Genomic DNA, 115,032 nt, shown 5'->3' with positions numbered 1-115,032 from the left:
GCACCGCGAAACGAATTTGCAGGTGGAGAACGAGGAGACAATCGAGGCACAAAGTGCCCGGACCCTAAAGCGCTGTTGGACGGAATCCAACAGCGCTTTTTCATTTGCGTGCACGGATTCCATCGATGGTGCATCGGCCGGCGTGACGGCCGCTTCCCGCGTTTGCGTTCGCACCGCGTCTTTTCCGCGCTTCGCGCCTCTCGTTTTTCCTTTCCCGCGATTCGTTCGCCGACGATGCGCAATCCTGCACAGGCGCTTCGGGCTTACCCGGTTGGCGTGCGCGAAAGGCGTCCGTTACACTCGGCTTTCGCCGACCGTGCGGTCGGGAAAATCGGTCGGCAGTTCTCCTACAAGCACAATGCAGAACAGGGAGTACGGTTGGATGAGCAGCGCAGCACGGTGGATCGGGGCAGCAGAGGCGGCGGGCGCCGTTCGTGCATCACGGGGTGCGCGACGGGGCATCGCGGCATTTCCGAGCCGTTCCGCGGCCTGTATGCGCGTCCCGGCGCCCGTGTGGGTCGTTGCACTCGCATCCGTCTCTGCATCCGTATTCGCATTCGCATGAGCGGCCGGCTGCCCGATGTTGCATCGCTCGCCGCGCGTGCCGACCATCGATGCGCGCGCAACCAGCTTCCGCACGCTTTCTCGTTTCTTCGCCGTCTTCATCCTGACGACACCGCTGCTGCGCATCGTGACGGTCGAACGGCCGTTTCGATCGGCATGCGGCGCATGGGTGCGGCGTTTCGCGGGAAAACGAGCATGGGCGCGGATGGACGAGATAATTAAGATATTAACTTGTTTGGGGACCGGGAGCCGCCCGAGCAACCGTGGTTTTTCGAGCAGCGTTTGGAGACAACGTAAATGAAGATGAATCGATGGATGGAGGCCCTGCTTGCCGCGGGCCTCGTGTGTGCGGCGGCCACGGCGTCGGCGCAGGTCAAGATCGGCGTGACGCTGTCGGCCACCGGCCCGGCCGCCTCGCTCGGGATTCCGGAAAAGAACACGATCGCGCTGCTGCCCAAGGAAATCGCGGGCAAGAGCGTGCAGTACATCGTGCTCGACGACGCGTCCGACACGAGCCGCGCGGTGCAGAACGTGCGCAAGCTGATCGACGAGGATCACGTCGACGCGATCATCGGTTCGTCCGTCACGCCGAACTCGCTCGCGATGCTCGACCCCGTGTCGCAGGGCAAGACGCCGACGATCTCGCTCGCGGCGAGCGCGCAGATCATCGCGCCGATGGACGCGAAGCGCGCGTGGATGTTCAAGGTGCCGCAGAACGACCAGCTGATGGCCGACGCGATCGCCGGCTACATGGCGAAGCACGGCGTGAAGACGGTCGGCTTCATCGGTTTCGCCGATGCGTACGGCGACAGCTGGTACAAGACGTTCGACGCGGCAGCCGCGAAGAACGGGCTGAAGCTCGTGTCGAACGAGCGCTACAACCGGACCGACGCGTCGGTGATGGGGCAGGTGCTGAAGCTGCTGGGCGCGAACCCGGATGCGGTGCTGATCGCCGGCTCCGGCACGCCGGCGGCGCTGCCGGCCAAGACGCTGAAGGAGCGCGGCTACAAGGGCAAGGTGTACCAGACGCACGGCGTCGCGAACAACGATTTCCTGCGCGTGTGCGGCAAGGATTGCGAAGGCGAGATCCTGCCGGCCGGCCCCGTGCTCGTGACCGACCAGCTGCCCGATTCGAATCCGGTGAAGAAGCCGGCGCTCGGCTACAAGGCCGCGTACGAGAAGGCGTACGGCGCGGGTTCGCTGTCGACGTTCGGCGGCCATGCATGGGACGCGGGCCTGCTGCTGCAGCGGGCGATTCCGGAAGCGCTGAAGAAGGGCCAGCCGGGCACCGAGGCGTTCCGCGAAGCGCTGCGCGCATCGATCGAAAGCGTGAAGGATCTGCCCGTCTCGCACGGCGTGATCAACATGACGGCGACCGACCACAACGGCTTCGACACGCGTGCGCGCGTGATGGTGCAGATCGTCGACGGCAAGTGGAAGCTGCAGGCCGAGTAAGCATCACGTGAAACCGGCATGCATGGCGCGAACGGCGCCGCGCATGCCGTCGGCAGGGTGACGCGCCTGACGGCTCGCACCCGTGCCGCTTGGCACCCCGGGGCCCGCCGCGTGGCGCGCGACGTGCCGATCGTGTCGCGCGCGCCCCGGCCGTTTCCGCCTTTCGTTTCTCCGCAGCATTCTCTCGATACACGAAACGTATGGATCTCTCGATTGCGGCGATCCTCGCGCAAGACGGCATCACGACCGGCGCCATTTATGCATTGTTGTCGCTGGCGCTCGTGCTGGTATTTTCCGTCACGCGGGTGATCTTCATTCCCCAGGGCGAATTCGTCGCCTACGGTGCGCTGACGCTGGCCGCGTTGCAGGCGCAGAAATTCCCCGCGACCTGCTGGCTGCTGTTCGTGATGGGCATCGCATGCTTCCTGCTCGAGGCCGGCGGCCTGATCCGGCATCGCGAACGCCGCCATCAGCTCGGCCGCACGCTCGCGACGCTCGGCAGCCGCTACGTGCTCCTGCCGCTGGCGGTGTTCGCGATCACGCGCAGCTTTGCCGCGCAGCCGATGCCGATGCTCGCGCAGATCGCGCTGACGCTCGCGATCGTCGTGCCGATGGGGCCGTTCGTCTACCGGCTCGTGTACCAGCCGATCGCCGAAGGCACGACGCTGCTGCTGCTGATCGTGTCGGTGGCCGTCCATTTCGCGATGGTCGGCCTCGGCCTCGTGATGTTCGGCGCGGAAGGCTCGCGCACCAACGGGTTCTCGGACGCGTCGCTCGCGATCGGCAGCCTGACGGTGTCGGTGCAGAGCATTCTGGTCGTCGTCACGGCGCTCGTGCTGATCGGCGCGCTCTACGTGTACTTCGGCCGCACGATCGCCGGCAAGGCGCTGCGTGCGACGTCGGTGAACCGGCTCGGTGCGCGGCTCGTCGGCATCGGCACCACCGAAGCCGGGCGGCTCGCATTCACGTTCGCGGCGGGGCTCGGCGTGCTGTCCGGGATCCTCGTCGGCCCACTGACGACGATCTACTACGACTCGGGCTTCCTGATCGGCCTGAAGGGCTTCGTCGGCGCGATCATCGGCGGGCTCGTCAGCTATCCGCTCGCGGCCGCCGGCTCGCTGCTCGTCGGCGTGCTCGAATCGTATTCGTCGTTCTGGGCGAGCGCGTACAAGGAGGTGATCGTGTTCACGCTGATCATTCCGGTGCTGCTGTGGCGCAGCTTCGTGACGCCGCATGCGGAAGAGGAAGAGGAGTGACGCGATGAAGACGATGGTACGCAACAAGGCCTTCTGGCTGTTTCTCGTGGTGCTGTTCGCGCTGCCGGTGCTGCCCGGCGCGCTGCAGGTGCCCGAGTACTGGATCACGCTGCTGAACTACATCGGCCTGTATGCGATCGTCGCGATCGGGCTCGTGCTGCTGACGGGCGTCGGCGGGATGACGAGCTTCGGGCAGGCCGCGTTCGTCGGCATCGGCGCGTATGCGACCGCGTTCCTGACGACGCGTTACGGCGTGTCGCCGTGGCTCGCGCTGATCGTCGGCGTGGTGCTGACGGCGCTCGTGGCGCTCGTGCTCGGTGCCGTGACGATGCGGCTGTCCGGGCACTTCCTGCCGCTCGGCACGATCGCGTGGGGGCTCGCGCTGTTCTACCTGTTCGGCAACCTCGAACTGCTCGGCAAATACGACGGGATCAACGGGATTCCAGCGCTGAACCTGTTCGGCATCGTGGTCGAAAGCGGGCGCAGCCTGTATTTCCTGATCTGGGCCGTGGTGCTGGCCGCGATCGTGTCGGTGCAGAACCTGCTCAACAGCCGGCCCGGCCGCGCGATCCGCGCGCTGCGCGGCGGCGGCGTGATGGCCGAGGCGATGGGCGTGAATACCGCGTGGATGCGCGTCGTGATTTTCGTCTACGCGGCCGTGCTCGCGGCCGTGTCCGGCTTCCTGTATGCGCACCTGCAGCGCGCGGTGAACCCGACGCCGTTCGGCCTGAACCACGGGATCGAATTCCTGTTCATGGCCGTGGTCGGCGGTGTGTCGCACGTGTGGGGCGCGGTGCTCGGCGCGGCGATCCTGACCGTGCTGCAGGATTATCTGCAGACGCTGCTGCCGAAGCTGCTCGGCTCGGAAGGCAACTTCGAGATCATCGTGTTCGGCGTGCTGATGGTGCTGCTGCTGCAGTACGCGCGCCAGGGCGTATGGCCGTTCGTCGCGAGACTGTTCCCACGCGGGCCGCGCGCGCACGTGCCGGCGCAGGCCGACCCGCTGCCGCAGCGCGCCAAGCCGGTGGCCGGCGAGCCGCTGCTCGTGGTCGACAACGCACGCAAGCAGTTCGGCGGGCTCGTGGCCGTCAACGACGTCAGTTTCGACGTGAAAGCGGGGCAGATCATCGGGCTGATCGGCCCGAACGGCGCGGGCAAGTCGACCACGTTCAACCTCGTGACCGGCGTGCTGAAGCCGACCGGCGGCGCGATCACGTTCCGCGGCGAGCGTATCGACGGGCTGACGTCGCGTCAGATCGTTCGCCGCGGCATCGGTCGCACGTTCCAGCATGTGAAGCTGCTGCCGGCGATGACGGTGCTCGAGAACGTCGCGATCGGTGCCCATCTGCGGGGTCATACGGGCGTGTGGCGCAGCATTGCTCGGCTCAATGCGCATGAGGAAGCGCAGTTGCTGGCCGAAGCCGCGCGCCAGATCCGCCGCGTCGGGCTCGAGAAGCACATGTACGACGAAGCGGGCAGCCTCGCGCTCGGCCAGCAGCGGATTCTCGAAATCGCGCGGGCGCTGTGCTGCGATCCGACGCTGCTGCTGCTCGACGAGCCGGCCGCGGGCCTGCGTTACCAGGAGAAGCAGCAACTCGCCGACCTGCTGCGGCGGCTGAAGGCAGAAGGCATGAGCGTGTTGCTCGTGGAACATGACATGGATTTCGTGATGAACCTCACCGACCGGCTGGTGGTGATGGAGTTCGGCACGCGGATCGCGGAAGGGCTGCCGCAGGATGTGCAGCAGGACCCGGCCGTGCTAGAAGCGTATCTGGGCGGGGTGGAGTGATGACGGACACGACGATGCCGATTCTCGAGGTGCGCGGGCTGGCGGTGCGGTACGGGAAGGTGGAAGCGCTGCACGGTGCGGCGATCAAGGTCGGGGCGGGGCAGATCGTCAGCGTGATCGGCCCGAACGGTGCCGGTAAATCGACGCTGCTGAACGCGATCATGGGGGCACTGCCGGTAACGGGGCACGCGTCGGGAGCGGTCGTATATCGCGGCAACGATGTTGGCGCCTTGCCGGTCGAGCAGCGCGTCGCGCGCGGGATGTGCCTCGTACCGGAAAAGCGCGAGCTGTTCAGCACGATGACGGTCGAGGACAACCTCGTGCTCGGCGCGTACCGGCGCAAACAGGCTGGGGAAGCGAACTTCCTCGATCAGCTCGACCACGTGTTCGCGCTATTCCCGCGGCTGAAGGAGCGCCGCAGGCAGGCGGCCGGCACGCTGTCCGGCGGCGAGCGGCAGATGCTGGCGGTCGGCCGTGCGCTGATGGGCAAGCCCGACCTGCTGATGCTCGACGAACCGAGCCTCGGGCTGGCGCCGCTGATCGTGAAGGAGATCTTTCATATCATCAGCGCGTTGCGCGGCACCGGCGTGGCCACGCTACTGATCGAGCAGAACGCACGGGCGGCGTTGCAGATCTCCGACTACGGCTATGTGCTGGAGACGGGCGAGTTCGCGTTGGAAGGGGCGGCTGCCGAGCTTGCGCAGAATCCGCGGGTGATCGAGACGTATCTCGGGTTGACGAAGAAGACGGCTTGATCGCTGATGCGGTGGGGGAAACGGGCGGCGTGTTTCACGTGAAACACGCCGTTTTTGTTTGTGACGTTGGCGGGGGCGCTCGATGCATCGGTCGCTCGGGATTGGGGGATAAGTCCCGAGGTAATCGAGAGAAATACTGTGTCCTTGCCACGGACGCGGATCAGACGAACCAGCGGGGTTGTGCACATGCACGACAATGTGCGTCGAACCACGCGTCACACCGCCCAAGCAGGCCCGCCACGACAAATTCGCCCGCCCCCAGCGAAAAAATCGCCGAAATGCACAGACCCTACCATTCGGACGGCCTTCGGGGGAAAAGCGAACCCGCTATAATTCGGCCCATACATTTCTCTGATAGGTTCGTACGCAGCTCTGCGTACGGAATCCACCATGCTTTTTCCCACAGAATTTGACGTCATCGTCGTCGGTGGCGGTCATGCCGGCACGGAAGCCGCGCTGGCGTCCGCCCGCATGGGCGCGAAGACCCTGCTGCTGACCCACAACATCGAAACGCTCGGGCAGATGAGCTGCAATCCGTCGATCGGCGGCATTGGCAAGGGCCATCTGGTCAAGGAAGTCGACGCGCTGGGCGGCGCGATGGCCGCCGCGACGGACGAAAGCGGTATTCAATTCCGGATCCTCAATTCATCGAAGGGCCCGGCCGTGCGCGCGACGCGTGCGCAGGCCGACCGCATCCTGTACAAGGCCGCGATCCGCCACCGGCTCGAAAATCAACCGAACCTGTGGCTGTTCCAGCAGGCCGTCGACGACCTGATGGTCGAAGGCGACCGCGTGGTCGGCGCCGTCACGCAGATCGGCATCCGTTTCCGCGCGCGCGCGGTCGTGCTGACGGCTGGCACGTTCCTCGACGGCAAGATCCACGTCGGGCTGAACAACTACACGGGCGGTCGCGCGGGCGATCCGGCGGCCGTGTCGCTGTCGTCGCGCCTGAAGGAACTGAAGCTGCCGCAGGGGCGCTTGAAGACCGGTACGCCGCCGCGTATCGACGGCCGCACGATCGACTTCTCGAAGCTCGATGAGCAGCCGGGCGACCTCGATCCGATCCCCGTGTTCTCATTCCTGGGCCGCGCGGAGCAGCATCCGCGGCAGTTGCCGTGCTGGGTCACGCATACGAACGAGCGCACGCACGACATCATTCGCGGCGGTCTCGACCGGTCGCCCATGTATACAGGCGTGATCGAAGGCGTGGGCCCGCGCTATTGCCCGTCGATCGAAGACAAGATCCACCGGTTCGCGTCGAAGGAATCTCACCAGATCTTCCTGGAGCCGGAAGGGCTGACGACCAACGAGTTCTATCCGAACGGAATCTCGACGAGCCTGCCGTTCGACGTGCAGCTCGAGCTCGTGCATTCGATGCGCGGCCTGGAAAACGCGCATATCCTGCGCCCCGGTTACGCGATCGAATACGACTACTTCGACCCGCGTGCGCTGAAGGCGTCGCTCGAGACGAAGGCGATCAACGGGCTGTTCTTTGCGGGCCAGATCAACGGTACGACCGGCTACGAAGAAGCGGCTGCGCAGGGCTTGCTGGCCGGTCTCAATGCGGGGCGCTACGTGCAGGAGAAGGATGCGTGGTGCCCGCGTCGCGACCAGGCCTATCTGGGCGTGCTGGTCGACGATCTCGTCACGCGCGGCGTGGCCGAGCCGTACCGGATGTTCACGAGCCGGGCCGAATACCGCCTGAGCCTGCGTGAAGACAATGCCGACATGCGCCTGACCGAGATTGGCCGCGAGCTGGGGCTGGTCGACGACGTCCGCTGGGACGCTTTCAGCCGGAAACGCGACGCTGTTTCACGTGAAACCGAACGCCTGAAGTCGACGTGGGTCACGCCGAAGACGCTGCCGGCGGAAGAAGCGACGGCGTTGCTCGGCAAGGCAATCGACCACGAATACAGCCTCGCGGAGCTGCTGCGTCGCCCGGGTGTCAGCTACGACGGGGTGTGCGGGCTGAAGGGCGGAGAATGTGGCCCCGCGGAGCCGCTGACGGACGACCCGGTGCTGCTCGAGCAGATCAAGGAACAGGTCGAGATCGGCATCAAGTATCAGGGCTATATCGAGCGCCAGGCATCCGAGATCGAACGCAACGACGCGAACGAGAACACACGCCTGCCGGACGGTATCGATTATCGCGAGGTCCGTGGTTTGTCGTTCGAGGTCAGCCAGAAGCTCAACGAGTTCCGGCCGGAAACGATCGGGCAGGCGTCGCGTATCTCGGGCGTCACGCCGGCAGCAATCTCGCTGCTGATGGTGCACCTGAAGCGTCGCGGCCTGGGCCGCCGTAACGGCATGGCCGCAGAGGCCGCGGAGCAGGGGGACGGCACCGTCCCGACACAACGATGACGGCGCGTCGCGCGCCGGCGGTTAACCGGGACGTACTGGAACAGATGCTCGTCGAAGGCACGACGGCACTGGACCTCGCGCTGACGGATACGCAGCGCAACCAGCTACTCGACTATGTCGCGCTGCTCGGCAAGTGGAATGCGGTCTACAACCTGACCGCGATCCGCGACCCGAAGCAGATGCTTATCCAGCATATCCTCGACTCGCTTTCCATCGTCCCGCATCTGCGTGGCCGTGCGTCGGCGCGTGTGCTCGACGTCGGCTCGGGTGGCGGGCTGCCCGGTATCGTGCTGGCGATCGTCGAGCCGGGCTGGCAGGTCACGCTGAACGATATCGTGCAGAAGAAGTCGGCCTTCCAGACGCAGATGCGCGCGGAGCTGAAGCTCGCGAACCTGTCGGTCGTGACCGGCCGCGTCGAATCGCTGCGGCCGGGGGTCGAAGTGCCGGAAAAATTCGACATGATCGTATCCCGCGCTTTCGCGGATCTGTCCGACTTCGTTAAACTTGCTCGTCATCTGGTCGCGCCGGGCGGATCGATCTGGGCGATGAAGGGCGTTCACCCGGACGACGAGATTGCGCGGTTGCCGGAAGGCAGCCGCGTCAAGCAGACGATCCGGCTGGCGGTACCGATGCTCGATGCGGAGCGGCATTTGTTCGAAGTGGCCGTCGACGACGCGAATTGAAGGCGCGCGGTAGCGCGCCGTTTGTTTGAAGGTAAAGGGAACACACCAACGATGGCAAAGATCTTCTGCGTTGCGAACCAGAAGGGGGGCGTCGGCAAGACGACGACATCGGTCAATCTCGCCGCAAGCCTTGCAGCGCAGGAGCAACGCGTCCTGCTGATCGATCTCGACCCGCAGGGCAACGCGACGATGGGCAGCGGGATCGACAAGGCCGCCTGCGAAGCGACCGTGTACGAAGTGCTGGTCGACGGCGTGTCGGTGACCGACGCGCGCGTGCGTCCGGAAGGCGTCACCTATGACGTGCTCCCCGCAAACCGCGAGCTGTCCGGCGCCGAGATCGAACTGATCAGCATCGACAACCGCGAGCGCCGCCTGAAGGCCGCGCTCGAGCGCGTCGCCGACGACTACGATTTCGTCCTGATCGATTGCCCGCCGACGCTGTCGCTGTTGACGCTGAACGGCCTGTGCGCGGCGCATGGCGTCGTGATCCCGATGCAGTGCGAGTACTTCGCACTGGAAGGGTTGTCGGACCTCGTCAACACGATCAAGCAGGTTCACGCGAACATGAACCGCGACCTGAAGATCATCGGCTTGCTGCGCGTGATGTTCGATCCGCGCATCACGCTGCAGCAGCAAGTCTCCGATCAACTGAAAGCGCACTTCGGCGACAAGGTGTTCGACGTGGTGATTCCGCGCAACGTGCGCCTGGCGGAAGCGCCGAGTTACGGGTTGCCGGGCGTCGTATTCGACCGCAGCTCGCGCGGTGCGCAGGCGTATCTCCAATTCGGTGCCGAGATGATCGAGCGCGTGCGCGCGTTCGAGGTGTCGTGATCCGGACATGAGCGAAGCGAGGAAGAAAGACATGAACGCGGTACCAAAGAAGAAGGGCTTGGGACGTGGCCTCGAAGCGCTGCTCGGCGGCAGTCCCGATATCACCGAAGCGGTGAAGATCGAAGGGGCACCGAACACGCTCGCGCTCGGCAAGCTGCAAGCCGGCAAGTACCAGCCGCGCACGCGGATGGACGAGGGCAGCCTGCAGGAGCTGGCGGCAAGCATTCGCGCCCAGGGCGTCATGCAGCCGATCCTGGTACGGCCCATTTCATCAGACAAATACGAGATCATCGCGGGCGAGCGGCGTTTCCGCGCGGCGCGCCTGGCCGGCCTCGACGAAGTGCCGGTGCTCGTGAAGGACGTATCCGATCAGGCTGCCGCGGCGATGGCGCTGATCGAGAACATCCAGCGCGAGGACCTGAATCCGCTCGAAGAAGCGCACGGCATCCAGCGTCTGCTCGACGAGTTCGGTTTCACGCACGAACAGGCGGCCGAATCGGTCGGCCGTTCGCGCAGCGCGGTATCGAACCTGCTGCGCCTGCTGAACCTCGCGTCGCCGGTGCAGACGATGCTGCTGGCCGGCGATCTCGACATGGGGCACGCACGCGCGCTGCTGGCCGTCGACGCGGCCACGCAGATCACGCTCGCGCATCAGGTGGTCAACAAGCGCATGTCGGTGCGCGAGACCGAGAAGCTCGTCGCGCACACGACGAAGGAAGCCCCGGCCGTGAAGGCGCGTGCGAAGGACGATGGCGGCCGCGATACGCGTCGCCTCGAAGAGGAGTTGTCCGACCTGCTCGCGTCGACGGTGAAGATCAAGCTCGGCCGCCGCGGGCGAGGGCAGGTGCTGATCGACTTCGGCAACCTCGACGCGCTCGAGGGCATTCTCGCGCGTCTGCGCGGCAACGTCGCGACCGAAGAGTAACGGGCAACCCATGACGCAAAAGGGTGCACCGGCGCCGCGCCGGTGGCTCGGCTGGCTTGCGCAGGAACCGGTACTGTCGGTGCTTGCGCTTGGCCTGATCGTGCTGCAATGGGTGCGTCCGCAACCATTTTCGGTGCTCGCGGATCGTGTCGACTGGCAGACGGTCGCGACACTCGCGGGCCTGCTGATGCTGACCAAGGCGCTCGAGCTGTCCGGCTGCCTGATGTGGCTCGCGCATCGCATCGTGCATCACGTGCATTCCGAACGCGGGCTCGCGATGCTGCTCGTCGGCTTCGCTGCGGTGCTGTCGATGTGGCTCACCAACGACGTCGCGCTGTTCGTCGTCGTGCCGTTGATGGTATCGCTGCGCGCGCTGACGCCGCTGCCGTTCCGGCGGCTCGTGATCGTCGTCGCGCTGGCCGTCAACGCGGGGTCCGTCGCGACACCGCTCGGCAATCCGCAGAATCTTTTCCTGTGGCAATTGAGCGGCGTGTCGTTCGGCCGTTTCGTGGTCACGCTCGGCCCGCTCGCCCTCGCGCTGATGGCGCTGCTGCTCGCGCTGACCGCATTGATGTTCCGCGCGAAGCCGCTCGACCTGTCCGGCGACGCCGTTGCGCTTCCCGTCCAGCGCATGCAAGCGCTGATCGCGGCCGTGCTGTTCGCCGCGTTCGTGCTGCTCGCTGATGCGCATCATCCGCTGCCGGGCCTCGTCGGCGTCGCCGTCGTGCTGCTTGCCGTCAAACGCGACGCAGTCCTGAAGATCGACTGGCTTCTGCTGCTGATCTTCGTGCTGATGTTCGTCGTGTTGCGCAGCGCGGCCGCGCTGCCCGTCGTGCACGACGCGATCGCGCACGCGCAACTCGATTCGCCGCTGCGCGTCTATGCGGCCGGCGCCGTGCTGTCACAGGTGATCAGCAACGTACCGGCCGCGATCCTGCTGTCGGAGTTCACGCACGACTGGCGCGCGCTTGCATTCGGCGTATCGGTCGGCGGCTTCGGGTTCGCGATCGGTTCGCTCGCGAACCTGATCGCGGTGCGTCTCGCGAAGGAGCCGCGCATGTGGCTGCCGTTCCACCTCGTGTCGATTCCGTTCGCGCTGGTGAGCGCGGCGCTCGGCGCGTGGCTGCTCGTGCACGGTTGAACGCGGCGGCGCGGGGAAGCCGTTCGAGCGACGGGTTGGGCGCACGGCATTCACGCTGATCGATGGTTGTTGATAAGTGCCGCCATCCACAGTCGAACATCTGTGGCGGCGCGACAACTGACCGGATGAATCGCTGCGTGAACATCCGGTCGAATTTCGCGCGCGGCGCGAGGGTTGGGCCGTGGCGTTTCGCTTGTTCCCGGGCATCGGGGCGAATCGTTTCCGCCGGCTGCGTTGCAGCGAATTCCCGACGGCAATCGCGCCGCTTCGTCCTGGCCCGTATCGGGTATCGTTTCCCGCCGTTTGCCCCGGCACCTGACTTTTTCGCGCAAGAAATACCGGTGCGGAAAACCGACCTTACAACTGTCATCGTACGTCGCCGAATCGCATGGTTTTTCACATCATGAGGCGTCGTTTTATGCAGGTTTTTGTCGCGTCTAAAGCCTTGAATCACTTGCAACTATCGCTTACAATCGCCCGGATTTGTTAGCTAGGCACCCCTGAAAGCTTTCAGAAAGCTTGGGGTCGGGTTCAGGGATTTCAGCGGAAGATTGCGATGGCGGGTCAGGCGCCGGACGACAGGCACGATGATCAGCGCACGCAACGCACCGCTTCGGCGGCCGGCGAGCGGCGTGAACCCGGCGATGACTGGGATGTCGAGCAGCAAGATAACAACATCGTTCCGCTGACGCGGGCAGAGGCCGAAAGGCTGTTCGGCCCGAACGTGAGCAAGCCCTCGCGCGTGACCCCCTACAAGGTGGTATTCGCGCAAGTGGTCCTGTCCCTGGTTGCAACGCTGGCGTGGTGGCTGTTTTCGAAGTCGCCGGGCGCCGCTGCGCAATCCGCGTTTCTGGGCGGAGCGATCGGCTGGGTACCCAGTGCGGTATTCGTGGCACGACTGAAGGCAGGTGGCTCGGCCACCGTGATGAGCTGGGTGATGGGCGAAGCCCTGAAACTCGCTCTGACGATCGGGATGTTCACCGCGGTGGCGTTCGGCTGGGCCGGCGTGCACTGGGTGCCGTTCCTCGTCACGTACCTCGTCGTGCTGAAGACGTACTGGATCGCGCTGGCCTGGCGGTAAGGAACAAGCAGCGTGCGGTTTCGACAACGAACCGCACCGGCCCGTTCCCGCAATAGCGTGTTGCGGAACGGGGCAAAACGATTTTCGACAATTTGGGTGGCATTAACGATATGGCAGCTAGCGAAGGCACGCGCGGTCCGGATCCGTCCGAGTACATTGCGCACCACTTGCAGAATTTCTCCACCTCGCATCAGACGTCGATTTTCGATATCCACGTCTGGAATCTCGACACGCTGTTCTGGTCGATCGTATGCGGCATCGTGACGATCGTCCTGCTGCGTCTGGCCGCCCGCAAGGCGACCTCGGGCGTGCCGGGCCGCTTCCAGTGCGCGATCGAGATGCTCGTCGAAATGGTCGAGGATCAATCGAAGGCCATCGTCCACGGCAATCGCACCTTCATCGCGCCGCTCGCCCTCACGGTGTTCGTGTGGGTCGCGCTGATGAACTCCCTCGACTTCCTCCCGGTCGACCTGCCGGGCCGCGTGATCGGCCTGCTCGGTCTGTCGGACGTGATTTCCCACCATCGCATCGTCCCGACGGCCGACCTGAACGGCACGCTCGGCATCGCGCTCGGCGTGTTCGTCCTGATGATCTACTACAGCATCAAGATCAAGGGCGCGGGCGGCTTTGTGCATGAGCTGCTGTCGGCCCCGTTCGGCGCCCACCCGCTGCTGTGGATCCCTAACCTCGCGCTCAACATCGTCGAATATCTCGCAAAGACCGTCTCCCTCGGTATGCGGCTGTTCGGCAACATGTACGCGGGTGAGCTGTTGTTCCTGTTGATCGCCCTGCTCGGCAGCATGTGGAGCTTCGGTGGCGACGCAACGTTCCTCGGCTTCGTTGGTCACGTGATCGCGGGTAGCGTCTGGGCAATCTTCCACATCCTGATTGTTCTGTTGCAGGCATTCATTTTCATGATGCTGACGCTGGTGTATCTCGGCCAGGCGCACGACAAGCACTAAGCGCGGCGTGCAACAAAGAGTCTTCGTTTTAGTTTTTTAAATCTCAGTTCCAAGTCTTTTCACAAAGGAGTGATCATGCAAGCTTACATCGCCAACATCCAGGGTCTGACCGCCATCGGTATCGGCATCATCATCGGCCTGGGTGCAATCGGCGCCTGTATCGGTATCGCGCTGATGGGTGGCAAGTACATCGAAGCCTGCGCACGTCAGCCGGAACTCATCAACCCGCTGCAAACGAAGATGTTCCTGCTGGCTGGTCTGATCGACGCTGCATTCCTGATCGGCGTGGGTGTCGCAATGCTGTTCGCGTTCGCGAACCCGCTCCTGTCGAAGCTCGCAGGCTAAGGTTCCTCGGAAATATGCGTCCGGCGTGAGCCGGCGCAGGGCGGAACGGAGACTTGGGGCGCTGATCGAATGCAACTCGATGAGCGCCTTACCGTTTCATTTTTCCGGAATAGCAGATAAGGAAACACCGTGAATCTCAACGCAACTCTGTTTGCGCAAATGGTCGTGTTCCTGGTCCTCGCGTGGTTCACGATGAAATTCGTGTGGCCGCCGTTGATCAACGCCCTCGACGAACGTTCGAAGAAGATCGCCGACGGCCTCGCCGCCGCGGAGAAGGGCAAGGCGGAACTCGACGCAGCGCACAAGCGCGTGGACCAGGAACTCGCGCAGGCCCGCAACGACGGCCAGCAGCGCATCGCCGACGCTGAGAAGCGTGCGCAGGCGGTCGCCGAGGAAATCAAGGCCAACGCCCAGGCTGAAGCCGCCCGCATCGTCGCCCAGGCGAAGGCGGAAGCAGAACAGCAAATCGTGAAGGCGCGCGAAGCGCTGCGTGGCGAAGTCGCCGCGCTGGCCGTGAAGGGCGCCGAGCAGATCCTGAAGCGCGAAGTCGATCAAACGGCCCACGCCCAACTGCTGAATCAACTGAAAGCCGAGCTCTGATCATGGCCGAACTTGCAACCATCGCCCGCCCTTACGCAGAAGCGCTGTTCCGCGTGGCCGAGGGCGGTGACATCGCCGCCTGGTCCACGCTCGTGCAAGAGCTGGCCCAGGTTGCGCGTCTGCCGGAAGTGCTGTCGGTCGCGTCGAGCCCGAAGGTGACGCGCACGCAAGTAGCCGAGCTGCTGCTTGCTGCGGTGAAGTCGCCGCTCGCGGCCGGCGCCGAAGCGAAGAACTTCGTGCAGATGCTGGTCGACAATCATCGCATCGCGCTGCTGCCGGAAATCGCCGAGCAGTTCGAGGCGCTCAAGAACGAACGTGAAGGCGCAGCCGACGCCGAGATCGTGAGCGCGTTCCCGCTGAACGGCGCGGATCTCGACAGTCTCGTCTCGGGCCTCGAACGCAAGTTCAAGCGCAAGCTGAAACCGACGGTCGAAGTCGATTCGTCGCTGATCGGCGGCGTGCGCGTGACGGTCGGCGACGAAGTGCTCGACACCTCGGTTCGCGCGCGCCTCGCATCGATGCAGGCTGCCTTGACCGCCTGAGCGCCACGCCGGCACGCAACAGAATTGACTATCAGGAGCGAATAATGCAACTCAATCCCTCTGAGATCAGCGAGCTGATCAAGAGCCGGATCCAGGGCCTTGAAGCGAGCGCAGACGTTCGCAACCAGGGCACCGTGATCTCCGTGACCGACGGTATCGTGCGTATCCACGGCCTGTCGGACGTGATGCAGGGCGAAATGCTCGAGTTTCCGGGCAACACGTTCGGTCTCGCGCTGAACCTCGAGCGCGACTCGGTCGGCGCGGTGATTCTCGGCGAATACGAACACATCTCGGAAGGCGACATCGTCAAGACGACGGGCCGCATTCTCGAAGTCCCGGTCGGCCCGGAACTCGTCGGCCGCGTGGTCGACGCGCTCGGCAACCCGATCGACGGCAAGGGCCCGGTCAACGCGAAGCTGACCGACGCGATCGAAAAGATCGCCCCGGGCGTGATCTGGCGCAAGTCGGTGTCGCAGCCGGTGCAGACGGGCATCAAGTCGATCGACGCGATGGTGCCGATCGGCCGTGGCCAGCGTGAGCTGATCATCGGCGACCGTCAGTGCGGCAAGACCGCGGTGGCGCTCGACGCGATCATCAACCAGAAGGGCAAGGACCTGATCTGTATCTACGTCGCGATCGGCCAGAAGGCTTCGTCGATCATGAACGTGGTGCGCAAGCTCGAGGAAACGGGCGCGCTGGAATACACGATCGTCGTCGCCGCTTCGGCGTCGGATTCGGCCGCGATGCAGTACCTGGCACCGTACGCCGGCTGCACGATGGGCGAATACTTCCGCGACCGCGGCCAGGATGCGCTGATCATCTATGACGACTTGACCAAGCAGGCCTGGGCATACCGTCAGATCTCGCTGCTGCTGCGCCGCCCGCCGGGCCGTGAAGCGTACCCGGGCGACGTGTTCTATCTGCACTCGCGTCTGCTCGAGCGTGCGGCTCGCGTGTCGGAAGAGTACGTCGAGAAGTTCACGAACGGCGAAGTGAAGGGCAAGAGCGGCTCGCTGACGGCACTGCCGGTCATCGAAACGCAGGCAGGCGACGTGACCGCGTTCGTTCCGACGAACGTGATCTCGATTACCGACGGCCAGATCTTCCTGGAAACCGACCTGTTCAACGCAGGCATCCGCCCGGCAATCAACGCCGGCGTGTCGGTGTCGCGCGTCGGCGGCGCCGCTCAGACGAAGGTCGTGAAGAAGCTGTCGGGCGGTATCCGTACCGACCTCGCGCAGTACCGTGAACTGGCTGCATTCGCGCAGTTCGCATCGGACCTCGACGAAGCGACCCGCAAGCAGCTCGAGCGCGGCCGCCGCGTGACGGAACTGCTGAAGCAGCCGCAGTACCAGCCGCTGCAGGTCTGGGAACTGGCCGTGTCGCTGTACGCCGCGAACAACGGCTACCTCGACGATCTCGACGTCAAGCAAGTGCTGTCGTTCGAGAAGGGCCTGCGCGACAACCTGAAGACCAGCCACGCTGACCTCATCAAGCGTATCGAAGACACCAAGGATCTCTCGAAGGACGACGAAGGCGCGCTGCGCGCGGCGATCGAATCCTTCAAGAAGTCCGGTGCCTATTGATCCGCGAGTGACACACGGAGGCCGCGCGGGTGCTGATGCGCCCGCGCCGCTTCGGTGAGCGATGCATGAGCCCCGAGTAAAGCGCTAAAGCGCTAATTCGGGGCGCAAAGGAGCAAGCTATGGCTGGAATGAAGGAAATTCGCGGCAAGATCAAGAGCGTGCAGAACACGCGCAAGATCACGAAGGCGATGGAGATGGTGGCTGCATCGAAGATGCGTCGCGCGCAGGAACGCATGCGCGCCGCTCGTCCGTATGCGGACAAGGTCCGTGCCATCGCCGCGCACATGAGCCGTGCGAACCCGGAGTACCGCCACCCGTTCATGGTGGCGAACGACGGCGCGCAGACGGCCGGCATCATCCTCGTCACGACGGACAAGGGTCTGTGCGGTGGTCTGAACACCAACGTGCTGCGTGCGACGGTGCAGAAGTTCAAGGAGCTGGAAGAGAAGGGCCAGAAGGTCGAAGCCACCGCGATCGGCGGCAAGGGCCTCGGGTTCCTGAACCGCTTCGGCGCGAAGGTGATGTCGCAGGTCGTGCACCTCGGCGACACCCCGCACCTGGACAAGCTGATCGGCGCCGTGAAGACGCAGCTCGATCTGTACTCGGAAGGCAAGCTGTCGGCGGTTTATATCGCTTACACGCGCTTCGTCAACACGATGAAGCAGGAAGCCGTGATCGAGCAGCTGCTGCCGCTGTCGTCGGAACACTTCGAAGCCGATGACGGTACGCCGGCGACGTCGTGGGACTACATCTACGAGCCGGACGCGCAGGCAGTCGTCGACGAACTGCTCGTGCGTTACGTCGAGGCGCTGGTGTACCAGGCCGTCGCGGAAAACATGGCGTCCGAGCAATCGGCGCGCATGGTCGCGATGAAGGCCGCGTCCGACAACGCGAAGACGGTGATCAGCGAACTGCAGCTCGTATACAACAAGAGCCGTCAGGCCGCGATCACGAAAGAACTGTCGGAGATCGTCGGCGGCGCAGCCGCTGTTTAAGCGCGCGCCCGGGACGACAACTGCGCCTTTGCGCGAGTAAAGAATCAGGTATTTAAAGGAAAAGCGATGAGTACTGCTGCTTTGGTAGAAGGCAAGATCGTACAGTGCATCGGCGCCGTTATCGACGTGGAATTCCCGCGCGACAGCATGCCGAAGATCTACGACGCGCTCATTCTCGATGGCTCGGAACTGACGCTCGAAGTCCAGCAGCAGCTGGGTGACGGCGTGGTCCGTACCATTTGTCTGGGTGCATCCGACGGCCTGCGCCGCGGCCTGACCGTGAAGAACACGGCGAAGCCGATCTCGGTACCGGTCGGCAAGCCGACCCTCGGCCGTATCATGGACGTGCTCGGCCGTCCGATCGACGAAGCCGGCCCGATTGAAAGCGAAACGACGCGTTCGATCCACCAGAAGGCACCGGCGTTCGACGAACTGTCGCCGTCGACCGAACTGCTCGAAACGGGTATCAAGGTCATCGACCTGATCTGCCCGTTCGCGAAGGGCGGCAAGGTTGGCCTGTTCGGCGGTGCTGGCGTGGGCAAGACCGTCAACATGATGGAGCTCATCAACAACATCGCGAAGGAACACGGCGGTTACTCCGTGTTCGCGGGCGTGGGCGAGCGTACCCGTGAAGGGAACGACTTCTACCACGAAATGAAGGACTCGAACGTTCTCGACAAGGTCGCGCTGGTGTACGGCCAGATGAACGAGCCGCCGGGCAACCGTCTGCGCGTCGCGCTGACCGGCCTGACGATGGCCGAGCACTTCCGTGACGAAGGCCTCGACGTGCTGTTCTTCGTCGACAACATCTACCGTTTCACGCTGGCCGGTACCGAAGTGTCGGCACTGCTCGGCCGTATGCCGTCGGCAGTGGGCTATCAGCCGACGCTGGCTGAAGAAATGGGCAAGCTGCAAGAGCGCATCACGTCGACCAAGAAGGGCTCGATTACGTCGGTTCAGGCCGTGTACGTCCCTGCGGACGACTTGACCGACCCGTCGCCGGCCACGACCTTCGGCCACCTGGACGCAACCGTCGTTCTGTCGCGTGACATCGCTTCGCTGGGTATCTACCCGGCGGTCGACCCGCTCGACTCGACGTCGCGCCAGATCGACCCGAACGTGATCGGTGAAGAGCACTACTCGATCACCCGTCGCGTTCAGCAGACGCTGCAGCGCTACAAGGAACTGCGCGACATCATCGCGATTCTGGGCATGGACGAACTGTCGCCGGAAGACAAGCTGTCGGTCGCACGTGCGCGTAAGATCCAGCGTTTCCTGTCGCAGCCGTTCCACGTCGCTGAAGTGTTCACGGGCTCGCCGGGCAAGTACGTGCCGCTGAAGGAAACGATCCGCGGCTTCAAGATGATCGTCGACGGCGAGTGCGACCACCTGCCGGAACAGGCGTTCTACATGGTCGGCACGATCGACGAAGCCTTCGAAAAGGCCAAGAAGATCTCGTAAGGGTTCGAGTGAGTCGCACGGCGCGTGCTAGTCGGGATTAACAGTCGGACTGATAATCCCGGCCGGTCGCGCCGACCGCAATACGCTCAATCCGCCGTGCATGGGATCGGCGCAGGCGCGCAAGTGCCCGCTCCGATCGACAGGAGTCGATATGGCAACCATCAAAGTAGACGTCGTCAGCGCGGAAGAGCAGATCTTCTCGGGCGAGGCGAAATTCGTCGCGCTGCCGGGCGAAACGGGTGAGCTGGGTATTCTGCCGGGCCACACGCCGCTGATCACCCGGATTCGTCCGGGTGCGGTGCGCATCGAAGTCGAGGGCGGCAACGACGAATTCGTGTTCGTCGCGGGCGGCATTCTCGAAGTGCAGCCGGGCGCCGTGACGGTGCTCGCCGATACCGCAATCCGCGGCAAGGACCTCGACGCGGCGAAAGCCGAGGAAGCGCGCAAGCGTGCCGAGGAAACGCTGCAGAACGCGAAGTCGGATCTCGACCTCGCGAAAGCGCAATCCGAGCTCGCGACCGCGATGGCGCAGCTCGAGGCGATCCAGCGTCTGGCGAAGATCCGCAGCCGGCACTGAGCCGCGCCGCATATCCCGCGAAAGAAGGCAGCCTTCGGGCTGCTTTTTTTTCGCCCGCGGTTCCGTCCGCGCCTCGTCCGCATTTCGTCGGAGTTTTGCGGGTCGGATCATTCCGTCCGGTCGTGCTATTTCACCCGCCCGTCGCGATTCGATGTCAGAGTATCGTCAGCGGAGCGCGGCATCATCCGCAGTGAGGCCCGCCGTCGCGATCGTTGCGGCGAAGGCGCGCGCAGCAGGCGCGCGCGGGCCGATCAGACAAGAACGGACGGAGACATCGATGGCAGCAGACCTTGGCAAGGGGGCGCTGATCGCGCCCGAGAACGGCTTGTCGTACGTGCGCGGCGCGACCGACGTGCCGCTATCCGACGCGACGATCGGCCGGTTTCTGCTCGACACGGCTGGCCGCTTTCCCGACCGTCCGGCCGTCGTGTTCCGCGAGCAGCAGGTGCGCTGGACCTGGCGCGCGTTCGCGAACGAGGTCGACGTGCTGGCAGCGGGCCTCGCCGCGCTCGGGATCGTGAAGGGTGACTGCGTCGGCATCTGGTCGCCGAACCGCAGCGAATGGCTGCTCACGCAGTTCGCGACCGCGCGGATCGGCGCGGTGCTCGTCAACATCAACCCGGCCTACCGGCTGTCGGAACTCGAATACGCGCTGAACAAGGTCGGCTGCAAGGCCGTGATCGCGGCCGAGCGCTTCAAGCGCTCCGCGTACGTCGAGATGCTGCAGACCCTCGCGCCGGAGCTCGCGACCGCGACGCCGGGCGACCTGCACGCGGCGCGCGTGCCGAACCTGCGCACGATCGTGTCGATGGGCGACGTGGCGCCGGCCGGCATGTTCCGCTTCGCGGACGTGATGGCGCGCGGCCGCCAGGCCGTCGATCCCGCGCTGCTCGACGCGCTCGGCGCAACGCTCTCGGCCAGCGATCCGATCAACATCCAGTTCACGAGCGGCACGACCGGCAGCCCGAAGGGCGCGACGCTCACGCACCGCAACGTCGTCAACAATGCGCGCTCGATCGCGATGGCGATGCGCTTCACCGAACAGGATTCGCTCTGCATCCCCGTGCCGCTCTATCACTGCTTCGGGATGGTGCTGGCCGTGCTCGCCTGCGTGTCGACGGGCGCCGCGATGGTATTCCCCGGCGAGGCGTTCGACCCGGTCGCGACGCTCGCGGCGGTGGCCGAGGAACGCTGCACCGCGCTGCACGGCGTGCCAACGATGTTCATCGCGGAGCTCGACCATCCGGAGTTCGCCAAATTCGACCTGTCGACACTGCGCACCGGGATCATGGCCGGCTCGCCGTGCCCGATCGAGACGATGAAGCGCGTCGTGTCGCAGATGCATCTGTCGGAGATCACGATCGCGTACGGAATGACGGAGACGAGCCCGGTGTCGTTCCAGAGCTCGACCGACGATCCGCTCGAGAAGCGCACGACGACGGTCGGCCGCATCCAGCCGCACCTCGAAGTGAAGATCGTCGATGCGGCCGGCGACATCGTGCCGGTCGGCGCGACGGGCGAGCTGTGCACGAAGGGCTATTCGGTGATGCTCGGCTATTGGGACGACGACGCGAAGACGCGCGAGGTGCTGGTCGACGGCTGGATGCACACGGGCGACCTCGCGACGCTCGACGAGGACGGCTATTGCAACATCGTCGGCCGCCTGAAGGACATGGTGATTCGCGGTGGCGAGAACGTCTATCCACGCGAGATCGAGGAATTCCTGTTTCGACATCCGAAGATTCAGAGCGCGCAGGTATTCGGCGTGCCCGACGCGAAGTACGGCGAGGAGCTGTGCGCGTGGATCGTGCTGCGCGCCGACGAGCAGATGACCGAGGACGACTTGCGTGCGTTCTGCCAAGGCCAGATCGCGCACTACAAGATTCCGCGCTATATCCGCTTCGTCGACGAACTGCCGATGACGGTGACGGGCAAGGTGCAGAAATTCGTGATGCGCGAGCGGATGATCGAGGAGCTGAAGCTCGACGTGCAGAAGACTGCTTGAGGGGGGACGGTGCGCGAAAAACGTGGCGGCCTGCAGGTCGCTACGTTTTCGATGGACGAAAAAAAGCGGGCTTATTAGCCCGCTAAAAACCACACGCTACGGGGTTAGCGCGAGGAGACCAAAGATGAAACCGGATCCGGCGGGGGCCGGAAACGACTCCAACAGGGATGCCCCTCGGAAGGGCTTCGGTACGTGACCGACTGGCTCGCAGCGCTTCGCGTCCGCTCACACTTGGCACACGAGACCGCATCCGTGTTGAAACCGTTGAGGCCCATTGTGGGCGAATTAACGACCCCTCGCGGTAACAAAGTGTTTCAGGTTGTAACGCCCGCCAGATAAGGCTTTCCGGGAGTTTTTGCTGTTTTCGGGCTCCTGAAAAAGGTCATTTTTACCCATATTTTCCGCCGCGTTTTCGAGGTATGCGCGCGATGCGTTTTTCACGCGTATCGGGCGCGATGAATTGCCGATTTTCACGCGAGAAAGTGCACGGCACGATCGATACCGCGCATGACGATTCATTCGTCAGAAAGATTTTGAAACGTGATCGAGACGCGTGGAAGTCGGCCATTCGGCCAATTTGGCGGGTCGCGCGCCGTTCATGGGCGCCGCGGCGCGACGCGAAGGTGTAACGGCAACGCATGCCGGCGGCCGACGCAGGCGGGATTTTCGCACTTGGCGGCCGCAGCGGGCGGTGCCCGTCATCGGCCGCCGCTTGCACGCGCGCTTACTTCAGCCACTTGTCCGACAGCGCCTGATATTCACCGGTGGACAGCGCGAGATGCAGCCACTGGTCGACGTATTGCTGGAACACGACGTCGCCGCGCGGCACCATGTACGCCTTCTCGCCGAACTGGAACGGCTTGTCCGGATGCACCGAGCAGAGGCCCGGATTCAGCTTTTGCTGCAGCAGCGTCTCCGACGCATCCGTCACCATCACGTCGGCCTTGCCCGCGAGGATCTGCTTGAAGATCGTCACGTTGTCGGGATAGACGGTCAGGTTCGCGTGCGTGAAGAACTGCTTCGCGAAGCGCTCGTTGGTGCCGCCCGGATTCACGATTACGCGCGTCTCGGGTCGGTCGATCTGCGCGACGCTCTGGTACTTGTCGGCATCCGCGCAGCGCACGATCGGCGTCTTGCCGTCGACCACGTACGGCTGCGTGAAGAACACGCGCTTCTGGCGCTCGAGCGTGGTCGACACGCCGCCCACCGCGATGTCGCACTTCGCGACGAAGTCTTGGGTGAGATTCGGCCAGCTCGTCTTCACGTAATCCGCCTTCACGCCGAGCGATTTCGCGAGCGATTCGGCCATGTCGATGTCGATGCCCTCGAAGCGGCCGTCCGCGCGGTAGTACGAATACGGCTTGTAGTCGCCCGTCGTGCACACGCGCAGCGTGCCGCGCGCCAGCACCTCGTCGAGCCGCGAGCCGGCGCCCGGCGCGCTCGTGGCGGCGCCGGCGGCAGTTTGCGCGTGTGCGGCGGTGCAGCACAGCAACGCGGCCGCGGCCAGCGTGGCGAATGTCTTCATCGGTCTCCTCCTTCGTTCGGTTCGATATGAGCGTCCGATCATAACGGAGCCATCGCGCGCGTCATATGGCCGCCATTGCATCGGCCTGCGCGGTCCGACCGCGGCTGTCCGGTAAAATGCCGCTTTGCCTTCGCATCGTCGCTCCTACCGTGGCCCATAACCTGCTCAACGACACCTTCCTGCGTGCGCTTCTGCGCGAGCCGACCGACTACACGCCGATCTGGCTGATGCGCCAGGCCGGCCGCTACCTGCCTGAATACAACGCGACGCGCGCGCGTGCCGGCAGCTTTCTCGGGCTGGCCAAAAACCCCGACTACGCGACCGAGGTGACGCTGCAGCCGCTCGAGCGCTTCCCGCTCGACGCCGCGATCCTGTTCTCGGACATCCTGACGATTCCCGACGCGATGGGCCTCGGCCTCGACTTCCAGGCCGGCGAAGGACCGAAGTTCGCGCATCCGGTGCGCACCGAGGCCGACGTCGCGAAGCTCGCGGTGCCGGACATCGACGAGACGCTCGGCTACGTGACGGGCGCCGTGCGCGAGATCCGCCGCGCGCTCACCGACGGCCAGGGCCTCCAGCGCGTGCCGCTGATCGGCTTCTCGGGCAGCCCGTGGACGCTCGCGTGCTACATGGTCGAAGGCGGCGGCTCGGACGATTTCCGCACGGTGAAGTCGATGGCGTATTCGCGCCCCGACCTGATGCACCGAATCCTCGACGTGAACGCGCAGGCGGTGGCCGCGTACCTGAACGCGCAGATCGAAGCGGGCGCGCAGGCCGTGATGATCTTCGATACGTGGGGCGGCGCGCTGGCCGACGGCGCGTACCAGCGCTTCTCGCTCGACTATATCCGCCGCGTGGTGTCGCAGCTCAAGCGCGAGCACGATGGCGAGCGCGTGCCGGTGATCACGTTCACGAAGGGCGGCGGGTTGTGGCTCGAGGAGATCGCGGCGACCGGCGTCGACGCGGTCGGGCTCGACTGGACGGTCAACCTCGGTGCCGCGCGCGAGCGCGTCGCGGGACGCGTGGCGCTGCAGGGCAACCTCGACCCGACGATCCTGTTTGCGCCGCCGGCCGCGGTGCGCGAACAGGCGCGCGCGGTGCTCGACAGCTACGGCAACCATCCGGGCCACGTGTTCAACCTGGGGCACGGCATCTCGCAATTCACGTCGCCCGATCACGTCGCCGAACTCGTCGACGAAGTGCATACCCACAGCCGCGCGATCCGTAGCCGAGCGGCGGGCTGAACGCAAGCGCCGCCATGCTGCGTTGCGGGATGGCGGTGTTTCGTTTTTGAAACTAAACAGGACGCAACCCCGCTCCCGTTGCCGATTCGATGCTTGTCAAGACTTGACTTATACACATTTTCCACGTTGCAGCGCGGTAGAGCCCCGTATCGGTCAATTTGTCTCGCTATGGTTGGGTAATTTGAATAGCAGCCTTATGGAATAAGGCTTCGCGGGACACGGCCGGAAGCGGCGGAAAACAGCGAAAAGCACGGCCCTGCGCGCGTTGCGGCTGTTGAGCGGCGAGTTCTCAACAAAGTTATCCACAGGCTGGGCAGGGTATACGGCGATTCCTAATGCGAATCCAAAACTTAGCGCCGAATCTGAAGTTTTACTTTAAGTTCGCCGTCGCGATGCGGGCGCGGGTGCACGTCGTCCGTCCCCTGCGTGTCGCCGCTGCGGGAGCGTGTCGATGAGCGGCACCTACCTGCGTGTGGCGCTCGACCATCCGCTCGCCACCCTGTTCGACTACCGCTGCGACGTGCAGCCCGCGCCCGTGCCCGGCACGCTGGTGCAGGTGCCGTTCGGCAAGCGGCAGGCCGTCGGGCTCGTCTGCGAAGTCACCACTCACACCGATGTGCCGCCATCGCGGCTGCGCGCGGTCGATGCGATCTGTGCCGACCTGCCGCCGCTGTCGGCGGACTGGCTCGCGCTCGTGTCGTTCGCCGCCGACTACTATCAGCGCGGGCGTGGCGAGGTCGCGTTGCCGGCGCTGCCGCAGGCGCTGCGCGACGCCGGGCGCTGGGGGCGGCTGCTCGCGCCGGAAGTGCGCTACCGGCCGACCGAAGCCGGCCGCGCGGCGCTGCCCGACGCGTTGCCCGCGCGCGGCGCCGCGCTGCGCCGGCTCGCGCAGGCGCTCGTCGACGCCGGCTCGCTGACGCTGCCCGACGCGCGCGCGCTGCATCCGAAGGCGGCCGCGACGCTCGACGACTGGGCGGCGCGCGGCTGGGTCGACGTCGAGGAGATCGGCTGGGCCGATGCGCCTGTGGTCAACCCTGTGGATAACCTGTCGACAAGCAGTGGACGGGCTGTGCCGCCGGCGTTGACGGACCAGCAGGCCGAGGCGCTCGCCGCGATCCGCGCGGCGCAGGGCTTCGCGCCGTTCCTGCTGCACGGCGTGACGGGCAGCGGCAAGACCGAGGTGTACCTGCACGCGCTCGCGTCGCTGCTCGACGCGCGGCCGGATGCGCAGGCGCTCGTGCTCGTGCCTGAAATCAACCTGACGCCGCAATTCGAGGCCGCGTTTCGCGCGCGCTTCGCGGGCGCGCTCGCCGACGACGCGATCGTCACGCTGCACAGCGGGCTCGCCGAAGGCGAGCGGGCGCGCAACTGGCTCGCCGCGCACACGGGCCGCGCGCGGATCGTGCTCGGCACGCGCCTCGCGGTGCTCGCGTCGATGCCGGCGCTCGCGCTGATCGTCGTCGACGAGGAACACGAGCCCGCGTACAAGCAGCAGGAAGGGCTGCGCTATTCGGCGCGCGACCTGGCCGTGTGGCGCGCGAAGCACCTCGGCATCACCGTCGTGCTCGGCTCGGCCACGCCATCGCTCGAAAGCTGGTGGCAGGCCGAGCAGGGGCGCTACACGCGGCTCACGCTGTCGCGCCGCGCGGTGGCCGACGCGACGCTGCCGACCGTGCGGCTGATCGATCTCGAAGAGGAGCGGCGGCGCGGGCGCGCGTCGATGGGCGGGCTGTCGGGGCCGCTCGTCGCGGCGCTGAAGGCGCGGCTCGAACGCGGCGAACAGAGCCTCGTGTTCCTGAACCGGCGCGGTTACGCGCCGCAGCTCGCGTGCGATGCATGCGGCTGGGTGGCCGGCTGCCCGCGCTGCAGCGCGTACGTCGTGCTGCACAAGCCCGAGCACGCGCTGCGCTGCCATCACTGCGGCTGGGAAGCGCGCATTCCGCGGTCGTGCCCCGAGTGCGGGAACGTCGACATCGCGCCGCTCGGGCGCGGCACGCAGCGCATCGAGGAGACGCTCGCCGAAGCCGTGCCGGGCGCGCGGATCCTGCGGATCGACGCGGACAGCACGCGCCGCAAGGGCAGCGCGCAGGCGCTTTTTTCCGACGTGCACGCGGGCGAGGTCGACATCCTGGTCGGCACGCAGATGATCGCGAAGGGGCACGACTTCCAGCGCGTGTCGCTCGTCGGCGTGCTCAACGCCGATACCGCGCTGTTCTCGCACGACTTCCGCGCGAGCGAGCGGCTGTTCGCGCAACTGATGCAGGTGAGCGGCCGCGCGGGGCGCGCCGGGCTGCCGGGCGAGGTGATGGTGCAGACGCGCTACCCGCGTCACGCGCTGTACCACGCGCTCGGGCGGCAGGACTACGTGGGCTTCGCGAATTCGACGCTCGGCGAGCGCCGCGACGCGCACCTGCCGCCGTTCGTCTACCAGGCGCTGCTGCGCGCCGAAGGGCGCACGCTCGATGCGGCGCTCGCGTTCCTGCTGCAGGCCGCGGCTGCGTTGCCGGGGCTGCCGGGCGCGGATCGCGTGACCGTGTACGACGCGGTGCCGATGACGATCGTGAAGGTCGCGAACGTCCATCGCGCGCAACTGCTGCTCGAAAGCGCGTCGCGGGCGGCGCTGCAGCATGCGCTGCGCGCCTGGCAGCCGGAGCTGCGCGCGCTGAAGGGTGTGCTGCGGTGGAGCGTCGAGGTCGATCCGCTGGATATCTGAGCGACGCGCCGCGCGACCGTCGCGCGACGCGGTGTCCGATATCCCAAGCGTGGGCCGCGCGGCGCCGCCCCGAACGTCTCCAGCGCGTGCCCAACGCGGGCCCAACGCCGGCCCAACGCGGGCGCCGCGGCACGTCACCTCATCCAGTGCAACCTGCTTTCGGCCGCTTTCGCGCATGCCGAAGGTTGCACACGCGTGCCGGACCGGCCCGATCAGGGAAAACACCGATCCCCGGACCACGGGCAACCCCTAGGTTGCAACCGCATAAGTGGCTGATTATATTGACTAACTTATGGGTGCAACCCATCTCTTTATTTGGTTGCACCTTTTTATTGCGTGCCGTAGGATTTCGCGCATCCTCTTACACCACACTGCCGGGCTCGCACCGGCGCACGAACCCACCATGGCAAGCACGACTCTCGGCGTCAAGGTCGACGACCTTCTTCGCTCGCGCCTCAAGGACGCCGCCGCGCGTCTCGAGCGCACTCCCCACTGGCTGATCAAGCAGGCGATCTTCGCGTATCTGGAGCGGATCGAGCACGGCCAGTTGCCGCCCGAGCTGTCGGGCCACAGCGGCGTGACGGAGCTCGCCGACGGTCAGTCCGCGGACGGCGACGACGACAACTCGCCGCATCCGTTCCTCGAGTTCGCGCAGAACGTGCAGCCGCAATCGGTGCTGCGCGCGGCGATCACGGCCGCGTACCGCCGCCCGGAACCGGAGTGCGTGCCGTTCCTGCTCGGCCAGGCGCGCTTGCCCGCGAACCTGCAGGCGGACGTGCAGACGCTCGCGACGAAGCTGGTCGAGGCGCTGCGCGAGAAAAGCTCGGGCGGCGGCGTCGAAGGGCTGATCCACGAGTTCTCGCTGTCGAGCCAGGAAGGCGTCGCGCTGATGTGCCTCGCCGAAGCGCTGCTGCGCATTCCCGATCGCGCGACGCGCGACGCGCTGATCCGCGACAAGATCAGCAAGGGCGACTGGCGCTCGCACGTCGGCCACGCGCCGTCGCTGTTCGTGAACGCGGCCACCTGGGGGCTGATGATCACCGGCAAGCTCGTGACGACCAACAGCGAAGCGGGGCTGTCGTCGGCGCTCACGCGCCTGATCGGCCGCGGCGGCGAGCCGCTGATCCGCAAGGGCGTCGACATGGCGATGCGCCTGATGGGCGAGCAGTTCGTCACCGGCGAGACGATTTCCGAAGCGCTCGCGAACAGCCGCAAGTACGAAGCGCGCGGCTTCCGCTACTCGTACGACATGCTCGGCGAAGCGGCGACGACCGAAGAGGACGCGCAGCGCTACTACGCGTCGTACGAACAGGCGATCCACGCGATCGGCAAGGCGGCCGGCGGCCGCGGCATCTACGAAGGCCCGGGCATCTCGATCAAGCTGTCGGCGCTGCACGCGCGCTACTCGCGCTCGCAGCAGGACCGCACGATGAGCGAGCTGCTGCCGCGCGTGCGCGCGCTCGCGCTGCTCGCGCGCCGCTACGACATCGGCCTGAACATCGACGCGGAAGAAGCCGACCGGCTCGAACTGTCGCTCGACCTGCTCGAGGCGCTGTGCTTCGATCCGGAGCTCGCGGGCTGGAACGGCATCGGCTTCGTCGTGCAGGGCTACCAGAAGCGCTGCCCGTTCGTGATCGACTACCTGATCGATCTCGCGCGCCGCAGCCGCCACCGCCTGATGATCCGCCTCGTGAAGGGCGCGTACTGGGATACCGAAATCAAGCGCGCGCAGGTCGACGGCCTCGAAGGCTATCCGGTCTATACGCGCAAGATTTACACCGACGTGTCGTACCTCGCGTGCGCGAAGAAGCTGCTCGCGGCGCCCGACGCGGTCTACCCGCAGTTCGCGACGCACAACGCGTACACGCTGGCCGCGATCTATCACCTGGCCGGCCAGAACTACTACCCGGGCCAGTACGAATTCCAGTGCCTGCACGGGATGGGCGAGCCGCTGTACGAGGAAGTCACGGGCCGCGACAAGCTGAACCGCCCGTGCCGCGTGTACGCGCCGGTCGGCACACACGAGACGCTGCTCGCGTACCTGGTGCGCCGCCTGCTGGAAAACGGCGCGAACACGTCGTTCGTGAACCGCATCGCCGATAAAACGGTGTCGGTGAAGGAACTGGTCGCCGACCCGGTCGATGAAGCGTCGAAGGTCGTGCCGCTCGGCGCGCCGCACGCGAAGATCCCGCTGCCGCGCAACCTGTACGGCGACGAACGTCCCAATTCGATGGGCCTCGACCTGTCGAACGAACACCGTCTCGCGTCGCTGTCGTCCGCGCTGCTCGCGAGCGCGCATCACCCGTGGCGCGCGGCGCCGATGCTCGCCGACGACGCGCTCGCCGACGCACCGGCGCGCGACGTGCGCAACCCGGCCGACCAGCGCGACGTGGTCGGTACGGTCAGCGAAGCGACGGCCGAGCACGTGAGCGCGGCGCTCGCGCACGCGGTGGCCGCCGCGCCGATCTGGCAGGCGACGCCGGTCGATGCGCGCGCCGATTGCTTGGTGCGCGCGGCCGACCTGCTCGAAGCGCAGATGCACACGCTGATGGGCCTGATCGTGCGCGAAGCCGGCAAGTCGTTGCCGAACGCGATCGCCGAGATCCGCGAAGCGGTCGACTTCCTGCGCTACTACGCGGCGCAGATCCGCGGCGAATTCTCGAACGACACGCACCGTCCGCTCGGCCCCGTGGTCTGTATCAGCCCGTGGAACTTCCCGCTCGCGATCTTCATGGGCCAGGTGGCCGCGGCGCTCGCCGCCGGCAACACGGTGCTCGCGAAGCCGGCCGAACAGACGCCGCTGATCGCCGCGCAGGCCGTGCGGCTGCTGCGCGAGGCCGGCGTGCCGGCCGGCGCGGTGCAACTGCTGCCGGGCACCGGCGAGACCGTCGGCGCGGCGCTGGTCGCCGATCCGCGCACGCGGGCGGTGATGTTCACGGGCTCGACCGAAGTCGCGCGCCTGATCAACAAGACGCTCGCCGCGCGCCTCGACCCGGACGGCAAGCCGATTCCGCTGATCGCGGAGACGGGCGGCCAGAACGCGATGATCGTCGACTCGTCGGCGCTCGCGGAGCAGGTCGTCGCGGACGTGATGCAGTCGTCGTTCGACTCGGCCGGTCAACGGTGTTCGGCGCTGCGCGTTCTGTGTCTGCAGGACGACGTCGCGGACCGCACGCTGACGATGCTCAAGGGCGCGATGCACGAGCTGTCGCTCGGCAACCCCGACCGCCTGTCGACCGACGTCGGCCCGGTGATCGACGCCGAAGCGAAGCAGACGATCGACGCGCACGTCGCGGCGATGAAGGACAAGGGCCATGCGGTCACGCAACTGCCGATGCCCGACGCGTGCGCGCACGGCACCTTCGTGCCGCCGACGCTGATCGAGATCGGCAGCATCGACGAGCTCAAGCGTGAAGTGTTCGGCCCCGTGCTGCACGTGGTGCGCTACCGCCGCAGCCAGCTCGACAAGTTGCTCGAGCAGATCCGCGCGACGGGCTACGGGCTGACGCTCGGCATCCACACGCGGATCGACGAGACGATCGCGCACGTGATCTCGAATGCGCACGTGGGCAACATCTACGTGAACCGCAACGTGATCGGCGCGGTGGTCGGCGTGCAGCCGTTCGGCGGCGAAGGGCTGTCGGGCACGGGCCCGAAGGCCGGCGGCGCGCTGTACCTGCAGCGCCTGCTCGCGACGCGTCCGTCGGGCCTGCCGCGCTCGCTCGCGCAGTCGCTGGTGGCGGACGGCGCGACCGAAAGCGATGCGCGCGGCAACCCGGCGGCGGCGCTCGCGACGCTGCGCGACTGGCTGATCGAGCAGCGCGAGCCGGCGCTGGCCGCACGCTGCGACGGCTATCTCGCGCAGGTGCCGGCCGGCGCGACCGCCGTGCTGAGCGGGCCGACGGGTGAGCGAAACACGTATACACTCGGCCCGCGCGGCACGGTGCTGTGTGTCGCGGCGACGCCGGGCGGCGCGCGTGCGCAGTTCGCGGCGGTGCTGGCGACGGGCAACCGCGCGCTGTTCGCCGGCGCGGCGGGCGAGGCGCTGGCGGCCGCGCTGCCGGCGTCGCTGAAGGCGCACGCGGCCGTGCGCAAGCAGGCCGACGCGCCGTTCGACGCGGTGCTGTTCGAGGGCGACAGCGACGAGCTGCAGACGCTCGTGAAGGACGTCGCGCAGCGGCCGGGCCCGATCGTGTCGGTGCAGGGCGTGTCGGCGGGCGCGTTCGAGAACGGCGATGCGGAAGACTACGCGCTCGAACGGCTCCTGACGGAGCGCTCGGTGAGCGTGAATACGGCCGCGGCGGGCGGCAATGCGAATTTGATGACGATCGGCTGATCATCCTTGCCGTTCGGATCAAACAAAGGAAGCGGCAAGGCGATCCCGAAGCTGCTTCATTTACCCTGGTACCAAGGAGATGCTATGCAACACACGATGAAAAAGGTGGCAGGCGCGACGTTCGTCGCGGTCATGTCGCTGGCGGGGACGGCCCATGCGGATGACGTGAAGATCGGTTACGCAGGGCCGATGACGGGCGCGCAGGCGCACTACGGCAAGGATATGCAGAACGGGATCGTGCTCGCGCTGGAAGACTTCAACGCGACGAACCCGAAGATCGGCGGCAAGCCGGTGAAGTTCGTGCTGAGCACGCAGGACGACCAGGCTGACCCGCGCACGGGCACGACGGTCGCGCAGAAGCTCGTCGACGACGGCATCAAGGGCATGCTCGGCCACTTCAACTCGGGCACGACGATTCCCGCCTCGCGCATCTACGCGAACGCGGGCATTCCGGAAATCGCGATGGCGACGGCGCCGGAATACACGCAGCAAGGCTACAAGACGACCTTCCGCATGATGACGTCCGACACGCAGCAGGGCTCGGTGGCCGGCGCGTTCGCATCGAAGGATCTCGGCATGAAGAAGATCGCGATCGTCGACGACCGCACGGCCTACGGCCAGGGGCTCGCCGACCAGTTCGAGAAGGCCGCGAAGGCCGGCGGCGCGACGATCGTCGACCGTGAATTCACGAACGACAAGGCTGTCGACTTCAAGGCGATTCTGACGAAGCTGAAGGCGGCGAAGCCGGACCTCGTCTACTACGGCGGCGCGGATTCGCAGGCAGCGCCGATGGTCAAGCAGATGAAGGCGCTCGGCATCACCGCCCCGCTGATGAGCGGCGAAATGGTGAAGACGCCGACGTTCCTGAAGATCGCGGGCAACGCGGCCGAAGGCACGATCGCCTCGCTGGCCGGGCTGCCGCTGGAAGAAATGCCGGGCGGCAAGGCTTACGCCGACAAGTACAAGAAGCGTTTCGGGGAAGACGTGCAGACGTACTCGCCGTACGCGTACGACGGCGCGATGGCGATGCTGAACGCGATGAAGAAGGCCGATTCGACCGATCCGGCGAAGTACCTGCCGGTGCTCGCGAAGACCGACATGGCCGGCGTCACGTCGACGCACGTCGCGTACGACGCGAAGGGCGACCTGAAGAACGGCGGCATCACGATGTACAAGGTCGAGAAGGGCGACTGGAAGCCGCTGAAGAGCATCGGCGGGAAGTAAGCAGCTCGATGTGATGTGATGTGACGCGCGGGCGGCGGCGCGATGCGTCGTTCCGCGATTCATGCGAAAAAGCCACCGGGCCGTTGGGTCCGGTGGCTTTTTCTTTGGTGGCCCACGGCCGGCAGGGCATAGGGATCTTGCAGGCCGCGGTGCAGCAGGATCGCCGCATGCGTACGTCCATACCGCGTCGCCGTGATCGGCGGCATTGTGACGCTACTTGCCGTCGCAGCACTTGTTAGGGCAATCGGGCAGGAAGGAAATTTCCACACGCCGCCCATTGTCCACGTCGCGCTGCGAATAGACGCTGGTACTCTTGTTGATGGTCCCGCGTAAAAAACCGAGTTGCTCCAACAGCGCATACGCGGTTTGCAATCTCGATTGCGCAAGGGCCAGTGCTTCCGGTTCACTTTCCTCGGCATGGCCGCTGATCAGTGTCGTTTCCTTGGTTAGGTGATTTGCATAATTGAGTTTTTGATCGACTACCCATTTTGCAATGCGAACGATCTCCGAATTCGATATGTACGAGCTGTCTCTCGAAAAATAGATGTCGAAGTTCTCGCTGGCGATGCATGCGAATGCCGGATTGGAGGTGAGAAGGCTTAGACAGACAATAAACTTAAGCATTGTAAATGACGTACCCTGCAATACTGTCGGCATTGTTGATTGCTCGATTCGGATTTTCGGCTCCAAACGTCAAACACTCCTCCATGAAATATCTGTGATCCTTGGTTCCCATTGTGTCGTCGAAATGACTAACCTCATGAATCAGAGTGGAAACTACGGAATCTTTTTCCCATGAGAAATCTCGCATTGTACAAAAGTCGGGATGTATTGCAATCGTATGAGTTGCGGTATCCGGCGAACACACTGAGGCCGCGACTCCTGATTTGTTCGGATTTGGAACGCACCCGATATGTTTGAATCGCTCGCTATCCCATCGCGTGAAATTGTATCCTGTGAGTGTCTTTAGTACGCGGACGATTGCGTTCAGGCCTATTAATAGTGTTGCGCGGGTACCTTCGTCAGTTCTACCGAACCACTGTAATGCGCGTGCCTTGTCAGCGTTGGACCAACGTTGCAAATCCTTGATTCTTTTTTCGACGAGAGAAACGGCTCGATCGCGTTTACTCAATACCATTTCCCGAAATTCCTTGTTTGTCATGTTGTGACATATTTTTTCGGTATTTATCGTTACTTCCACCATCGACCCAGGATTGGTATTGGTGACTGCACCTGAGTGCACGAGGAACCATTCTCCGCCGTCATTCATATCAAAATTCTTCATTGCCTCAATGTTCCGTCGTATAGATTTTCAGAGTTGCCGAGGCATCGGTGGCGATTCGATGCGTTTGCCCGGCCGCGTCCGTGGTGCCCGTGAAAATCTGCCCGGTGTCGGTAACGATTCGGTAGCGGATGCTCGCGAGCGGGCGGCGGTAGCCATCGAGCAAGGTGAATTGCTCGTCGTGTACGACAGCCGACCGAGCAAATGACCGCTTGGCTGCATCCGGTTGGCGCCCAGTCAGCGTCGCTGCCTCTCCCGCAGTAAAAGTCATCCGCATGCCGCGCTCAGCGTAGAAGACCGGCGGTGGGTTGCATCCGCAGACATTGATATCGCCGCTCAATGCCCACTGTTTGCCGTTTGGGCCGGTACCGGGCCGACGCGGCCCTTGCGGTGCGATGTACCCTTCACGCTTGCAGGCCGAACAGTAGGTCTTCATATCGAGCGTGGCGATATGAACCCTCGGCGGCGGATTGGAACAAGTCACGGTGTCGAGGCCTTCGACAATCACCGCCTCCCCGGCGCGGTCGCCTTTAGCAAGAAAGTAGCGGATCATCGGCGCTACCTCAGCGGGGCATAGATGAGCAGGTGACGACGCTGAATACAACGGACGACGCTACGCCTTGTCGCTCGGGACTATCGGTGATCGTGTCGCCGTTATCGAGTTCGCTGCCAACGAATGCGAGCGGCGCGAAGCCGGGCCCGTCGGCCAGACCCAGACCGGTCGTGACGCGCGCGGTTGAACCGTCCGGATAGTGGATCAGGTCGCCCACCGTGGCAGCTTTGCCCAAGTGCGGCGCTACTTCCCATGTGCTGGACGGCTCGCGCAATGCACCGCCGCGCGCTGTTGTCGCGCCACGTACCGCCAGTCTGTAGGTGGGCGGCGCGGGTGGAGGCACATAGGTCGGATCGAACAGGCCCGCAACGCTTTGCCCATCCCGCACGTGAATGCCCCATGAGGTGCGCAGCGTTTCGGTAATGCGGTCGCCGTTGCTCAACCGGCTGCCGACCAGCGCGAACGGCTTGCCTCCGCTATGGTTGTTTCCCGCGCCGTCGATAATCGAGGCTTCGCTGCCGTCGTCATAGGCCACTACGTCGCCGACGCAGGCGACTTCCAATCCAGCCAGGGTCAGGCCACTGGTTGCGGTGGTGATGCGTCCACCGCGTTCCGTGAGTGCGCCAACGGTGGCGAAAAGATGGGTCGGTGCTTTGGATTCGTTTTTCATCCGGCTTCCCTGTCTCAGTAAATGGAATGGCTGCCTATAGACGCTATTCCAGATAAGAAACGTCGATCAATCGGACGAATATGATTCAGAGCTGTTAACTTCTATTACTTGTTCCGTTCGGCCTGTTGCATTGACCGCGCGCGCGAATGCGCTAGCTCAATCGCGGATGCTCAGTCCCTGCGCCCGCGCAGCAAGAACTTCTGCAACTTGCCCGTCGGCGTGCGCGGCAGCGCCTGCACGAACGTGAATTCGCGCGGGATCTTGTACGCCGCGAGCCGTTCGCCGCAGAACGTGCGCAGCGCATCCGCATCGGGCGCCGCGTTCGCCCGCATCACGACATGCGCGACGACCGTCTCGCCCCAGTCCGGATGCGGAACGCCGACGACGGCCGCTTCAACGATGTCCGGGTGCGCGCCGAGCACGTCCTCCACTTCCTTCGAATAGACGTTCTCGCCGCCGGTGACGATCATGTCCTTCAGCCGGTCGACGATGAACAGATAGCCATCCTGATCGATCCGCGCGATGTCGCCGGTGCGATACCAGCCGCCCGGCGCGAATGCGGCGTGCGTGGCGGCCGCGTCGTCGAGATAGCCGAGCATCATGCTGTCGGCCTTCAACCAGATCTCGCCGGTCTCGCCCGGCCGCGCATCGACGCCGTCCATCCGCACCACCCTCAGGTCGACGCCCGGGCCGCCGTGGCGGCCTATCGAGCCGGCCTTCGCGATCTGCTCGTCCGGATACAGCGTCGTGCCGGCGGGCCCCGCTTCCGTCATTCCGTACACCTGAAAGAACGCGTGACTGCGATACGCACGGGCAAGCCGTTCGGCCTGCGCGGCGCCGATCGGACCGCCGCCGTACAGCCACGCGCGCACGCTCGACAGGTCGAACGCCGCGAAGCCGTCGATCGTGTCGAGCGGCAGCGTGTACGACACCGGCGCGCCGAAATACAGCGTCACGCGCTCGCGCTCGACGGTCTGCAGGAAGCGCAGCGGATGGTATTCGCGCAGCAGCACGACGGTGCCGCCCGCATACAGCGTGCCGCCGAACCAGTTGTTCAGCGGCGACGAATGCCAGATCGGCATCGCCATCAACGTGCGTTCGTCACGGCCGATGCCGGTCGCGAGCGCCGCCTGCATCGCCGCGAGCGTCACCGTGCGATGACTGTGCACGCAACCCTTCGGGCGGCCAGTCGTGCCGGACGTGTAGAGGATCTGCGCGATGTCGCCGTCGGCCGGCTCGATGCCCGCGAGGCCGTCCATCGTCGCGCACATCGTGTCGAAGTTCGGCACGCCGTCGAGCTCGCCCTCGGTCACGAGCCGCCGCGCCGGATGCACGACGCGCTCGACCACCGGCGCGAGCGCCACGTCGAACAGCAGCGCGGTGCTGCGGCTGTGTTCGAGCACGTAGTCGACTTCCGGCGCCTGCAGCTTGTGGTTGATCGGCACGAACGCCGCGCCGAGCCGCCATGCGCCGAACATCAGGTCGACGAAGGCCGGCGTGTTGAAGCACATCGCGGCGACGCGGTCGCCGGCCGCGACGCCGAGCGCGCTCAGCACGGCCGCCGCGCGGTGCGAACGCTCGCGCGCGGCCGCATACGTGATCGTCGCGGATTCGCTGACGAGGAACGGTTTGTCGGGCGTCGCACGGGCGGCGCGGTCGAGGGCGGCGACGAGATTCATCGAGGCTCCGGGCGGGCGAACGGCCGCGAATTCGGGTGAAGGGGCCGGCGTCAGGCCGGGTACGCGCGCTGCAGCAGCGCGGCGACGTCGATCGCATGCGGATCGAAGCCGCCCGCGATGCGTCCCCAGTCGGGCGCCGCGAGCCGCGTCGCGACGAACGCGTCGGCGACCGCCGCCGGCGCATCGCGACGCAGCAGGCACGCCTGCGCGACGAGCGCGAGCCGTTGCGCGAACACGCGGCCCGACGCTTCGAGCGTGTCGGCCGGGGCGGCGAGCATCGCGCGCAGCGCGTCGAGCGCCGCGCGAATGCGCGGTTCGCCCGCACCGAGGTCGGCCAGTTCGTCGAACAGCGCGGCGGCCGCGTCGGGCTCGCGCGACACCGCGCGCAGCACGTCGAGGCACATCACGTTGCCCGAGCCTTCCCAGATCGAGTTGACGGGCGCCTCGCGGAAGAGGCGCGCGATCGGGCCGTCGTCGACGTAGCCGTTGCCGCCGAATACTTCCATCACCTCGCCGGTCAGCTCGACCGCGCGCTTGCAGACCCAGAATTTCGCGGCGGGCGTGACGATCCGTTTCCATGCGCGTTCGCGCGGCGAGTCGTCGCGTTCGAACGCATCGGCGAGCCGCATCGCGAGCGACAACGCCGCTTCGCTCTCGAGCGCGAGATCGGCGAGCACGGTGCGCATCAGCGGCTGCTCGGCGAGCGCGCGGCCGAACGCATGGCGCTGGCGCGTGTACGCGATCGCCTGCACGACGCCCTGGCGCAGCATCGCCGCGCTGCCGAGCACGCAGTTCAGCCGCGTGTACGTCGCCATCTCGATGATGGTCGGAATGCCGCGGCCTTCGTCGCCGAGCATGATTCCCCACGCGTCGTTCAGCTCGATCTCGCTGCTCGAGTTGCTGCGGTTGCCGACCTTGTTCTTCAGCCGCTGGATCTCGACCGCGTTCTTCGTGCCGTCCGGCCGCCAGCGCGGCACGTAGAAGCACGACGGGCCGCCGGCTTCGGTGCGCGCGACGACGAGGTGCGCGTCGCACATCGGCGCGGAGAAGAACCACTTGTGGCCGCGCAGCCGGTATTCGCCGCCGCGCCCGCCCGCGCCGACCGGCGTGGCGAGCGTCGTGTTCGCGCGCACGTCGGAGCCGCCCTGCTTCTCGGTCATGCCCATGCCGAACCAGATCGCGCGCTTGGCGGCGATCGGCACGTCGCGCGGATCGTAGTCGTCGCTGTAGAGCTTGTCGCGCAGCAGGTCCCACAGCGCGGGTTCCTTTTGCAGCACGGGGATCGCGGCCTGCGTCATCGTCGCCGGGCACAGCGTGCCGGCCTCGATCTGGCCGTGCAGGTAGAAGCCGGCGGCCGTCGCGGCCCAGCGGCCGCGGCGCGACTCGCGGAACGCGAGCGACACGAAGCCTTCGTGGCGGTACTGGCCGAGCAGCGCGTGCCAGGCGGGGTGGAAGTCGACGCGATCGATGCGCCGGCCGCGCCGGTCGAACGCGTTCAACTCCGGTGTGTGCCGGTTCGCTTCGTCGGCGAGTTGCGCGGTGTCGGCGCTGCCGAGCCGCGCGCCGTACGCGTCGAGCTGCGGCACGGCCCAGTCGGCGCCGGCCCGGACGAGCGCGTCGCGCAGCGCGAGATCCGTCGCGAAGAGGTTATAGTCGACGAGTTCGTCGAACTGGTTCGTGACGGCGTGAGTCGGGTCGGTCATCGCGGTTGTCTCCGGTCTCGTGCTTCGCGGTCAGCCGGCGTCGCGCCGCGCGCAAGGCGCTTCGGCGCGGGTTCGGGCTGCCGGTAAAACGTGTTCCCTGCTGAATTCAGAGTAGCAAATATGCCGCCGCGACATGTTCAGGTTCCGGCGCCGCCCGGCTCGCCGGCGGCGCAACCCGCGCCCGCGTTGCGCCGCAGGCCGCGCCAGTCGCGCGCGCAGGCGAGCTCCGACGCGCTGCAACAGGCGTTCGTTCAGCTTTTGCTCGAACGCGGCTACGCGAAGGCGACAATCCGCGAGATCGCGGCCGTCGCGGGCGTCAGCATCGGCACCTTCTACGAGTATTTCGGCGACAAGCAGAGCCTCGCGGCGCTCTGTATCCACCGCCGCGTGCTGGCGCTGGCCGACCGGCTGCGCGACACGGCGCAGCGGCTGCGCGGTGCGCCGCGGGCGGCGCTCGCCGCCGCGCTGGTCGACCTCCAGGTCGATGCGATCGCCGCCGACGCGGCGCTCTGGGGTGCGCTGTTCGCGCTGGAGCGGCAGGTGTCGCCGCTGGCCGCGTATCGCCGGCATTACGACGCCTATGTCGCGCTGTGGCGCGATGCGCTCGCGCACGCGGCCGATCCGCCGCCGGCCGAACGGCTCGACGGGATCGCGCGGATGGCCCAGACGATCTGCTACGGCGGGCTGTCGCAGGCGCTGCTGACGCTCGGGCCCGCGCTCGATTTCGCCGCGCAACGCCGCGAACTGCGGGCCGTGCTGCTCGCGTATTTCGCGACGGCCGACGCCTAGCCTTTCGTAGGGGAAATGCCGGATTTGCATGTCGGCCCGTCGAGCCGGCCGTGCCGTTGCGTGCTTCTCCCGCCGAGCCATGAGAAAAATGCATGGCCGCCATGACGAACTTTCGATTGTCCGCCGATATTGGCTCGGGCTAAATCATGCGGCAGATGCGGTGCCGCGCATGGCGCCGCCCGCCCGAAGGACATCAGGAGGAGGAGTCATGCGAAGCGCCACCGCGCCCCGTTCGAAACTGCCCGACGTCGGGACGACGATCTTCACGGTGATCGGCCAACTGGCTGCTCAACACGACGCGTTGAACCTGTCGCAGGGCGCGCCGAATTTCGCGCCCGATCCGGCGCTCGTCGAAGGCGTCGCGCGCGCGATGCGCGACGGTCACAACCAGTACGCGCCGATGGCGGGCGTGATCGCGCTGCGCGAGCGGCTCGCCGAGAAGACCGAGGCGCTGTACGGCGCGCGCTACGACCCGGCGACCGAGATCACGGTGATCGCGAGCGCGAGCGAAGGGCTCTATGCGGCGATCAGCGCGCTCGTGCACCCGGGCGACGAGGTGATCTATTTCGAGCCGTCGTTCGACAGCTATGCGCCGATCGTGCGGCTGCAGGGCGCGACGCCGGTCGCGATCAAGCTGTCGCCCGAGCATTTCCGCGTGAACTGGGACGAGGTGGCCGCGGCCATCACGCCGCGCACGCGGATGATCATCGTCAACACGCCGCACAACCCGACCGCGACCGTGTTCTCCGCCGACGATCTGGAGCGGCTCGCGCAGCTCACGCGCGACACGGGCATCGTGGTGCTGTCCGACGAAGTCTACGAACACGTCGTGTTCGACGGCGCGCGGCACCAGAGCGTCGCGCGCCACCGCGAGCTGGCCGAGCGCAGCGTGATCGTGTCGTCGTTCGGCAAGTCGTTCCACGTGACCGGCTGGCGGGTCGGCCATTGCCTCGCGCCGGCCGAGCTGATGGACGAGATCCGCAAGGTGCACCAGTTCATGGTGTTCTCGGCCGACACGCCGATGCAGATCGCGTTCGCGGAAATCCTCGCGCGGCCGGACAGCTATCTGGGCCTGTCGGCGTTCTACCAGGCCAAGCGCGACCTGCTCGCGCGCGAGCTGGCCGAGTCGCGTTTCGAGCTGCTGCCGAGCGAAGGCTCGTTCTTCATGCTCGCGCGCTTTCGCCACTTCTCGGACGAAAGCGACAGCGACTTCGTGCTGCGCCTGATCCGCGACGCGCGGGTCGCGACGATTCCGCTGTCGGCGTTCTATACCGACGGCACCGACGCCGGCGTGATCCGGCTCAGTTTTTCGAAGGACGACGCGACGCTGGTCGAAGGCGCGCGGCGGCTGCGTTCGCTGTAGGACAACCGGCGGCGGAGACGTCGCATCGACCCGACCCAGGAGATCACAATGAAACACACGGCTATCCTCAAACTCGCGTTCGCACTCGCATGCGCAAGCGGCGCCGGCGCGGCGCTCGCCGATGCGCCGACGCTGCGCTTCGGCCTCGAAGCGCAATACCCGCCGTTCGAATCCAAAGCGCCGAACGGCGACCTGCAGGGCTTCGACATCGACGTCGGCAATGCCGTCTGCCAGACGGCGAAGCTGTCGTGCAAATGGGTCGAGACTTCGTTCGACGGGCTGATTCCGGCGCTCAAGGGCCGCAAGTTCGACGCGATCAACTCGGCGATGAACGCGACCGAGCAGCGGCGCCAGGCGATCGACTTCACGACGATCATCTATCGCGTGCCGACCCAGTTGATCGCGCGCACCGGCAGCGGCCTGCTGCCGACGCCGGAATCGCTGAAGGGCAAGCGCGTGGGCGTGCTGCAGGCGTCGATCCAGGAAACCTTCGCGAAGGCGCACTGGGAGCCGGCCGGCGTCGCGGTCGTCGCGTACCAGGACCAGAACCAGGCGTATGCGGACCTAGTCGCGGGCCGCCTCGACGCGACGCTCGTGCTCGCGCCGTCCGGCCAGCGCGGTTTTCTGTCGCGCCCGGACGGCAAGGGCTTCTCGTTCGTCGGCCAGCCGGTGCACGACGACAAGATTCTCGGCAGCGGCATCGCGTTCGGCCTGCGCAAGGGCGACGACGCGCTGAAGGCGAAGCTCGACGCGGCGATCGACAAACTGAAGGCGGACGGCACGGTGAAGTCGCTCGGCCTGAAGTATTTCGGCGATATCGACATCTCGACGAAGTGAGCGGGCCGCGCACGATGCCGACCCCGAACCCGGGCGCCACGGGCAGCGAACCGGGCGGCAGGCCGCCGCTGGACGAGGCCGTCGATGCCGTGCTCGCCGCCGAACTGGGCGACGCGCTCGTCACGCGCGCGGCCGATATCGATCCGCGCTACTTCACCGCGTACAACGAGCCGGCCGGCGTGCGGCCGCGTGCGCTGGTGCGCCCGCGCAGCGTCGACGACGTGTCGCGCACGCTCGCGCTGTGCACGCGGCTCGGCCAGCCGGTCGTGCCGCAAGGCGGACTGACGGGGCTCGCGCGCGGCGCGGTCGCGCTGGGCGGCGAGGTCGTGCTGTCGATGGAGCGCTTCGCGGGCGTCGACGCGCTCGACGCGGCGGCCGGCACGATCACCGTGCGCGCGGGCACGCCGCTGCAGACGGTGCAGGAAGCCGCGCAAGCGGCGGGCTTCACGTTCGGCGTCGATCTCGGCGCGCGCGGCTCGTGCCAGATCGGCGGCATGCTCGCGACCAATGCGGGCGGCACGCGCGCGATCCGCTACGGGATGATGCGCGAGCAGGTGCTCGGGCTCGAGGCCGTGCTCGCGGACGGCACGGTCGTGTCGTCGATGAACCGGATGCTGAAGAACAACGCGGGCTACGACCTGAAGCAGCTCTTCATAGGCAGCGAAGGGACGCTCGGCGTCGTCACGCGCGCGGTGCTGCGGCTGCATCCGTTGCTGGCGGCGCCGGCCACGGCGCTCTGCCGCGTGCGCGACTACGAGACGGTGGTCGCGCTGTGGAATCGTGTCCGCACGCTGCCGGAAGTCGTCAGCTTCGAGGCGATGTGGCCGGCGTTCTACGACTACGTCGCGCGCCATACACCCGGGGTGTCGGCGCCGTTCGTCGGCGCTGGCGGTTTCGTGGTGTTGATCGAATGCGCGACGAGCGCGCCGGGCGGCGATGCGCACCAGGCGCTCGAAACGGAGCTGGGTGCGGGGTTCGATGCGGGGCTCGTCGACGATGCGGTGCTCGCGACTTCCGAGCGGCAAGCGCGGGACTTGTGGACGCTGCGCGAAGGCCTCGCGATCGATGCGCTGCCCAATCTCGTCAACTTCGACGTGAGCTTGCCGACGGGCGAACTCGGCGCGTTCGCCGAACGCTGCGAGGCGGCGTTGCGGGCGCGCTGGCCGGCGCTCACGTGCCTGTTCTTCGGCCATGTCGGCGACGGCAACGTGCATATCGGCGTGTCGCTGACCGACATGACCGACGCGGACGCCGACGCGCTCGATCACTGCGTGTATGCGGTGGTGCGCGACATGGGCGGCTCCGTGTCGGCCGAGCACGGGATCGGCGCGCTCAAGCGTCCTTATCTCGCGCACACGCGCAGCGACGCGGAAATCGGGCTGATGCGGCGCCTGAAGGCCGCGCTCGACCCGCGCGGCATCCTGAATCCCGGCAAGGTGCTGTGACGCGGCCGGCGCCCGTCGCCCGCCGCCGGCAGAAAACGGCCGGCGCGACGCGTCAACCGTCCACCCAGCGCAGCGCGCCGATCTTCAGGTGTTCGACGACGCTGCGTGCCCAGTCGAGCTCCGCATTGAGGAGCACGAGCGCATGTTCGTTCTGCAGCAGGAACAGGCGCGGCACCTGGTCGGCCTGCGCGGTGGCGCGCAGCGCTTCCAGCCGCTCGCGCTCGGCGTCGAGACGCGCGATACGCAATTCGAGCTGGTGGCGCGCATCCTCGGCATCGAGCAGCGGCAGGAATGCGAGACCGGCGCCGAATGCCGGAAATTCACGGGCGGGCTCCGCGAGCAGCGCATGCAGCCACGCCTGCCCCGCCGTGTGCCCGGCTTCGGTCAGCGCATACACGGTGCGCTCCGGAAACGCGCCGTCGCGCTCGGTGTCGTGCACGGCGATCAGCCCGTCGCGCAGCAGGCGGTCGATCGTCTGGTAGAGGCTCGTGCGCTGCCGCACGTTGACGACTTCGTCGTAGCCGCGGGCCTTCAGTTGCTGCAGCATCCCGTACGGATGCATCGGCGCTTCGGTGAGCGTCGCAAGGACGGCCAGCGCGAGTGGGGACGGGCGGCTCGTGGACATGAATAGTTAAAGTATGTCTAGTAATAATATAACTATTCTCGAATACACTATCAGGTTTGACAAGGGTTTCAGCCGAGGTGCGAGCGCTTTGCGGCTGGCGCGACGGTTTCCATCGTCGCGAGACCGTGCACGATGCCGCAATCCTCGACCGAATGCTCGCCCACGCACTGGCGGCGCAATTCGGTGAGCTGGTTGCGCAGATGCGTGAGTTCGGCGAGGCGCGCATCGACGTGTCCGATGTGATCGTCGAGCAGCGAATTGATCGAATCGCAGCGGTCGGCCGGCGTATCGGTGAGCCGCAGCAGCGCGCGGATTTCGTCGTGCGCCATGTCGAGCGCGCGGCAGTTGCGGATGAAGCGCAGCCGCTCGACGTGCACGTCGGTGTAGTTGCGGTAGTTCGAATCGGTGCGCTCCGCGTCCGGCATCAGACCCTCTTTCTCGTAGAAACGGATCGTCTCGGGCGTGCAGCGGGCCGCTTTGGCCAGTTCGCCAATCTTCATGCCTTTCTCCCGTGCAAGGGTTGACCTTGTAGTGGCTTCAGGGTGTTAACTCTACACCGTCAAGCCACAAAGGAGGTTGTCATGACCGACGCCAAGCGCACCCCCGACCCACGACACCGTCATGCCGGCGGCGCCGATGCGTGCTGCGCCGATGCGCGCGACACGCAGACGGCGGCCGTGGCCGATGCGGTGCCGGCGGCCGGCGCGCGCGCGCACGGCCATGACCGCGATCACGATCATGGCCACGACCACGGGCACGATCACGCCGCACACGGCGACGCGGGTCATGACCACGATCACGACGAGGCGCGTGACGATACGCACGAGCATGGCGCCACGTGTTCGCACGACCACGCCGCGCATGACCATGTCGGCCACGGCCACGGCCACGGCCACGGCCACGGCCACGGCCACGGCCACGGCCACGGCCACGGCCACGACCGCGGCCGCGGCCACGACCACGCTGCCGGCGACTGCTGCGCGCCGGCCGCGCTGACGCTCGCGCCGCTGCCGGTCGCGCAGGCGACCGCGTCGGGCCACGTGCGCTCTGCGTTCCGGATCATGCAGATGGACTGCCCGACCGAGGAAACGCTGATCCGCAAGAAGCTCGGCGGGATGAGTGAAGTGTCGGCGCTCGAATTCAACCTGATGCAGCGGATGCTGACCGTCGAGCACGTGCCCGGCGCGCAGCCGGCGATCGAAGGCGCGATCCGCACGCTCGGGATGACGCCGGAGGCCGCGACGGCCGATGCGCCGTCGGCGCCCACCGCGCCGCCGCCGGCGAAGCCGTGGTGGCCGCTGGCGCTCGCCGGCGTCGCCGCGATCGCGTCCGAAGGCGCGACCTGGGCCGGGCTGCCGGTGCGGCTGTCGGCGGCGCTCGCGCTCGCCGCGGTGCTCGCGTGCGGGCTCACCACGTACAAGAAGGGCTGGATCGCGATCCGCAACGGCAACCTGAACATCAACGCGCTGATGAGCATCGCGGTGACGGGCGCGATGGCGATCGGCCAGTGGCCGGAAGCCGCGATGGTGATGGTGCTGTTCACGATCGCCGAGCTGATCGAGGCGAAGTCGCTCGACCGCGCGCGCAATGCGATCCAGGGGTTGATGCAGCTCGCGCCGGACACCGCGACCGTGCAGCAGGCCGACGGCTCGTGGCGCACGATCGAGGCCGCGCAGGTCGCGCTTGGCGCCGTCGTGCGCGTGAAGCCGGGCGAGCGGATCGGGCTGGACGGCGAAGTCGTCGCGGGCCGCTCGACGGTCAACCAGGCGCCGATCACCGGCGAGAGCCTGCCCGTCGAAAAGGCGAGCGGCGATGCCGTGTACGCGGGCACGATCAACGAATCCGGTTCGTTCGAATACCGCGTGACGGCCGTCGCGGCCCACTCGACGCTCGCGCGGATCATCCACGCGGTCGAGGAAGCGCAGGGCGCGAAGGCGCCGACGCAGCGCTTCGTCGACCAGTTCGCGCGCGTCTACACGCCGATCGTGTTCGCGGTCGCGCTGCTGGTCGCGGTGGCGCCGCCGCTCGTGATGGGCGGCGCGTGGCACGACTGGATCTACCGCGCGCTGGTGCTGCTCGTGATCGCGTGCCCGTGCGCGCTGGTGATCTCGACGCCGGTGACGATCGTGTCGGGGCTCGCGGCCGCGGCGCGGCGCGGAATTCTCGTGAAGGGCGGCGTCTATCTGGAGGAAGGGCGCAAGCTCGCGTGGCTCGCGCTCGACAAGACCGGCACGATCACGCACGGCAAGCCGGTGCAGACCGACTTCGACGTGCATGCGGACGATGCCGATGCGGCGCGCGTGCGGCACCTCGGCGCGAGCCTCGCCGCGCGCTCCGATCACCCGGTGTCGCAGGCGATTGCCGCCGCGGCGCGCGACGCCGGCACGACGGCATTCGCCGACGTGCAGGACTTCGAAGCGATTGTCGGGCGCGGCGTGCGCGGCACGATCGACGGCGCGCGCTATTGGCTCGGCAATCACCGGCTCGTCGAGGAGCTCGAGCGCTGCTCGGCGGCACTCGAGACGAAGCTCGACGCGCTGGAGCGGCAGGGCAAGAGTGTCGTCGTGCTGGTCGACGAAACGCGCGTGCTCGGTATCTTCGCGGTGGCCGACACGATCAAGGACACGAGCCGCGCCGCGATCGCCGATCTGCATGCGCTCGGCATCCGTACCGCGATGCTGACGGGCGACAACCCGCATACCGCGCAGGCGATCGCGCAGCAGGCCGGCATCGACGACGCGCGCGGCAACCAGTTGCCGGAAGACAAGCTCGCGGCGGTCGAGGAACTGTCCGCGGGCGGCGCGGGCGCGGTCGGGATGGTCGGCGACGGGATCAACGATGCGCCGGCGCTCGCGCGCGCCGACATCGGCTTCGCGATGGGCGCGATGGGCACCGACACGGCGATCGAGACGGCCGACGTCGCGCTGATGGACGACGACCTGCGCAAGATTCCCGCCTTCGTGCGGCTGTCGCGCGCGACGCACCGCGTGCTGGTGCAGAACATCGGCTTCGCGCTCGGCGTGAAGGTCGTGTTTCTCGGGCTCACCGTCGCGGGGCTCGGCACGATGTGGATGGCGGTCTTCGCGGACGCGGGCGCAAGCCTGATCGTCGTGGCCAACGGCTTGCGGCTGCTGTCGTCCTCCGGGGCGTTCGGCGGCGCACCGGCCAAGCGTTGAGGAGCGGGCGATGAGTTTTCTGAAACGGATCTTCGGCGGCCATGGCAGCGGGCACGGCAATAGCGGCCACGGCGGTCACGGCGGCGGGCATCATGGCGGGCCGCGCCAGGGCGGAAACGGCGGCCACGATGCGCGCGGCCGCGATCGCCACGGCTGGGGCTGGCAGGCGCCGGCCGATGTGGGCAACGGTGGCCAGGGCGGCAATCTGGCGCTGAGCCAGCTCGCGTGCGCGGGCTGCGGCGCACTCAACGCGGCCGATGCACGCTTTTGCGCGCAGTGCGGCGCGGCGCAACGCGGCAAGGCCTGCAGCCGCTGTCACGCGGCGCTGGCGGCCGACGCGCGGTTCTGTCCCGGCTGCGGAACGCAGGCGGCTTGAAGATATCCGCGTGTTCGTGCCGGCTGTGCATGAGCACAGGCCGGCACGCTTCGTTCGACGGCCGGCGCACCGGCATGCCCGATGTCGTCCCGGGCATGCTCGCGCCGGCAATATCGTCGCGGTCCGTCAGGATACGGCTCGACGACGCACCGTTTAGTCAGCGCAACGGCAGACGAATCTCGGTGCGCAGGTCGGCCGGCGCCGTGTCCATCGGCGTATTGAGGTACAGCTCGAACGGCGGCGCGTCGGCGGCTTCGCGGCCCGAGTGACGCAGCCAGTCGCCGTAGAGCCACTGGTAGGCCGTCTTCAGGTCCGCATACGGCCCGGTATGCAGCAGCACCGCGTATTCGCCGCCTGCGATCGTCGCACGCTCGACCGGCGGCACGGGCGCGACGTCCGGCACGCCGTCGGCCGGCATGATGCACGCTTTCGCGCGCAACTGTGCTTCGGGCGTCGTGTCCGGATCGTCGTAGAAAATCCCGATCATCTTCGCGCCCGGGCCGATCAGCCCGTGCTGCCCGGCCCACGCGCCGATCCGGCCGAACGCGTCGCCCACCTTCAGGTACGCGCCGGTGTGCGCCACCGCGTAGCCGCGCAGTTCCGGCAGACGCCGGATCTCGACTTCATGCTTGAACATGTCTTCCTCTCCTCGCTGTAGTGGATAAATCGGCCGGTGTGTGCCCGTGCGGCGATGCTCCGCCGGCAACACGCCGTACGCGTCGCGAAACGCCCGCGCGAACGCGTGCGTCGACCCGTAGCCCGCGCGCCGCGCGATCTCGTCGAGCGGCCGCGCGGTGCAGACCAGATCCTCGGACGCCCGCACGATCCGCATCCGCCGCACCGTCAGCACGATCGATTCGCCGTACAGCGCGCGGTAGACGCGCTGCCAGTGATACGGCGACAGGCACGCGACTTCGGCGAGCCGGTTCAGGTCGAGCGGGCCGTCGAGATGCGCGCCGATGTATGCGTGAACACGCGCCACGCTGGCCGCGTAGCGAGCCCACGCGGGCGGATCGGTTTTCGTGTCGGCTGGGGGCATCGGCGTGTCCGGGCTGGAACCGACGCCACGGTAGCACGGGCCGAATGGACAAATCTTGCGGAAATGCGTAGTCGTCCGAATTCCGTCCCCTTTTTATTTCAACGAAATGGGGTCTTGTCCCTCCGCGATCTATGACTAAAGTTAAAGACGGTGAAATCGGATGAACGCGTCATTTTTCTCGGGTAAGTTGCTCGGACGGGGCAGCACGCATTTCGAAGTACGCAGGTAGTTCGTCGATGTTCAATCGCAACGCCACGTTTTTCGGGAGAAGAAGAAATGGATGCTTCCAGCTTCATCACGTCGCTGCAGACCACGCTAGGCGGATACCTGCCGAAGATCGCCGGCGCGATCGGCATCCTGGTGATCGGCTGGCTGATCGCCGTCGCGGTGCGGGCCGGCGCGCTCCGGCTGCTCAACGCGCTGAAGGTCGATCAGCGGATCACCGACAGCACCGGCCAGGGCGCGTGCGTCGAACGCATCATCGCCGGCGGCCTGTTCTGGCTCGTGCTGCTCGTCACCGCGGTGGGCATCTTCAACGTGCTCAACCTGTACGCGGTATCCAATCCGTTCTCGCTGCTCGTCACGCACATCGTCAACTACCTGCCGAACCTGATCGGCGGCGCGGCGCTGACGCTGATCGCGTGGCTGATCGCGTCGCTGCTGCGCAGCCTCGCGAACCGCGCGCTGAAGGCGAGCAAGGTCGACGCCACGCTGTCCGAAAGCGCCGGCATGCAGCCGATGAGCGGCTATCTCGGCGACGTGCTGTTCTGGCTCGTGATCCTGATGTTCCTGCCGGCGATCCTCGCGTCGTTCGCGCTGTCGGGCCTGCTGTCGCCGGTGCAGGGCATGGTCGACAAGCTGCTCGCGATCGTGCCGAACCTTTTCGCGGCCGCGGTGATCGGCTTCGTCGGCTGGGTCGTCGCGCGCGTGCTGCGCGGCCTCGTGACGAACCTGCTGGTCGCCGCCGGCGGCGACCGCCTCACGCAAGGAATCGACAGCCCGACGCCCGTGCGCGTGTCGAGCCTGGTCGGCACGATCGTCTACGTGTTCGTGTTCGTGCCGACGCTGATCTCCGCGCTCGACGCGCTGAAGATCGACGCGATCTCGATCCCCGCCACCAACATGCTGAACCAGTTCCTCGGCGCGGTGCCGGACATCGTCGCGGCGATCGTGATCGTGCTGGTCACGTTCTACTTCGCGCGCTTCGTCGCGTCGCTCGCGCAGAAGCTGCTGGAAGCCGCCGGCGTCGACGGGCTGCCGGCCGTGCTCGGCGTCGAGCGCGTGTTCTCGGGCATCCTGCAGCCGTCGGTGCTGGTCGCGCGGCTGATCGTGTTCTTCGCGATGCTGTTCGCGTCGGTCGAAGCCGCGAACCGGCTCGGCTTCACGCAGGTGCGCGACGTCGTCACGCTGTTCATCGAATTCGGCGGCCACGTGCTGATGGGCGGCGTGATCCTCGTGATCGGCGTATGGCTCGCCGGCCTCGCGCGCCGCGTGATCGAGCAGGCCGACCGCGAGCACAGCGTGCTGTTCGCGCGCATCGCGCAGTTCGCGATCCTCGGCCTCGTGTTCGCGATGGGGCTGCGCGCGATGGGCATCGCGAACGAAATCGTCCAGCTCGCGTTCGGCCTCGTGCTCGGCGCGATCGCGGTGGCCGTTGCGCTGTCGTTCGGCCTCGGCGGCCGGGAAGCGGCCGGCAAGCTGCTCGATCGGTGGTTCAACCAGCGCGGCGGCGGCCAGTAAGCACGCGCGATCCGGCCCGCATCGGACGGGCCGGACCGGCGTTCCAGCCCGCGCGGCCGGCGTTTCCGCAAGCCTTCGGCAACCCGTGCGGCTGGCGTTTCACCGAGCATTTCCGCAAGCGAAATGTCAGCCGCGATCTTTGCCGAATTTCGATAACACGTCGTTTAATGACTCTCTAGCATCGATTCTCAGTCGCGCGGGCCCGCAGGCCCGGCGCCCTTGAGGAGAGAGTCCGATGAAAGCAGAGTCGAATGGCCGGCCCGCCGCCGGCGCCAAGTCCGCCGGCCAGCCCGCGCTGCAGCAGACGCTCGGGACCTGGCAACTGTGGGGCATCGCGGTCGGCCTCGTGATTTCCGGCGAATACTTCGGCTGGAGCTACGGCTGGGCGAGCGCGGGCACGCTGGGTTTCGTGATCACCGCGCTGTTCGTCGCGGCGATGTACACCACCTTCATCTTCAGTTTCACCGAGCTGACGACGTCGATCCCGCACGCGGGCGGCCCGTTCGCGTATGCGCGCCGCGCGTTCGGCCCGACCGGCGGCTATCTGGCCGGCGCGGCGACGCTCGTCGAGTTCGTGTTCGCGCCGCCCGCGATCGCGCTCGCGATCGGCGCGTACCTGCACGTGCAGTTTCCGGGGCTCGAACCGAAACACGCGGCGATGGGCGCGTATCTCGTATTCATGGCGCTGAACATCGTCGGCGTGCAGATCGCGGCGACCTTCGAGCTCGTCGTCACGCTGCTCGCGATCTTCGAGCTGCTGGTGTTCATGGGCGTCGTGTCGCCGGGCTTCGCGTGGAGCAATTTCACGAAGGGCGGCTGGTCGGGCGCAGACCATTTCAGCCTGGGCGCGTTCCACGGGATGTTCGCGGCGATTCCGTTCGCGATCTGGTTCTTCCTCGCGATCGAGGGCGTCGCGATGGCCGCCGAGGAAGCGAAGAACCCGAAGCGCTCGATTCCGATCGCGTACGTGGCCGGGATTCTGACCCTCGTGGCGCTCGCGATCGGCGTGATGGTGTTCGCCGGCGGCGCGGGCGACTGGACCAAGCTCGCGAACATCAACGACCCGCTGCCGCAGGCGATGAAGTACATCGTCGGCGCGAACAGCGGCTGGATGCACATGCTGGTGTGGCTCGGGCTGTTCGGGCTCGTCGCGTCGTTCCACGGGATCATCCTCGGCTATTCGCGCCAGATCTTCGCGCTGGCCCGCGAAGGCTATCTGCCCGAATGGCTCGGGAAGGTGCATCCGCGCTTCAAGACGCCGCATCGCGCGATCCTCGCCGGCGGCGTGGTCGGGATCGCCGCGATCTACAGCGACGAGCTGATCCAGTTCGGCGGGCAGACGCTCACCGCGAACATCGTGACGATGTCGGTGTTCGGCGCGATCGTGATGTATATCGTCAGCATGGCGGCGCTGTTCAAGCTGCGCCGCTCGCAGCCGAACATGGCGCGGCCGTTCCGCGCGCCGCTGTACCCGATCTTCCCGGCGTTCGCGATCCTGGCGGCGCTCATCTGCCTCGGTACGATGGTGTATTTCAACGGGCTGGTCGCGCTGGTGTTCGTCGGCTTCCTCGCGGTCGGCTACGCGTACTTCCTCGCGACCCGTTCGCAGCGCGCGAGCGCCCCCGGCGACGCGTTGCTGGAGGAGTGAGCAGGATGACGACGGTGAACGTGAAAGGCCGTTCCTGACGGCATCCGGCGCGCCCCGTCGAACGGGCGCGCCGTCGGCTTTTGGCAAGGAGATTCGAACGATGTCCTATACGGAGACGATCGGTCCGCGCACGTACCGCTTCGCGGACCTGAAGACGCTGCTCGCGAAGGCGAGCCCGCTGCGTTCCGGCGATCAGCTCGCCGGCGTCGCGGCGGTGAGCGAGGAGGAGCGCGTCGCCGCGAAGATCGCGCTCGCGGGCGTGCCGCTGAAGGCGTTCCTGAACGAAGCGGTGATCCCGTATGAAGACGACGAGGTCACGCGCCTGATCGTCGACGATCACGACGCGCAGGCGTTCGCGGAGATCTCGCACCTCACCGTCGGCGATTTCCGCAACTGGCTGCTGTCGCCCGCGGCCGACGGCGCGGCGCTCGAGCGGATCGCGCCGGGCCTCACGCCGGAGATGGTCGCGGCCGTGTCGAAGCTGATGCGCAACCAGGACCTGATCGCGGCCGCGAGGAAGCGCCGCGTGGTCACGCGCTTTCGCAACACGGTCGGGCTCGCCGGCCGGATGTCGGTGCGGCTGCAGCCGAACCACCCGACCGACGACGTGAAGGGCATCGCCGCGTCGATGCTCGACGGGCTGATGTACGGCTGCGGCGATGCGATGATCGGCATCAACCCGGCCACCGACAGCCTCGCGGCGATCGTGAAGCTGCTCGCGATGATCGACGGTTTTCGCGAACGCTACGGCGTGCCGACGCAGTCGTGCGTGCTCACGCACGTGACCAACACGATCGCGGCGATCGAGAAGGGCGCGCCGGTCGATCTCGTGTTCCAGTCGATCGCGGGCACCGAGAAGGCGAACGCGAGCTTCGGGATCTCGCTCGCGCTGCTCGGCGAGGCGCGTGAGGCCGCGCTGGCGCTGAAGCGCGGCACGGTCGGCAACAATCTGATGTACTTCGAGACGGGACAGGGCAGCGCGCTGTCGGCGAACGCGCATTTCGGCGTCGACCAGCAGACCTGCGAAGTGCGCGCGTATGCGGTCGCGCGCAAGTTCGAGCCGTTCCTCGTGAACACGGTGGTCGGCTTCATCGGGCCCGAATACCTGTACGACGGCAAGCAGATCATTCGCGCGGGACTCGAGGATCACTTCTGCGGCAAGCTGCTCGGCGTGCCGATGGGCTGCGACATCTGCTATACGAACCACGCGGAAGCCGACCAGGACGACATGGACACGCTGCTGACGCTGCTGGGCGCGGCCGGCATCAACTTCATCATGGGGATTCCGGGCGCGGACGACGTGATGCTGAACTACCAGAGCACGTCGTTCCACGACCAGCTCTACGTGCGCGAGGTGCTCGGCCTGCGCCGCGCGCCCGAATTCGAGGAATGGCTGGAGACGATGGAGATCGCCGACGCGCACGGCGCGCTGCGCGCGGCGTCGGCACGCGTGCCGCTGCTCGCGGGCGCGAACGACTGGATGGGGATTTCCGCATGAGCGACGCCGTCGAGAAGAATCCGTGGGCGCAACTGAAGTCGTTCACGAACGCGCGGATCGCGCTCGGCCGTGCGGGCAACAGCCTGCCGACCGCGCCGCTGCTGGCCTTCAACCTGTCGCATGCGCAGGCGCGCGACGCGGTGCACCAGCCGCTCGACGCGGATGCGCTGCGGCGCGAGATCGAGGCGGCCGGCCTGCTGCCGACGCTGCGCGTGCAGAGCGCCGCGCCCGATCGCGACCACTACCTGCGCCGGCCCGATCTCGGCCGCAAGCTGTCGGACGACAGCCGCGGGCTGCTGGCCGGCTACGGCGCGGCGCTCGACGAGGCGCCCGACGTCGTGTTCGTGGTCGGCGACGGGCTGTCGGCGTTCGCGGCCGCGAAGCAGGCGCTGCCGCTGTTGCAGGCCGTGCGGCCGCGGCTCGACGCGGACGGCTGGCGGATCGGCCCGGTGGTGGTCGCGACGCAGGCGCGCGTCGCGCTCGGCGACGAGATCGGCGAGCTGCTGCGCGCGAAGGTGGTCGCGGTGCTGATCGGCGAACGGCCGGGGCTCAGCTCGCCGGACAGCCTCGGCGTGTATCTGACGTGGGCGCCGAAGGTCGGCTGTCACGACGCGCTGCGCAACTGCATCTCGAACGTGCGGCCCGAAGGGCTGCCGCACGCGGCCGCCGCGCACAAGCTGCATTACCTGATGACGCATGCGCGCAGGCTCGGGCTGACGGGCGTCGGGCTGAAGGACGACAGCGACGCGCTGCTGCCGTCAGCGCAGGCGGAGCGGATCGGGGCGACTACCTGAACAGCCGCTCGCACAGGAAATCGACGAACACGCGCAGCTTCGGCGACAACTGCCGGCTCGACGGCCACACGATCGAGAACTGCCCCGGCGCGATCCGGTAGTCGTCGAGCACGGTGACGAGCGCGCCCTGTTCGAGCGCGTCGCGCGCGAGGAAGTCGGGCATGTAGCCGATGCCAAGCCCCGCGAGCACGGCGCCGCGCAGCGCCTCCATGTTGTTGCAGGTCATCGCGGTGCGCAGTGCGAGCGGCGTGCCGTCGTCGGCCGCGAGCGCCCAGTCCTGCAGCTTGCCGGTGGTCGGGAAACAGTAGCGCACGCAGTCGTGCGCTTCGAGCTCGCGCGGCGTGCGCGGCGTGCCGGCCTGTGCGAGATACGCGGGCGTCGCGCACAGCACGAACGCGAACGGGCCGAGCCGCCGCGACATCAGGCTCGAATCGGACAGCGGGCCGCTGCGGATCACCGCGTCGAAGCCGCCTTCGACCACGTCGACCATTCGGTCGTTGAAATCGAGATCGAGCTCGACGTCCGGATAACGCCGCCGGAATTCGGGCAGCACCGGCAGCAGGAAGCGGTAGCCGATCACCGGCAGGCTCACGCGCAGCTTGCCGCGCGGGCGCTGCGCGGACGCCGTCACGGTCGCCTCCGCGTCGCGGAAATCCTCGAGGATCCGCTGGCAGCGCTCGTAGAAATGCCGTCCCTCGTCGGTGAGCGTCACGCGTCGCGTCGTGCGGTTGAACAGGCGCACGCCGAGCGACTGCTCGAGCTTCGCGATCGTCTTGCCGACCGCGGATGCCGAGATGCCGAGCGTGCGGCCGGCCGCGACGAAGCTCAGCGCTTCGGCGGTGCGGACGAACGCGACGATGCCGGTGAGGTTTTCCATCGAATCGAAGGGCGTGCGGCGACGCACGCCAGCGGGTCAATTGCGGAATTTTAGTCCGTTATATACGGAGCTTCGCGTGGTTTTTCGCGGATTGAATCCGATTTATCTTCTGTCGCTCTGATGGCGCATCCGCGCCGGCTTTTCGAGGAGCGATGATGGATCACCCTGTTTCCACTGCTGCAGCCCTGGCCGCGCGCCGGCGCGCATGGGTGCTGGCCGCCGTCTGCATGGCCGCCGTCGCGCTGCCGCTGTCGTTTTCCGGCGGCGCGGTCGCGACGCCGGCGATCGGCCGCGACCTGCACGGCAGCCCGGTCGCGATGAACTGGATCACCAACGCGTTCATGCTCGCGTTCGGCAGCTTCCTGATGGCGTCGGGCGCGCTGGCCGACCAGTTCGGCCGCAAGCGCCTGTTCGCGATCGGCGTCGGCGGCTTCACGCTGATGTCGGTCGCGCTCGCGTTCGCGCCGTCGATGCTCGCCGTTGATTTGCTGCGCGCTGCGCAAGGGCTCGCGGCGGCGGCGGCGCTGGCCGGCGGCACGGCCGCGCTCGCGCAGGAATTCGACGGCGCGGCGCGCACGCGTGCGTTCAGCCTGCTCGGCACGACCTTCGGGATCGGGCTCGCGTTCGGGCCCGTGCTCGCCGGCGGGCTGATCGGGCATTACGGCTGGCGCGCGATCTTCGTGACGAGCGCGGTGGCCGGCGTGCTGTCGCTCGCGTTCGGGCTGCCGCGCATGCACGAGTCGCGCGACCCGCACGCGACGGGGCTCGACTGGCCCGGCACGGCCGCATTCACGGCCGCGCTGACGCTGTTCACGTTCGGCGTGATCGAAGCGCCCGCGCGCGGCTGGTCGAGCCCGCTCGTGATCGCGTTGCTGGCCGGCGCGGCGCTCGGCGCGTGCGCGTTCGTGACGATCGAGACGCGCGTCGCGCGGCCGATGCTCGACCTGTCGCTGTTTCGCATCGCGCGCTTCGTCGGCGTGCAGGTTCTGCCGGTGTCGACCTGCTGCTGCTACATCGTGCTGCTCGTCGTGCTGCCGCTGCGCTTCATCGGCATCGACGGCTTCAGCGAGATCGACGCCGGCTGGCTGATGCTCGCGATCTCCGCGCCGATGCTGTTCGTGCCGCTCGTCGCGGCGACGCTCACGCGCTGGCTGTCGGCCGGCGTGATTTCGGGGCTCGGGCTGCTGGTCGCGGCGGGCGGGCTCGTGTGGCTCGGCATCGCGCTGCGCGGCGGCGCGGGGCCGGCGGCGATCGCGCCGATGCTCGCGATCGGCGTCGGCGCCGGCATGCCGTGGGGGCTGATGGACGGGCTGTCGGTGAGCGTCGTGCCGAAGGAGCGCGCGGGGATGGCGACGGGCATTTTCAGCACGACGCGCGTGGCCGGCGAGGGAATCGCGCTGGCGATCGTCGGCGCGGTGCTGGCCGCGCTCGCCGAAACGGGCCTCGCGCAGGCGGCAGGAGCTGTCGGCGCGCCGGACGCGACGCTGCGCGCCGCCGCGCGGCTTGCGACCGGCGATCTCGCGGGCGCGGCTGCCGCGTTGCCGGGTGTCGGCCGTGCGGCGTTGATCGCGAGCTACGCGCACGCGTTCGACCGGCTGCTGACCGGGCTGGCCGTCGTCACGGTGCTGTGCGCGGTGGTGGTGTTCGGGTTCCTCGGCGGGCGGCCGGTTGCCGACGAAGCGGGCGACGATGCGGACGCCCGCGCGCATGCCGAGGCGTCGGCGCGCGGCCGCGTCGCGCCGGCCGGTGCGGAGACGCATGGGCGTTGAGCGTTGCAGCGCGGTGATTCGGCGGGTCGGCCCATCGGCCCATCGGCGCATCAGCACATCAGCACACCGGTCGACGCAGCCGCCGTACCCGCATGGTCCTCCGTCGGCGGGCGTGTCACCCGCCGCGCATCACGCCAGCACGAGCGGCGGCAAGTCCGCATCCGTTCGTGCCTGCGCGCATTCCACTTCGATCACCAGACAGCGCAGCGCATCCGGCCACAGGTCCGCGTGGCGTCGCGGATCCTCGTCGAGCGTCGCGCGGCCCTGCACGAGCCAAGTCGTCTGGCGCACGAAATCGACGAACAGCAACGCGATGGCCGGATTCACCAGCAGGTTGCCGATCGTGTTGAGCAGGTTGTTGCCCGCGAAGTCGGGCAGCACCAGCGTGCGGCGGTCCGGGATATCGACGAGCGGCGTGAACGAACCGTCGGCGCGCGGCTGGCGGCCGCGATACGAACAGTCGCCGTTGCCGGCCGCGTCGGCGGTCGCGACGATCAGGAAAGCCTGCTCGCGGATGAACGCGATGGCGTCGTCGGTCAGGGGGCCGCGATCGTTCATGGTGTCGGTCGGCGCGAGCGCCGTGGCGTGTGGATCCGTCACGCGCACGCAAGCGACATGCCACGCGACGCGGCGTTCTCCGCGTGCAGCGCCCGGCCGCGCACTGTGGAAATTCCGAACACCGGCCGCAGCGCTGCGCAACCGCGGTGTTCAGAATCGGTACACCCGTCGTGTTGCTTGCGTGAACACCGCACGGTGCGCACGCGCGCCGGCCGCGATCGACATGCTCCCGTTCCGTTTGGCACGCATGTTGCGTAAACGGGATCAGCGCATTCCAACCGGCGCTGTACTCACACAAGCACGATGAACAGGAGACATGTATGAACCCGTTTGACCTGAAACAACTGGGCCTCGACGTCGAATACCCGTACCGCCAGCAATACGACAACTACATCGGCGGCAAGTGGGTGGCGCCCGTGAAGGGCGAGTATTTCGAGAACGTGTCGCCGATCAACGGCCAGCCGTTCTGCCGCGTGCCGCGCTCCGGCGCCGACGACATTGAGCTGGCGCTCGACGCCGCGCATGCCGCGCGCCGCAAGTGGGGCAAGACGTCGGTTGCCGAGCGCGCGAACCTGCTGCTCGCCGCCGCCGACCGGATGGAAAAGAACCTGAAGCTGCTGGCCGTGGCCGAGACGATCGACAACGGCAAGCCGCTGCGCGAGACGATGGCGGCCGACCTGCCGCTCGCGATCGACCACTTCCGCTACTTCGCGGGCTGCATCCGCGCGCAGGAAGGCGGCATCTCCGAAATCGACGACAACACCGTCGCGTACCACTTCCACGAGCCGCTCGGCGTGGTCGGCCAGATCATCCCGTGGAATTTCCCGCTGCTGATGGCCGCGTGGAAGCTCGCGCCTGCGCTCGCGGCCGGCTGCTGCGTGGTGATGAAGCCGGCCGAGCAGACGCCCGCATCGGTGCTCGTGCTGATGGAACTGATCGGCGACCTGTTCCCGGCCGGCGCGATCAACATCGTGAACGGCTTCGGCAAGGAAGCGGGCGAAGCGCTCGCGACCAGCAAGCGGATCGCGAAGATCGCGTTCACGGGCTCGACGCCGGTCGGCAAGCACGTGCTGCGCGCGGCGGCCGAAAGCCTGATCCCGTCGACGGTCGAACTGGGCGGCAAGAGCCCGAACATCTTCTTCGCCGACGTGCTCGACCAGGACGACGCGTTCCTCGACAAGGCGCTCGAAGGGCTCGCGATGTTCGCGCTGAACCAGGGCGAAGTGTGCACGTGCCCGTCGCGGATCCTGATCCAGGAATCGATCTACGACCGCTTCATCGAGAAGGCCGTCGCGCGCGTCGAGCGCATCAAGGCCGGCCATCCGCTCGACATGCAGACGATGATCGGCGCGCAGGCGTCGCAGCAGCAGCTCGACAAGATCCTGTCGTACATCGACATCGGCCGCGGCGAAGGCGCGCAATGCCTGACGGGCGGCGAGCGCACGGCGCCGGCCGCCGAACTCGGCACGGGCTACTACGTGAAGCCGACGATGCTGCTCGGTAACAACAAGATGCGCGTGTTCCAGGAAGAGATCTTCGGGCCGGTCGCGTCGGTGATGACGTTCAAGGACGAGCAGGAAGCGATCGAACTCGCGAACGACACGTTCTACGGGCTCGGCGCGGGCGTGTGGACCCGCAACGGCACGCGTGCGTACCGCATGGGCCGCGAGATCGAGGCCGGCCGCGTGTGGACCAACTGCTATCACCTGTATCCCGCGCATGCGGCGTTCGGCGGCTACAAGCAGTCGGGCATCGGCCGCGAGACGCACAAGATGGCGCTGTCGAACTATCAGCAGACGAAGTGCCTGCTGGTCAGCTATCAGGCCGAGGCGCTCGGGTTCTTCTGATCGCCGAAGCCGTGGCGACGTGTCGTGGCCGGTCGGGCCCGGCACGTCGCCCGGTTCGATTTCCCTGTTCGACAGTCGGCGCCGGTTGCGTTTCCCTGCACGGCCGGCGCCGGCAACGCCGCCGGCTGCCGCCTGTTCGCGGCGGCACGGTGCGCCGATGCATGCAACCGCTCCCAGCATGGCAGAACCGCCCCGATCCTTTCCGCGCCACCCGGTATTCCATCCGGGCGAACTCGACGCGCAGCACCGCTTCGGCGTCGCCGACGAAGCCGAGCGGATGAGCGACGCCGTGACCACGCGGCTGAGCGTCGGCGTGCGGCAGTTCGTCGAATCGCAGCCGTTCATGTTCGTCGGCATGGCATCGGGCGCCGGTGCGTCGATGACCTGCGACATCGTGCAGAGCCGGCGTGACGCGAACGGCGATCTGCTGCCGGTGGTGCGCGTGATCGACACGAAGACGCTGCGCTTCGCGCTGCCGACCGCGCTTGACGGCGACGGCGGCCGGATCGACGCGGCCGCCTGCGACGGCCGCGGCGTCGGATTGCTGTTCGTCGATTTCGTGCGCGGCCTGCGCTACCGGATCAACGGTCGCGCCACGCTGCGCGCGGGTCTGCCGGAAGCGGACGCGGCGCCGTGGGCGGCCGGCAGCGCGATCGTCGAACTGGCGATCGCGCAGGCATACGGCAATTGCGGCACGCGGGTCGTGCGGCTGAGGCCGGCCCCGTAGCCGGCCCCGTAGCCGGCCCGGTACCCGGGCTGCATATGCGCGCGGCGGCGCGCATGCGCGGTGGCCGCGCGGAGCGCACCGGCGGCGTGCGCGGCATGCCGCGTTCGGGTGCGCCCGCATGGCGCCCATCGGCCGGACAGCGTGCAATGGCGGATGGTTCGCCGGGCCGTGCGGTTCGGCACGGGACTTGCGTGATGCGCAGGGTTCCGCGCAGGTGAGGGAGGACACGATGAATCGACATGTGGCGTGTACGGAGGAGCCGACCGCCGAAGACACGCGGCGCAGCGCGCAGGGCGACGACGCGTTCGCCGGGCAGGCCGTCGTCAGCGTCGCGCACGATGCGGACGAGCAGGCGCGCAACCTGATCGGCTGGCGGCAGACCTACGACCAGCTCGCGGCCGGCCGCTTCGTCGGCACGCTGACCGAGCTGCCGCTCGACACGATGAAGCTGTTCCGCGAATCGACCAGCCACCTGCTGCGCCAGGCCTGCGAAGTGCGCGGCGATGCGTACTGGTTCGGCATCCCGCTCGTGTGCGACGGCTCGGCGCGCGTCGATGCGTGCCGCATCGGCCCCGGCGCGCTCGCGTTCCGGCCCGGCAACGTCGAATTCGAACTGGTGACGCCCGCGCAGTTCTCGATCTACGGCGTCGTCGTGCGCGGCGACGTGCTGCGCCGCTACGCGGAGGAAGTCGAGCACCGTGCGCTCGACGAGCGGCTGTTCACGCAGCGCGTGATGCAGGTCGGCGACGCGCGGCTCGCGCATCTGTGCGCGCTGCTCGGCCGCCGGCTCGACGGCGCGGTGGCGATGGCCGGCCCGCTGCCCGATGCGCAGCGCGACGATCTGCAGGCCGAAGTGCTGGCCGCGCTGTTCGATGCGTGCGCGCAACCGGCCGACGACGGCAGCGGCGCCGCGCCGTCGACGCGCCGCTGGATCGTCGACCAGGCGCGCGACTACGTGCTCGCGCACCGCACGCGCCCGGTGGGCGTGCCCGAGCTGTGCGAACAGTTGCACGTGAGCCGGCGCACGCTGCAATACTGCTTCCAGGACGTGCTCGGGATGGCGCCCGCGACCTACCTGCGCACGCTGCGGCTGAACGGCGCGCGGCGCGACCTGTGCGGGCGCGCGGCCGGCTCGGTGCAGGACGTCGCGGAGGCGTGGGGCTTCTGGCATCTGAGCCAGTTCGCGACCGATTACCGGCGCCTGTTCGGCAAACGGCCATCCGAGACGCTGCGCGATCGCGCGTGACGCGTTCGGCGCGGTGAGCCGGGCGGCCGGCGCGGCGCTCGCGGCGGTGGTGGTGCCGTGCGCGCGCTGTTGCCGGTTCGATCGTTCCGCTCGCCGCCGCGCCGGCTTCGCTCAGGCGGCCGGTGCGAGCCTGGCGGGATCAGCCGGGCAGCCGAAGCGGCGCCCGTGCCGGCGCAGTGCGTGTGCCGCTGCCGATTCGATCGCCACGCTCGCCGACGCGCCGACTTGCTCAGGTGGCCGCTGCCGCCGCGTCGCGCGGCGCGGGCCACGCCAGCGCGTCCCAGTCGATTGCACGGTAAGCGGCGTCGACCGCCGCCAGATCGTCCGGCTGTTCGCTGCGATGCAGCCCGTGCAATTCGGCCGGCACGTCGAGCGCAACCGGCACGCAATGCGGATAGTCGCGCACGCGCAGCGCCGGCCCGATCGTCGTGAAGCACGCGAGCGTCGGCACGTCGAAACCGTCGGCGAGATGCAGCGCCGCCGTGTCCGGCGCGAACAGCAGGCTCGCGCCCTTGATCCACGCGATGAAGCGCGCGGTGTCGGTCGCGTGGCGGCTCACGTCCACGTAAGCCGGATGCGCGATCGGGCCGAAGCCGACCACCGGCAACCCGTAACGTTGCGCGAGCCGTTCCACGAACGCGACGCGCAACGCACGCGGCACGCTGCGCACCGCGGTGCTCGCATTCGGGCAGAACAGCACGTAAGGCCGCCGCCACTCGGCCGGCAGCGCAGGCAGCGGCAGCCGCGCGAGCCAGCGGTTGCGTTTCGCGGCGGCCGGCACGGCGGCCGGATCGACGCCGAGCGCGTCGAGGAAGAAGTCGATCATCGGCAGCCGCGCGAATGCGGGCCAGTACAGGTGATTGCCAACGTCGATGCAATGCGCGTCGGCGGGCAGCGCTTCCGCGGGGCACGGCAGCGCGCGCGACGGCGCGACGACGTCGGCCGCGAGTGCATACAGCGCCTCGACATAGCGCGGCGCGCGCGCGGGCCGGTACAGCGTGAAGCGCAGGCCCGGATGGGCCGCACGCAGCGCGGCGACGGCCGTCAGCCCGATCACCGAATCGCCGAGCGCGACGCCCATCCCGTTGATCACGTGCACGTGCCGCGCGTCGCCGTAATCGAGCCGGAACGGCCGGTGCGCGGCGTGCAGCAGGCCGAGTGAGGATGCGGCAGGCACGTAGCCGTCGGCGCGCTCGTCGCCATGCTCGAGATCGTACGGCGCGACGAGCGTGCCGTCGGGCGAGAGCAGCGTGCCGGGGCAGGCCAGTGCGTCGTCGTGCGACAGCACGGCGGCGGGCGGTGCGGCGTGCATGTCCATCGCCGTCATGCGCCGCGCGCGCGGCGGCCTTGCTCGCGGATCTGCTCGAGCGTCGCGGCCGGCGTGCTCGCGTCCTGCGGGATGCGGATCTCGATCACCGCGGGCAGCCCGCACGTCAATGCGCGTTCGAGCGCGGGCGCGAAATCGGCGGTGCGCTCGACCGTCTCGCCATGCGCGCCGAACGCACGCGCATAGGCCGCGAAATCCGGGTTCGTGAGCCCGGTGCCGTGCACGCGGCCCGGGTAGTTGCGCTCCTGATGCATGCGGATCGTGCCGAAATGGCCGTTGTTGACGACGATCGCGACGATGTTCAGCCCGTATTGCATCGCGGTCGCGAGCTCGTTGCCGGCCATCATGAAGCAGCCGTCGCCGGCGAGCGCGACGACGGCGCGCTGCGGATACAGCGACTTCGCGGCGAGCGCGGCCGGCAGCCCGTAGCCCATCGCGCCGCTCGTCGGCGCGAGCTGCGAACGGAAGTGCCGGTACGCGAAGTGGCGATGCAGCCAGATCGCATAGTTGCCCGCGCCGTTGGTCAGGATCGCGTCGTGCGGCAGGCGCTCGCGCAACTGCACCATCACGTCGCCGAGCTGCACGTCGCCGGGCATCGGCAGCGGCGCATGCCATTCGCGGTATGCGCGGTGCGCGTCGGCGGCCGTACCGGCCCACGCGGGCCGCTCGGGCGGTTCGAGCGCGGCCAGCGGCGCGGCGATCTCCGGCATGCCCGACACGATCGGCAGGTCGGCGGCGTACACGCGGCCGAGTTCGTCCGCGCCCTGGTGCACGTGAACCAGCGTCTGGCGTGTCTTCGGGATGTCGAGCAGCGTGTAGCCGCCGGTCGTCGCTTCGCCGAGGCGCGGCCCGATCACGAGCAGCAGGTCGGCGTCGCGGATGCGTTTCGCGAGCGCCGGGTTGATTCCGAGCCCGACGTCGCCCGCGTAGTTCGGGTGCGCGTTGTCGATCGTGTCCTGGAAGCGAAATGCGCACGCGACCGGCAATTGCCAGCGTTCGGCGAAGGTGCGCAGGTTCGCGCAGGCGTCCGGCGTCCAGCCGCTGCCGCCGACGATCGCGAACGGCCGTTCCGCGCGCGCGAGCCGCTCGCGCAACTCGTCGATCTGCGCGGCCGACGGCGCGGCCGCGATGCGTTTCGCGGCCGGCACGACGCGCTGCGGCGCGCACGCGTCGGACAGCACGTCCTCCGGCAGCGCGAGCACGACCGGGCCGGGCCGCCCGGACGTCGCGACGTGGAACGCGTGGCTCAGGTATTCGGGAATGCGGCGCGGATCGTCGATCTGCGCGACCCATTTCGCCATCTGGCCGAACATCCGGCGGTAGTCGATTTCCTGGAAGGCTTCGCGGTCGAGGTGCTCGCGCGCGCACTGGCCGACGAACAGGATCATCGGCGTCGAATCCTGGAACGCGGTATGCACGCCGATCGACGCATGGGTCGCGCCGGGCCCGCGCGTGACGAACGCGACGCCGGGGCGGCCGGTCAGCTTGCCGACCGCCTCGGCCATGTTCGCGGCGGCCGCCTCGTGGCGGCAGACGACCGTCTGGATGCGGGCGGTGTCGTCCGCCAGCGCATCGAGCACGGCGAGGAAGCTCTCGCCCGGCACGCAGAACACGCGTTCGACGTGATTGGCGAGCAACGCATCGACGAGCAGTCGCGCACCGGTGGTGGCGCGCGGCTCGAGATCCTTGGAATGCGACATGGGCTGCCGTCTCCCTGGGTAGCGGGACGTACAGCTTACGCCGGTTGGCGGCGCGCCGGTACGCCGGGCGGTGAAAAGTGTCGGAACGCTGGGCGGTTCGGCGAGGGCGCACCGCCTTCGGTTGGCCGACCGGCCAGCTTGTGCGGACTGGCGCGAGGGCGGAAAGTGAGTGCTATGGATGGTGGGCTGACGCTTGTCTCGATCCGGAGCGGGCATCCCAAATAACAATAAATTGGGATGCCACTCAATAGTAAAATTTCAGCGAATGCGTGGAGAAAGGGGGCGAGAATCGCCGTGACGACCGAAACGATTGATCAAAAGACGCTGACGGAGCTGGTCGCAGCCGGCGCGGTGCGTGCGGCCCGCGTGGTCGGTTGCGGCAACGGTTGGGCGTTCTCGGCCCGGTGCGGCGCACACGAACGTTTCTGTCGGCCAAGCGCGGCGACGTGCGGGTGTTTCGCCGTTTTGAAACGCTGGTCGGCTTTCTGCGCGATATCGGTATCAGCCGATTCGATGTGGACGCGTCGGCATTCGACCCGGATGCGGCCGGCCGGGCGACCCGGCCCGATCGCGCGGCGGCGCTGAAGGCGGCACACGAGGCGGCGGCCCACGATCGCTGGTTTCGCGAGCAGGTGCAGCAGGCGCTGGACGACCCGCGTGCGTCGATTCCGGATGCCGAAGTCAGCGCCGACTTCGCGTCGCGACGTGCGGCGCTGCGTGACCGGCTTGCCGGCAAGCGCGGGGATGCTTCTTGACCCTTGCGTTGCACTGGAATCCGAAGGCGCACGAGGATCGCGCCGCGATCATGGACACCATCGCCGAGGACGACCCGCTGGCCGCCCTCGAACTCGACGAACTGCTGGAAGAAAGGGCGGCGGCGTTACCGGCCCATGCCGAGTTGTATCGGCGAGGGCGGGTGGCCGGCACGCGTGAGCTGGTGGTCGCGCCGAACGATGTGCTCGTGTATCGCATCCGGCCGGCCGAGGGCATCGTGGAGATCCTCCGCGTGCTGCATGCGCGACGGCAATGGCCGTGACGCGCGTATTCACGGCCGGCTCGTCAGCCGAAGAAACACCTGTTATGTACACACATGGATTTACATCTCGGCCCGCATCGGATAATGTACATACAATGTACATCCGGACGGAGATCGACATGCATACCACGAGGGTATTCAGAAACGGCAACTCGCAGGCCGTGCGTATTCCTGCGGACCTTGCCTATGAACGCAGCGATATCGAGCTGGAAATCGAGCGGGTCGGTGACGAAATCCGCATTCGGCCGATGCGGCGGCCTCTGACCAACGTACTCGAGAAATTCGCGAAATTCGGGCCGGACTTCATGACCGAAGGGCGTGGCGACCATGAACAGGCCGAACGTGAGGGCTTGTGATGCCGCGCTTCATGCTCGACACCAACATGTGCATCTATCTGATGAAAAATCAGCCGGAGCAGGTCGCGAGACGATTTGCGCAGTGCTACACGGGCGACGTCGTCATGTCCGCGGTCACTTATGCGGAGCTCGAGTACGGCGTGACCGCATGCACGAGCCCTGCTCGCGAACGCCGCAACCTCGCGGCGTTGATCGAAGATATTCCCGTCGCGCCTTTCGACGTGCCGGCCGCGCAAGCGTATGGTCCGATCCGCGAGGCCACCCGCGAACGGAAGAAGGATCACCTCGACAAATTGATCTCCGCGCATGCGGTGTCGCTCGATGTCGTCCTGGTGACCAACAACGAGCGGGATTTCGTCAGCTATCCGGGATTGCGCGTGGAGAACTGGCTGAACGATTAGTGCCGGGTGTCGAGCCCGGCGGCAATACGTCGGCCGACGGGCCTCGCATTGCCGCCGGGTCCCGCATCAGCACTCGACGATATTCACCGCCAGCCCGCCGCGCGACGTTTCCTTGTACTTGGTCTTCATGTCGGCGCCCGTCTCGCGCATCGTCTTGATCACCGAGTCGAGCGACACGTAGTGCGAGCCGTCGCCGCGCAGCGCCATGCGCGCCGCGTTGACGGCCTTCACCGACGCCATTGCGTTGCGCTCGATGCACGGGATCTGCACCATCCCGCCGACCGGGTCGCAGGTCAGGCCGAGGTTGTGCTCCATCCCGATCTCGGCCGCGTTCTCGACCTGCTGGGGCGTGCCGCCGAGCACGGCCGCGAGCGCGCCGGCCGCCATCGAGCACGCAACGCCCACTTCGCCCTGGCAGCCGACTTCCGCGCCCGAGATCGATGCGTTGAGCTTGTACAGGATGCCGATCGCGGCGGCCGTCAGCAGGAAGTCGATCACGCCCTGTTCGTTCGCGCCGGGCGTGAAGCGCGTGTAGTAATGGAGCACGGCCGGGATGATGCCGGCCGCGCCGTTGGTCGGCGCGGTGACGACGCGGCCGCCGGCCGCGTTTTCCTCGTTGACCGCGATCGCGTACAGGTTGATCCAGTCGATCATCGACAGCGGATCCTGCAGCGCTCGCTCGGGGCTGCCCGTCAGCGTGCGGTACAACTGCGGCGCGCGGCGCTTGACCTGGAACGGGCCGGGCAGGTTGCCGTCGGCGTCCGGGTTGCCGATCCCGCACCCGCGCGACACGCACGACTGCATCACGGCCCAGATCTTCAGCAGCCCGTCGCGCGTTTCTTCCTCGGTGTGCCACGCGCGCTCGTTTTCCCACATCAGTTGCGCGATCGACTTGCCGGTCGACGCGGTCAGCGCGAGCAGCTCCGCGCCGGTGCGGAACGGGTGCGTCATCTGCTCGGCCGCGCTCAGCACCTTCGTGTTCGGCGCGCCGGCCGTCACGACGAAGCCGCCGCCGACCGACAGGTACGTGCGCTCGACCAGTACCGCGCCGTTCGCATCGCTCGCGCGCAGCTTCATCCCGTTCGGATGTTCGGGCAGCGCCTGGCGGTAGAACGCGATGTTCTCCTTCAGCACGAACGGCACCGGGTGCGTGCCGAGCAGCGCGAGTTGCTTCGTCTTGCGGACGTCTTCGAGCCGCGCGTCGATCGTGTCGGGATCGACGGTGTCGGGCGCGTCGCCGAGCAGGCCGAGCATCACGCCGCGGTCGGTGCCGTGGCCCTTGCCGGTGGCGCCGAGCGAGCCGTACAGCTCGACCTTCACGTGAGCCGTCGCGTCGAGCAGCCCGTCGCGCTCGAGGCCCTGGACGAACATCAGCGCGGCGCGCATCGGCCCGACCGTATGCGAACTGGACGGACCGATGCCGATCTTGAAGAGGTCAAACACGCTGACTGCCATTTCGATACCTGCCTTGCTGTAAGAATGGTGCTAGCGCGCCTGCAATGGCAGGCACGCGGCGAGCCATGCGGGCGGCGTTGGGGAAAGCTGCTGCGCGACGCGGGCATAGCGCCCGTCGAGCCGCACGGCCAGATGAAAGAGTTCGGTGGCGTTTTTCGGGTCCCACTGCCCCGTATAACCCGGCAAGCCGGCCTCGCGGCGCTTCGCGTCGAACGGCACCGGCGAATTCACGAATTCCTCGTGCGTCTTTTCGCCGAGCGCGTACGGCACGAGCCAGTCGAGCGCGGCCGCGAGCGTCGCGCCGTTCGCGCCGCGCTCGCGCAGCCAGTTGCGGTTGAAGCGGCGCGCGGCGAGCGCGGCCGTCACCAGCGGCTGGAGATCGTAGACCGCGTAATGCAGCGCATCGCGTTCCTCGAAATCCCAGGTCTTGCCGTCCGGGCCGATGTTGTCGGCGAGATGCTCGACGAACAGCCGCTGCGCGGCGTTCATCATCTTGCGGTCGCCGAGCGTGAACGCGGACAACGCGATCAGCTTGATCCGGTGGCTCTGCCAGTTGTTGCGCCAGGTGCCGGTGAGCGGGCGTTTCTGCGCGTCGACCTGCGCGACGTAGCCGGCGCCGAGCTTCGCGATGAACGCGGCCGTCGCGTTGCGCGTTTTCACCGGCAGCGCGCTCGCGGTCATGTCGTACGCGACGATCAGGCTGTCGAAGCGCGTCTCGTCGATCGGGTTGAAGCTCGGCTGGTAGGTCGAGACCCACGCGGACAGGAAGCGGTCGACGAGCTGCAGATAGCGCGGCGCGTTCGTCACGCGCCACGCGAGCGCCGCGTCGCGCATCAGGTCCATGTCCTTGAGCGCGGCTTCACTCTGGTCGTGGATGCCTTCATGCGGCAGCGTGCCCTCGGTATGCACGCGCGCCATCGCCTTCGGCTGCTCGCCGATGCGTGCGTCGACGCTGCGGATCAGCGCCTGCACGCCCGGCTCGGCCTGCGTCGTCTCGCTTGCCTGCAGTGCGGGCGCCGCGCAGAAATTCATTGCCGCGCGCGCACTGCCGCACACGCCGAGGCCGGCGGCGGCCAGCGACAGCGATGCGACGAGCATCGGCACGTAGCGGCCTGCGCGCACGCGCGGCCGCCGCGCGGTTGCGCCATGGCCCGGAAACATCGGACGCACCATGCGGAACTCCTTCATTGGCTGGATCGCGTGTGATGTTAGCCGGATTGGCGCGCAAGCGTGAAACGGTTGGCCGGGCGGCGAACGTAAAAACCGCACGCAACCGGTGGCTGCGTGCGGGGTGGTCACGGTCGGACGCTCCGGTGCGAGACGTGCGTTATGCGTAGTCCGACATCGGCACGCACGAGCAGAACAGGTTGCGGTCGCCATAGGCGTTGTCCGCGCGGCCGACCGGCGGCCAGTACTTGTTCGTGCCGAGCGACGCGACTGGGTACGCGGCCTGCTCGCGCGAGTACGCGTGCGGCCATTCGTTCGCGGTGACGACGGCCGCCGTGTGCGGCGCGTGACGCAGCGGGTTGTCCTCGCGATCGGCGCGGCCTTCCTCGACCGCGCGGATTTCCTCGCGGATCGCGATCATCGCGGCGATGAAGCGGTCGAGTTCTTCCTGCGATTCCGATTCGGTCGGCTCGACCATCAGCGTGCCCGGCACCGGGAAGCTCATCGTCGGCGCGTGGAAGCCGTAGTCCATCAGGCGCTTCGCGACGTCGTCGACGGTGATGCCGCTCGTTTCCTTGATCGGACGCAGGTCGAGAATGCACTCGTGCGCGACCAGCCCGCCCGGGCCCGAATACAGCACCGGGTAATGCGGCGCGAGGCGCTTCGCGATGTAGTTCGCGTTGAGGATCGCGGTTTCGGTCGCGGCGGTCAGGTTCTTCGCGCCCATCATCGCGATGTACATCCACGAGATCGGCAGGATCGACGCCGAGCCGTACGGCGCGGCCGACACCGCGCCGATGCCGTCTTCCGCGCGGGCGTAGCCGGTCGAGCGCTGGTTCGGCAGGAACTTCGCGAGGTGCGCGCCGACCGCCACCGGGCCGACGCCCGGGCCGCCGCCGCCGTGCGGGATGCAGAAGGTCTTGTGCAGGTTCAGGTGCGACACGTCGCCGCCGAACTGGCCGGGCGCGGTCAGGCCGACCATCGCGTTCATGTTCGCGCCGTCGACGTACACCTGGCCGCCGTGCGCGTGGACGATCTCGCAGATCTCGCGCACGTTCTGCTCGAACACGCCGTGCGTCGACGGATACGTGATCATGATCGCCGCGAGGTTCGCCGAATGCTGCTCGGCCTTCGCCTTCAGGTCGGCGATGTCGACGTTGCCCTGCGCGTCGCACGCGACGACCACGACCTTCATGCCGGCCATGTGCGCGGACGCCGGGTTCGTGCCGTGCGCGGACGCCGGGATCAGGCACACGTCGCGATGGCCTTCGCCGCGCGACGCGTGGTACGCGTGGATGATCAGCAGGCCCGCGTACTCGCCCTGCGAGCCCGCGTTCGGTTGCAGCGACACGGCCGCGTAGCCGGTGGCCGCGACGAGCATCTGTTCGAGCTGGTCGATCATCTCGCGGTAGCCGACGGTCTGCTCGGCCGGCGCGAACGGATGGATGCCGCCGAACTCGGGCCACGTGACGGGCAGCATTTCCGACGTCGCGTTCAGCTTCATCGTGCACGAGCCGAGCGGGATCATCGAGCGGTCGAGCGCGAGATCCTTGTCCGACAGGCTGCGCAGGTAGCGCAGCATTTCGGTTTCGGAATGGTGGCGGTTGAACACCGGGTGCGTCAGGTACGCGCTCGTGCGCTCGAGGCCGGCCGGCAGCGCGGCGACGCCGGCGAGACCCGCGTCCAGCGCGTCGACGGCCGGTGCCGTGCCACCCGCGGCCTGCGCGAACACGTCGAGCAGATCGGCGAGGTCGTCGCGCGTCGTCGTTTCGTCGACCGACACGCCGACTTGCGTGTCGCTCACGCGGCGCAGGTTGATGCGCTTGGCTTTCGCGAATGCGTGGATCTGCGCGGTGCGCGTGCCGGTGTCGATCGTCAGCGTGTCGAAGAACGTGTCGTTGACGGTCGCGAAGCCGAGCTGCTTCACGCCGGCGGCGAGCAGCGCCGCGATGCGGTTCACGCGCAGCGCGATCGTCTTCAGGCCGTGCGGGCCGTGGTAGACCGCGTACATGCTCGCCATGATCGCGAGCAGCGCCTGCGCGGTACACACGTTCGACGTCGCCTTCTCGCGGCGGATGTGCTGTTCGCGCGTCTGCAGCGCGAGACGCAGCGCGGGCTTGCCCTGCGCGTCGACCGTCACGCCGACGAGGCGGCCCGGCATCTGGCGCTTGAATTCGTCGCGCACGGCCATGTAGGCGGCGTGCGGGCCGCCGAAGCCCATCGGCACGCCGAAGCGCTGCGTGTTGCCGATTGCGACGTCGGCGCCCCATTCGCCGGGCGGCGTCAGCACGGTCAGCGCGAGCAGGTCGGCCGCGACGACCACGTGGCCGCCGGCCGCGTGGATCGCTTCGGTGAGCGCGCGGTAGTCGCGCACGTCGCCGTTCACGCCCGGGTACTGCAGCAGCACGCCGAACGCGTTCGCCTGCGCGGCGTCGGCAGCCGGGCCCGTCTTGACCTCGATGCCGATCGGCAGCGCGCGCGTGCGGATCACTTCGAGCGTTTGCGGCAGCACGTCGTCGGCGACGTAGAACACGTTCGACTTCGGCTTGCCGGTGCGCTGCAGCAGCGTCATCGCTTCGGCCGCGGCGGTGGCTTCGTCGAGCAGCGATGCGTTCGAGATCGCGAGGCCCGTGAGATCGGCCACCATCTGCTGGAAGTTCAGGAGCGCCTCGAGGCGGCCCTGGGAAATTTCGGGCTGGTACGGCGTGTAGGCCGTGTACCACGCCGGGTTTTCGAGCACGTTGCGCAGGATCACGGCCGGCGTGTGCGTGTCGTGATAACCCTGGCCGATATACGAGCGGAACACCTGGTTCTTGTCCGCGAGCGCACGCAGCGCGGCGAGGGCTTCGGCCTCGCTCTTCGGCTGCGCGAACGGGCCGAGCGGCAGCGTGTCGGCGCGGCGGATCGACGCCGGGATCACGGCGTCGATCAGCGCGGCGCGCGACGCGAAGCCGAGCGTGTCGAGCATGGCCTGCTGGCTGGCGGCATCGGGGCCGATGTGGCGTTCGGCGAACGCGTCGTGCGTTTCGAGCGCGGCGAGCGAGAGGGGCGTGCGGTTCATCAGACGGTCCGGGTGTTCGAGCTTCATGGCGTGACTCTGGTCCCGCGCGCGCCGAGGCCGGCGTCGCGCGGTTCGGGTAGGGAAATTAGTCGATCAGCTTGCTGTAGGCGTCGGCGTCGATCAGCTTGTCGGTCGAGGCGCCGGCCGCGAGCTTGATCTTGAAGAGCCACACGCCGTACGCGTCGCCGTTCACTTCTTCGGGCGCATCGGTGGCGGCTTCGTTGACGGCGACGATCTCGCCGGACACCGGCGAGTAGATGTCGGATGCCGCCTTCACCGATTCGACGACGCCGACGGCGTCGCCCGCGCTCACCGACTTGCCGACTTCGGGCAGCTCGAGGAAGACGATGTCGCCGAGCGTGCTCTGCGCGTGATCGGTGATGCCGACCGTCAGCGTGCCGTCCGCCTCGGTGCGGATCCACTCGTGTTCGTCGGTGTACTTCAGATCGGCCGGGACGTTGCTCATCGGATGCTCCTGGATAAAAGGGTTTGTTCGTTCTGCTGGCGCGCCGCCATGGTGCGCCGGATGGGGTTGCGCCGGGCGCCATCTCCCGGCTTGCCGGGAGGCGGCCTGCCGCGCCGCTTCTCGGTCGTTACGCAGCGAGGACCTTGCCGTTGCGCACGAACGGCAGTTTTACCACGCGTGCGGGAAGATGCTTGTCTCGAATTTGCACCTGGACGGTGTCGCCGATCTGGACGGCTGCCGGCACGCGCGCGAACGCGATCGATTCCTGCATCGACGGCGAGAACGTGCCGCTCGTGATCTCGCCGTCGCCGTGCGGCGTGACGACTTTCTGATGCGCGCGCAGCACGCCGCCCGCCTTGCCGTTTTCCTTCTGCAGGATCAGGCCGACGAACGCGGCGCGCGTGCCGTTGGCTTCCAGGGCGGCGCGGCCGACGAAGTCGCGCGGCGCGGTGAGGTCGACCGTCCACGCGAGGCCCGCGTCGAGCGGGGACACGGTGTCGTCCATGTCCTGGCCGTACAGGTTCATGCCGGCCTCGAGGCGCAGCGTGTCGCGCGCGCCGAGCCCGCACGGGCGCACGCCGTTTTGCTGCAGCGCATGCCACAGCGCTTCGACGTGCACGGCCGGGACGATCACCTCGAAGCCGTCCTCGCCGGTGTAGCCGGTGCGGGCGACGGTGAGATCGCCGAACGGCGTGCCGGCGACCTGCGCGGCGTTGAACGGCTTGAGCTCGCTGGTGGCGGCGCGGGCGGCGGGCACCGTCGCCCAGACCTTTTCACGGGCGTTCGGACCCTGGACGGCGATGATCGCGAAATCGCGGCGCGGCGCGATCGTCAGGCCGTAGCCGCCTTGCTCGTTCAGCTGGTTGAACCACGCGATGTCCTTCTCGGCGGTGCCGGCGTTGACGACCACGCGGAAGAATTCTTCGGTGAAGTAATAGACGATCAGATCGTCGATGACGCCGCCCTGCGGGTTGAGCAGGCAGGAGTAGAGCGCCTTGCCGGGCGTCTTGAGCTTGCCGACGTTGTTCGCGATCGCATGCTCGAAGAACGCGCGCACGCGGCTGCCGGTGAAATCGACGACGCACATGTGCGACACGTCGAACATGCCGGCGTCGGTGCGCACGGCCGCGTGTTCTTCGATCTGCGAGCCGTAGTTGACGGGCATGTCCCAGCCGCCGAAGTCGACCATGCGGGCGTTGAGCGCGCGGTGCGCGGCGTTGAGCGGGGTGTGATTCAGTGCAGTCATCGAGGCCTCAGGCAAGGCGCTTGCGCGCGGATCAGAACGGCCATGTGCCGACCGCCGCGGCCGATGGCCTCGAGCGATCCGGTACATGCCCCTCTGTCCTCGATACCTGAGAGATTGCGCTGCGGGCCAGGCCCGGCGAACGCGCGCCCCTTCGGTGGGCAGCTTGCCCGCGCAGCCGATGCGCTGCGGGCTACTGCCGCTCTCCAGAGTGCGGGGAGCGTATGGCCCGCGCAGTGCGCGGACGCGATTCCCCGACGCGGTCGGTCCTTTTGCCTGAGAGTTTGCGGGTGTGCCCCTTCGGCGGCGCAACCGGTGTCGGAACACCCGGTCACACGCTCTCCCGACGCGTGCGGGCGACTGTACGCGAGCGGGTGGGCGTTGTCAATTTGAGCAAAAGAATGTCGCTTCGCGACAAGCGGCGGCAACGGGCGCCGCCGCTTTTCTTCGCTCCGGCAGGCGCCGGCGCGTTATTCGCCGATCGCGCGCGCGGCCGTGTCGAGTTCCTGGTTCAGCACGCGCTGCTCGTCGCCGGACAGGCCGCCGTTGTGCTGGGCCGACATGTCGTTCGCTTCCTGGCGGATCACGTCGAGGCGGTGGTGAAGCTGCGCGCCGTAAGGCGGCGGATAGTAGCCGCCGTTCACGCGCGCGTCGATGCGCCGATGCAGGTTGTCGATCCGGCCCTGGACCTCCTGCATGCGGTCGTTCGCGACGACCTGCGGATTCGGTCGCGGCGGCGGAGGCGCCTGCCGGGCCGGCCGCTGCGGCTGAACAATACATGCCGCGAGCGAGGAAACCAGGACGCAGCATGCCGCTGCGCGAATCAACCGTTGCATCACATTCTCCTGACGGATAGGTGTCGAATCGACTTTTTGAGAAACGCGTCAGACCGGACGACCGCTGACTTTCGTTCCCGCACCATTTGTAACGGAATGTTCCGGCCGTGCCGGTGGGGGCGCACGGCGGCAGACGGCAGCGCCGCCGCCGGCGCGTGGCGGCGTGGCGGCGTGGCGCGATGGGCGGCCGGGCCGGTGCCGCCCCGGCCGGCGCCCGTCAGACGATGCGGCGCACGAACGGCAGCCGGCGGCCGTCGTGTTCGCTCTGCGCGGCGAGCTCGATGATCGTCATCACGTCGACCGCGTCCTGCGCGGTGACGGGGAAGGGTGCGCCGTCGCGGATCGACGCGGCGAGCGCGCGGTAGAACTCCGCGTACTGGCCGTCGAGCGTCGGCACCGGACGCTCGACCTCGACCTCGCCGTCGAGCACGCGCAGCAGGCCGGGCGGATTGCCGCCGCCGAATTCGACGTCGTCCGCGGTGAGGCCGGCCTTGAGCTGGTCTTCCTGCGTGTCGAGCCCGAATTTCTGATAGCTGCCGCGCGTGCCGTGCAGCGTGAAGCGCGCGGGCTCGATCGCCGACAGCGCGCTCGCATGCAGCGCGACGTCCTTGTCCGGATAGCCGAGCAGCAGGTGCACGAAATCGGGCGCCGTGCCGTTGTCGCGGCGCGTCTTGACGGTGGCGCTCACCGTTTCCGGCGTGCCGAACAGCGCGAGCGCCTGGTCGATCAGGTGCGGGCCGAGGTCGAGCAGCAGGCCGCCGCCGCGGGCCGGTTCCTCGCGCCAGCGCGTGCGTGGCGTCGGCCGGAAGCGGTCGAAGTGCGATGCAAAGTAGGTGAGGCGGCCGAGTTCGCCCGATTCGACGATGCGGCGCACGGTGAGGAAATCGCCGTCCCAGCGGCGGTTGTGGAACGGCGCGAACAGCCGGCTGCGCGCGTTAGCGAGCCGCGCGAGCGCGAGCGCCTCGTCGGCGGTGAGCGTCACGGGCTTGTCGACGACCACGTGGCGGCCGGCTTCGAGCACCTGGCGCGCGAGCGTGAAGTGGGTGTCGTTCGGCGTGGCGATCACCACGCATTCGATGTCGTCGAGGCCGAGCAGCGCGTCGAGGTCGGGGACGATGCGCGCGCCCGGATACGCGGCGTGCGCGCGATCGGGCTGACCCGTCGCGATCGCGGCGACTTCAGTGCGGCCGCTCGTGGCGATCACGGGCGCGTGGAACGTCGCGCCGGCGAAACCGAAACCCATCAAACCAATCCTGAGCAATGACGACATGGCAATTCCTGGCTGCGAAGGAAACTAAAGGATGGCGCGCCGGAGCGGCGCGAAGACGACCGGCTATTTTGGCATGGCGGCGCCGCTTGCACAGACGTGTCGGGCGAAACGCGCGAGGCGGAGCGGCGCTTGCGCAAGGAATGCCGGCATTTTGCGCGGGACGGGGCGCAGTGCGGTACGGTTGACCGGGTCGTGGCTGCCCGCTTCCAGCTCCCAGCTCCCAGCTTCCAGCTCCCAGCTCCCAGCTCCCAGCTCCCAGCTCCCAGCTCCCAGCTCCCAGCTCCCAGCTCCCAGCTCCCAGCTCCCAGCTCCCAGCTCCGGGCCCCGGGCTCCGGGCTCCGGGCTCCAGGCTCCAGGCTCCAGGCTCCAGGGCTCCAGGGCTCCAGGGCTCCAGGGCTCCAGGCGCTGCTCGGCGCTCCGAGCCGCCAGCGGCCCCAGCGCGTGCCACATCATCCGCCCACCCGTTGGCGCACGGCGGCCGCGACCTGCGCGGCCCACACCGCGCACGCGGATGCGCCGGGATGGAAGCCGTCGGCGGCCATCAGATGGCGTTCGAGCGGCAGGTCGACCCGCAGGAACGTGCAGTGCGGCTGCGCGCCGGCCCAAGCCGCGAGCGCCGCGTTGAGCCGCTTCGCGCGCCGCCCGAGATACCACGCGAGCGGCTGCGGCAGCGCCGGGAAGCGCTCCATCGGCGGCACTGCCGACAAGATCGCGTGCTCCACCTGGAAGCGCGTGCCGAGCAGCCGGACCAGCTCGGCCTGCTGCGCGACCCAGCGTGCGGGCGGCACGCCGCCCGTCACGTCGTTGACGCCGAGCGACGTGACCGCCACGTGGAACGGCTCGGCCGGCTCGGTGGCGAGCCAGTCGACCAGCTCCCGCGTGGTCAGGCCGGTGCGCGCGAGCAGTTTCCAGCTCACGCGGTGCGTGGCCGCCAGCGCGTTCGCCAGTTGCCCGGCGAGCGCATCGTGCTGCGTCGCGACGCCGACGCCCGCAGCGGCCGAATCGCCGACCACCAGCACGCGCAGCGGCGGGCCGTCGCCCGCCACGCCGCTGCGCGGGCCGGCCGCCTCGGGCAGCCGCGGCGTGACGCGGCGCACGTAGCGCCCCTGTGCGAACAGTAGCGGGCCGAGGGCGGCGGTGGCGAACGGGTATCCCATGAGGTCGATCCGGTGAGGGTTCAAGTGAGTCGAAGCGGCGCGGCGCGAGGTGGCGCCGGAGGAGGGCCTATTGTGTCCGATCACGGCGCCGACAGGGCCCGATTGGCCGAGCGGCCAGCCACGACCACGCCGAACGGGCAGGGGGCGCCCGCCCGGCAAGCCCGCGCGCCCCCCGTCCGGCGGTGCGCCCGAAATACACGCCGCCGACGTGTTAACATGCGCGTCCTGCCTGCGTGTCCGCCTGCTTCGCCAGCCTGCCGCGCACGGCATCCTCCCGGCGTTCCGCCGTCAACCAGCAACACCATCCGCCACCATGTCAGCAGGCCTCAATCCCGCTCAGAACGAAGCGGTGCGCTATCTCGACGGTCCCTGTCTCGTGCTCGCCGGCGCGGGCAGCGGCAAGACCCGCGTGATCACGCAGAAGATCGCGCACCTGATCGAAGCCAAAGGCTTCGAGCCGCGCCATATCGCCGCCGTCACGTTCACGAACAAGGCGGCCGCCGAAATGCGCGAGCGCGTGTCGAAGCTGCTGGAAGGCAAGACGCTCACCACGCCGGGCAAGGAAGGCCGCAAGGTGCCCGTCAACCAGCTCACCGTCTGCACGTTCCACTCGCTCGGCGTGCAGATCCTGCGCCAGGAGGCCGAGCACGTCGGCCTGAAGCCGCAGTTCTCGATCATGGATTCGGACGACTGCTTCGGGATGATCCAGGAGCAGCTCGGCACGACCGACAAGGGGCTGATCCGCAAGATCCAGAGCATCATCTCGCTGTGGAAGAACGGCCTGATCATGCCCGACGAGGCGATGGCGATCGCGGCCAACGAGGACGAGCATCAGGCCGCGCTGGTCTACCGCAACTACGTGGCGACGCTGCACGCGTACCAGGCGGTCGACTTCGACGACCTGATCCGCCTGCCGGCCGAATTGTTCGCGAAGAACGAGCAGGTGCGCGACCGCTGGCAGAACAAGCTGCGCTACCTGCTGATCGACGAATACCAGGACACCAACGCGTGCCAGTACGAGCTGCTGAAGCTGCTCGCGGGCCCGCGCGCCGCGTTCACGGCGGTCGGCGACGACGATCAGGCGATCTACGGCTGGCGCGGCGCGACGCTGGAGAACCTCGCGCAGCTCGGCAAGGATTTCCCGAAGCTGCACGTGATCAAGCTCGAGCAGAACTACCGGTCGACGGTGCGGATCCTGACCGCCGCGAACAACGTGATCGCGAACAACCCGAAGCTGTTCGAGAAGAAGCTGTGGTCCGAGCATGGAATGGGCGATTCGATCACCGTCACGGCGTGCAACGACGAGGAACACGAGGCCGAATCGGTCGTGTTCCGGCTGTCCGCGCACAAGTTCGAGCGGCGCGCGCAGTTCCGCGACTACGCGATCCTGTACCGCGGCAACTTCCAGGCGCGCATCTTCGAACAGGTGCTGCGGCGCGAGCGGATCCCGTACGTGCTGTCGGGCGGCCAGTCGTTCTTCGACAAGGCCGAGATCAAGGATCTGTGCGCGTACCTGCGCCTGATCGCGAACGCCGACGACGATCCCGCGTTCATCCGTGCCGTCACGACGCCGCGCCGCGGCATCGGCAACACCACGCTCGAGGCGCTCGGCTCGTTCGCGGGGCAGGCGAAGGTGTCGCTGTTCGAGGCCGTGTACATGGGCGGGATCGAGGCGCGGCTGTCGGCGCGCCAGGTCGAGCCGCTGCGGATGTTCTGCGACTTCATCCAGCGCCTGACCGAACGCGCGGACAAGGAGCCCGCGACCGTCGTGCTCGACGACATGATGGAGGCGATCCACTACGAGGCGTACCTGTACGACGCGTTCGACGAGCGGCAGGCGCAGTCGAAGTGGCAGAACGTGCTCGAATTCCTCGAATGGCTGAAGCGCAAGGGCACCAAGCCGGAGACGGAGGCCGTCGACGGCGAGGCCGAAGGCTTCCACAACGCGGACGGGCTCGCCGATACGGGCAAGAACCTGCTCGGCCTGATCCAGACCGTCGCGCTGATGTCGATGCTCGAGGGCAAGGACGAGGACCCGGACGCCGTGCGGCTGTCGACCGTCCATGCGTCGAAGGGCCTCGAGTATCCGCACGTGTTCTTGGTCGGCGTCGAGGAAGGCATCATGCCGCACCGCGGCGGCAGCGAGGACGACGGCCCGATCGACAACGAGCGGATCGAGGAGGAGCGCCGGCTGATGTACGTCGCGATCACGCGCGCGCAGCGCAGCCTGCACCTGAACTGGTGCAAGAAGCGCAAGCGGGCGCGCGAGACGGTCGTGTGCGAACCGTCTCGCTTCATTCCCGAGATGGGGCTCGACGAAGCGCTGCCGCCGACGCCGGAAGAGGCGCCGATGTCGCCGAAGGATCGGCTCGCGAGCCTGAAGGCGTTGCTGCAGAAGTGATGCGGCGGCGCTGCCGCGCGCACGATGGCGCGGCGAACCGGCAACGCGAAAACGAAACCCCCGCGATGCGCAGGCGCCGCGGGGGTTTTTTACGGATGGCCGGGTGAGGCGTTACTTCGACGCGTTGACCATGTAGTCGACGGCCGCCTTCACGTCGGCATCCGACGCGTTCGACCCGCCCTTCGGCGGCATCGCGCCCTTGCCGTGCAGCGCGTAGTTGTAGACCGTATCCATCGATTCCTTCAGGCGCGGCGCCCAGTCTTCCTTGCTACCGAACTTCGGCGCGCCGAGCACGCCGGCCGCGTGGCAAGCCTGGCACACCTGCGTATACAGCGCCTTGCCGGCCGATGCGGCGTCGGCGCTGGTCGGCGCGGCCGCGGGCTTGTCGCCGGCCTTCGGGATCGCGGCGATCGCGGCCATGGCCGCGGCGGCCTGCGCGTTCGATGCGTCGGCGCCCGACGCGGGTGCGCCGCTGGCGGGTTGCGCCGCGTTGGCGGCCGGCGCGGCCGGTTCGGGGAAGTTCGCGCCGTCGTTGTTCGCCATGTAGACGATCGCGCGGGCGATTTCATAGTCGCTGACGTCGTCGGGGCTCGTGCCGCCGCGCGGCGGCATCGCGCCCTTGCCCGCGAGGGCCGTCTTCAGCAGCGTGTCGAAGCCTTGCGAGATGCGCGGCGCCCAGTCGTCCTTGTTGCCGAATTTCGGCGCGCCGGCGGCGCCGGTGCCGTGACAGGTCACGCAGACGGCCTTGTAGACTTCCTCGCCGGTCTTGTACGTGCGGGGTGCGTTGGCGTCCTTCACGTCGACCTTCGCGATCGGCGCGATACGGGCGGCGACCTGCTCGTCGGACAGCGCGTCCGTGCCGGCGCCGGAACGGAATGCATGGTTCGCGTAATTGGCGAACAGGACGATCAGGACGATCGGAATCGCGAACGACGCGATGATGACGGCAATCAACTGCCCGGGGGTTTTGACGGGAGATTCGTGGGGTGCTTCGCTCATGCTTGCCTCGTCTCCGTGAATAGGAATTGTGAGCGCGGTGCAACGGCAAAATGGCAGTCCAATGAAGCACGGACGATTATAGACGGAACGTTTACATCACGGCGAGCGGCGCGATGGCGCGTGTTTACCCGCACGGATCGCGCTCTGACGCCGATTCGTCGGGCAAGGTGGACGCGTCATGGGAAACCGGGTATCCTTGCCGTCTTGCCAATCGTGGACGGCCTGTATATGGGGTCGTTTCACTGTCTCACGCGCCCGTAGCTCAATGGATAGAGTACTGCCCTCCGAAGGCAGGGGTTGCTGGTTCGATCCCAGCCGGGCGCGCCAAGTCTAGTCAGGCTCTCAGCGGTTTCCTTCCTTCGTCGTGCATTACCGTTGCAGCGAGATTGCAGCCGGAATCGGCGCGGGCTCGGCCGTGGGCGGCGCGACGCTGTGCGCCAGATGATCGACTGATAGGTGGGCGTACCGCTGTACCATTTCCATCGTCTCCCATTCGCACGGTCCCTTCAGCACTCGCAGCGGCGTGTCACGTCGCACGTGGTCGGCATCGAATATTCAATCGATCTCGATTTTCGTCCATGTGTAATCAAGTGTAATTGAGCTCGAGAGGCCATTTGTCTATTTTATATCCAGGTGAGAACCGATAAGGGTGGCTTGCCGATACCTTTGGATTGCGGGGCGCTCTGGCCTTGCAATTCAAGGGGGTTTTAAGAAAGACGAGGCCGATTATTTTCTCAATTATCTTAAGGAAAATATCATGAGTGACGTGATCATTGAATTCGCCGCGGATCGGAGCCGCTGCATCGGCGTTGTGCCCGATTCTGGCCAGAGCGGCTTTGTAGGTCCCAACTCGCCGTTGGCACTACGCTATCTGACCGAACAGGATGTACTAAACGTGTGGCATTTTCGTGCCAGCCCAGGGTTCTTCATTCTCGATTTCACCAGTCCTGACTCTCCAGCGGACCAGTTGGCGATCGATTTTAAGGACGGAAAGGTTGCTGCCGAGACACCGCTCGTCGTGCGTAAATTTACCGGTGCGGTATCTCAGCGGTGGAGCCTGACTATGCGCCCGGGATATATCACGTCGGTGGCAAATCCGAATCTCGTGATCGACGACCACTTCGACAGTTTGCAAGGCAACAACGTCATTTGGGCGTTTGCCTATAACGGGACTCAGGCGCAGCACTGGAGAGTCACCAAGGTGCTGGATGCGTTAGCCGCCAAAGCGCCCCAATACGCGTAATTGATTTTTCGGGCCACGGTCGTCGCCGTTCCGGCCGAAATTGCTATCGCATCACATCGAAGGGGCTCTTGGGCCCCTTCGATGTGATGCGAGTGAATTAATCGGCGAGCCTCCATTTGGGCGAGGCTTTGCGCTTTCATCGACACGTTGCAAGGAGTGGTGCGTCGAACTCGGTCAGGCGCGAGCTGCGCGGGCCTCTCCGTCATCTGACGCTTCGGATGGCCTTGACCTTGGCCTGGGTTTAACTGAGCACAGGGCGCACTGCCGGGGCAGCGCGCCGGGCCGCCAGCATCGCGCAAGCGGCACGGCGCGCGCCGAACTACGCGATCTCGGCATCCGCAGGCGTCCGTGCCTGCGCAGCACGTCCGTCGCCCGCCTCGACGATCAGCGCCCAGTCGAACGCCGGCAGTGCGCAGAGGTGCTCGACGGTGGCCGTGTACTCGTGTGCGGGCGCGTGCAGATAGCGCACCTTGTCGGTCCATTCGGGAAGCCGCGCCTGCGACGTCGTCAGCACGACCGCCAGCAGATCCTGTTCCGGCCGCCTTGCGATTTCCTGCAGGCTCAGCCGGACCTTGTCGAGGTCGCCTTCGGCATCCAGGATCAGCGCACCGGCGATCGGCGCATCCGGCCGGCCGGGCGGGTGGCCGACCGCGCCTTTGTCGATGCACTGCTGATACACATGGCGATAGCGCGGCAGCGCCTGCTGCAGCGCGTGATGCTTGCGGACCTTCGCCTGCGCCGTGCGCGCGAGCCCGCGGCGTAGCGCCGGATTCGCGATCAGCCGGTCGAGCGCGTCGACCCACGCCTGCGGCGCATCCGGGACCAGCAGGCCGTCGCAGCCGTCGTGCAGCGCGAAGCGATAGGCTGGCCGGTCGCTGACGATCGACGCGATGCCGGCCGCCGCGTATTCCTGCCACTGGATCGTGCTCGTGCAGGCGTTGTAGTCATGGTCGGCGAGCGGCAGCAGCGCGATGTCCCAGCGCCGTTCCGGCAGGCGTCGTGCGTGCGCGTCGTAGTCGTGAAGCTCGGGCTCGCACCCGGCGGCCGGGTGGCCAGCCCAGCCCGGCGGGACGTCCGCGCCGACGAAACTCACCTTGACCTTGCCGGGATGGCGTGCGCAGATCGCGTGCAGCGCCGCGTCGACGAGCGCGAAGTTGTCGGCGCGCAGCGACGCACCGGCGATGCCGATCGTCACGCAGTCGTCGTCGCGCACCGTCACGGGGCGGTAGAACCGGTCGAAGTCCACGCTGTCGGGCAGCACGTGAACGCGCGGGTGCGACAGCCGGTAGCGGCTGGCGATGAACGGCGTGGATACGATCACGGCGTCTGCGTTGCGCAGCATGAGCTCGATCCCCGCGCGGGCCATCCCGCCTTGCGCGGCGAGCGGATGCGCGGGCGGCAGGTCGGTCAGCAGGTCGTCGGTCTCGTAGATCACCGGCTTTTCATGCTTGAAGATCGTGTACAGGTCGTTGCCCGTCAGCAGGCCGGGCGTCAGCCGGTGCAGCAGGATGGCGTCGGCCGTGGCCAGCACGCTGCTGTCGATCTGGCCGTCCCGGATGCCCGGGACGAGTTCCCATTCGTCGCTCAGCAGACCGAACGGCAGCGTGAGGCGAATTCGCGACGACGCGCATGCGTCCGGATCGATCGAATACACGATCAGGCGCTTGCGGCGCGGTGCGGCGTCCGCGGTCGCGGCGACGGGCGCCAGCGTGCGGTTCTCCGCCAGCAGCCGCGCGTACAGCGCACCGTGGCGGGCGGCGTTGCGGCCGATGTCGTGCTGCGCGCGGATTGCATCCTGCGCGGCCGCGGCGAGTTGCGCGCGGGTGTGCGGATGCTCGATCAGGTGCGCGATCGCGTCGACCCACGCGTCGGCGGTGTCGGCGACGAGCCAGCCCGTGCGGCCGTGGACGACCGGGCAGCCTTCGGCCGGCGTGGCGACGAGCACCGTGGCCGCGCCGGCCGCCGAACATTCGAGCCATGCGCGCGGCGGCGCATCGTCGCGCAACGTGACCGGCGCCGCGACCAGCGCGATGTCGAGGTCCGCGCGCTTCAGCGCGTCGGCGTAGCTGTCGTAAGGGGCAGGCTCCGCGATCAGCGTGACGTCCGGTTCACCGTCCCAGCCGGCCGGCAGCGCCGCGCCGACGAACGACACCCGGAGCTTCCCCGGAAATCGGCGGCGCAGCTCGGCCAGCGCCAGGCGGACCTGCTCGAGACGCACGCCGTCGAGACCGGTGCCGGAAACCGCGAGGTTCACGTGGTCGCGCACGCCGGGCGCCGCGCGGTGCAGACGCTCGAGATCGACGCCGGTCGGCAGCACGTGGACCGATGCGTTGACGTGACGGTATTCCCGCACCAGCGTTTCCGACGGCACGACGAGCGCATGCGCGCGCTGCACGGCGCTGCGGATGCCCGCCTTGCGGCGCGCGTTGTCGGCCGCGCCGGGGATGTCGGCGAGCAGCGTGTCGAGCGGCGCGTCGATCTCGAGGACGACCGGCTTGCCGAGCGAGAACAGGTGTTCCAGCGTGGCGGCGGACAGCAGGCCCGGCGTGTCGCCCTGCAGCACGATCAGGTCCGCGCGCTGCAGCGCGTCGGGATCGATGCCGGCCGGCGTGACAGGGAACGTCAGTGCCCATTCGCGGTCCAGCCGCGCGAACGGCTGCGCGAAACGCAGGCTGGCGCGCGCGTGGTCGGCCGGTTCGGCGGTGACGACCGCGATGCACGAGCGCGGCGCGGACGCGGCCTGTTCCCGGGCGGCGGCGCCCGGCGCGACGGCTTGCGCATCGAGCTTGTCCGCGTGGGCCTGGGTTCGCTCGACGAAGTTCTGCAACTGCTGCCAGAACGTCTCCTCTTCCTTCAGGTAGACGCTGCGCGCTTCGTGAACGGTGGCCTTCGCGTGGGCGATCTCGTGTTCGTCGAGGCCCCACGCGATACCCTTGCCGTCCATCACCCACCGGGTCGGCTCCGACAGCGATGCGTCATTCATGATGCACACGACCGGGCAGCCGCACAGCAGTGCCTCGAACACGGCGGTGGACCATTCGTACGTGTACAAGCACTCGACCTGCCGGAACAGCGCCGCGAGTTCGTGCGCCGAACGTTCCGGCACGCGGGTCGAGATTTCGATCGACTCGGCGGTGACCGGATGCAGCGTGCCGCCGCGCCGCAGGTGGCGATTGATGAAGACGGCCGTGCCGTTGCGGCGGGCGTCGTCGACACCGTCGCTGTTGAAGATGCGCGTGTCGACCAGCGGCATGCGCAGCAGGTCCGCGTTCCATTCTTCGGGCACCAGCGACGGCCCGAACGTGAAGATGAGGTCGTCCGGCTGCAGGGCGATCGGTTCGCCGTTGATGCGGCCGGGCTCGGCCAGCAGGTAGCGCACGACGCAGCGCGCATTGAACGGATTGCCGGTGACGACGTCCGGGTAGACGACGATCGGGCTGCGATTCGCGCGGGCGTGCGCCTGCACGATGTCGTTGGTCAGCGGCGGCGTGCGCAGGTCGGGATGCACGACCGGCGTGCAGACGTACGCTTCGTGGCCGAGCAGGTTCAGCACGTGGCACAGGTAGTGCATCGCGCGGATCCCGCCGGAGGTTTGCCGGAAATTCGGCGCGAGTATGTAGTACGGGTGGTCGAGTCGCGTAAAGATGCGCGAACCGCCGTGCGCCAGGCCAGATTGGGGAATCGTCATCGTTATCGGGTGCGGTAGAAATCGAAGACCACGTCGAGGATGCGATCCTGTTCGGCTTCGGTCATGTCGTGGTACAGCGGCAGCCGGACGAGCCGGTCGGCGACGAGGTCCGTCACCGCCATGCCGGATCCGCAGCGCCCGTAGCGCTGGCCGGCCGGCGAACTGTGCAGCGGCACGTAGTGGAACACCGCGTTCACACCCACCGCGCGGATCTGCTGCAGCAGCGCGGTGCGTTCGGCGAGGTCGCGTGCGAGGAAATAGAACATGTGGCCGTTGCCGCGCTCGGCGAGCGAAATCGCGGGCAGCTCGATCAGCCCGTCCGCGTGCAGCGGCTGCAGCGCGTCCTGGTAGCGCTGCACGGTCGCGCGCCGCTGCGCGGTGATCACGTCCGCGTGCTCGAACTGCGCGTACAGGAACGCCGCGATCAGCTCGCCCGGCAGGAACGACGAGCCGACGTCGACCCAGGTGTACTTGTCCACCTGCCCGCGGAAGAACTGACTACGGTTGGTGCCCTTCTCGCGGATGATCTCCGCGCGCTCGACGAGGCGCGGGTCGTTGACCAGCAGCGCGCCGCCTTCGCCCGAGATCACGTTCTTGGTCTCGTGGAAGCTGAGGCACGCGAGGTGGCCGAGGCCGCCGAGCGGCTTGCCGTTCCACGTGGACTGCAGCGCCTGGGCGGCGTCCTCGATCACCCACAGGTCATGGTCCGCCGCGAGCTGCCCGATCACGTCCATGTCGCATGCGACGCCCGCGTAGTGCACCGGCACGATCGCGCGCGTGCGCTCGGTGATCGCGGCGGCGATCTGCGTCTCGTCAAGGTTCAGCGTGTCGCGGCGAATGTCGACGAACACCGGCGTCGCGCCGCGCAGCACGAACGCGTTGGCGGTCGACACGAACGTGTAGGACGGCATGATCACTTCGTCGCCGGGCTGCACGTCGGCGAGGATCGCGGCCATCTCGAGCGCGGCCGTGCACGAGTGCGTGAGCAGCGCGCGCCGGCAGCCGATGCGCGCTTCCAGCCAGCGGTGGCAGAGCTTCGTGAACGCCTGGTCGCCGGCGAGGCCGCCCTGCTCGACCGCTTTCGCGATGTAGTAGAGCTCCTTGCCGACCACGAACGGGCGGCCGAACGGAATGCTGTCGAGATTGGGTGGGCCGAACATGGTCAGGCTCCGCGGTAAGGGTGGGACGTTCGGCCGCGCGCTCGCGCGCGGCGCCGCTCAGATGTCCTTGCGGACGAGAATCGTGAATTCGTACAGGCCGTAGTCGTGCAGCAGCGCGACGTGGCGCGAAAAGCGGCGCTTGCAGCGATCGAACAGCGCGCACGGGTCCGCGTAGTACAGGAGGTCCGGGCGCATGAACGGCGGATCGGAATACGACGTCAGGCAGTTGAACGCGAAGCCCAGCCGGCTCGTCGCGTGCAGCGTGTCGAGCGTCGCGTGGATGTAGTCGAGCCACGCGTCGTCGTCGTGACCGCGCCTGACGTTGAAGATGCCGGATGCGATCCCGTAGTCCGACGGGGCCTGCGGCTGCGCGCCGACATGAAACGCGACGTTCGCGTCGTCGCGGTAGCGCTGCCGCGCGGCGTCGACCATGTCGGACGAGATGTCGTAGCCCGCATACGCGAAGCCGTCCGGCAGCGCGCGCGCCTTCAGGAAATCGACCAGCGCGCCGTAGCCGCAGCCGATATCGTTCACCGAGTGTCCGCCGGACGCGGGCAGGATTCTGGTCAGTTGTTCGAAGCGCAGGAACTGGCCGGATTCGCCGTTCCAGTCGACGCCGCGCGCGGTCGCGCCGTGCTCCGCCAGCCGCGCGCTGTAGTACGCGGCCACTTCTTCCAGCAGGCTCGCATGCCGGGATTCGCTCATGGACATCACCTCAGTCTTTCGAGGTCAGCGCGTACCGGCGCGCTTCGGGACCGCAGTTGAACAGCACGTCGAGCACCGTCACGCCGTGGACGAAATCGCCCCACTGCTGCGGATACTCGGGATAGGCCGGATAGTCGAACCAGCGCACCGCGATGCCGGCATCGGCGAACAGGTTCTCGTCGAGGTAGCTGCGCGCGGCCGGGCCGGACAGGTACTCGGTCGCGCCCGCCTGCACGCACAGGTTCAGCAGCTTCTCGGTGCGGTCGCCGTGCAGCGCATAGTCCGACGTCGACGACACGCGCGTGCCGATCTCCAGTTGCCGGAGGACCCACGTCAGCATCGCGACATTCAGCTCGCTCAGCATCCCGTAGGTGCGGCCGGTGTAGAGTGCCTCGAGCTCGTCCGCATAGCGCGCGAAGTGCGGCGCGCGCGCGTAGTTCTGCTGCAGGGCCTTCCAGTGCAGCGGCGCCCAGTCGGCGCCGTCGATCTCGGTTTCGCGGATCGACTGGTGATACTTGCCCTTCACCTTCACCGGCACGCTCAGCCATTGCACGCCCTGCGGCGTCTTGATCTGGTTGCGGTTGCGCCAGTCGCGGCGCGTGTACTGCGCGTCGTCGTAGAGGATGAACTCGTCGCTGGCGGCGATCAGGTCGAAGTAGCCCTTCCACGGAATGTAGTTGGACTGGACGATCGCCACCCGCTTCGCGTCGCGGTTCATGGTCGCACCGCTCATGCCGGAATGTGGCCGTACCGGTACATGTCGACGAGCTCGGGCGGAATGCCCCAGTCCGTTGCGCCCAGCTTGTCGTGCAGCGCCTCCAGGTCCGCGCGCATCGCGTTCCGGAGCTGGTCGACCATGCGGTTGCGCGCCGGCACGAAGTCGTGCTGGTACGCGGCATTGATCTGATGGCGCACCGTCTTCGCGATCGCGGCCTCGCGTGTCATGTTGCGGATCAGCGGGCGTTCGGGCGCCAGTTCCGCGTAGCGCGGATCGATCGGCTCGCCGCGCATCGCCGCGACGAGATCGCGGCACAGTACCGGCGACAGGTGGAAGCCGTCGCGCTTGGTGCCGCCGAGAATCCAGAGGTCGCGCACGCTGGTTTCGCCGAACAGCGGATACAGGTCGGACGTCGTCGGCCGCCAGCCGACGTTGACGTTGACCAGGTTCGCGCGCGAGAAGCGGGTGTTGATCTGGTCCATCGCCGACTTGAGCAGCGTGTACGCGCTGCCGGCGTGGCCGTGCTCGTGCGGCACCGGGCTGATGTAGTTGCTGGCGCCGACGAGGGTCCGGTCAGGCCCGTACGGCGCCGAATACACGCCGCACGCGAGGCCGCGGTTGGTCGTGCGCACGCAGTGCGTGTGCACGTTCTCCGCGCTCTGCAGTTCGATCGACATGCCGATGCCATAGAACATCCGCTGCACCGGCAACTCGGGCAGGCTCGCCTGCAGCACGCGCGTCACGTTGGCGCCGTTGCAGAGGATGAAGCGGTCCGCGCCGAGCACGCCGCCATCGGACAGGCGCGCCGCGGTGACGCGTCCGGCCGCGGTGTCGAGCCGCTCGACCTCGGCGTCGATGAAGCGCACGTTGCCGGCTCGTGCGACCGACTCGGTCAGCGCGTCGAGAAACTGTTTCGGATTGACCCAGCCTTCGCGCTTCAGGAAGACCGCCTTCAGCGCGCGATAGCGCGGGTCCGGATGATAGTTCGGGATGCCTGACGGATCGACCGCCTCGCAGGGCTCCTCGAATTCGCGGCAGAACCGCTGCATGGCCGCGAAGTTCTCGTCGTCGAGCGCGTCGGTCGCCGCGTTGTTCAGCACGAAAGTGCCGAAGCCGTACGCGATCGCGCGCTCCGGCGTGCAGATTTCGGCGAATACGGCGGGCCAGGCCGCCGTCGCACCGCGGCTCAGCTCGAACTTGAAGCGGTCGATCGGCGTGCCGAGCGAATCGCCTTCCAGTTCGGTGAACGAATTGAGCATCGCCGCCGCGGCGCGCGTGGCCGAGCCGGGCCGATGCGCGTGGCCGACGATCACGAGCTCGACGCCCGGGTCGGCGTGCTGCCATGCGCGGGCCGTCATCAGGCCAAGAATGCCGTTGCCGAGGATCGCGATCTTCATTTGCGTGTGCCCCCGCCTTCGGGGAATGACAGGTAGCAGAGCGACGGATAGGCCGCTGCCTTGTGGATCTGGTGCGGACGGTTGCCGAGCAGGTCGCGCAGGTAATGGATACCTTCCGCGGGCAGCTGGCCGCCGCGGGTGAGCTGCCAGAACGCGACGACGCCGCCGGGCACCAGCCGCTTCATCACCGCGTCGAACGCGTGCCGGGTCGGCTCGATCACGTTCAGGTCGAACCACGCGAGCGCGACCATCTCGCCGGGATGCGCTTCGTCGAACGCCGCCAGCGTGTCGCGGCAATCGCCTTCCCACACGTGGTGCTTGTCATGCACGTGCCCCATCGCGTTGCTGCGCTCGTGCAGGTTCAGCAGCTTGCGCAGCAGGTCGGCGTACTCGCCGGACAGCGAATACGTGCCGTCGGAGAACAGCTTGCGGTCGCGCGTGTCGTGCTCGGCGAAGCCCGTGTAGCCCGTGAACGTATCGAATGCGTGGATGCGGCGCTGGAAGTTCAGCGGTTCGAGAATCGCGCGGAAGTTCTCGCACAGCACGGCGGTCTGCCCGCGCCACGTGCCGAGATCGAGGATCGCGCCCGGCAGCGGCACGATTTTTTGATAGATCTCGAAGGTCGCGAGAATGCGTGCGAGGAGCGAGCCGCGCACGAACAGGCCGAGCGACCGTTCCAGTTCCTCGCGCGTCGCGGGGTAGGTCTGCATCAGGTCGAACAGTTCGCGGCGCGCCGCGAGCTGATCGCCATCTGCGTTGGTGATGATCGCTGATTCGTGCATACACAGGGCTCCAGGCACAAAGGGTGTGACCGGACGAGCGCGCGTCGGCGCGGCGGCATCGGAATGCGCAGCCGTCCGGGCGTCGCAGGTCGGACATCTTTCTGCGATCAAGTCTAGCGAGCGCCGCCAGGATCGAATGTCGGATTAGCGGGTGGTTTCACCCCGCATTTCGATGGATTCGCGGCTGTCCGGCGCGAATTCGGGGCACCCGCGGGTGCGGCTCGCAGTAGCGGGAATAGCGACCAATTCCAGCACTTGCTCGCCAGATTGGAACGCGGCGTGCGCGAGGAGAATTCGGACACGTCGGAGACCGTCGGTGCGTGCGTCCGCGGGCGAAGGCGTGCGCCGACGCAGCGGAGCCGGCCGCGATTCGAATCCGTATTGGCTACCAGGACGACATAGCTCATGATGCCCACCTCCCCCGCCGCCGCCACGATCGAACAGGCGCTGGCACACCATCAGGCCGACCGGCTGGAAGAGGCCGAGACGCTGTACCGGCAGATCCTCGACACCGATCCCCGGCACGCGGACGCGCTTCACCTGCTCGGCCTGATCGGCCATCGGTACGGGCGCTATCAGGAGGCATCCGACCTGATCATGGCGGCGATCGAGATCAGGCCGGACGCGATGTACTACTACAACCTCGGCAACGTCATGCAGGCGGACAATCGTCACGCCGCCGCCGCCGAGTGCTTCCGTCTCGCAATCGAGCTGCGGCCCGACTACGTCGATGCGTACAACAACCTCGGCAACGCGCTGCGGCTCGCCGGCGACGCCCGCGCGGCCGTCGATGCGTTCTGCCACGCGATCTCGCTGAAGCCGGACAACGGCCAGGCCTACAACAATCTTGCGAATGCACTGTTCGACCTGAACGAGATTCCGGCCGCGCTCGAGGCTTACCGGCACGCGGTGGCGCTGCGCCCCGAGCTGCCGGAGCCGCGCAGCAACCTGCTGTTCGCGAGCCACTGCAGCGAAGCGTTCGACCACGACGCCTATCTCGCCGAGGCCGCGCGCTACGACGAAGTCGTCACGCGGTGCGCGACGCCGTGGACGGACTGGCTCGTCGACCTGACCCCGCGCGCCGGGCGGCCGCTCAAGGTCGGCATCGTGTCGGGCGACCTGAAGGCGCATCCGGTCGGCTATTTCATCGAGAGCATGCTCAAGCATCTCGACGCGAACCGGATCGAGATGCATGCGTACCCGACGCGCGACGTCGAGGACGACGTGACCGCCCGCATCAAGCCGGCCTTCGCGACGTGGACCTGCATTGCCGGCCTGAGCGACGAAGCGGCGGCCGCGCGCATCCGTGCGGACCGCATCGACGTGCTGCTCGACGCGGCGGGTCACACGGTCTACAACCGCCTGCCGCTGTTCGCGTGGAAGCCGGCGCCGCTGCAGGCGAGCTGGCCCGGTTATTTCGCGAGCACCGGCGTGCGCGCGATCGACTACGTGATCGGCGACCGTCACGTGCTGCCGCCCGCCGAGGCCGCGCATTTCACCGAGCGGCCGTGGCATCTGCCGGACAGCTATCTGTGCTTCACGCCGCCGGCCGAGCCTGTCGACGTCGGCGCGCTGCCGATGCTCGCGAACGGCCATCCGACCTTCGGTTATTTCGGCAAGCTCGCGAAGATCACCGCTCACGTCGTCGCGGTCTGGTCGCGCGTGCTGCAATCGGTCGCGGGCGCGAAGCTGTTCGTGAAGGCGGAGCATCTCGACGATCCGCGCGAGCAGCAGGCGCTTGCCGCGCGCTTCGCGGCGCACGGCATCGATGCGCGGCGCCTGATCCTCGAAGGCCGCTCGCCGCGCGCCGAATACCTGGCCGCCTACCGGCGCGTCGACCTGATGCTGAGCCCGTTCCCGTATCCGGGCGGCACGACGACCGCCGAAGCGCTGTGGATGGGCGTGCCTGTTCTTTGCCGGCGCGGCGAGCGCTTCCTGTCGCACATCGCCGAGAGCCTGCTGCATTCGGCGCGGCTGCCCGAGTGGATCGCGGACGACGACGACGCGTATGTCGCGAAGGCCGTCGTGCAGGTCGGCCAGCCCGCCGGGCTGGCGGCGCTGCGCACGACGCTGCGCGCGCAGGTGCTCGCGTCTCCGCTGTGCGACGCGCCCCGCTTCGCGCGCCACTTCGAGGACGCACTGCACGGCATGTGGGCGCAGCACGTCGAAGCCGCGGCGGGCGCATCCGTGTGAGGCCGCGCACGACGTGACGTGCGGGGTCATTTCCACGCCGGCGGCAAGCGGAACATGGTACCCGTCGCGCTGAACGCCGCGCCGGCCGGCGTGATCGTCGTTCCGACCGGCGGCGCGTGCGCGACGCCGTCGTCGGGATGGCGCGCGACGGGATGGCGGCGCCGGCCGTGACGATCGGGCACGGCGGCAGGCTGATCGACTTCGGACGCGCACCGCATCCCTATTGAGCAGAGCAGACGAGATGGACGGAACAGGACAGGCATTGCAGGCGGCGCTCACGCATCATCAGGCGGGGCGTCTCGCGGAAGCGAAGACGCTGTACGACGCGATCCTCACCGCGCAGCCGGGCCAGCCGGACGCGCTGCATTTCCTCGGGCTGCTGGCGTGCCAGTTGAAGCAGTACGACGCGGGGCTCGCACTGATGGAGCAATCGCTCGTCGAGCGGCCGGACGCGTCGTACTTCAACAATCTGGGCAACATGCTGCGCGAAAGCGGGCGGCTCGACGACGCCATCGCGCACTATCGGCGCGCGGTGGCGCTGCGGCCGGACTATCCGGAAGCGCACAACAACCTCGGCAACGCGTTGCGCGACGCACGGGAACCGACGGCCGCGATGCAGAGCTGCGCGCGCGCGATCGAGCTGCGCCCCGGCTACGCGCAGGCGTACAACAACCTCGGCAACGCGCTGCAGGATCTGGGCGACCTCGACGGCGCCGCCACGCAATACGGCCGCGCGATCGAGCTGGACGCGTCGATGGCGATGGCCCATGCGAACCTGAGCGCCGTGCGTCACAAGCAATTGCGCTGCGCGGAGGCGCTCGCGCATGCGCTGGACGCGATCCGGCTCGCGCCGAACCTCGGCGACGCACACAACCACGCGGGCAACGCGTACCACGGACTGAACCGGCTCGACGACGCGCAAGCGTGCCATCGCACGGCGGTCGCGCTGAATCCGGCGGACGCCGGCGCGTGCCACAACCTGTCCGTCGTGCTGCTGAAGCTGCAGCGGCTCGACGAGGCGCTCGTGTATTGCCGGCAGGCGTTGCAGGCCGGCCCGCCGGCCGTGTTGATGCACGTCAATCTCGGCGACATCCTGCGCGCGCAGGGCAACGTCGATGCCGCGGTCCACGCGTATCGCGATGCGCTTGCGCTGGTGCGCGACGACGCCGACGACGTCGCGGCGACCGTGCTGAACCGGCTGCTGTTCAGCGCGGCGGCGTCCGCTTGCGTGAACCCCGCCGACTATCTGGCCGACGCGCGGCGCTACGGCCGGCACGTGGCCGCGCGTTCGACGCGCCATGTGCACGATCCGCGCGAGCGGGCCGCGCGCGCGCAAGGGCGGCCGCTGCGCGTCGGCTTCGTGTCCGGCGACCTGCGCCTGCACCCGGTCGGGATCTTCCTGGAAAGCGTGCTTGCGCACCTCGAGCGCACGCGCATCGACCTGCGCGTGTACGTGACCACGGACGACGAGGACGCGATCACCGCGAAACTGAAGCCGCACGCGAACGGCTGGCGCTCGATCGCCGCGCTGGGTCCGGAGGCGGCCGCGCGGATGATTCACGACGACGAGATCGACGTCCTCGTCGACCTCGCGGGCCATACGCAGTCGAGCGGGCTTCCCGTGTTCGGCTGGAAACCCGCGCCGGTGCAGGCGAGCTGGCTCGGCTTCTTCGCGTCGACCGGCTGCGACGCGATCGACTACTTCATCGGCGACCGCTACACGCTGCCGGATGCCGAAGCGCATCACTTCGTCGAGAAGCCGTGGCGGCTGCCGGACAGCTTCCTGTGCTTCACGCCGCCGGCCTGCGACGTCGAGGTCGGCCCGCTGCCGATGGCGGCGAGCGGCCATCCGACGTTCGGCTGCTTCGGCCAGCTCGTGAAGATCGGCGACGACGTCGTGCGCGCGTGGTCGCGCATCCTGCACACGCTGCCGGACGCGCGGCTGCTGCTCAAGGCGCACGAGCTCGGCCGCGACGGCGTGCGCGATGCGACCGTCGCGCGCTTCGCGCGGCATGGCGTCGACGCGGACCGGCTGATCCTCGAGGGCGGTTCGCCGCGCGCGCAATACTTCGGCGCATACAACCGCATCGACGTCGCGCTGAGCCCGTTCCCGTATCCGGGCGGCACGACCACGGCCGAAGCGCTGTGGATGGGCGTGCCGGTGCTCGGGATGAAGGGCAGCCGGTTCGTCACGCACATTTGCGAAAGCGTGCTGCACGCGGCGGGCATGGGCGAATGGGTCGCTGACGGCGAGGACGCCTATGTCGCGAAGGCGATCGCGGCGATGCGCGATCGCGAGCAGCTCGCGGCGCTGCGCGCCGGGCTGCGCGCGCAGTTGCTCGCATCGCCGTTGTGCGACGCGCGCCGGTTCGCCGCGCATCTCGAAGCGGCATTCGTCGCCATGTGGCAACGCTATACGAACTCGGAGCAGGAAGCATGAACGATATCCACGACACGCTGCAGTCCGCGCTGGCGCATCATCAGGCGGGGCGTCTCGCGGAAGCGAAGACGCTGTACGACGCGATCCTCACCGCGCAGCCGGGCCAGCCGGACGCGCTGCATTTCCTCGGGCTGCTGGCGTGCCAGTTGAAGCAGTACGACGCGGGGCTCGCGCTGATGGAGCAATCGCTCGTCGAGCGGCCGGACGCGTCGTACTTCAACAATCTGGGCAACATGCTGCGCGAAAGCGGGCGGCTCGACGACGCCATCGCGCACTATCGGCGCGCGGTGGCGCTGCGGCCGGACTATCCGGAAGCGCACAACAACCTCGGCAACGCGTTGCGCGACGCGCGCGAACCGACGGCCGCGATGGAAAGCTGCGCGCGCGCGATCGAGTTGCGCCCCGGTTACGCGCAGGCGTACAACAACCTCGGCAACGCGCTGCAGGATCTGGGCGAGCACGAGGCGGCGGCGGCGAGCTACGCCAAGGCGGTCGCGCACCAGCCGCAATACGCGGAGGCGTACTGCAATCTCGGCAACGCGCTGCATGCGCAGGAGAAATTCGACGAGGCCGCGGACGCCTATCGTCGCGCCATCGCGCTGCAACCGGGCTTGCGCGTCGCGCACCAGGGGTTGAGCGCGACGCTGCGCGCGGCAGGCGATCTGCGGGGGGCGGTCGACCATGCGCGCGAGGGACTCGATCCGGGCGACGCGGACGCGCACTGCGTACTGGCAAGGCTGCTGCAGCGCATCGGCGATTTCGACAAGGCGCTCGAACTGCTCGAGCAGGCGATCGCGATCGACCCCGCGCATGCACGGGCATGGGCATGGCTCGGCGATTTGCGCAACCAGCAGGGCGAATACGGGCAGGCGGTGCAGGTGTGCCGGCACGCGATCGAGCTTGATCCCGAACTGGCCGACGCATACAACTTCCTTGGCTTCGCGTATCACAACCTCAACTTGCTGGCCGCCGCGGAGTTGAGCCACCGGCATGCGATCGACCTGAACCCGGACGATGCCGACGCACATCACAACCTCGCCGCCGCGCTGTTTCGGCTCGAGAAGCTCGACGAGGCGATGAAGCATACCGAGATCGCGCGGAAGCTCGGCATCGATCCGCTGAAGGTGCAGATGACGCTCGGCGACATCCTGTGGGCGAAAGGGGATCTCGCCGGCGCGCTGGATGCGTTCCGCTCGGCGATCCGGCACGACCTGCATCGCGCGTACTCGCGGATGCTGTTCAACATGTCGAGTTCGCCCGCGTTCGAGCCGCAGGAGTGGGTCGCCGAAGCGCGCCGCTACGGCGAGCATCTCGAGCGCGACGCGCGTCCGTTCGAGCACGACCGCGCGCAGCGCGTCGCGCAGGCGCAGGGGCGCCCGCTGCGCGTCGGCTTCGTGTCGGGCGACCTGCGGCAGCACCCGGTCGGCATCTTCCTTGAAAGCGTGCTCGCGCGGATCGACCGGTCGCGCATCGAGCCGCATGCCTATGTGACGTTCGTCGGCGAGGACGATGTGACGGCGCGGCTCAGGCCGAACTTCGCGAGCTGGAAGAAGGTGGTCAGTCTGGGCCGCGAGGAGGCCGCGCAACTGATTCGCGACGACGGCATCGACATCCTGATCGACATGGCGGGCCATACCAACTGGAGCGGCCTGCCGATCTTCGGGCACAAGCCCGCGCCGGTGCAGGCGAGCTGGCTCGGTTTCTTCGCGACGACCGGGTGCCGCGCGATCGACTATTTCATCGGCGATGCGTATACGCTGCCGGCCGACGAGGCGCATCACTTCACCGAACGGCCGTGGCGACTGCCGGACAGCTACCTGTGCTTCACGCCGCCGCCGTACGACGTCGCGGTCGGCCCGCTGCCGATGGCGGCTCATGGCGGCATCACGTTCGGCTGCTTCGGCAAGCTGATCAAGATCAGCGACCAGGTCGTCGCGCTGTGGTCGCGCATCCTGCACGCGCTGCCGGACGCGCGCCTGCTGCTGAAGGCGCATGAGCTCGGCGCCGGCGACGTGAACCAGGCGACGCTCGACCGCTTCGCGCGGCACGGCATCGGCGCGGACCGGCTGATCCTCGAAGGCGGCTCGCCGCGTGCGGAATACTTCGCCGCATACAACCGCATCGACATCGCGCTGAGCCCGTTCCCGTACCCGGGCGGCACGACCACCGCCGAAGCGCTGTGGATGGGCGTGCCGGTGCTCGGGATGAAGGGCAGCCGGTTCGTCACGCACATTTGCGAGAGCCTGCTGCACGCGGCGGGCATGGGCGAATGGATCGCGGAAGACGAGGCGGCGTACCTCGCGAAGGCCGTCGCGTTCGCGCGCGACCGCGACGGGCTGGCGACGCTGCGTGCAACGCTGCGCGAGCGCGCGCTGGCGTCGCCGCTGTGCGATGCGTCGCGCTTCGCACGCAACCTCGAGGACGCGCTGCACGGCATGTGGGCCCGCTACGCCAGCGGCGACACGGCGCCCCGGGACGCGTGACGAGCGGGATCGCGCCGCGGCGGGAAGCCGCGCGCGCATCGTCGGGCCGCCCGCCCGGGATGATCGAGGCGGCCGTCGGGCGGGCGACGCGGGCGTGGCCGGCGCGATCCGGCTCGCACGCCCGCGTGCAGGCGAAAAAAAAGCCGCATTGAAGCGGCTCGACGGTACGGCGACGACGGACCGCTCGACTGGCGGCGTCTTTTAATTCGAAATGCGCGGCGGGCGAGACGCCCGGCCGGTCACAGCATGCCGGCTTTCTGGTACTGGCTCGCGGCCTTGATCCGCTCCTGGGACTGCGCAAATTCCGCGGCCAGGCGGTCACGGTCGGTCTGCGCATGCTCCGTGATCGACGCGTCGATGGCCATGATCTGCCGCACGCGGTCCAGCGCGTCTGGCGTCTGCTCGCCGGACAGGTTCATCAGCAGCGGCGAGCGTTCGTCGGCGAGGGCCGCGACGCGCACCCAGTCGCGTGCGTCGGCCGCCGACTGCATGGCACGGGTCAGGTCGAAGGCGCGGGACAGGGTGTCGTTCGTCATGGTTCGGCTCCGAAGGGGCGGTGCAGCCAAGGCTTACTTGTTGTTGGCCAGCGCGCCGGCGCTGTTCTGGCCGCCGAACAGCTGGGTCAGGTACCGGGTGTTGTTCGCCATCGTCGCCATCAGCGTGTTCAGCGCGGTGAACTGCGCATTGTATTGCGTGGTCAACTGGTCCGAGTAGCTCTGCAGCTGCGTCGCCTGGGCCTGCACGCTCTTCAGGTCGGCGTTGATCGCGTTGGTGCGCTGATCGATCAGGCCGGACGTCTGCGTGTACGAGTTGATGTTCGCATTGAGCGCCTGGGCGACGCCATTCGTCTGGTTGAAGATCGCCGCCACCGCGGAGCCGTTCGACTTGAGCGCGGTGGTCAGCGCGGCGGTGTCGACCGACATCGCGCCGGTCGAGTCCACGTTGATGCCGATGCTGCCGAGCGCATAGGTCGTGCCGCCCGTCGTGACGCCGCTGCTGAGCGTCGTCGCGAGCGTGTTCCTGATCGTGTTCAACATCGCGTCGCCGAGCAGCGGGCCGGCGGTCTTCGCCGTCGGGTCGTAGCTCGACAGCGATTTCGCGGTAGTCACGAAGTTGGTATACGCGGTCGCGAAATTGTTGATCGCGGTCGTCGCCGCGGCCGTGTCCTGCGACAGCGTGATGGTTTGCGTCGTGCCGACAGCGGCCTGCGACAGCGCCAGCGTGACGCCCGTCAGCGCGCCCGACACGTTGTTCGACGCGCTCGACACCGGCGTGCCGTCGATCGTCAACTGCGCGTCGGCGGCCGGCGTGACCGTCGTGTACCCCGACGTCAGTTTCGAATTGACGCCCGTGCCCGTGATCGAGATCGTGTTGGCTGCACCGGTGAGGTTCGACTGCATCACGAGATGCTGGCCGTCCGAACCGGTGATGACCGATGCGGTGACGCCGGCATTGCCGGACGCGGAGTTGATCGACGACGCGATGTCGGACAGCGACGCGCCGGCCGCCACGTTGACGTTGAACGCGGGGTTGCTGCCGAACGTGATGCTCAGCGAGCCGGCCGAGATCGTGTCCGCCGCCGTCACGCCGGCCGACGACAGCTTGTTGGCGGTCGCGAGCTGCGTGACATTCACCGAATACGAACCGGCCACCGCGCCGCTGCCGCTCTTGATCGACGTCGTGATGCCCGTGCCGCTCGCCGTCGCGGCGAGGCTGCTGAGCGTGGTGCCGTTCGAGAGGCCGGTGAGCGCGGTCTGCAGCGCGGACAGCGCACCCTTCAGTTGGCCGATGGCGGACAGCTGCGTATTGTCGTTCGTCTGCCGGGTCTGCAGGGTCTGCAATTGCCCGGCCGTCTTCGCGTTCACCAGTGTCGTGACGAGCGTGTTGACGTCGAGCGACGAATTGGTCGCGCCGCTGATGATCGATTGACCTGCATTCGCCAGGATGGTGCTGATGTCCGTGCTGCTGACGGGGGTCGTGGTGGCCATGCCGTTGCTCCGGTCGTCCGCGCAGTCGACGTGCGCGATGCGGCGGGGCGCCGCGGTTCAATGCAAAGAGGGAGGCGCGCCTCCCTGGAGAATTCTGATCAGGGCGGTTGCGGCGGAGTCGCATCGAGTGCCGATGGCGACGCCGCCGTGCCCGGAGGCGGACGGGCACGTGGCCCGCCGCGGGTGCTGCTCGATTAGCCGAGGAGCTTCAGGACTTGCTGCGGCAGCGAGTTCGCTTGCGCCAGAACCGAGATACCGGCTTGTTGCAGCACTTGCGCCTTGCTCAGGTTCGCCGTTTCCGTCGCGAAGTCCGCGTCGGTGATCTGCGAGCGAGCCGCGGTCATGTTGGTTGCCTGGGTTTGCGTCGTCGAGATCGCAGCCTGGAACGTGTTCTGTGCTGCGCCGAGCGTTGCCTGGAACGTGTTGACTTGCTTCAGTGCCGCGTCGATCGCGGTGATCGCCGATTGCGCGCCCGACTGGGTGGCGACGCTCAGGGTGTTCACGCTCATGCCCGTGCTGTTCCAGTTCGCCGTGCCGAAGTCGACGGTCACGACCTGGTTCGCTGCTGCGCCGATCTGGAACGTGACGCTGCCGGCGCCGCCCAGGATGGTCTGGCTGTTGAACGTCGTTTGCGATGCGACACGGTCGATTTCGCTGAGACGCGTCGACACTTCAGCTTGCAGGTTCGCGCGAGCGCCCGAATCCAGCGAGCCGTCGCCCGCTTGTTGCGCCAGCGTACGGATACGCTGCAGGTTGTCGACCGTCGATTGCAGCGCGCCGTTGGCGGTCTGGATCATCGAGATGCCGTTGTTCGCGTTTGCAACACCTTGCGTCAGCGCATTGATTGCCGCCGTTTGCGACGTCGAGATCGCCAGGCCTGCTGCATCGTCGGCAGCGGTGTTGATGCGCTTGCCCGACGACAGGCGGTTGATTGCTTGCGACAGTGCGCTTTGCGAGCCCGACAGATTCGTCTGCGTCGTCAGCGAAAGGATGTTGGTGTTGATGTTCAGCATTTGCTTCCTCGTTTTGGAAAATGCCTGGGATACAGACAGGTTCTGATTTCGGCGTTGCGCTTTATCGCGACTGGCGCTGCCCGCCTTTCCTGGTTGACGGCGGCACCCGGCGAAAACTTTAGAGGGATGCGCAAGGAAATTCGGGACCGAAGGGGCGGTTCGCCGCGACGTCCTCGCCCGGCATGGCCCGCAGCGATTCCCGGCCGACCGTGCGCCGGCCTCGCGGGGCGGCGTGCGCGGCCGCGTCGCACGGCGCGACGAGCCGGGATCAACAAAAGGATGGTTTTGTCTGTGATTTCCTGCTATGATGGCGGGCTGAATTGAGATTTCTGTCACGCCTTTGCCGTTTTCGGCATGTCTGCTGGCAGTCAAACGCGGCGCTGCACGCGGTTGTGAAGCGTACTCGCGGTGCTTTCCGCCTCTCTTTTCCGGCCTCCGAGGCCGTATTTCCGCTCGTTTCGCCTGTTGTGGGAACGCTCGGATGGCCGGTGCGTGGCGCTTGGCCGCTACGTTTTTGACCGTTTAAGCAATTTAGGAACGACATGACGACGATTCTTCTGAAAGAAAACGAGCCGTTCGAAGTGGCGATTCGCCGCTTTCGTCGCGCTATCGAAAAAAATGGCCTGATCGCTGAACTGCGTGAGCGCCAGTCTTACGAAAAGCCGACCGCAGTCCGCAAGCGCAAGAAGGCAGCAGCCGTCAAGCGTCTGCACAAGCGCCTGCGCAGCCAGATGCTGCCGAAGAAGCTCCACTAAGCGCTTCTGACGGTTCGCCGCGAAACGGCGGAGTGTGCCTCGAAAGAGGCCGCTCCGCCGTTTTGCTTTTGCCGGTCGGGAAAATCCCGAGGCCGGGGCGGTGAGGTTCCGCCCCGGCCGCTGCCGACGCGCGGCGGCGGGCGGGCCGTGCGGCTGCCCGCCGCGGCGTTCAGAAGTCGATCTTCGCGCTCAGGCTGACCGTGCGCGGGTCGCCCGGCTTCACGTAGTCCGCGTACTGGTACTCCCAGTAACGACGGTTCAGCACGTTGTCGATCGATGCGCGCAACGTCACGTCGTGGCGGCCGACCCGCGTCAGGTAGCGCGCGCCCGCGTTGACGACGAGAAAGCCCGGCGCGTCGAGGCCGCCGGCCGCCCGCAGCGGCGTCGCGCCGGTGAATTTCGCGTCGACGCCGAGTGTCAGCCCCGGCACACCAGGCACCGCATAGCCGACTTCACCGGCGAGCACGAAGCGCGGCGCGCCGGCAACCCGGTTGCCGTTGTTGCCGATCCCGTTCGCGTACCACGCGTCGAGCAGCATCGCGTCGAAGCCTGCATTCCAGTGCGCGCCGAATCTCGCGCGCGCGCCGACCTCGATCCCTTGAATGATCGATTCGCCATCCTGCACGTAGACGTTCGCGGCATTCGCGTATTCGGCGCTGCGCTCGATCCGGAACAGCGCGGCCGTCGCGCTCCAGCGCGCGTGCTCGCTCTTGATCCCGAGCTCGTACTGCTTGCTGCGCAGCGGCTTGAGCACCTGGCCCGCGTTCGCATAGACGTCGTTGACGCGGCTGCCGGGCTCGAGCGATTCGGCGTAGCTCGCGTACGCGGTGGTGGTCGGCGCGAGCTTGAACATCACCGCGAAGGTCGGCGTCACCACGCCGTTCTGGCGATAGCCGGGATCCTCGGCGCCGTTCGCCTGAAACGAGCGCTGCTCGTAGTTCATGTAACGCACGCCGGCGAGCACCGACCAGCGCTCGGTCAACTGCACGGTATCGCTCGCGAACAGCGATTTCTGCACGATCTCGCTCGTGCGGTACTGGACGAAGCCGTGCGGGCTCTCGTAGCGGTACGGGTTCGGCGCGTAGAGATTGCCGGCGCCGAGCGGCACGAACACGCTGTTCGCCGAATAGTCGTTCGCCTGCTTCTGCCACGACGCGCCGAGCACGATCTGGTGGCTGAACGGGCCCGTGCGCACCTTGCCCTCGACCATCGCGCGCCACTGGCTGAAGCGGTGATCCTCCATGCCGACGTAGCGGCTGTCGGTGTAGTTGCCGGCCGCGTCCTGCAGGTACAGCGTGCTTTCGTTGCGTCGGCGCGTCGCCTTGCTGTAGCTGTACGCGACGTCGAGCTGCCAGTCGGGCGCGAGCTGGTATTGCAGCCCGGCCGTGTAGAGCTGCAGGTTCGTGTTCAGGTACTGGTCCTTGCCGCCCAGGTTCGTCGACCCGCCGCTGATCGTGGCGGGCAGTGCGCCGCCCGGATAGCTGCCGGTGAAGATCGACGGCGTCTGGCCGGTCGTGCGGCGGTCCTGGTACAGCGCGCCGAACGACACGGAGAGGTCGCGCGTCAGGTTCGCCTGCAGCGCGAGCGACACGCTGTCGCGGCGGATGTTGCCGTCGTTGTACGTCTTGCCTTCCTCGTGCGTCGCATTCAGCCGCGCGCCGAACATGTTGCCGGGCCCGAAGCGCTGGCCGAGATCGACATGTTCGGTCCACACGTTGGTGCTGCGGTAGCCGATGTCGACGCTGCGCACCGGTTCGGCGCCCGGCTGCTTCGTCACGTAGTTGACGACGCCGCCCGGCGTCACGAAGCCGTACAGGAAGCCGCCGAGCCCCTTCAGCAGCTCGACGCGCTCGAGCTGCTCGTAAGGCATCGTGATGCCGTACGTGACGAACGGCAGCCCGTCGATCTTGTAGCCGTTCTGCCAGTCGAGCTGCATGCCGCGCACGGTCAGGTAGCTGGCCCACGCGCTGTACGCGCCGCTGTTGTCGGACACCGACGCGTCGTTCGCGAACACGTCGCCGAGCTTGTACGGCTGACGCGCCTCGAGCTCTTCCGACGTGACGATCGTGGTCGAGAACGGCGTGTCGAGCTGCCGGCGTGTGCCGAGCGCACCGGTCGAGATCGTGTCGGTCAAGTGTTGCGGCGAATCGTGCGCGGCCGTGATGTTGAGGGCTGGCAGCAGCGCGGCGTCGCCCGGCGAATCGTCCGCATGCGCGAGCGAGGCGGCAAGGCAGGCGAGGGCGGCGGCGACGCGGCGTGGACGGACGGGAGGGCGGGCAAGGCTGACGGTCATGGCGAGCGAGCAAAAATGCGAGTAAGAATCATTCGCATTGCGTTAAAATGTTGCGCATCGTATCAAAACTCGTCGAACGCGCAACAATTCCATGCCGCGCACAAGGGCATCCGGCCTCTTCCGACTGGGCCGGATGGCTGTTGCGCGGCGCCCGACCTGAAATGAACCGCATCCCGTCGACTCGGGGCCGCCGCTCGTGCCGGCCCGCTTTCCTTTCGCTGCGCACGCGATGAATGCGCTCCTGCGACCGTTGCTCGTGCGCCTGCACCGCTGGTTCGGGCTTGCCATCGCGCTGTTCCTGTTCGTCGCGGGGCTTACCGGCGCGCTGATCGCGTGGGACCACGAGCTCGACGCGGCGCTGAACCCGGATTTCTATACCGCGCGCAGCGGCGCGACGCCGCTTGCGCCGCTCGAACTCGCGGCGCGCATCGAGGCGGCCGATCCGCGCGTGCAGGTGACCTATCTGCCGCTCGCGGTCGAACCGGGGCACACGCTGCAGGCGGGCGTGACGCCGCGTACCGATCCGGCGACCGGCCAGCCGTACGCACTCGGTTTCAGCCAGATCGCCGTCGATCCCGCGACCGGCGCGGTGCAGGGCCGCCGCGAATGGGGCGCGCCGTCGCTCGCGCGGCTCGACCTGATGCCGTTCATCTACCGGCTGCACTATTCGCTGTTCCTGCCCGTGTACGGCGGGATCAACTTCGGGTTCTGGGTGATGGGCGTCGTCGGCATCGTGTGGGCGATCGACAGCCTGATCGCGCTGGTGCTCGCATTTCCGAACCCGAAAAGCTGGCGCAAGTCGTTCGCGTTCCGCCTGCGGCGCGGCGGCTATCCGCTCGTGTTCGACCTGCATCGCTCGGGTGGCGTGTGGGTGTGGGGGCTGCTGCTGGTCGTCGCGGTCACGTCGATCTCGATGAACCTTGCCGTTCCGGTCGTGCGCCCGCTGGTCTCGCTCGTTTCGCCGCTCGCGGAAACGCCGTATACGAATCCCGAGCATTTCCCGCCGGCCGCGCCGGGCAGCCAGGTGCTGCCGCGCGAGCGGATCGTCGAGATCGCGCGCTCGGCCGGACGCGACGCGGGCCTCGCCGCGCCGCCGGGCGCGCTGCTGTTCGCGCCGGCGATGAACGCCTATGCGGTCGGTTTCTTCACGCCGGGCAACGACCATGGCGACGTCGGGCTCGGCAATGCGTGGCTGTACTGGAATGCGGTGACCGGCAAGCCCGTGGCGGCTCAGGTGCCGGGCCGCGGTTCAGCCGGCGACCTGTTCATGCAGGCGCAGTTTCCGCTGCACTCGGGGCGGATCGCCGGTGTCGCCGGACGGGTCGCCGTGAGCGTGCTCGGCATCGTGATCGCGATGCTGAGCGTGACGGGCGTCTGCATCTGGGTGAAGAAGCGCAGCGCGCGCGTGCGGGCTGCGCGGAGTGCGCGGCCGGGCGTGCCGGCGTCGTCGCGGGCGGCGCGGTAAGGGCCGAGTGGTAAGGGCCGAGCGGTAAGGACCGAGCGGTAAGGACCGAGCGGTAAGGGCCGAGCGGTAAGGGCCGAGCGGCAAGGACCGAGCGGCAAGGACCGAGCGGCAAGGGCCAAGCGTCAAGCAGTACGCGCACGGTGCAACCAACGCGGGCCAGCGGCGCGGCGCCTGCGCCCAGCGTGTGCCTGCGCCGTCAGCCCGCCTTGCGCCGGCGTGCCGGCTGCTTGCCGCCGAGCGCCGCACATTGCGCATGGCACGGGCAGCCGGCTTCGTGATCGTTGACCATGCCGGTCGCCTGCATCAGCGCATAGCAGATCGTCGAGCCGACGAACTTGCAGCCGTACGCCTTCAGCGCCTTGCTGAGCGCGTCGGACTGCTCGGTCGAGGCGGGCGCGTCGCGGTACGACTGCCACGCATTCTGGATCGGCGTGTCGCCGACGAACGACCACAGGAACGCGGCGAGCGACCCGTGCTCTTCGCGGATGCGCTGCACCGCGCGCGCGTTGGTCACCGCCGATTCGACCTTCGCGCGGTTGCGCACGATGCCCGGGTTCTCCAGCAATTTCTCGATGTGCCGGGGCGTGAAGCGCGCGACGGCGTCGACATCGAAATCGGCGAACGCCTCGCGATAGCCCGCGCGCTTGTTCAGGATCGTCGACCACGACAGCCCGGCCTGCGCGCCTTCCAGGATCAGCATTTCGAACAGGTGGCGATCGTCGTGCGACGGCACGCCCCACTCGGTATCGTGATAGTGAGCGTCCGCTTCCGTCTTCACCCAGTTGCACCGCTGCGACATCGTCTGCCTCGTTTTCAGTGTCGATTCGATCGCGCCAGCATAGCGGAAGCCCTTTTGGCGGGATAGCCGGCCGAACGGCAGATGGGCGCGCGGCGCCGATCCGGTTAAGCTTGGCGCCTGTTCGAATCAGCGGGATGAAGGCATGGCGGCATTACTTTTTGCGATCGGCATCGACGGCGGCGGCACGGGCACGCGCGCGGTGCTGGCCGACCGGGCGGGGCGCGAGCTCGCGCAGGGGCGCGGCGGCCCGTCGGGGCTCGGGCTCGGCATCGAGCGGGCATGGGCGTCGATCGGCGCGGCCTGCGCGGATGCGTTCACGCAGGCCGGTCTCGCGTTCGACTGGTCGCAGTGCGCGCTCGGTTGCGGGCTCGCCGGCGTCAACAACGCGGCGTGGCTCGCCGCGTTCCGCGCGCAGGCGCCGCTTGGCGCACTGGCGATCGAGAGCGACGCGTACACGACCGTCGTCGGCGCGCATGGCGGCGCGCCCGGGCTCATCGTCGCGCTCGGCACCGGCAGCATCGCGGCGGCGCTCGATGCGGCCGGCGCGTGCCGGATCGCGGGCGGCTTTGGCTTTCCGTCCGGCGACGAGGCGAGCGGCGCGTGGCTCGGCGTGCGTGCGCTCGCCTACGCGCAACAGGCGCTCGACGGCCGCGTGCCGCGCGACGCGTTCGCCGCGGCGCTCCTCGCGGAAACGGGCGCGCAGGATCGCGACGCGCTGGTCCAGTGGTCGTGCGACGCGAACCAGACGATCTACGCGCGTCTCGCGCCCGTCGTGTTCGCGCATCGCACGCATCCGGTCGCGCGCGCGCTGATCGCGCAGGCCGGCGACGAGATCGGCAAGATGATCGACGCGCTCGATCCTCAGCAGGCGCTGCCGGTCGCATTGTGCGGCGGGCTGGCTGACGCGCTCGCGCCGGCGGTGCCGGCGCGGCACGCCGCGCGGCTGCGCGCGCCGCTCGACGATTCGGCGCATGGCGCGCTGCGGCTCGCGCTCCAGGCGTTGCGGGCGGCGGAGGGCGGCTAAGGCGAGTGGCTAAGGTGAGCGGCAAGGCGAGCGGCTAAGGCGAGCGGCTAAGGTGAGCGGCTAAGGCGAGCGGCTAAGGCGAGCGGCTAAGGCGAGCGAGGCGCGCGGCGGATGCCGCGCCGCAGCAGCCCGCAGCAGCCCCGCCTCAGCCCCCCCAGGGCGGCGCGTGCCCGGCAACGACCCGGCGCGCTGCCGGGTACGACGTTAAAATGGCGCTTCCTCCGTGCCGCGCGCGCCACTCTCCCGCCCCATGTACAAAGTCATCGCCACCGATCTCGACGGCACGCTGCTGAACAGCGACCACCAGCTCGACCCGTACACGATCGACACCGTTCGCCGGCTCGACCGCGACGGCGTGCAGTTCGTGATCGCCACGGGGCGCCACTATGCGGACGTCGCCGGCATTCGCGACGTGCTCGGCATCCGGCCGTACCTGATCACGTCGAACGGTGCGCGCGTGCATGCGCCGGACGACACGACGATCCACGCGCAGGACGTCGACGCGGCGATCGTTCGCCGCCTCGTGCAGCCCGAAGTCGCCGGCGCGCACGGCCGCGTGATCGTCAACCTGTTTACCAACGACGGCTGGCTGATCGACCGCGAAGCGCCGCACCTGCTCGAATTCCATCAGGATTCGGGCTTCCGGTACGAGGTGATCGACATGGCCGCGCATGACGGCGCCGCTATCGCGAAGGTGCTGTATATCGGCGAACCGGCCGATCTGGCGGTCGTCGCCGAGCAGATGCGCGTGCAGTTCGGCGATGCGCTGTACGTCACGTACTCGCTGCCCGACTGCCTCGAGGTGATGACCGCGAACGTGTCGAAGGGGCGCGCGCTGCGCACGGTGCTCGCGCGGCTCGGCGTCGATGCCGGCCACTGCATCGCGTTCGGCGACAACATGAACGACATCGACTTGCTCGAAACCGCCGGTCATGCGTTCATGATGAACAACGCGAATCCCGACCTGATCGCGCGGTTGCCTCACATTCCGCGGATCGGCAACAACTTCGACGCGGGCGTCGCCCGCCACCTGCGCACGCTGTTCTCGCTCGAAGACGACGTCGTCGCGTCCTGAGCGCCGGCCCCGTGCGCGTTTGCCGCGTGGAAATGAAAAACGGGCGCCAGGGGCGCCCGTTGAAATTGCCTGCCTCGATGTTCTTCGACAGCGTGAGGCTCGCTGCTCTGCTCGCTTGACCCCGTAGTGTTTATTCGCTTGTGCGAGCTGATGCGGGCAGCAGGTCGACGGCGTCGTCACGCCCGGCGACCAGCGGATAGATGATTCCGGCGAGCACCGCGCCGATCAGCGGCGCGACCCAGAACAGCCAGAGCTGGCCGATCGCGTCGCCGCCCACGAACAGCGCGGGGCCGGTCGAGCGCGCCGGGTTCACCGACGTGTTGGTGACGGGAATCGAGATCAGGTGAATCAGCGTCAGGCACAATCCGATCGCGATCGGCGCGAAGCCGGCCGGCACGCCGCGCTTGTCGGTCGCGCCGAGGATCACGAACAGGAAGAAGCCCGTCATCACGACTTCGCAGATGAACGACGCGGCGAGCGAGTAGTGGCCGGGCGAGCGATCGCCGAAGCCGTTCGTCGCAAAGCCGCTGCCGACCACGTCGAAACCCGGCTTGCCGGTTGCGATCAGGTACAGCACGAACGCGCCGAGCGTGGCGCCCACCACTTGCGCGACGATGTACGGCGCGAGATCGCGTGCCGGAAAGCGGCCGGCGACCGTCAGGCCGACGCTCACCGCCGGGTTCAGGTGGCAACCGGAGATGTGGCCGATCGCGAAGGCCATCGTCAGCACGGTCAGGCCGAACGCGAGTGCGACGCCGGCAAAGCCGATACCGAGGCCCGGAAAGGCGGCGGCCAGCACGGCGCTTCCGCATCCGCCGAGCACCAGCCAGAACGTGCCGAATACCTCTGCAGCGAGACGCTGAGAAAGATTCATGTAGGGACCTCGTTCGAGTGGGTTGAAGACCCGGGGCGACGCAACGGATTTATTCGGTCGTCCGGAATTGGTCTGGATTATAGGAAATGAATCGGGCCCGGGAGGGTAAACGATTGTTAAATTTGAATGGCTGACGAATGCCTTTTATTAGAATAAGTCCGCATTCTCGATATAGGCGATTCGGTTAAAGATGGCAGCATTAATTTCGAAGGGCAGGGCGGCAGTGCGGATGACGTAACGGATGTTGGTGTCCCGGCCCGATTCGCCGGGGCCGCATCATCGAAAAGGGGAGTCGAAAAATGTCTCAATACGCGAAACTCAAGGCGCAGATCGCCGATCTGCAGGCTCAGGCGGACGACGTGCGCCGCCAGGAAGTGGCGGCGGTGATTGCCGAAGTCCAGCAGAAGATTGCGGAATATGGGCTGACCGCCCAGGATCTGGGCTTCGCGGAGCGGGCGAAGCGCGGGCGCCCGCCGAAGAAGGCGCCGCTGCCGCCGAAATACCGTGATCCGAAGTCCGGTGCAACCTGGAGCGGGCGCGGCAAGCCGCCGAATTGGATCGTCGGGAAAAACCGCGATCGTTTCCTGATCGAATGACCGTAAGCCAAATAGAAAGAGCCGCATCGTCGATGCGGCTCTTTCGTTTTACGCGCCGATTTCGGCGCGGTTTTTACCGCGCATTTCCCGGCGGATTTCCGTGTCAGGCGCCCGCAACCCGGCGCAATGCCGGCTGCTTGGCGGCCGCGCAAAGCGATTCGTAGGTTTCGACGTAACGCCGCGCCATCGCCTTCGCGCTGAAGCGCGTGTCGAACCGTTCGCGGATCGCGGTGCGCGACAGGCTGTCGATCCGGTGCAGCGCGCCGACCGCGCCCTGCACGTCCTCGACGATGAAGCCGGTCACGCCGTCCTCGATCACTTCCGGCACCGAGCCGCGGTTGAACGCGACGACCGGCGTGCCGCAGGCCATCGCCTCGATCATCACCAGGCCGAACGGCTCCGGCCAGTCGATCGGGAACAGCAGCGCCTTCGCGCCGGACAGGAACGCGGGCTTTTGCGCTTCGTTGATCTCGCCGATGAATTCGACGTGCGCCTGGTCGAGCAGCGGCTCGATCACTTCCTTGAAGTAGTCGGCGTCGGCCTTGTCGACCTTCGCGGCGATCTTCAGCGGCAGCCCGCTTTGCGCGGCGATGCGGATCGCGGTGTCCACGCGCTTTTCGGGACAGATCCGGCCGAGGAACGCGAGGTATTCGGGCTTCACGTCCGGCTGCGGCGTGAGCAGCGTGTCGGGCAGCCCGTGGTACACGGTGCCGGCCCACGCGGCCTGCGGCAGCGGCTTGCGCTGGTTGTTCGAGATCGACACGACCGGCGAATCGGGGAACGCGTCGAACACCGGCTGCAGCTCCGGCAGGTCGAGGCGGCCGTGCAGCGTCGTCACGTACGGCGTGTCGAGGCGCGACATCAGCGGGAACGGCAGGTAGTCGAGGTGGAAGTGCAGCACATCGAATTCGTGCGCGACCCGGGCGACCTGCTCGAGGAGCCGCATATGGGGCGCCATCGAGTCGCGGACCGACGGGTCGAGCCGCAGCGCGCGCGGCCACGCCGCCTCGAGACGGGCCGACGTGACGGAGTCGCCGCTGGCGAACAGCGTCACGTCATGGCCAAGTTCGACGAGCGCCTCGGTGAGATAGGACACGACCCGCTCGGTGCCGCCGTAGAGTTTCGGCGGGACGGCTTCGTAAAGCGGCGCGATCTGGGCAATTCGCATGGATGTTCTCCAGTGTCGATCCGGGGGCGCGATGGCGCCGATGGGGATCCCGTACAAGGTGGCGGAACTCGCCGACGCACGCGCTTCGCGGTACGTGGCCGGGCCCTGGGCGGGTGCGCGGGGCGCCGGACGGCAAGCTGCGGGGCGGGCCGGCACGGCTCGCGCCGCCGCCCATTGGAGTCCATTATCGATATCGCCCTGAGGGGTTCGAGTGTTTTTTCAAACACTTAAGGCTTGTTACACGATGAAATACGCGAAAACCCCGAGAAAAAGGGCACGGAATCATGAACCGAGATAGCCTCGACTATTGTTGCGCTATCGTGAAAAACCACTATAATTTTTACCGATCCGATTGCCGGCGGCCCGCTGGCGAGCCTTCCGCCACCGGCGCGGCGGGCATCGGCCTCCTCGCAACCGAATCCGCGTTGCAACCCGTTTTTCCAATAGCGCCTTTCAATCGGCCTTGTCAGAAAAATTCCTACACGGTTTACAGACAAATCCTGCATGGCATACGCCACTTCGCTGATACCGACATAAATCCCGTTTGGCCAAAATTCGCCCTGTAAGACTATAAACGAGCCGACTGAGCGCCCGGTGCGCACTGATCGAGCAAACGTTTTCATAACATGAATGGCCAAAGCAACGCTCTTTAACGGGGGAATCATGGGCACCACCAGCGAAATGCTCAGTGAGATCAAAGAGGTCAACCTGTCGTACCTCCTCCTCGCGCAACGACTGCTGCGGGAAGACAAGGCGATGGGTATGTTCCGCATGGGCATTTCTCAGGAACTCGCCGACGTGCTCGCCAACCTCACGCTCGCGCAGACCGTGAAGCTGGCCGCGTCCAACCAGATGCTGTGCCGCTTCCGCTTCGATGATCACGCGCTGCTGTCGTCGCTCGCCGACAAGGGCCGCAGCGATGTCGTCGCGCACGCCCACTCGGCCATCCTGATGGCCGGGCAGCAGGTCGAAGGCGTCCGCTGATCCATTCCGCCTTGCGTTCGTCCCGGCGCGCCGCGCCGGCCGGCAGCGTATTGGCCATTCATTCGAACAACGTCAAGCGGACGGTTATCACCATGGCAAGCAAAAGCGTCGTGATCGAGGTGAAGGAAATCACCCTCGCCATCGAACTGATCGAACTGGGCGCCCGGCTGCAACTGCTGGAGGCGGAGACGAGCCTGTCGCGGGACCGTCTGATCAAGCTGTACAAGGAACTGAAGGGCGTGTCGCCGCCGAAGGGGATGCTGCCGTTCTCGACCGACTGGTTCATGACGTGGCAGCCGAACATCCACTCGTCGCTGTTCTACAACATCTACCGGTTCATGCAGGACCACGGCCGCTGCGAGCCGATCCAGTCGATCGTGAAGGCGTACCGGCTCTACCTGGAGCACGTGAACCTGTCCGGCGACGAGGCCGCGCTGAGCCTCACGCGGGCATGGACGCTGGTGCGCTTCTTCGATTCGGGGATGCTGCAGATGACCCCGTGCACGCGCTGCGGCGGCCATTTCGTCGCGCATGCGCATGATCCGCATCAAGGTTTCGTGTGCGGCCTGTGCCAGCCGCCGTCGCGCGCCGGCAAGACGCGCAAGGCCGCCGCCGCGCGCGCCGAACTGGCCGCCGCCCTGGCCTGAGCGCCGCGCCGGGCAACGCCGGGCGGGGCGCGAGCGTCGCACGGGCGGCGTCCGCGGGCCGCGCGAATCGTCCGCGCACTGCTGGTAAACACCGTCGGGCCGCCGCCGGGCGGCCGCGAAAGTTTTCCTGCCGACTGCCGTAAACCTGTTTAACGGCGGTCTTCCCGCCGGTCTTTCGTGAGGGACAGGCAGTGCTGATTATCGTGGGAACACTCGTGACGCTGTTGTCGGTCTTCGGCGGTTATGCGCTGGCGGGCGGGCATCTGGGCGCCTTGATCCAGCCCATCGAGGTCCTGATGATCGTGGGCGCCGGCGTCGGCGCGTTCATCCTCGGCAACGGCGGCAAGACCATCAAGGCCACGCTGCGCGTGCTGCCGACGCTCTTCAAGGGCTCGAAATACACGAAGGACGTCTATATGGAGCTGATGGCGCTTCTTTACGTGCTGCTCGCGAAGGCACGCAAGGAAGGCACGCTGACGCTCGAGGCCGACATCGACGATCCGGAAAAGAGCCCGATCTTCACGCAATACCCGAAGATCCTCGCCGATCACCACATCGTCGAATTCCTGACCGACTACCTGCGCCTGATGGTGGGCGGCAACATGAACGCGTTCGAGATCGAGAGCCTGATGGACGAGGAGATCGAGACGCACCACGCGGAAGGCGAAGGCCCGGCGCATGCGCTGATGCGCGTCGGCGACGCGATGCCGGCGTTCGGGATCGTCGCGGCCGTGATGGGCGTCGTCCACACGATGGCCTCGGCCGACAAGCCGCCCGCGGTGCTCGGCGCGATGATCGCGCAGGCGCTGGTCGGCACGTTCCTCGGGATCCTGCTGTCGTACGGGCTGATCGGGCCGCTCGCGAGCCTCGCGGAGCAGCGCGTGGCCGAGTCGACCAAGATGTTCCAGTGCATCAAGGTGACGATCCTCGCGACGCTGAACGGCTATGCGCCCGCGATCGCGGTCGAGTTCGGCCGCAAGGTGCTGTTCTCGACCGAGCGCCCGTCGTTCTCGGAGCTCGAAGAGCACGTGCGACGCGTGAAGGCGAAGTGAGGCGGAGCGACCGATGAGCAAGAGCAAGGATCGCGCGATCGTCGTCAAGCGGGTGGCCCCGGCGAAGAAGGGCCATCACGGCGGCGCATGGAAGCTCGCGTACGCGGACTTCATGACCGCGATGATGGCGTTCTTTCTGCTGATGTGGCTGCTGAGCTCGGTCACGCCGGTGCAGCTGAAGGGGATCGCCGAATACTTCAACATGCCGCTGAAGGCCGCGATCCTCGGCAGCGGCGACCGCAGCTCGCAGGATTCCAGCATCATCAACGGCGGCGGCCGCGACCTGTCGAGCGCGGACGCCGGCACGCTGCGCCGCACCGACGGCACGACGCCGCTTGCCGAGCGCCTCGCGAAGGCGGGCGACGAGCATTCGCGGTCGCAGGCGCAGGGCGCGCAGGACCGGCTCGAGCAGACGCGCCTGCACGACCTGCAGATCAAGCTGATGGCCGCGATCGAGGCCAATCCGACGCTGCGCCAGTTCAAGCAGCAGATCCGCATCGATTCGACGTTGATGGGGCTGCGCATCGAGATCGTCGATTCGCAGAAGCGGCCGATGTTCGCGATGTCGAGCGACCACGTCGAGCCGTACATGCGCGACATCCTGCGCGAGATCGGCAAGACGCTGAACGACGTGCCGAACCGGATCATCGTCCAGGGCCACACCGACGCCGTGCCGTACGCGGGCGGCGAGGGCGGCTACAGCAACTGGGAGCTGTCGGCCGATCGCGCGAACGCATCGCGCCGCGAGCTGATCTCCGGCGGCATGGACGAGGCGAAAGTGCTGCGCGTGCTCGGCCTCGCGTCGACGCAGAACCTGAACAAGGCCGATCCGCTCGATCCGGAAAACCGCCGGATCAGCGTGATCGTGCTGAATCGCAAATCCGAAGAAGCGCTGATGCGCGACGACGCGACGACGACGACGCTGTCCGCCGACGCGGCCGGTTCGAAGCTGCTCGCGCAGCAGCTCGGCGGCCCGACGCCGGCGGCGCGTCCGATCGTGGCGAGCGCCGTGGCCGTGGCGCCGAAACCCTGACGTTTCCGAGACAGACATGATCCGAACCATTCTCGCCATCGACGACTCCGCGACCATGCGTGCGCTGCTGCAGGCCACGCTTGCGCAGGCCGGCTACGACGTGACGGTGGCGCCGGACGGCGAAGCCGGCTTCGACATGGCGGCGACGGCGCCGTACGACCTGGTCCTGACCGACCAGAACATGCCGCGCAAGAGCGGGCTCGAGGTGATCGCCGCGCTGCGCAAGCTGAGCGCGTACGCGGACACGCCGATCCTCATCCTGACGACCGAGGGCAGCGACGCGTTCAAGGACGCGGCACGCGACGCGGGCGCGACCGGCTGGATCGAAAAGCCGATCGACCCGGGCGTGCTGGTCGACCTGGTCGCCACGCTGTCCGAGCCGGCTGCCTCCTGACATGAACGCGACGAATTCAACCGGTGACCGGGCATGACTCTCGACATCACTCAGTTCTACCAGACCTTTTTCGACGAAGCGGACGAGTTGCTCGCGCAGATGGAGCAGCTGCTGCTGAACCTGGACGTCGATTCGCCCGATCCCGAGGATCTGGCGGCGATCTTCCGCGCCGCGCATTCGATCAAGGGCGGCGCGGCGACGTTCGGCTTTTCCGCGCTGACCGATACGACGCACATCCTCGAATCGCTGCTCGACCGCGCGCGCAACCATGAGCTGACGCTGACCAAGGAGATGGTCGACGCGTTCCTGGAAACGAAGGACGTGCTGTCCGACCAGCTCGTCGACTACCGCGCGAGCGCCGAGCCGGACGCGGCCGCCGCTGCGGCGATCTGCGCGAAGCTCGAGCGGCTGAAGGCCGAAAGCGGCTCGGGCGCGCCCGCGGCAGCCGAGCCGGCGCCGGCCGCGCCGATGCCGATCGCCGCCGCCGTGGCGCCGGCCGCCGAGCCCGTCGCAAGCGGCGATCGCGCGCCCGACCATGTGGTCGAGCAGGCCGTCGCGGCCGCGCATCCGGCGGCCGACGCCGATGCCGACGGCCCGCACCTGAAGATCACGCTGGTCGGCGTCGACGCGAAGGACCAGGCGCTGCTCACCGAGGAACTCGGCAACCTCGGCCGGATCGTCGGCCGCGAGGAAGCGGGCGCGGACCTGTCGCTGTGGGTCGAATCGGAGGTGCCGTCCGACGACATCGTCGCCGTGTGCTGCTTCGTGATCGACGAAAGCCAGATTCGCGTCGCACGCGGCACGGCGCCGGCCGCCGCCGGCGATGCGAAGGACGCCGCCGCCGTGGCCGCCGCCCCGGCCGCCGCGGCCGCACCGCCCGCACGCGTCGAGGTATTCGCCGCGCACGCGCACCACGCGCTCGCCGTTGCCGACCGTGTAGATGTCGTCGTTCGACGGCTGCAGCGACTCCATCACGAAGTTCAGCGGCAGG

At 67.5% G+C, this 115,032-nt stretch carries 94 protein-coding genes, 1 tRNA gene, 2 pseudogenes and 2 riboswitches; of the genes and pseudogenes, 59 read left to right on the top strand and 38 right to left on the bottom strand.

Annotation, left to right across the window (positions count from 1 at the left end):
* The first annotated feature begins 75 nt into the window (after positions 1 to 75).
* The 20 genes from QZM15_RS23880 to QZM15_RS23785 all read left to right on the top strand — a co-directional run bounded on the left by QZM15_RS23880 (position 76) and on the right by QZM15_RS23785 (position 21,914).
* Complete coding sequence (locus QZM15_RS23880; RefSeq protein ID WP_302107374.1) at positions 76 to 786, top strand: hypothetical protein; 711 nt, start codon at positions 76 to 78, stop codon at positions 784 to 786.
* A gap of 75 nt (positions 787 to 861) precedes the next feature.
* Positions 862 to 2,019 (top strand): ABC transporter substrate-binding protein, encoded by a 1,158-nt coding sequence (locus tag QZM15_RS23875; RefSeq protein WP_059580480.1) that lies wholly within the window; start codon positions 862 to 864, stop codon positions 2,017 to 2,019.
* A 200-nt stretch (positions 2,020 to 2,219) separates the two neighbouring features.
* Positions 2,220 to 3,275, top strand: a complete 1,056-nt coding sequence (locus QZM15_RS23870) for a branched-chain amino acid ABC transporter permease (RefSeq protein ID WP_060966452.1) — start codon at positions 2,220 to 2,222, stop codon at positions 3,273 to 3,275.
* A 4-nt stretch (positions 3,276 to 3,279) separates the two neighbouring features.
* A complete protein-coding gene (locus tag QZM15_RS23865) occupies positions 3,280 to 5,064 on the top strand; it encodes an ATP-binding cassette domain-containing protein (protein WP_124658500.1) in 1,785 nt (594 codons plus the stop codon).
* Positions 5,064 to 5,819, top strand: coding sequence for an ABC transporter ATP-binding protein (locus QZM15_RS23860; RefSeq protein WP_059580489.1), 756 nt, complete (start codon positions 5,064 to 5,066; stop codon positions 5,817 to 5,819). Before QZM15_RS23865 ends, QZM15_RS23860 begins: the two co-directional genes overlap by 1 nt.
* Before the next feature lie 390 nt (positions 5,820 to 6,209).
* Entirely contained in the window at positions 6,210 to 8,180 is a 1,971-nt protein-coding gene (mnmG, locus tag QZM15_RS23855; protein WP_302107373.1) for a tRNA uridine-5-carboxymethylaminomethyl(34) synthesis enzyme MnmG, read from the top strand.
* Positions 8,177 to 8,863, top strand: coding sequence for a 16S rRNA (guanine(527)-N(7))-methyltransferase RsmG (rsmG, locus tag QZM15_RS23850; protein WP_099315915.1), 687 nt, complete (start codon positions 8,177 to 8,179; stop codon positions 8,861 to 8,863). The genes mnmG and rsmG overlap by 4 nt, the downstream gene beginning before the upstream one ends.
* A 51-nt stretch (positions 8,864 to 8,914) precedes the next feature.
* Entirely contained in the window at positions 8,915 to 9,694 is a 780-nt protein-coding gene (locus tag QZM15_RS23845; protein WP_059580499.1) for a ParA family protein, read from the top strand.
* A gap of 31 nt (positions 9,695 to 9,725) precedes the next feature.
* A complete protein-coding gene (locus QZM15_RS23840; protein ID WP_302107372.1) occupies positions 9,726 to 10,619 on the top strand; it encodes a ParB/RepB/Spo0J family partition protein in 894 nt (297 codons plus the stop codon).
* Positions 10,620 to 10,629: 10 nt separating this feature from the next.
* Positions 10,630 to 11,760 (top strand): SLC13 family permease, encoded by a 1,131-nt coding sequence (locus QZM15_RS23835; RefSeq protein ID WP_099315916.1) that lies wholly within the window; start codon positions 10,630 to 10,632, stop codon positions 11,758 to 11,760.
* A 556-nt stretch (positions 11,761 to 12,316) separates the two neighbouring features.
* Positions 12,317 to 12,841 carry an ATP synthase subunit I gene (locus tag QZM15_RS23830; protein WP_302107371.1) on the top strand — a complete coding sequence of 175 codons (525 nt, stop codon included), beginning with the start codon at positions 12,317 to 12,319 and terminating at the stop codon, positions 12,839 to 12,841.
* Positions 12,842 to 12,951: 110 nt separating this feature from the next.
* Positions 12,952 to 13,803 (top strand): F0F1 ATP synthase subunit A, encoded by an 852-nt coding sequence (atpB, locus tag QZM15_RS23825; RefSeq protein ID WP_012492242.1) that lies wholly within the window; start codon positions 12,952 to 12,954, stop codon positions 13,801 to 13,803.
* Between the two features lie 75 nt (positions 13,804 to 13,878).
* Positions 13,879 to 14,148 (top strand): F0F1 ATP synthase subunit C, encoded by a 270-nt coding sequence (gene atpE, locus QZM15_RS23820; RefSeq protein WP_006482730.1) that lies wholly within the window; start codon positions 13,879 to 13,881, stop codon positions 14,146 to 14,148.
* Between the two features lie 129 nt (positions 14,149 to 14,277).
* Entirely contained in the window at positions 14,278 to 14,748 is a 471-nt protein-coding gene (locus tag QZM15_RS23815; protein WP_006477283.1) for a F0F1 ATP synthase subunit B, read from the top strand.
* Between the two features lie 2 nt (positions 14,749 to 14,750).
* Complete coding sequence (locus QZM15_RS23810; protein WP_034188172.1) at positions 14,751 to 15,290, top strand: F0F1 ATP synthase subunit delta; 540 nt, start codon at positions 14,751 to 14,753, stop codon at positions 15,288 to 15,290.
* Positions 15,291 to 15,334: 44 nt separating this feature from the next.
* Complete coding sequence (gene atpA, locus QZM15_RS23805) at positions 15,335 to 16,876, top strand: F0F1 ATP synthase subunit alpha (protein ID WP_040142775.1); 1,542 nt, start codon at positions 15,335 to 15,337, stop codon at positions 16,874 to 16,876.
* 119 nt (positions 16,877 to 16,995) lie between these two features.
* The gene (gene atpG / locus QZM15_RS23800) at positions 16,996 to 17,871 is read left to right on the top strand and encodes a F0F1 ATP synthase subunit gamma (RefSeq protein ID WP_034209645.1); all 876 of its coding nucleotides are present in this window, start codon (positions 16,996 to 16,998) and stop codon (positions 17,869 to 17,871) included.
* 66 nt (positions 17,872 to 17,937) lie between these two features.
* Positions 17,938 to 19,332: a F0F1 ATP synthase subunit beta gene (atpD, locus tag QZM15_RS23795; RefSeq protein WP_011350527.1), complete on the top strand. Its 1,395-nt coding sequence runs from the start codon at positions 17,938 to 17,940 to the stop codon at positions 19,330 to 19,332.
* Positions 19,333 to 19,483: 151 nt separating this feature from the next.
* Positions 19,484 to 19,909: a F0F1 ATP synthase subunit epsilon gene (locus tag QZM15_RS23790; protein ID WP_006477288.1), complete on the top strand. Its 426-nt coding sequence runs from the start codon at positions 19,484 to 19,486 to the stop codon at positions 19,907 to 19,909.
* A gap of 277 nt (positions 19,910 to 20,186) precedes the next feature.
* A complete protein-coding gene (locus QZM15_RS23785) occupies positions 20,187 to 21,914 on the top strand; it encodes an AMP-binding protein (protein ID WP_302107370.1) in 1,728 nt (575 codons plus the stop codon).
* A 724-nt stretch (positions 21,915 to 22,638) separates the two neighbouring features.
* Here the strand turns inward: QZM15_RS23785 and QZM15_RS23780 are convergent.
* Positions 22,639 to 23,439, bottom strand: coding sequence for a transporter substrate-binding domain-containing protein (locus QZM15_RS23780; RefSeq protein WP_060966445.1), 801 nt, complete (start codon positions 23,437 to 23,439; stop codon positions 22,639 to 22,641).
* A gap of 149 nt (positions 23,440 to 23,588) precedes the next feature.
* Between QZM15_RS23780 and hemE the strand changes: the two genes are divergently transcribed.
* The 4 genes from hemE to QZM15_RS23760 all read left to right on the top strand — a co-directional run bounded on the left by hemE (position 23,589) and on the right by QZM15_RS23760 (position 32,956).
* Entirely contained in the window at positions 23,589 to 24,683 is a 1,095-nt protein-coding gene (gene hemE / locus QZM15_RS23775) for a uroporphyrinogen decarboxylase (protein WP_302107369.1), read from the top strand.
* A gap of 451 nt (positions 24,684 to 25,134) precedes the next feature.
* A complete protein-coding gene (locus QZM15_RS23770; RefSeq protein ID WP_302107368.1) occupies positions 25,135 to 27,396 on the top strand; it encodes a primosomal protein N' in 2,262 nt (753 codons plus the stop codon).
* Positions 27,397 to 27,799: 403 nt separating this feature from the next.
* Positions 27,800 to 31,732, top strand: coding sequence for a trifunctional transcriptional regulator/proline dehydrogenase/L-glutamate gamma-semialdehyde dehydrogenase (gene putA / locus QZM15_RS23765; RefSeq protein WP_060310235.1), 3,933 nt, complete (start codon positions 27,800 to 27,802; stop codon positions 31,730 to 31,732).
* Between the two features lie 84 nt (positions 31,733 to 31,816).
* Positions 31,817 to 32,956: a branched-chain amino acid ABC transporter substrate-binding protein gene (locus QZM15_RS23760; protein WP_089464428.1), complete on the top strand. Its 1,140-nt coding sequence runs from the start codon at positions 31,817 to 31,819 to the stop codon at positions 32,954 to 32,956.
* Between the two features lie 213 nt (positions 32,957 to 33,169).
* Here the strand turns inward: QZM15_RS23760 and QZM15_RS23755 are convergent, their stop codons facing one another.
* The 6 genes from QZM15_RS23755 to QZM15_RS23730 form a co-directional block, all read right to left on the bottom strand.
* Positions 33,170 to 33,580: a hypothetical protein gene (locus QZM15_RS23755; RefSeq protein ID WP_302107367.1), complete on the bottom strand. Its 411-nt coding sequence runs from the start codon at positions 33,578 to 33,580 to the stop codon at positions 33,170 to 33,172.
* On the bottom strand, positions 33,573 to 34,241 hold the full coding sequence (locus tag QZM15_RS23750; RefSeq protein ID WP_302107366.1) for a M35 family metallo-endopeptidase: 669 nt from the start codon (positions 34,239 to 34,241) through the stop codon (positions 33,573 to 33,575). Before QZM15_RS23750 ends, QZM15_RS23755 begins: the two co-directional genes overlap by 8 nt.
* 4 nt (positions 34,242 to 34,245) lie before the next feature.
* Positions 34,246 to 34,791 carry a hypothetical protein gene (locus tag QZM15_RS23745; RefSeq protein WP_226233720.1) on the bottom strand — a complete coding sequence of 182 codons (546 nt, stop codon included), beginning with the start codon at positions 34,789 to 34,791 and terminating at the stop codon, positions 34,246 to 34,248.
* 10 nt (positions 34,792 to 34,801) lie between these two features.
* A complete protein-coding gene (locus tag QZM15_RS23740; protein WP_302107365.1) occupies positions 34,802 to 35,461 on the bottom strand; it encodes a PAAR domain-containing protein in 660 nt (219 codons plus the stop codon).
* A gap of 170 nt (positions 35,462 to 35,631) precedes the next feature.
* Positions 35,632 to 37,140, bottom strand: a complete 1,509-nt coding sequence (locus tag QZM15_RS23735; protein WP_302107364.1) for a class I adenylate-forming enzyme family protein — start codon at positions 37,138 to 37,140, stop codon at positions 35,632 to 35,634.
* A 50-nt stretch (positions 37,141 to 37,190) separates the two neighbouring features.
* Complete coding sequence (locus QZM15_RS23730; RefSeq protein ID WP_302107363.1) at positions 37,191 to 38,843, bottom strand: acyl-CoA dehydrogenase family protein; 1,653 nt, start codon at positions 38,841 to 38,843, stop codon at positions 37,191 to 37,193.
* A 120-nt stretch (positions 38,844 to 38,963) separates the two neighbouring features.
* On the opposite strand from QZM15_RS23730, the gene QZM15_RS23725 reads away from it, so the two are divergent.
* The 4 genes from QZM15_RS23725 (at position 38,964) to QZM15_RS23710 (ending at position 43,277) form a co-directional block, all read left to right on the top strand.
* Positions 38,964 to 39,632 carry a TetR/AcrR family transcriptional regulator gene (locus QZM15_RS23725; protein WP_059580535.1) on the top strand — a complete coding sequence of 223 codons (669 nt, stop codon included), beginning with the start codon at positions 38,964 to 38,966 and terminating at the stop codon, positions 39,630 to 39,632.
* Between the two features lie 208 nt (positions 39,633 to 39,840).
* Positions 39,841 to 40,995, top strand: coding sequence for a pyridoxal phosphate-dependent aminotransferase (locus QZM15_RS23720; protein ID WP_059580538.1), 1,155 nt, complete (start codon positions 39,841 to 39,843; stop codon positions 40,993 to 40,995).
* Between the two features lie 48 nt (positions 40,996 to 41,043).
* Positions 41,044 to 41,832, top strand: coding sequence for an ABC transporter substrate-binding protein (locus QZM15_RS23715; RefSeq protein ID WP_124863079.1), 789 nt, complete (start codon positions 41,044 to 41,046; stop codon positions 41,830 to 41,832).
* 14 nt (positions 41,833 to 41,846) lie between these two features.
* Positions 41,847 to 43,277, top strand: a complete 1,431-nt coding sequence (locus QZM15_RS23710) for an FAD-binding oxidoreductase (RefSeq protein ID WP_302107362.1) — start codon at positions 41,847 to 41,849, stop codon at positions 43,275 to 43,277.
* Positions 43,278 to 43,329: 52 nt separating this feature from the next.
* Here the strand turns inward: QZM15_RS23710 and QZM15_RS23705 are convergent, their stop codons facing one another.
* Both QZM15_RS23705 and cadR read right to left on the bottom strand, forming a co-directional pair.
* Positions 43,330 to 43,902, bottom strand: a complete 573-nt coding sequence (locus tag QZM15_RS23705; protein WP_059580544.1) for a PadR family transcriptional regulator — start codon at positions 43,900 to 43,902, stop codon at positions 43,330 to 43,332.
* A gap of 68 nt (positions 43,903 to 43,970) precedes the next feature.
* Positions 43,971 to 44,402 carry a Cd(II)/Pb(II)-responsive transcriptional regulator gene (cadR, locus tag QZM15_RS23700; RefSeq protein ID WP_059580548.1) on the bottom strand — a complete coding sequence of 144 codons (432 nt, stop codon included), beginning with the start codon at positions 44,400 to 44,402 and terminating at the stop codon, positions 43,971 to 43,973.
* An 81-nt stretch (positions 44,403 to 44,483) separates the two neighbouring features.
* On the opposite strand from cadR, the gene QZM15_RS23695 reads away from it, so the two are divergent.
* Both QZM15_RS23695 and QZM15_RS23690 read left to right on the top strand, forming a co-directional pair.
* A complete protein-coding gene (locus QZM15_RS23695; protein ID WP_302107361.1) occupies positions 44,484 to 47,078 on the top strand; it encodes a heavy metal translocating P-type ATPase in 2,595 nt (864 codons plus the stop codon).
* Positions 47,079 to 47,088: 10 nt separating this feature from the next.
* Positions 47,089 to 47,454: a zinc ribbon domain-containing protein gene (locus QZM15_RS23690; protein WP_302107360.1), complete on the top strand. Its 366-nt coding sequence runs from the start codon at positions 47,089 to 47,091 to the stop codon at positions 47,452 to 47,454.
* Between the two features lie 157 nt (positions 47,455 to 47,611).
* On the opposite strand, the gene QZM15_RS23685 is transcribed toward QZM15_RS23690, so the two are convergent.
* Positions 47,612 to 48,493, bottom strand: a complete 882-nt coding sequence (locus QZM15_RS23685; RefSeq protein WP_302107359.1) for a GyrI-like domain-containing protein — start codon at positions 48,491 to 48,493, stop codon at positions 47,612 to 47,614.
* A 276-nt stretch (positions 48,494 to 48,769) separates the two neighbouring features.
* Here QZM15_RS23685 and QZM15_RS23680 point away from each other — a divergent pair, with 276 nt between their 5' ends.
* The 4 genes from QZM15_RS23680 (at position 48,770) to eutC (ending at position 54,173) form a co-directional block, all read left to right on the top strand.
* Positions 48,770 to 50,233 carry a mechanosensitive ion channel gene (locus QZM15_RS23680; RefSeq protein ID WP_302107358.1) on the top strand — a complete coding sequence of 488 codons (1,464 nt, stop codon included), beginning with the start codon at positions 48,770 to 48,772 and terminating at the stop codon, positions 50,231 to 50,233.
* 235 nt (positions 50,234 to 50,468) lie between these two features.
* The gene (gene eat, locus QZM15_RS23675; RefSeq protein WP_302107357.1) at positions 50,469 to 51,881 is read left to right on the top strand and encodes an ethanolamine permease; all 1,413 of its coding nucleotides are present in this window, start codon (positions 50,469 to 50,471) and stop codon (positions 51,879 to 51,881) included.
* Positions 51,882 to 51,981: 100 nt separating this feature from the next.
* The gene (locus QZM15_RS23670) at positions 51,982 to 53,379 is read left to right on the top strand and encodes an ethanolamine ammonia-lyase subunit EutB (RefSeq protein ID WP_302107356.1); all 1,398 of its coding nucleotides are present in this window, start codon (positions 51,982 to 51,984) and stop codon (positions 53,377 to 53,379) included.
* Entirely contained in the window at positions 53,376 to 54,173 is a 798-nt protein-coding gene (gene eutC / locus QZM15_RS23665; RefSeq protein ID WP_059638465.1) for an ethanolamine ammonia-lyase subunit EutC, read from the top strand. The genes QZM15_RS23670 and eutC overlap by 4 nt, the downstream gene beginning before the upstream one ends.
* On the opposite strand, the gene QZM15_RS23660 is transcribed toward eutC, so the two are convergent.
* Positions 54,166 to 55,050 carry a LysR family transcriptional regulator gene (locus QZM15_RS23660; protein ID WP_302107355.1) on the bottom strand — a complete coding sequence of 295 codons (885 nt, stop codon included), beginning with the start codon at positions 55,048 to 55,050 and terminating at the stop codon, positions 54,166 to 54,168. The genes eutC and QZM15_RS23660 overlap by 8 nt on opposite strands.
* Before the next feature lie 155 nt (positions 55,051 to 55,205).
* On the opposite strand from QZM15_RS23660, the gene QZM15_RS23655 reads away from it, so the two are divergent.
* Positions 55,206 to 56,819, top strand: a complete 1,614-nt coding sequence (locus QZM15_RS23655) for an MFS transporter (RefSeq protein ID WP_302107354.1) — start codon at positions 55,206 to 55,208, stop codon at positions 56,817 to 56,819.
* A 129-nt stretch (positions 56,820 to 56,948) separates the two neighbouring features.
* Here the strand turns inward: QZM15_RS23655 and QZM15_RS23650 are convergent, their stop codons facing one another.
* Entirely contained in the window at positions 56,949 to 57,377 is a 429-nt protein-coding gene (locus QZM15_RS23650; protein ID WP_302107353.1) for a pyridoxamine 5'-phosphate oxidase family protein, read from the bottom strand.
* Positions 57,378 to 57,697: 320 nt separating this feature from the next.
* On the opposite strand from QZM15_RS23650, the gene QZM15_RS23645 reads away from it, so the two are divergent.
* From QZM15_RS23645 to QZM15_RS23635, 3 genes are all read left to right on the top strand, one after another.
* On the top strand, positions 57,698 to 59,224 hold the full coding sequence (locus tag QZM15_RS23645; RefSeq protein WP_059580582.1) for an aldehyde dehydrogenase family protein: 1,527 nt from the start codon (positions 57,698 to 57,700) through the stop codon (positions 59,222 to 59,224).
* A 178-nt stretch (positions 59,225 to 59,402) separates the two neighbouring features.
* A complete protein-coding gene (locus QZM15_RS23640) occupies positions 59,403 to 59,951 on the top strand; it encodes a hypothetical protein (RefSeq protein ID WP_302107352.1) in 549 nt (182 codons plus the stop codon).
* Positions 59,952 to 60,180: 229 nt separating this feature from the next.
* Positions 60,181 to 61,197: a helix-turn-helix domain-containing protein gene (locus QZM15_RS23635; RefSeq protein ID WP_059580707.1), complete on the top strand. Its 1,017-nt coding sequence runs from the start codon at positions 60,181 to 60,183 to the stop codon at positions 61,195 to 61,197.
* 229 nt (positions 61,198 to 61,426) lie between these two features.
* Here the strand turns inward: QZM15_RS23635 and QZM15_RS23630 are convergent, their stop codons facing one another.
* Together QZM15_RS23630 and QZM15_RS23625 are read right to left on the bottom strand one after the other, a co-directional pair.
* Positions 61,427 to 62,524, bottom strand: a complete 1,098-nt coding sequence (locus tag QZM15_RS23630; protein ID WP_302107351.1) for an ADP-heptose--LPS heptosyltransferase — start codon at positions 62,522 to 62,524, stop codon at positions 61,427 to 61,429.
* Positions 62,521 to 64,224, bottom strand: coding sequence for a thiamine pyrophosphate-binding protein (locus QZM15_RS23625; RefSeq protein ID WP_124863055.1), 1,704 nt, complete (start codon positions 64,222 to 64,224; stop codon positions 62,521 to 62,523). Before QZM15_RS23625 ends, QZM15_RS23630 begins: the two co-directional genes overlap by 4 nt.
* Before the next feature lie 294 nt (positions 64,225 to 64,518).
* On the opposite strand from QZM15_RS23625, the pseudogene QZM15_RS23620 reads away from it, so the two are divergent.
* From QZM15_RS23620 to QZM15_RS23605, 4 genes and pseudogenes are all read left to right on the top strand, one after another.
* A pseudogene (locus QZM15_RS23620) lies at positions 64,519 to 64,979 on the top strand (hypothetical protein).
* Positions 64,976 to 65,260, top strand: coding sequence for a type II toxin-antitoxin system RelE/ParE family toxin (locus QZM15_RS23615; protein ID WP_089464443.1), 285 nt, complete (start codon positions 64,976 to 64,978; stop codon positions 65,258 to 65,260). Before QZM15_RS23620 ends, QZM15_RS23615 begins: the two are co-directional and overlap by 4 nt.
* A gap of 119 nt (positions 65,261 to 65,379) precedes the next feature.
* Entirely contained in the window at positions 65,380 to 65,616 is a 237-nt protein-coding gene (vapB, locus tag QZM15_RS23610; protein ID WP_059580709.1) for a type II toxin-antitoxin system VapB family antitoxin, read from the top strand.
* The gene (locus QZM15_RS23605) at positions 65,616 to 66,017 is read left to right on the top strand and encodes a type II toxin-antitoxin system VapC family toxin (protein ID WP_302107382.1); all 402 of its coding nucleotides are present in this window, start codon (positions 65,616 to 65,618) and stop codon (positions 66,015 to 66,017) included. Before vapB ends, QZM15_RS23605 begins: the two co-directional genes overlap by 1 nt.
* Before the next feature lie 66 nt (positions 66,018 to 66,083).
* On the opposite strand, the gene QZM15_RS23600 is transcribed toward QZM15_RS23605, so the two are convergent.
* From QZM15_RS23600 to QZM15_RS23565, 8 genes are all read right to left on the bottom strand, one after another.
* Positions 66,084 to 67,472 (bottom strand): L-serine ammonia-lyase, encoded by a 1,389-nt coding sequence (locus QZM15_RS23600; RefSeq protein ID WP_302107350.1) that lies wholly within the window; start codon positions 67,470 to 67,472, stop codon positions 66,084 to 66,086.
* A gap of 30 nt (positions 67,473 to 67,502) precedes the next feature.
* Positions 67,503 to 68,645, bottom strand: a complete 1,143-nt coding sequence (locus QZM15_RS23595) for an alginate lyase family protein (RefSeq protein WP_059638578.1) — start codon at positions 68,643 to 68,645, stop codon at positions 67,503 to 67,505.
* 154 nt (positions 68,646 to 68,799) lie between these two features.
* A complete protein-coding gene (gene gcvP, locus QZM15_RS23590; protein ID WP_226225063.1) occupies positions 68,800 to 71,727 on the bottom strand; it encodes an aminomethyl-transferring glycine dehydrogenase in 2,928 nt (975 codons plus the stop codon).
* A gap of 58 nt (positions 71,728 to 71,785) precedes the next feature.
* Positions 71,786 to 72,166: a glycine cleavage system protein GcvH gene (gene gcvH, locus QZM15_RS23585; RefSeq protein ID WP_060008850.1), complete on the bottom strand. Its 381-nt coding sequence runs from the start codon at positions 72,164 to 72,166 to the stop codon at positions 71,786 to 71,788.
* Between the two features lie 127 nt (positions 72,167 to 72,293).
* On the bottom strand, positions 72,294 to 73,412 hold the full coding sequence (gene gcvT / locus QZM15_RS23580; protein WP_059638437.1) for a glycine cleavage system aminomethyltransferase GcvT: 1,119 nt from the start codon (positions 73,410 to 73,412) through the stop codon (positions 72,294 to 72,296).
* 83 nt (positions 73,413 to 73,495) lie between these two features.
* A riboswitch (glycine riboswitch) is annotated at positions 73,496 to 73,629 on the bottom strand.
* Positions 73,630 to 73,662: 33 nt separating this feature from the next.
* Positions 73,663 to 73,765: riboswitch (glycine riboswitch) on the bottom strand.
* A gap of 114 nt (positions 73,766 to 73,879) precedes the next feature.
* On the bottom strand, positions 73,880 to 74,245 hold the full coding sequence (locus QZM15_RS23575) for a hypothetical protein (protein ID WP_027811833.1): 366 nt from the start codon (positions 74,243 to 74,245) through the stop codon (positions 73,880 to 73,882).
* Between the two features lie 217 nt (positions 74,246 to 74,462).
* A complete protein-coding gene (locus QZM15_RS23570) occupies positions 74,463 to 75,515 on the bottom strand; it encodes an oxidoreductase (protein ID WP_059580610.1) in 1,053 nt (350 codons plus the stop codon).
* Positions 75,516 to 75,964: 449 nt separating this feature from the next.
* Positions 75,965 to 76,672 carry an SGNH/GDSL hydrolase family protein gene (locus QZM15_RS23565; RefSeq protein ID WP_302107349.1) on the bottom strand — a complete coding sequence of 236 codons (708 nt, stop codon included), beginning with the start codon at positions 76,670 to 76,672 and terminating at the stop codon, positions 75,965 to 75,967.
* Positions 76,673 to 76,985: 313 nt separating this feature from the next.
* Between QZM15_RS23565 and QZM15_RS23560 the strand changes: the two genes are divergently transcribed.
* On the top strand, positions 76,986 to 79,073 hold the full coding sequence (locus tag QZM15_RS23560; protein ID WP_302107348.1) for a UvrD-helicase domain-containing protein: 2,088 nt from the start codon (positions 76,986 to 76,988) through the stop codon (positions 79,071 to 79,073).
* 111 nt (positions 79,074 to 79,184) lie between these two features.
* Here the strand turns inward: QZM15_RS23560 and QZM15_RS23555 are convergent, their stop codons facing one another.
* The gene (locus QZM15_RS23555) at positions 79,185 to 80,072 is read right to left on the bottom strand and encodes a cytochrome c5 family protein (protein WP_226225061.1); all 888 of its coding nucleotides are present in this window, start codon (positions 80,070 to 80,072) and stop codon (positions 79,185 to 79,187) included.
* Positions 80,073 to 80,323: 251 nt separating this feature from the next.
* On the opposite strand from QZM15_RS23555, the gene QZM15_RS23550 reads away from it, so the two are divergent.
* Positions 80,324 to 80,399: transfer RNA gene (locus tag QZM15_RS23550), tRNA-Arg, on the top strand.
* 42 nt (positions 80,400 to 80,441) lie between these two features.
* Here the strand turns inward: QZM15_RS23550 and QZM15_RS23545 are convergent.
* Positions 80,442 to 80,624, bottom strand: a pseudogene (locus QZM15_RS23545) (hypothetical protein); the annotation flags it as partial.
* Between the two features lie 205 nt (positions 80,625 to 80,829).
* Here QZM15_RS23545 and QZM15_RS23540 point away from each other — a divergent pair.
* Positions 80,830 to 81,315 carry a hypothetical protein gene (locus QZM15_RS23540; protein ID WP_059638428.1) on the top strand — a complete coding sequence of 162 codons (486 nt, stop codon included), beginning with the start codon at positions 80,830 to 80,832 and terminating at the stop codon, positions 81,313 to 81,315.
* A gap of 319 nt (positions 81,316 to 81,634) precedes the next feature.
* On the opposite strand, the gene QZM15_RS23535 is transcribed toward QZM15_RS23540, so the two are convergent.
* The 6 genes from QZM15_RS23535 to QZM15_RS23510 are packed head-to-tail and all read right to left on the bottom strand — an operon-like array spanning position 81,635 to position 89,765.
* Entirely contained in the window at positions 81,635 to 85,003 is a 3,369-nt protein-coding gene (locus tag QZM15_RS23535) for a glycosyltransferase (RefSeq protein ID WP_302107347.1), read from the bottom strand.
* 2 nt (positions 85,004 to 85,005) lie between these two features.
* Entirely contained in the window at positions 85,006 to 86,163 is a 1,158-nt protein-coding gene (gene rffA / locus QZM15_RS23530) for a dTDP-4-amino-4,6-dideoxygalactose transaminase (protein ID WP_059638424.1), read from the bottom strand.
* Between the two features lie 57 nt (positions 86,164 to 86,220).
* Positions 86,221 to 86,868 (bottom strand): class I SAM-dependent methyltransferase, encoded by a 648-nt coding sequence (locus tag QZM15_RS23525; RefSeq protein WP_302107346.1) that lies wholly within the window; start codon positions 86,866 to 86,868, stop codon positions 86,221 to 86,223.
* A 10-nt stretch (positions 86,869 to 86,878) separates the two neighbouring features.
* On the bottom strand, positions 86,879 to 87,601 hold the full coding sequence (locus QZM15_RS23520; RefSeq protein WP_089464449.1) for a WbqC family protein: 723 nt from the start codon (positions 87,599 to 87,601) through the stop codon (positions 86,879 to 86,881).
* Positions 87,598 to 88,983, bottom strand: a complete 1,386-nt coding sequence (locus tag QZM15_RS23515) for an FAD-binding oxidoreductase (protein ID WP_302107345.1) — start codon at positions 88,981 to 88,983, stop codon at positions 87,598 to 87,600. The genes QZM15_RS23520 and QZM15_RS23515 overlap by 4 nt, the downstream gene beginning before the upstream one ends.
* A complete protein-coding gene (locus QZM15_RS23510) occupies positions 88,980 to 89,765 on the bottom strand; it encodes a class I SAM-dependent methyltransferase (protein ID WP_059638416.1) in 786 nt (261 codons plus the stop codon). Before QZM15_RS23510 ends, QZM15_RS23515 begins: the two co-directional genes overlap by 4 nt.
* 405 nt (positions 89,766 to 90,170) lie before the next feature.
* On the opposite strand from QZM15_RS23510, the gene QZM15_RS23505 reads away from it, so the two are divergent.
* From QZM15_RS23505 to QZM15_RS23495, 3 genes are all read left to right on the top strand, one after another.
* Positions 90,171 to 91,958 (top strand): tetratricopeptide repeat protein, encoded by a 1,788-nt coding sequence (locus tag QZM15_RS23505; protein ID WP_302107344.1) that lies wholly within the window; start codon positions 90,171 to 90,173, stop codon positions 91,956 to 91,958.
* Between the two features lie 241 nt (positions 91,959 to 92,199).
* The gene (locus tag QZM15_RS23500; RefSeq protein ID WP_302107343.1) at positions 92,200 to 94,398 is read left to right on the top strand and encodes a tetratricopeptide repeat protein; all 2,199 of its coding nucleotides are present in this window, start codon (positions 92,200 to 92,202) and stop codon (positions 94,396 to 94,398) included.
* On the top strand, positions 94,395 to 96,881 hold the full coding sequence (locus QZM15_RS23495) for a tetratricopeptide repeat protein (RefSeq protein WP_302107342.1): 2,487 nt from the start codon (positions 94,395 to 94,397) through the stop codon (positions 96,879 to 96,881). The genes QZM15_RS23500 and QZM15_RS23495 overlap by 4 nt, the downstream gene beginning before the upstream one ends.
* A 239-nt stretch (positions 96,882 to 97,120) precedes the next feature.
* On the opposite strand, the gene QZM15_RS23490 is transcribed toward QZM15_RS23495, so the two are convergent.
* The 3 genes from QZM15_RS23490 to QZM15_RS23480 all read right to left on the bottom strand — a co-directional run bounded on the left by QZM15_RS23490 (position 97,121) and on the right by QZM15_RS23480 (position 99,882).
* The gene (locus QZM15_RS23490; RefSeq protein WP_059580649.1) at positions 97,121 to 97,417 is read right to left on the bottom strand and encodes a flagellar protein FliT; all 297 of its coding nucleotides are present in this window, start codon (positions 97,415 to 97,417) and stop codon (positions 97,121 to 97,123) included.
* A gap of 33 nt (positions 97,418 to 97,450) precedes the next feature.
* Entirely contained in the window at positions 97,451 to 98,869 is a 1,419-nt protein-coding gene (fliD, locus tag QZM15_RS23485; RefSeq protein ID WP_089464457.1) for a flagellar filament capping protein FliD, read from the bottom strand.
* Positions 98,870 to 99,063: 194 nt separating this feature from the next.
* Complete coding sequence (locus tag QZM15_RS23480; protein ID WP_059580654.1) at positions 99,064 to 99,882, bottom strand: flagellin domain-containing protein; 819 nt, start codon at positions 99,880 to 99,882, stop codon at positions 99,064 to 99,066.
* Between the two features lie 542 nt (positions 99,883 to 100,424).
* On the opposite strand from QZM15_RS23480, the gene rpsU reads away from it, so the two are divergent.
* Positions 100,425 to 100,637 carry a 30S ribosomal protein S21 gene (rpsU, locus tag QZM15_RS23475; protein WP_006401410.1) on the top strand — a complete coding sequence of 71 codons (213 nt, stop codon included), beginning with the start codon at positions 100,425 to 100,427 and terminating at the stop codon, positions 100,635 to 100,637.
* A 169-nt stretch (positions 100,638 to 100,806) separates the two neighbouring features.
* Here the strand turns inward: rpsU and QZM15_RS23470 are convergent, their stop codons facing one another.
* Positions 100,807 to 102,930: a TonB-dependent siderophore receptor gene (locus QZM15_RS23470; protein WP_302107341.1), complete on the bottom strand. Its 2,124-nt coding sequence runs from the start codon at positions 102,928 to 102,930 to the stop codon at positions 100,807 to 100,809.
* 229 nt (positions 102,931 to 103,159) lie between these two features.
* Here QZM15_RS23470 and QZM15_RS23465 point away from each other — a divergent pair, with 229 nt between their 5' ends.
* Entirely contained in the window at positions 103,160 to 104,395 is a 1,236-nt protein-coding gene (locus QZM15_RS23465; RefSeq protein ID WP_302107340.1) for a PepSY domain-containing protein, read from the top strand.
* A 196-nt stretch (positions 104,396 to 104,591) separates the two neighbouring features.
* Here the strand turns inward: QZM15_RS23465 and QZM15_RS23460 are convergent, their stop codons facing one another.
* Positions 104,592 to 105,194 (bottom strand): DNA-3-methyladenine glycosylase I, encoded by a 603-nt coding sequence (locus tag QZM15_RS23460; protein WP_302107339.1) that lies wholly within the window; start codon positions 105,192 to 105,194, stop codon positions 104,592 to 104,594.
* 142 nt (positions 105,195 to 105,336) lie between these two features.
* Here QZM15_RS23460 and QZM15_RS23455 point away from each other — a divergent pair, with 142 nt between their 5' ends.
* Positions 105,337 to 106,218, top strand: coding sequence for a BadF/BadG/BcrA/BcrD ATPase family protein (locus QZM15_RS23455; RefSeq protein WP_060008812.1), 882 nt, complete (start codon positions 105,337 to 105,339; stop codon positions 106,216 to 106,218).
* A 250-nt stretch (positions 106,219 to 106,468) separates the two neighbouring features.
* Entirely contained in the window at positions 106,469 to 107,293 is an 825-nt protein-coding gene (locus tag QZM15_RS23450) for a Cof-type HAD-IIB family hydrolase (protein WP_059578077.1), read from the top strand.
* Between the two features lie 130 nt (positions 107,294 to 107,423).
* On the opposite strand, the gene aqpZ is transcribed toward QZM15_RS23450, so the two are convergent.
* Positions 107,424 to 108,167, bottom strand: coding sequence for an aquaporin Z (aqpZ, locus tag QZM15_RS23445; RefSeq protein ID WP_006489324.1), 744 nt, complete (start codon positions 108,165 to 108,167; stop codon positions 107,424 to 107,426).
* A gap of 299 nt (positions 108,168 to 108,466) precedes the next feature.
* Here aqpZ and QZM15_RS23440 point away from each other — a divergent pair, with 299 nt between their 5' ends.
* Positions 108,467 to 108,763, top strand: a complete 297-nt coding sequence (locus QZM15_RS23440) for an H-NS histone family protein (protein WP_021162849.1) — start codon at positions 108,467 to 108,469, stop codon at positions 108,761 to 108,763.
* A 103-nt stretch (positions 108,764 to 108,866) separates the two neighbouring features.
* On the opposite strand, the gene QZM15_RS23435 is transcribed toward QZM15_RS23440, so the two are convergent.
* Complete coding sequence (locus QZM15_RS23435; RefSeq protein ID WP_059578080.1) at positions 108,867 to 109,931, bottom strand: glycosyltransferase family 4 protein; 1,065 nt, start codon at positions 109,929 to 109,931, stop codon at positions 108,867 to 108,869.
* Between the two features lie 227 nt (positions 109,932 to 110,158).
* Positions 110,159 to 110,596 carry a hypothetical protein gene (locus QZM15_RS23430; protein WP_302107338.1) on the bottom strand — a complete coding sequence of 146 codons (438 nt, stop codon included), beginning with the start codon at positions 110,594 to 110,596 and terminating at the stop codon, positions 110,159 to 110,161.
* Between QZM15_RS23430 and flhD the strand changes: the two genes are divergently transcribed.
* The 6 genes from flhD to QZM15_RS23400 form a co-directional block, all read left to right on the top strand.
* Positions 110,595 to 110,915, top strand: coding sequence for a flagellar transcriptional regulator FlhD (gene flhD / locus QZM15_RS23425; RefSeq protein ID WP_059578082.1), 321 nt, complete (start codon positions 110,595 to 110,597; stop codon positions 110,913 to 110,915). The genes QZM15_RS23430 and flhD overlap by 2 nt on opposite strands.
* Positions 110,916 to 111,007: 92 nt before the next feature.
* Positions 111,008 to 111,562 (top strand): flagellar transcriptional regulator FlhC, encoded by a 555-nt coding sequence (flhC, locus tag QZM15_RS23420; protein WP_059578085.1) that lies wholly within the window; start codon positions 111,008 to 111,010, stop codon positions 111,560 to 111,562.
* A gap of 191 nt (positions 111,563 to 111,753) precedes the next feature.
* Positions 111,754 to 112,614, top strand: a complete 861-nt coding sequence (gene motA, locus QZM15_RS23415) for a flagellar motor stator protein MotA (RefSeq protein WP_060310200.1) — start codon at positions 111,754 to 111,756, stop codon at positions 112,612 to 112,614.
* Between the two features lie 13 nt (positions 112,615 to 112,627).
* Positions 112,628 to 113,647 (top strand): flagellar motor protein MotB, encoded by a 1,020-nt coding sequence (gene motB, locus QZM15_RS23410; protein ID WP_059578090.1) that lies wholly within the window; start codon positions 112,628 to 112,630, stop codon positions 113,645 to 113,647.
* Positions 113,648 to 113,663: 16 nt separating this feature from the next.
* Positions 113,664 to 114,041 carry a response regulator gene (locus tag QZM15_RS23405; RefSeq protein WP_059578092.1) on the top strand — a complete coding sequence of 126 codons (378 nt, stop codon included), beginning with the start codon at positions 113,664 to 113,666 and terminating at the stop codon, positions 114,039 to 114,041.
* 33 nt (positions 114,042 to 114,074) lie between these two features.
* The coding region (locus tag QZM15_RS23400) for an Hpt domain-containing protein (protein WP_302107337.1) at positions 114,075 to 115,032 on the top strand (958 nt) is incomplete at its 3' end.

It is taken from the genome of Burkholderia sp. AU44665, from assembly GCF_030504405.1.
Classification (GTDB): Bacteria; Pseudomonadota; Gammaproteobacteria; order Burkholderiales; family Burkholderiaceae; genus Burkholderia; species Burkholderia semiarida.
The sequence above is the reverse complement of the archived record's forward strand: the minus strand, read 5'-3'. Positions and strand labels throughout refer to the sequence as shown.

Bases quoted from the DNA above. Each gene is read 5' to 3' on its own strand.
- QZM15_RS23875 (WP_059580480.1), top strand. From the start codon at position 862: ATGAAGATGAATCGATGGATGGAGGCCCTGCTTGCCGCGGGCCTCGTG.
- QZM15_RS23870 (WP_060966452.1), top strand. From the start codon at position 2,220: ATGGATCTCTCGATTGCGGCGATCCTCGCGCAAGACGGCATCACGACC.
- QZM15_RS23865 (WP_124658500.1), top strand. From the start codon at position 3,280: ATGAAGACGATGGTACGCAACAAGGCCTTCTGGCTGTTTCTCGTGGTG.
- QZM15_RS23860 (WP_059580489.1), top strand. From the start codon at position 5,064: ATGACGGACACGACGATGCCGATTCTCGAGGTGCGCGGGCTGGCGGTG.
- mnmG (WP_302107373.1), top strand. From the start codon at position 6,210: ATGCTTTTTCCCACAGAATTTGACGTCATCGTCGTCGGTGGCGGTCAT.
- rsmG (WP_099315915.1), top strand. From the start codon at position 8,177: ATGACGGCGCGTCGCGCGCCGGCGGTTAACCGGGACGTACTGGAACAG.
- QZM15_RS23845 (WP_059580499.1), top strand. From the start codon at position 8,915: ATGGCAAAGATCTTCTGCGTTGCGAACCAGAAGGGGGGCGTCGGCAAG.
- QZM15_RS23840 (WP_302107372.1), top strand. From the start codon at position 9,726: ATGAACGCGGTACCAAAGAAGAAGGGCTTGGGACGTGGCCTCGAAGCG.
- QZM15_RS23835 (WP_099315916.1), top strand. From the start codon at position 10,630: ATGACGCAAAAGGGTGCACCGGCGCCGCGCCGGTGGCTCGGCTGGCTT.
- QZM15_RS23830 (WP_302107371.1), top strand. From the start codon at position 12,317: ATGGCGGGTCAGGCGCCGGACGACAGGCACGATGATCAGCGCACGCAA.
- atpB (WP_012492242.1), top strand. From the start codon at position 12,952: ATGGCAGCTAGCGAAGGCACGCGCGGTCCGGATCCGTCCGAGTACATT.
- atpE (WP_006482730.1), top strand. From the start codon at position 13,879: ATGCAAGCTTACATCGCCAACATCCAGGGTCTGACCGCCATCGGTATC.
- QZM15_RS23810 (WP_034188172.1), top strand. From the start codon at position 14,751: ATGGCCGAACTTGCAACCATCGCCCGCCCTTACGCAGAAGCGCTGTTC.
- atpA (WP_040142775.1), top strand. From the start codon at position 15,335: ATGCAACTCAATCCCTCTGAGATCAGCGAGCTGATCAAGAGCCGGATC.
- atpG (WP_034209645.1), top strand. From the start codon at position 16,996: ATGGCTGGAATGAAGGAAATTCGCGGCAAGATCAAGAGCGTGCAGAAC.
- atpD (WP_011350527.1), top strand. From the start codon at position 17,938: ATGAGTACTGCTGCTTTGGTAGAAGGCAAGATCGTACAGTGCATCGGC.
- QZM15_RS23790 (WP_006477288.1), top strand. From the start codon at position 19,484: ATGGCAACCATCAAAGTAGACGTCGTCAGCGCGGAAGAGCAGATCTTC.
- QZM15_RS23785 (WP_302107370.1), top strand. From the start codon at position 20,187: ATGGCAGCAGACCTTGGCAAGGGGGCGCTGATCGCGCCCGAGAACGGC.
- QZM15_RS23780 (WP_060966445.1), bottom strand. From the start codon at position 23,439: ATGAAGACATTCGCCACGCTGGCCGCGGCCGCGTTGCTGTGCTGCACC.
- QZM15_RS23770 (WP_302107368.1), top strand. From the start codon at position 25,135: ATGAGCGGCACCTACCTGCGTGTGGCGCTCGACCATCCGCTCGCCACC.
- putA (WP_060310235.1), top strand. From the start codon at position 27,800: ATGGCAAGCACGACTCTCGGCGTCAAGGTCGACGACCTTCTTCGCTCG.
- QZM15_RS23760 (WP_089464428.1), top strand. From the start codon at position 31,817: ATGCAACACACGATGAAAAAGGTGGCAGGCGCGACGTTCGTCGCGGTC.
- QZM15_RS23755 (WP_302107367.1), bottom strand. From the start codon at position 33,580: ATGCTTAAGTTTATTGTCTGTCTAAGCCTTCTCACCTCCAATCCGGCA.
- QZM15_RS23750 (WP_302107366.1), bottom strand. From the start codon at position 34,241: ATGAAGAATTTTGATATGAATGACGGCGGAGAATGGTTCCTCGTGCAC.
- QZM15_RS23745 (WP_226233720.1), bottom strand. From the start codon at position 34,791: ATGATCCGCTACTTTCTTGCTAAAGGCGACCGCGCCGGGGAGGCGGTG.
- QZM15_RS23740 (WP_302107365.1), bottom strand. From the start codon at position 35,461: ATGAAAAACGAATCCAAAGCACCGACCCATCTTTTCGCCACCGTTGGC.
- QZM15_RS23735 (WP_302107364.1), bottom strand. From the start codon at position 37,140: ATGAATCTCGTCGCCGCCCTCGACCGCGCCGCCCGTGCGACGCCCGAC.
- QZM15_RS23730 (WP_302107363.1), bottom strand. From the start codon at position 38,843: ATGACCGACCCGACTCACGCCGTCACGAACCAGTTCGACGAACTCGTC.
- QZM15_RS23725 (WP_059580535.1), top strand. From the start codon at position 38,964: ATGCCGCCGCGACATGTTCAGGTTCCGGCGCCGCCCGGCTCGCCGGCG.
- QZM15_RS23720 (WP_059580538.1), top strand. From the start codon at position 39,841: ATGCGAAGCGCCACCGCGCCCCGTTCGAAACTGCCCGACGTCGGGACG.
- QZM15_RS23715 (WP_124863079.1), top strand. From the start codon at position 41,044: ATGAAACACACGGCTATCCTCAAACTCGCGTTCGCACTCGCATGCGCA.
- QZM15_RS23710 (WP_302107362.1), top strand. From the start codon at position 41,847: ATGCCGACCCCGAACCCGGGCGCCACGGGCAGCGAACCGGGCGGCAGG.
- QZM15_RS23705 (WP_059580544.1), bottom strand. From the start codon at position 43,902: ATGTCCACGAGCCGCCCGTCCCCACTCGCGCTGGCCGTCCTTGCGACG.
- cadR (WP_059580548.1), bottom strand. From the start codon at position 44,402: ATGAAGATTGGCGAACTGGCCAAAGCGGCCCGCTGCACGCCCGAGACG.
- QZM15_RS23695 (WP_302107361.1), top strand. From the start codon at position 44,484: ATGACCGACGCCAAGCGCACCCCCGACCCACGACACCGTCATGCCGGC.
- QZM15_RS23690 (WP_302107360.1), top strand. From the start codon at position 47,089: ATGAGTTTTCTGAAACGGATCTTCGGCGGCCATGGCAGCGGGCACGGC.
- QZM15_RS23685 (WP_302107359.1), bottom strand. From the start codon at position 48,493: ATGCCCCCAGCCGACACGAAAACCGATCCGCCCGCGTGGGCTCGCTAC.
- QZM15_RS23680 (WP_302107358.1), top strand. From the start codon at position 48,770: ATGGATGCTTCCAGCTTCATCACGTCGCTGCAGACCACGCTAGGCGGA.
- eat (WP_302107357.1), top strand. From the start codon at position 50,469: ATGAAAGCAGAGTCGAATGGCCGGCCCGCCGCCGGCGCCAAGTCCGCC.
- QZM15_RS23670 (WP_302107356.1), top strand. From the start codon at position 51,982: ATGTCCTATACGGAGACGATCGGTCCGCGCACGTACCGCTTCGCGGAC.
- eutC (WP_059638465.1), top strand. From the start codon at position 53,376: ATGAGCGACGCCGTCGAGAAGAATCCGTGGGCGCAACTGAAGTCGTTC.
- QZM15_RS23660 (WP_302107355.1), bottom strand. From the start codon at position 55,050: ATGGAAAACCTCACCGGCATCGTCGCGTTCGTCCGCACCGCCGAAGCG.
- QZM15_RS23655 (WP_302107354.1), top strand. From the start codon at position 55,206: ATGGATCACCCTGTTTCCACTGCTGCAGCCCTGGCCGCGCGCCGGCGC.
- QZM15_RS23650 (WP_302107353.1), bottom strand. From the start codon at position 57,377: ATGAACGATCGCGGCCCCCTGACCGACGACGCCATCGCGTTCATCCGC.
- QZM15_RS23645 (WP_059580582.1), top strand. From the start codon at position 57,698: ATGAACCCGTTTGACCTGAAACAACTGGGCCTCGACGTCGAATACCCG.
- QZM15_RS23640 (WP_302107352.1), top strand. From the start codon at position 59,403: ATGGCAGAACCGCCCCGATCCTTTCCGCGCCACCCGGTATTCCATCCG.
- QZM15_RS23635 (WP_059580707.1), top strand. From the start codon at position 60,181: ATGAATCGACATGTGGCGTGTACGGAGGAGCCGACCGCCGAAGACACG.
- QZM15_RS23630 (WP_302107351.1), bottom strand. From the start codon at position 62,524: ATGACGGCGATGGACATGCACGCCGCACCGCCCGCCGCCGTGCTGTCG.
- QZM15_RS23625 (WP_124863055.1), bottom strand. From the start codon at position 64,224: ATGTCGCATTCCAAGGATCTCGAGCCGCGCGCCACCACCGGTGCGCGA.
- vapB (WP_059580709.1), top strand. From the start codon at position 65,380: ATGCATACCACGAGGGTATTCAGAAACGGCAACTCGCAGGCCGTGCGT.
- QZM15_RS23605 (WP_302107382.1), top strand. From the start codon at position 65,616: ATGCCGCGCTTCATGCTCGACACCAACATGTGCATCTATCTGATGAAA.
- QZM15_RS23600 (WP_302107350.1), bottom strand. From the start codon at position 67,472: ATGGCAGTCAGCGTGTTTGACCTCTTCAAGATCGGCATCGGTCCGTCC.
- QZM15_RS23595 (WP_059638578.1), bottom strand. From the start codon at position 68,645: ATGGTGCGTCCGATGTTTCCGGGCCATGGCGCAACCGCGCGGCGGCCG.
- gcvP (WP_226225063.1), bottom strand. From the start codon at position 71,727: ATGAAGCTCGAACACCCGGACCGTCTGATGAACCGCACGCCCCTCTCG.
- gcvH (WP_060008850.1), bottom strand. From the start codon at position 72,166: ATGAGCAACGTCCCGGCCGATCTGAAGTACACCGACGAACACGAGTGG.
- gcvT (WP_059638437.1), bottom strand. From the start codon at position 73,412: ATGACTGCACTGAATCACACCCCGCTCAACGCCGCGCACCGCGCGCTC.
- QZM15_RS23575 (WP_027811833.1), bottom strand. From the start codon at position 74,245: ATGCAACGGTTGATTCGCGCAGCGGCATGCTGCGTCCTGGTTTCCTCG.
- QZM15_RS23570 (WP_059580610.1), bottom strand. From the start codon at position 75,515: ATGTCGTCATTGCTCAGGATTGGTTTGATGGGTTTCGGTTTCGCCGGC.
- QZM15_RS23565 (WP_302107349.1), bottom strand. From the start codon at position 76,672: ATGGGATACCCGTTCGCCACCGCCGCCCTCGGCCCGCTACTGTTCGCA.
- QZM15_RS23560 (WP_302107348.1), top strand. From the start codon at position 76,986: ATGTCAGCAGGCCTCAATCCCGCTCAGAACGAAGCGGTGCGCTATCTC.
- QZM15_RS23555 (WP_226225061.1), bottom strand. From the start codon at position 80,072: ATGAGCGAAGCACCCCACGAATCTCCCGTCAAAACCCCCGGGCAGTTG.
- QZM15_RS23540 (WP_059638428.1), top strand. From the start codon at position 80,830: ATGAGTGACGTGATCATTGAATTCGCCGCGGATCGGAGCCGCTGCATC.
- QZM15_RS23535 (WP_302107347.1), bottom strand. From the start codon at position 85,003: ATGACGATTCCCCAATCTGGCCTGGCGCACGGCGGTTCGCGCATCTTT.
- rffA (WP_059638424.1), bottom strand. From the start codon at position 86,163: ATGTTCGGCCCACCCAATCTCGACAGCATTCCGTTCGGCCGCCCGTTC.
- QZM15_RS23525 (WP_302107346.1), bottom strand. From the start codon at position 86,868: ATGAGCGAATCCCGGCATGCGAGCCTGCTGGAAGAAGTGGCCGCGTAC.
- QZM15_RS23520 (WP_089464449.1), bottom strand. From the start codon at position 87,601: ATGAGCGGTGCGACCATGAACCGCGACGCGAAGCGGGTGGCGATCGTC.
- QZM15_RS23515 (WP_302107345.1), bottom strand. From the start codon at position 88,983: ATGAAGATCGCGATCCTCGGCAACGGCATTCTTGGCCTGATGACGGCC.
- QZM15_RS23510 (WP_059638416.1), bottom strand. From the start codon at position 89,765: ATGCACGAATCAGCGATCATCACCAACGCAGATGGCGATCAGCTCGCG.
- QZM15_RS23505 (WP_302107344.1), top strand. From the start codon at position 90,171: ATGATGCCCACCTCCCCCGCCGCCGCCACGATCGAACAGGCGCTGGCA.
- QZM15_RS23500 (WP_302107343.1), top strand. From the start codon at position 92,200: ATGGACGGAACAGGACAGGCATTGCAGGCGGCGCTCACGCATCATCAG.
- QZM15_RS23495 (WP_302107342.1), top strand. From the start codon at position 94,395: ATGAACGATATCCACGACACGCTGCAGTCCGCGCTGGCGCATCATCAG.
- QZM15_RS23490 (WP_059580649.1), bottom strand. From the start codon at position 97,417: ATGACGAACGACACCCTGTCCCGCGCCTTCGACCTGACCCGTGCCATG.
- fliD (WP_089464457.1), bottom strand. From the start codon at position 98,869: ATGGCCACCACGACCCCCGTCAGCAGCACGGACATCAGCACCATCCTG.
- QZM15_RS23480 (WP_059580654.1), bottom strand. From the start codon at position 99,882: ATGCTGAACATCAACACCAACATCCTTTCGCTGACGACGCAGACGAAT.
- rpsU (WP_006401410.1), top strand. From the start codon at position 100,425: ATGACGACGATTCTTCTGAAAGAAAACGAGCCGTTCGAAGTGGCGATT.
- QZM15_RS23470 (WP_302107341.1), bottom strand. From the start codon at position 102,930: ATGACCGTCAGCCTTGCCCGCCCTCCCGTCCGTCCACGCCGCGTCGCC.
- QZM15_RS23465 (WP_302107340.1), top strand. From the start codon at position 103,160: ATGAATGCGCTCCTGCGACCGTTGCTCGTGCGCCTGCACCGCTGGTTC.
- QZM15_RS23460 (WP_302107339.1), bottom strand. From the start codon at position 105,194: ATGTCGCAGCGGTGCAACTGGGTGAAGACGGAAGCGGACGCTCACTAT.
- QZM15_RS23455 (WP_060008812.1), top strand. From the start codon at position 105,337: ATGGCGGCATTACTTTTTGCGATCGGCATCGACGGCGGCGGCACGGGC.
- QZM15_RS23450 (WP_059578077.1), top strand. From the start codon at position 106,469: ATGTACAAAGTCATCGCCACCGATCTCGACGGCACGCTGCTGAACAGC.
- aqpZ (WP_006489324.1), bottom strand. From the start codon at position 108,167: ATGAATCTTTCTCAGCGTCTCGCTGCAGAGGTATTCGGCACGTTCTGG.
- QZM15_RS23440 (WP_021162849.1), top strand. From the start codon at position 108,467: ATGTCTCAATACGCGAAACTCAAGGCGCAGATCGCCGATCTGCAGGCT.
- QZM15_RS23435 (WP_059578080.1), bottom strand. From the start codon at position 109,931: ATGCGAATTGCCCAGATCGCGCCGCTTTACGAAGCCGTCCCGCCGAAA.
- flhD (WP_059578082.1), top strand. From the start codon at position 110,595: ATGGGCACCACCAGCGAAATGCTCAGTGAGATCAAAGAGGTCAACCTG.
- QZM15_RS23430 (WP_302107338.1), bottom strand. From the start codon at position 110,596: ATGATTCCCCCGTTAAAGAGCGTTGCTTTGGCCATTCATGTTATGAAA.
- flhC (WP_059578085.1), top strand. From the start codon at position 111,008: ATGGCAAGCAAAAGCGTCGTGATCGAGGTGAAGGAAATCACCCTCGCC.
- motB (WP_059578090.1), top strand. From the start codon at position 112,628: ATGAGCAAGAGCAAGGATCGCGCGATCGTCGTCAAGCGGGTGGCCCCG.
- QZM15_RS23405 (WP_059578092.1), top strand. From the start codon at position 113,664: ATGATCCGAACCATTCTCGCCATCGACGACTCCGCGACCATGCGTGCG.